Consider the following 90,470-nt stretch of genomic DNA (forward strand, 5'->3'; position numbering starts at 1 on the left):
CCCTGGCCGCCGGCATCGCCCTGGGCATCCCGCCGCACAACCTCGCCTCCGCCCTCGGCAAGTACACCGGCGTCAAGCGCCGCCTCCAGCTCAAGGGCGAGGCGGCCGGCGTCCAGGTCATCGACTCCTACGCCCACCACCCCTCGGAGATGAGCGCCGACCTCGACGCCATCCGCGGCGCCGCCGACGGCGCCCGGGTGCTGGTCGTCTTCCAGCCGCACCTCTTCTCCCGCACCCAGGAGCTCGGCACGGAGATGGGCCGGGCGCTCGCCCTCGCCGACGCCTCCGTGGTCCTGGACATCTACCCGGCCCGCGAGGACCCGATCCCGGGCGTCACCAGCGCCCTGATCATCGACGCCGCGCGCGCCGCCGGCGCCGATGTCACCGCCGAGAGCGACCAGGCCGCCGTCCCGGACGTCGTCGCAGGAATGGCCAAGCCCGGTGACCTTGTTCTGACCATGGGTGCCGGCGATGTGACCGACCTCGGCCCCGCCATCCTGTCCCGCCTGGGCAGCTGAGCGAAGGAGCCCCGATGCCGTACGAGATCGACAAGCCCGACGAGCAGTGGCGCGCCGAGCTGAGCCCCGCGGAGTACCGCGTCCTGCGTGAGGCCGGCACCGAGCCCGCCTTCGTCGGCGAATACACCGACACCACCACCGAGGGCGTCTACTCCTGCCGGGCCTGCGGCGCCGAGCTGTTCCGCTCGGACACCAAGTTCGCCAGCCACTGCGGCTGGCCGAGCTTCTACGACCCCAAGGACTCCGACGCGGTCGAACTCATCGAGGACCGCGCCCACGGCATGGTGCGCACGGAGGTCCGCTGCGCCGCCTGCGGCTCCCACCTCGGCCATGTCTTCGAGGGCGAGGGCTACCCCACCCCCACCGACCAGCGGTACTGCATCAACTCGATCTCGCTGCGGCTGGCTCCGGACGGGGGCTGAGGGCGGCACGCCGAGCCCGTGCCGGGTGCCGCGCATCCGGCACGGAAGCGGCCGTCAGGGCGGGGCCGGCGGCCGGATCCAGCCGAGCGAGCGCTCGACGGCCCGCTTCCAGTTCTCGTACTCCGACCGCCGCCGCCCGGCGTCCATGTCCGGCAGCCACTGCGCGGCCCGGTGCCAGTTGCGGCGCAGCACCTCCAGGTCGGGCCAGTAGCCGGCGGCGAGCCCGGCGGCGTAGGCGGCGCCCAGCGACACCGTCTCGACGGCCATCGGGCGCACCACCGGCACGTCCAGCACATCGGCGAGGATCTGCATGAGCAGGTTGTCCGACGTCATGCCGCCGTCCACCTTCAGCTCCTTCAGGGTGAGCGCGGAGTCCGCGTTCATGGCGTCCACCACCTCCCGGGTCTGCCAGCCGGTGGCCTCCAGCACGGCCCGGGCCAGATGCTCCCGGGTGATGTACGAGGTGAGGCCGACGATGACCCCGCGGGCGTCGCTGCGCCAGTACGGCGCGTACAGGCCGGAGAACGCCGGGACGATGTAGCAGCCGCCGTTGTCCTCGACGCCGCGCGCGAGGGTCTCGATCTCGGGGGCGCTGCCGATCAGCCCCAGCCGGTCGCGGAACCACTGGACCAGCGCGCCCGTGACCGCGATCGGGCCTTCGAGCGCGTAGACCGCGGGCCGGTCCCCGATCTTGTAGGCGACGGTGGTCAGCAGCCCGTGCCGGGACCGCACGAGGTCGGTGCCGGTGTTGAGCAGCAGGAAACTGCCGGTGCCGTAGGTGCACTTCGCCTCGCCGGGCCCGAAGCAGGTCTGCCCGAACAGCGCCGCCTGCTGGTCGCCGAGGGCCGCGCAGATCCGGACGCCCGGCAGCACGGAACGGGCGGTCCCGTAGATCTCGGCCGACGGATGGATCTCCGGGAGCATCGCGCGGGGGACCCCGAAGAACTCCAGCAGCTCCGCGTCCCAGTCGAGCGTGCCGATGTTCATCAGCATGGTGCGGCTGGCGTTGGTGACGTCGGTGAGGTGCAGGCCGCCGGCCGGCCCGCCGGTGAGGTTCCAGATCAGCCAGCTCTCCATCGTGCCGAACAGCACCTCGCCGTCCTCGGCGCGCTGCCGCAGCCCGTCGACATGGTCGAACAGCCACCGGATCCGCGGGGCGGAGAAGTACGTGGAGGGCGGCAGGCAGCAGCGGCGGAGGAAGAACTCGTCCCCGGGGCGGCCGCGCAGTTCCTCGACCAGCGGGGCGGTGCGCGTGTCCTGCCAGACGATCGCCCTGCCCAGCGGGGTACCCGTGCGCCGGTCCCACAGCACGGTCGTCTCGCGCTGGTTGGCGATCCCGATGGCGGCGACCTCGTCGGGCCGGACCTCCGCGTCCGAGAGCGCCTGCGGCACCACGCGCTCCAGGGTGTGCCAGATCTCGGCGGCGTCGTGCTCCACCCACCCGGGCCGGGGGAAGTACTGCTGGTGCTCCCGCTGGGCCACCGACACCAGCCGCCCCTGGTGGTCGAAGAGGATGCACCGGGTGGAGGTGGTGCCCTGGTCGATGGACATCACATACCGCTCAACCATGATCAGCCTTCCGTTGCGGTGCCCGAGGGCGGGGGCTCACCAGCGGGTGGCCCCCAGATCTCTGGAGATCGCCCGGGCGGCATGGCGGACCTGGGTGACCAGGCCCGGCAGCGGGACCCCCTGGGAGTCGCAGATCCGCTCGACGGTGCCGGAGACGCCGACGGCGCCCACCACCAGGCCGCCGTGGCCCCGGATCGGCGCGGCGATACCGGCCTCGCCCGAGATCATCTCCTGCACTTCGGCGGCCCACCCGACCTCCCGGACCTCGGCGAGCGCCCGGGTCAGGCGCTCCGGGGCGGTCAGGGTGTGCCGGGTGTACGCCTCCAGCCCGGCCTCCACGACCGGCTCCACGGGCAGGCTGCCGAAGGCCAGCAGCACCTTGCCGAGCGAGGAGGCGTGCGGCGGCAGCAGCGCGCCCACGTCCAGGGTCTGCAGGGTGTCGTCGGGCCGGAAGACGTGGTGGACGATGAGCACCCTGCCCTCCAGGGGAGCGCCCAGGCGGACCGCCTCCCCACTGCGGGCGGCCAGGGCGTCGGACCAGTTGATGGAGCGCGAGCGCAGCTCGTTCACGTCGAGGTAGCTGGTGCCCAGGTGCAGCAGCGCCGCCCCGAGCTGGTACTTCCCGGTCGCCGGATCCTGCTCGACGAAGTCGATGTGCTGCAGCGTGCGCAGAATGCCGTGGGTGGTGCCCTTCGCCAGGCCGAGGGACGCGGCCACCTCACCCAGTCCGAGCCGACGGGGCCCGCTGGCGAGCAGACGGAGAATCGCCGCCGCCCGCTCGATCGACTGGACCGGGCCGGCCATGACTCCATCGTAGTTCCGGGGTCGGCATCGGCAGGGGGAGCGGACCTCCGCGCTGCCGCCGTTCGGTAATGCCGACCGCTGTTCATTGACCGCCCTCGACGTTCCCCCATAGCGTCCGTCTCAGGCACGGCGTCCCGCCGGCTGGGAGCCTGCCTCCGAGGAGGAGACATGACGGCACAGCTCGACGCGGTGGTTCCGGGGGCGGACGACCATGTCTGCCCGCTGTCGCACCTTCCCGAGGCCGTCTCCGTCGTCCGCCGGCGGGTGCGCGCGATCCTGGCCGACTGGAACCTGGCCCCCGGCCTCGCCGAGGACGCCCTCCTCGTGGTCTCGGAGCTGACCACCAACGCCGTCGTCCACGCCCTGCCGCCGGCCGTGCTGCGGCTCTCCCGGCTCGACGGCGAGGGGCGCGGCGCGCTGCGCGTCGAGGTCACCGACGCGGGGCCGGCGGCGCACGCCCGGCCGGCCGTCGAACCCTGCCCGGACGAGCACGGCCGCGGACTGGGCATCGTCACCGCCCTGGCGGCCGAGTGCGGCACGCACGTCCACGCGGGCGGCATCACCCGCTGGGCCGAACTCCCCGCCGCCTGACAGCGGCGGGCCCCGCCCGGCCGCTCAGCTGCAACTGATCAGCGGCCGGCCCCAGTCGGCGTGGTCGGAGTTGTTCCCGTTGCCGCCGTCGGTGACCACCAGCCGCAGCACGCCGCCGCCGGTGAGGTCCGCGCTGAGGTGCCGCGCGGGCTGCCCGACCGTCATCAGCCCGCTGTCGGCCACCTCTGTGCCGTCGCGGTAGATCTGGAAGACCACCGAGCCGTTCGCGCCCACCTCGTCGTCGACCCCGACGTCCACGCCGAGGTGCGAGCAGGTGCCCCCCAGCTGATAGACGATCTCGCTCGGCGCGTGGGCTCCCAGCCCCTCGGCGTACCCGGCCCCCGCGATGGTCAGCGGACGCCCGTCGACGGTGCGGTTCTGCCCCACCGGACCCCAGCCGTTCGCGCTGGCACTCCACGGGCGGGCGGTCAGCGAGGTGGTCCGGGTGGGCGGCGGCTTCCTCTCAGGTGCGGCAGGCGACGGCCTGGCCGACGACGAGGGCCGGGAACTCGGGCGCTTCGAGGGCTTGGTGGGGTGGGGCGACGGGGTGTGCGACGCCGAACTGGAGGCACTCGCCGACGTCTTGGCGGACGCCGTCGGCGACCGGTACGAGGTCGGCGCAGCGGGCGAACCGGAGTGTCCGGGCCCGTCGGCCGAGGTCTCGTGCCCCGCCGGGCCGAGCAGCGAGCCGACGGAGAGGGCGGCACCGGCCAGGACGGCCACGGCAGCGGCGGCGAGCAGCGCGGGCTTCGCGCCCCGGGCCCGTTGGGGAGCGCCGGACGGATGCTGCTCCATGGGGCGCGCGGAGGCAGCGGCCCCGCCGCCACCCGTGAAGGCCCCCGACCCGTCCCCGTACGTGCCGGGCCCGTCTGCTACGGCCCGCCCGCCCGGCCGGTCCGCGAACCCCTCGCGCAGCTCGGTCCGGCGGGAACCCTGGTGCCAGACACCGGCGGTACGGTGCACCGCCGCCAGCAAGCTCTCCCGCCAGCTCTCCTCGGGGCGTTCGACCGGGTCGGGGGAGTGCAGCACGCTCTCGATCGCCTCCGCCGCCAGATCCGCCGCGGCCTGAGAGGACCCGCAGCAGGCGCGGGCGCAGGCCAATACGGCGGCGTAGTGCCGGCGGTGGAACTCGTCGAGGGCGGCCTCGGCTTCCTCGGTCGCGGCGTCCGGAGCGGGTGCGCCGCCCGGACCGCCCGCCGCCCGGCCGCCGGGCCGAGCGGACGCACGGATGCGCCGGACCAGTTCGGTGTCGGGCAGTTGTGTCCCACCGATGGGGCCGAATTGCTGGTGCATAGGTGCGCTGCTGACCCTTCCACGTCCTGACGGTCCATGAAATTACCCCAAGACGTGGGCGGTTCCGGTGGCCGGACCCTCTTTTGTCACATACTGATACGTAACACAGGAACCCGCGCCGGGACGGGGAAGGACATCGCCGGGACGCCATCCTCCCGCGCTGCACAGGCGGTTGCCGACGGGCGGGATGCGCGGCCGCCCGCCTCCCTCACACCGTCATCGCGATCGCCGTCACCACCAGCCCCGAGCCGATCAGCCAGCGCCCGTGGAATTCGGTGATCTCGCGACCGTCGACCACCGGGCCCGGGACGAGGAGGCGGGCGGTGAAGGTGGCGTTCGTCGGGTCGAAGGTCAGCTCGGCCTCCTGGAAGTCGAGCCAGCGGCGGGTGAGCGGATACCACGCCTTGTAGACGCTCTCCTTCGCGCTGAAGATCAGGCGGTCCCAGCAGACCTCGGGCTGCACCTCGGCCAGGCGGGCGAGCCGGGGGCGTTCGGCGGGGAGGGTGACCAGTTTGAGCACCCCGGGGTCGTTCAGGGGGAGATGGGGTTCGGCGTCCAGGCCGATGGTCCGGACCTCCGCCGAGCGGGCCACCGCGGCGGCCCGGTAGCCGGTGCAGTGCGTCATCGCGCCGACGATGCCGGCCGGCCACTGCGGCTCCCGGCCGGGGCCCGGAAGCAGGGGCGCGGGGGCGAACCCCAGCTCGGCCAACGCGTCGCGGGCGCAGCCCCGTACGGTGCCGAACTCCTTCTGGCGCTTGGGTACGGCCTTGGCCACCAGCGCCCACTCCTCCGGGAACATCGCCGACAGCGGGGCGTCCTGGAAGGCCTCGGCGGTCACGACCGGGGCCGGCAGCAGTTTGTCGATCATGCGGGGGTCCCCGTGGTGTCGTCGGCCGCGACCGGCACGGGCAGGATCTGGACCGGCCGCCCCGGGACGCGGGAGCGCCGCTGCCACTCGCGCGGGTAGCCGAGCGACACCTCCTGGTGCGGGACGCCGTCGCAGACCAGCAGCCGCGGGATGTGCAGATGGCCGTAGACCACGGTGGCCGCACGGAACCGCACCGGCCAGTCCGCGGTCGCCTCCGTACCGCACCACAGCGCGAAGTCCGGGTACCACAGCGGGTCGGTGGGCTCGCGCACCACCGGCCAGTGGTTGATCAGCACCGTCGGCAGGTCCTCGGGCACGGCGGCGAGCCGGGCCTCGGTGGCGGCCACCCGCGCCCGGCACCACGCCTCCCGCGTCGGATACGGGTCCGGGTGCAGGAAGTGCTCGTCGGTGCACACCACTCCGGCCTTCTCGGCCCGGGCCAGCGCCTCCTGCGTGGACGTCACACCGGGCTGCCGGAAGGTGTAGTCGTAGAGGAGGAAGAGCGGGGCGAGGACGACCGGGCCGCCGTCGCCCTCCCAGACCGGATAGGGGTCCTCGGGGGTGAGGACGCCCAGTTCCCGGCAGATGCCGACCAGATGCTCGTAGCGCGCCACCCCGCGCAGCTGCACCGGATCGTCGGCCGTCGTCCACAGTTCGTGATTGCCGGGCACCCATACGACCTTGGCGAACCGGCTGCTGAGCAGTTCGAGCGCCCAGCGGATGTCGGAGACCCGCTCGCCGATGTCGCCGGCCACCAGCAGCCAGTCGTCCGCGGACCGCGGCTTCAGCCCCTCGACGATGTCGCGGTTCTCCTGGTAGCGGACGTGCAGATCGCTGACGGCCACCAGGACGCCGCGTCCGCCGCCCCGTGCGGAGCCGGCCGGTGGCGCGGTGGCGGAGGCGGTGGTGCCGGGCGGGAGGGGGCGGATCTCGTAGGTCATCCCCGAAGTAAAAACGGTGCCGGGGGGAGAGCGAAAGCCAAAAACGACTAGCGCGACCCGTGTCACCGGCCCGGAGGCGGGGGAGCCGGCCGGCTGCCGGGGTCCGCGGAGGGGGCGCCGCCGCGGCGGATGCGGGTGGCCAGCCAGAGGTCGAAGCGGTCGTCGGGGTCGTCGAGGCGGCGGCCGGTCAGCTCCATGACCTTGTCCAGGCGGTTGCGCACGGTGTGCCGGTGCACGCCGAGCCGCCGGCTGGTGGCGTCCCAGGCGCCGCCGGTCTCCAGCCAGGCCGCGAGCGTGGCGGTCAGCTCCTCCCCGTGGTCCGCGAGGTCGAGGGCGCCCAGCACCGTGTCGGCGTAGCCGTGCAGGGTGCGGCGGTCGCCCAGGTCGAGCAGGAGCCGGCTGGCCTGGCTCTGCCGGGCCTGGGCGGGCTCCCCGCTCGCCCGGCTGACGGCGAGCAGACCGGCCGCCTGGTGCAGCGAGACCCGGACCGCCTCGGGGCCGGTGGCGGGGCCGATCCCGGCCGGACGCTGCGGGGCGAAGCGGGCCAGCACCTCCCGGATGTCCAGGTCCTCACCGGCCACCGCCTCGATCACCGGGCCCGCGGCCCCCGCCACGACGCGGACCAGGCCGCCGGGCAGCGCCAGCGCCAGATCGGCGGCCATCTCCTGCGCCGCGCCCTCCGCGCTCCCGTCGTGCGCCGGATCCGCCGCCGCACCGTCCCGCGCCCCGCCCGGCGCCTCCACCACGACCCCGCGCACCCGCTCGGCGGTCAGCCCCGCCGACTGCAGCACGTCCCGGGCCCGCCCGGCGGCCGGGTCCTCGTCCGCCAGCAGCTCCGAGAGCAGCGCCGACCTGCGGCGCCGCTCCGGCTCGTCACGCAGATGACGGCGCTCCAGCTCCAGGGACAGCAGCGAGACCAGACCCGGCACCACCGAGCGGGCGGCGTCGTCCGGGCGGCCGGTGAGCAGCAGCAGCCCGCGCAGCCGCCGGGCCCCCAGCGGCTGCACCTCCAGCTGCTGCCCGGCGGCCGTACTGGCGGCGCTGCCGCGCAGGCCGTGCGCGGCGACCCGGGCGAGCAGCTCCCGTGCCTGCGGGGGAGGCGTGCGCTGTTCGGGGCCGCCCGCCGCCAGCAGCCGCCCCAGTGGGTCGAGCACGGCCGCGCCGACTCCGGTGGCGGCCGTCCACTCCGCCAGCATCGGCCGCAGCCCGTCGCCGGCCGCCGCGGCCGTCAGCCGCCGCTGCGTCGCGAAGGCCCGCTGCAGCAGTTCGCGCTGCTCCTGGGCCCGCGCGTCGAAGACCGCCTTGGTGACGGCGATGAACGGCACCCCGTCCGGCACCGTCAGCAGCGGCAACCCGGCCTCCTGCGCCGCCACCACCAGCGGCTCGGGCGCCTCCTGGTACGGCAGCCCCTGCCCCAGCCCGAGCGCCAGACACGCCGCCCCGCCCCCGGCCACGTCCCGCACGTACGCCCGGCAGGCGGCCGGTTCCTCCGGCAGCAACAGCCCGATGGTCATGAGGAGTTCGCCGCCCTCCAGCCACTTCCCCGGCTGCGGCAGATCCGACACCGTCGCCGCCTCGACCGTGCGCGCCAGCAGCCGCGCCGGCACGTCGTAGGCGAGGGCCAGCCCGAGATCGGGCCGGGCCAGGAGGTCGGAGAGATGCAGCGGCATGTACACAGTGTCCAGCACAACGCCGACGAGTGGACGATCGGGCGAGCGGCCTCCGGCGATCACGCCTGCTCGTGGGCCGCCTGCCGTGCCTCCGCACACACATCCTCATGCGGCTGATCATGATCCTGTGCACGTGACCGGCGATGATGCTCCCGACCGCCCCGACCGCCCCGACCGCCCCGACCGCCCCGACCGCCCCGACCGCCCCGACCGCCCCGACCGCCCTGACCGCCCTGACCGCCCTGACCGCCCTGACCGCCCTGACCGCCCTGACCGCCCTGACCGCCCTGACCGCCCTGACCGCCCTGACCGCCCCGACCGCCCCGACCGCCCCGGGAGGGCCTCCCCGGACCGGCCCGTGCGGCCCGGCCCGGCGAAGAAGTGCCCGGCGCCCCGGGCCGTTATGGTCGGACGTGGGAGCGCGGGCCTCCTCGCTCCCCGACCCGACGAAGGGACGTGAGCGCACAATGCAGGCGGCGTTTCTGGTGGCCCCGGAGGGCACCGAAGAGGTGGAGCTGACCCAGCCCTGGCAGGCGGTGGTCGCCGCGGGCGGCGGTCCGAGCCTGGTCTCCACCCACGCGGGAAAGGTCCAGGCCTTCCACCACCTGGACAAGTCGGCCACCTTCCCCGTCGACCTGACGGTGGACGAGGCCACCGCGGCGGACTTCGACGGCCTGGTGCTGCCCGGCGGCGTGGCCAACCCGGACGCCCTGCGCCTCTCCCCGCGGGCCGTGGCATTCATCAAGTCGTTCTTCGACGCCGGCCGACCGGTGGCCGCCATCTGCCATGCCCCGTGGACACTCATCGAGGCCGACGTGGTGCGCGGCCGCACCCTCACCTCCTGGCCGAGCCTGCGCACCGACATCCGCAACGCCGGCGGCACCTGGGTCGACGAACAGGTAGCGATCTGCACCGCCGGCCCCAACACCCTCATCACCAGCCGCCGCCCCGCAGACCTCGACGCCTTCTGCGCAGCCTTCGTATCGGAGTTCGCGCACTAGGGGGAAGGGCAAGGTCCGGGACCTCCAGGTGAAGTGCCTCTTGTCGCATGCCACTTGACGTCGAAGAGGCACGACAAGGCACGTTGCAGGCCAGAGCCTCTTGGAGTCCAAACCGCCATAACTTCAGCTGGAGTTGACGACGCCGGCGCCGAACAACCAGGCAAGACTGCCGCCAATGACGAGCGCGTAGTTGTCCCTCTCGCCCATGATCCGCATGCCTATCCACACTGCTCGGGTTTGCGCGCCTCTTGGACCTCACGGCGGCATATCCGATGCTGAGGATGACGTGGCAGACAAGCATGGCGAAGGCAGTGACTGCCGCTCCCTTGAGGGACCGTGCAGCTCGGAACTGGTCATAGGACACGTATTCTCGACAGAGGCTTCAGGGTGCCTGAAGTGTTTGTACTCAGGCACCCTGCAACTACTCGGGGCTGCGGTCGCGCTAGTGGAGAGCGGCGCGGTCGGCATGCGCCGTCTCGACGGCCTCCGCGTACGCCCGGGTCTTCTCGTGCTCGGCCAGCGCCCGGAGGGAATGAGCAGGTCGGGCTGGGTGCCCTGACGTTCTCGCCGTTCGCGCGGTGGTAGGGCACGGTGTGCAGCATGTCGTCAGTGATGACCGGTGGCCGGCCAGCGTGGTTGCCCTTGCGAGCCGCGGTGGGGAGCCCTTCGGGGGGCTCGCGGATGTTGGTGGTGCTATTGATCGCCGTCACGTTATTGGCGACATAGACGTTGCCGTTCGGGGCAACTACCAGGTGATTCGAAGCGCTGCCGACTCGGCCTTCGTGCGTGGCAGTGGTCAGCTTTGCCGGCGGAAGTCCAGCATGTAGAAGACCTTGTCGTAGCGGTGTTCGTCGACGGCGACGAAGTCGGGGAGACGGCCGTATTCGGTGAATCCCAGTGATCGGTAGAGGTGCAGGGCATTGGTGTTGTCGCCACGGGCGTCCAGGGTGAGGACCTCGATACCCGCCTCCCGGGCGTCAGCGATCAAGGCAGCGGTCAGCGCCCGACCGACGCCATGCCCATGGGTAGCAGCATCTACCGCGATCTTCTCCAGATCGGCGTGTGGCCGATGGGTCGGTCGGGCGTAGCGGAGCCAGTACCCCAACCCCACAAGTCGACGGTCGAGGTAAGCGGCACGCAGGGCCGCATCCCCGGCCTGTACTGCGGAAACGACGTGGCCGAAAAGTTCCGCCACCTCATCCCGCGAGGGCGGATCGACCCAGCCCAGCGCGGCACCTCCACTGACCAGGTCTGCCAGGATCTGGTGTGCGGACTCCGCAAACCGGACCTCCAGCTCTGGATCGGAAGCCAGCCCCATGGCATCAAGGATGGCGGGCTCAGTGGTCACACCGCTGGTCGTGGCCGGAGTCATGACCAGCAGCCTAGTGCTGTGACCGCACAGGTTCGCCGGGAGTGGTGAGGGTAGATGTCGGGACCTCTGCTGCAGGACTGCTTCGAAAATCGTTGGATATCCTTCGGGTTGGTCGGCGAGCCTCCGCGGGTGACGGATGAAGCCGATCGACAAAGACCATTCACGCGGAGCCCGAGAAACGTCCGCTTCGTCGAACTGTCCGGCGCGGCGATGTCCGCTTTGCTTGATGGAGAGCTGTCCAGGGCCAGCAGGGCAGCGGGGGTTTCGCTGACCGAGTATTTCGTGACCGACAGGGCGAAGTGGCTGTGGAGGTTCCGGCTCGACCAGATGGCCGCTGATCCGGGCCAGGCACGATGGATGGTGCGGCAAGCAGTCGTCGGCGGCCGGAGTCTCGTCCTCGGACATGCCGGATTCCACGGACCGCCTGATGGAGTCGGCATGGTCGAGATCGGCTACGCCATCGCTCCCGAATTCCGTCGCCGCGGATACGCTCGGGCCACGCTGGCCGAGTTGCTGCGTCGGGCGGCCACCGAACCCGCAGTGACGACCGTGCGGGCGACGATCGCCCCTGACAATGTGGCATCCCTGGCCACCATTTCGGGCTTCGGCTTCGTCGAGGTCGGAGAGCAGTGGGACGAGGAGGACGGGCGTGAAATCGTCTTTGAAGTCCCTGCCCGCTCGGTTCCACCCGCTTGACGGGATGGTTGGTGGCACAACACTGGGCTGTGACCGTGGTGTTCCTTGTGCGGTGGTCAGGTCGCGGCGACGAGGGGGCATCCAACCCAGCGGATGCCCTTCTTGCGGCGGATGTGCGTGGGAGGGGCGCGGCGTTCGGCAGCAAGGACGTATCGGTGGCGGCGTTGGTGTTGGCCCCGCGCAGGTAAGCGTGTAGGGACCGGTTCTGAACCGTGTGCTTGCGGTAGTTGGAGATGGCGATGGCGAAGAGCGATTGGCGCCGACCCCCAAGAAGCGTGGCAAGTTCATGATTGTCGAGCACTGGCACATCCATTTCGAATAGGCCTTGCGGATGGGGAGCCGTTGGTGAAGGTCTCTCTACTCGTTCCAAGGGCGGCCCGCTCAGCGCGTCGGCCGCACCGCACTGAACCGTCATGCGCGCCGGCTCCGCAACTCCGCTACGGGCCGGCAGATAGCGTCTCGCGCCCCCACCAACCGCCCGCAGAAACCCAACCCCCCACGTCACCCCACCCAGTTGTCAGTCAAATTGAACGGTACCCACCGGGGCGCGCAACGGTGGGAGGGGGCGGGCGGTGGTCCTTTGGCTTATTTGCGTATCAAACTCTCGGTGCGTCAATGTCACCTGACGTCTTCTTCAGCCTTTGGATTTAATCGGTTCGCGTGAGATTGACGCGGTGTGCTGTGTGCGGCGCCGCGTCGATGCGCACGGGACGACCCGCGCCAGATGCCGCCCAACGGGTCTTCACACGGCCTTTCCGTCCCGCCGGGGCAGCTGCCCTGCGGCCGCGGAACGGTCAGCCACCCGCTTGCTTCTGCCCCTTTGCGGCAGAGCGGCACATCCGAAGGAGAAAGCTCATGGCAACCATCACCTCGTTGGTGGACACCACGACCACCACCAATCAGGGAAAGCCCGGGGACACCGTCCAGATCAACGGAACCGGACTGGCCACCACGACGCGGGTGAACTTCGGTTCCTCATCGGTCACCCCGGCGAGCGTCACCGCCACCCTGGTCACGTTCGTGGTGCCCGCCACGGCGCCGTGCTCCGGCCAGGTATCCGTCAGCGTCACCAGCAGCGCCGGCGCCACCAGCAACGCGCTGCCGTTCTTCGTCATCGCCGGCCCGACCACCACAGGGCTGAGCGTCACCTGCCTGCCGGCCGCCACAGGTGGCTCGGTGACGCTGTTCGGCACCAACTTCCTCTCCGGGAGCCAGGTCGGGGTGGGCAGCGTCGGCAACGTGGCGGTCACTCCCACCCAGGCCAGCCAGGTCACCTTCACCGCGCCGGCCAACCCCGGGCAGGTCGGCACCGTCTCGACCCAGGCGGTGACCATCACCACCGCCGGCGGCACCAGCGCCTCGGGCACCACGCTGGTCGACTACTACCTCGCGCCCGCCATCACCTCGGTGCTTCCCACGTCGGGTACGGCGGGGGACCAGATCACCGTCAACGGAACGGGCTTCGTCGGCGTTGACAGCGTCACCTTCACCGACAGCGCGACCGCCACCGCCCTCGCGGTCTTCACGCCCGTCAGCGACACCCAGCTCGTCGCCACCGTGCCCGGCGGGCTCGCCGCCGGCGCCGGGACCATCACGGTCCACACCTGCGGCGGCAACTCCAACGCCCAGGCTTTCACCATCATCTGACCGTCGGAGCCCACCGGCACCGACCGCACGACCCACCACGTCGCCGTCCGACCGCAGCGCTTGACGCGGACGGGCGGCGACGCCTCCATCCCGGCCGCCGACCGCGGGCCGGGGCACGACCGTTCCGGGCGGTACGAGAAGGAGACGAGCGTCATGGCCCCCGTAGTGACCAGCGTCAGTCCCGACCGAGGTGCTCCTGACGGCAATACCGGCGTCACCCTCACCGGCTCCGGCTTCACCGGCGCCACCATGGTCAAGTTCGGCCCCACGTCCGCCAGTTTCCTCGTCGTGAGCGATACGCAGATCACGGCCAGGACGCCGGTGGGGACCGGCACGGCCGCCGTCACGGTCACCGCACCTAGCGGCACCAGCACCCAGAACGCCCTCTTCGCCTACGCCTTGGTCGCGGCCCCCGTGCTCACCTCCCTCAGTCCCACGTCGGGGCCCACGGCGGGCGGAAACGCCGTCATTCTGACCGGGACGAACCTTTCCGGTGTGACGTCGGTGACCTTCGGGGCGACTCCGGCCTCGGTCGTGAGTAATACGGCTACGCAGGTGGTGGTGATCGCGCCGGCGGGGGTGGTGTCGTCGGTGGGGGTGGCGGTGACGACGGCGGGGGGTACCAGCAATCTGCTGGTCTATTCGTACGTGGCCGTCGCCGCTCCGGTGCTCACGGGCATCACCCCGTCCTCGGGGCCCACGGCGGGCGGGAATACCGTCATCCTGACCGGCACGAACCTTTCCAATGCGACCTCGGTGAAGTTCGGGGCCACTCCGGCCGCTGTGGTGAGCAACACGGCTACTCAGGTGGTGGTGATCGCGCCGGCGGGGGTGGTGTCGTCGGTGGGAGTGTCGGTGACCACGGCGGGCGGCACCAGCAATCTGCTGGTGTATTCGTACGTGGCCCCCGCGCCGGTGCTCACGACCATCAGCCCGACCGCGGGGCCCTTGGGCGGCGGCAACACCGTCACCCTGAACGGGACGAACCTTTCCGGCGCGACCTCGGTGAAATTCGGGAACAATCCGGCGACCGTGCTCAGCAACACCGCCTCGCAGCTCGTCGTCAGCGCGCCCACCGGGGCGCCGTCCACGGTCAACGTCACGGTTACCACCACCGGCGGCACCAGCAATCCGCTGCCGTACCTCTACCTCGCCGCGCCCACGGTCAACGACCTTTCCACGCACCTCGGTCCGGCCACCGGAGGCAACACCGTCTCCGTCTTCGGCAGCGATCTGCTCCTCGCCAGCGCGGTGAGCTTCGGGGGGAACCCGGCCACCGGGCTCACCGTGGTCTCGGACAGCCGGCTGACGGTGACCGCCCCGCCCGGTTCGGGCACGGTCACCGTCACCGTGACCACACCGGGCGGAACCAGCACCGCGGCCACCGGGAACCCGTCCTACACGTACCTCGCCGCACCCGTCCTCACCGGCCTCACCCCCTCCCACGGCTCCGCCCTCGGGGGCGACGCGATCGTGCTGGGCGGCAGCGGCCTCACCTACACCGATGCGGTGACCTTCGGCGGCGTCCAGGCCACGTTCGCGGCGGTCTCCGACACCCAGGTCGTCGCCACCTCGCCGGCCGGCGCGCCCGGCACGGTGAACGTCGTGGTGCACACCCCGGCCGGCAGCAGCAACCCCCGGCCGTACGTCTACGACCCGGCCTGAGCCCGGCTGGAGCAGGTGGGGCCGTGCGCGGCGGGGCGTCGCCGTGCAGCCGCCCCGTCTTACGGACCCAGCACCACCGCCGACTCCGGCGGCAGCCGCAGCATGCCGTCCGCGTCGGGGAGCACCGCGCCGGGCCAGCCCGCGAGCGCCCGCAGTCCGTTCCCGGCCCGCCCCGCGCCGTCGACGGGGACGGCGGCCGTGGCGTCCCGGGCGAGGTTGACCGCCACCCGCAGCGGGCCCCGCCGCAGCAGCAGCCAGCGGGCCCGCTCGTCGAAGCGGACGGCGGTGTGGCGCGGATCCGGGTCGGTCAGCGGGGGCAGTTCACGGCGCAGCGCCAGCAGGGTGCGGTGCCAGGCCAGCAGCGTGGCGTGCGGCTCGCGGGCCGGCTGTGCCCAGTCCAGGACGCTGCGCTCGCGGGTCGCCGGGTCCTGCGGATCGGGCCAGTCCTCGGCCCGGCCACCCCAGTCGTGCGCCGCGAACTCGCGCCGCCGCCCGGCCCGTACCGCCTCCGCCAGCTCCGGATCCGTGTGCGAGGTGAAGTACTGCCACGGTGTGGTCGCGCCCCACTCCTCGCCCATGAACAGCATCGGGGTGAACGGCGAGCACAGCACGAGGGCCGCGGCGCAGGCGAGCAGGCCGGGGGAGAGCCCGGCGGCGAGCCGGTCGCCGAGGGCGCGATTGCCGACCTGGTCGTGCGTCTGGGCGTAGGCCAGCAGCCGGTACGCGGGGGTCACCCGCAGGTCGAGGGGCGCGCCGTGGGCCCGGCCGCGGAAGGCGGAGGGGGTCCCGTCGTGGAAGAAGCCGCCGGTCAGCGTCTTGGCGAGGGCGGCGAGCGGGGCGCGCGCGAAGTCGGCGTAGTAGCCCTGGGATTCGCCGGTCAGCGCGGTGTGCAGGCTGTGGTGGAAGTCGTCGTTCCACTGGGCGTGCAGCCCGTGCCCGCCCGCCGGCCGCGGTGCGGTGGTGCCCGGGTCGTTGAGGTCGGACTCGGCGACCAGGAACAGCGGCCGCCCCAGCTCCCCGGCCAGCGCGTCGACGGCGGCGGAGAGTGCGGCCAGGAAATGCGGGGTGCCGTCGTCGTGCAGGGCGTGGACGGCGTCCAGCCGCAGCCCGTCGAGCCGGAAGTCCCGCAGCCACGAGAGCGCGCTGCCCAGGAAGTAGCCGCGCACCTCGGCGGACCCGGGGGCGTCGAGATTGACCGCCGCGCCCCAGGGGGTGTGGTGGGTCTCGGTGAAGTACGGACCGTATGCCGGGAGCGGGTTGCCGGACGGGCCGAGGTGGTTGTGCACCACATCGAGCACCACCCCCAGCCCGTGGCCGTGCGCGGCGTCCACGAACCCCTTGAGGCCGTCCGGCCCGCCGTACGGCTCGTGCACCGCCCACGGCGCGATGCCGTCGTACCCCCAGCCGTGGTCGCCGGGGAAGGGGCAGACCGGCATCAGGGAGACATGGGTGATGCCCAGGTCGGCGAGGTGGCGCAGCCGTGCGGCGGCGGCACGGAAGGTGCCCTCGGGAGTGAAGGTGCCGATGTGCAGCTCGTAGAGCACGGCGCCGGGCAGCGGACGGCCGGGCCAGCGGTGCCGCCACCGGAACCGGTCGTGCTCGACGACCGCACCCGGCCCGCCCGGGCCCTCCGGCAGCCGGACGGCCCGCGGATCGGGCAGCGGCGGCCCGTCGTCGAGCCGGAAGGCGTAGCGGTCGCCGTCGCGGGCCGGGGCCTCGGTGCGCCACCACCCCGCACGGCCGGGGTCGCGCTCCAATACGGCCGGCGGCTCCCCGGCGCGGTCCCCCGCCCACTGGAGAGCGACCCGTCCGGCACCCGGCGCCCACACCTCGAACAGCACGGCCGTCCTCCTTCGTTCACGGTCCCGACGAAGAAAGCATGCCCGCGCACCGCCGGGCAGCCCCGCGCCCCGACACGTCGCCTCGTGCCGTGCCGGGGTCCGCCGCCGCGCCCCGCCCGCCCACCTGCGCCGTCCCGCGGCAACACCGCCTGGACAGGGGCTCGCGGGAGCCCGAGAATCGCGGTATGACTTCGCTCGAGTTCCCCGCGCGTCCGGCGCGCCCGTCGGACGCGGACCGGGAACGCGCTCTTGATCTGCTGCGCGACGGCGCGGCGCAGGGACGCCTGTCCCAGGACACCTTTCTGCGGCGACTGGAACTCGTGCTCACCGCCCAGCAGCAGTCCGAAATCGATGTGGTCACCGCCGATTTGGCGAGCCGCGGCAAGGTCCAGGGCACCGTCCTGCGGATGGTGGGCCGGGCCTCGGCGTTCCACATCCGGGTGCGCCGCGCCTGGAGCCGGGAGCGGCTGCCGAAGCTGCTGCTGCCGGTGCCGGGCCCGCTCCCGCTGCTCATCGGGCGGGCGCCCGGCGTGGGCCTGCGCCTCAACCACGACACGGTCTCCCGCGCCCATGCCGAACTCCGCAGCGCCGGCACGGGCTGGGTGCTGCGCGACCTCGGCTCCACCAACGGCACCTGCGTCAACGGCCGCCGCGTGGTGGGCGAGGTGCCGGTCGGCCCCGGCGACCACATCACCTTCGGTCAGGTGGATTACGTCCTGACGGAGCGCTGAACGGGGCGGCGCGGCGGACCGGTGCCGGTCGCCGGCGCCCACCCGTACGCCCCGCCCGCCGCGCGCCCGTCGCCTCAGCTCTCCCGCCCCGCGTTCCGCCGCACCGGCCGGTCGCCCGACGGATGCGACATCCACACCCCCTCGCCCTGCGTCAGCCCCGGCAGCAGCCCCTGCATCCGCGGGACGTGACGGGCCGGCAGAAAACCGCTGACCAGCCAGGAGTGCGGTCCGCCGGAGGTCTCGGCGATCTCGGCGTCCAGGGCCGCGAGACGCGCGGTGACCGCGGCCGGCGCGGTGAGCGGGATCTCGGCCTCGAAGGCGTGGTACGGCTCGTAGACCTGGGTGCCGGCCCGCCGCAGCGCCTCTCGCAGCACGGGGGCGGTGACCGTACGGAAGTCCCCGGCGGTGCTGAGCGGGCCGATGAAGCCGGAACGGGTCAGCACCACCCGGCAGTCCGTCACCGCCAGCCCGTGCGGCCCGCACCGCAGGGTCGCCAGCGCGGTCTCCTCGACGGCCTGGTGGAAGCCGTGCGGCAGCGCGCCGAGTTCGGTCTCGTAGGTGAAGACCGGTCCCGAGCCGCGGGCGCCCGGCTCCACCCGGAGCCCGACCGTGGCCCAGGGCCCGGTGTGGCCGTGCCTGGCGATCTCCGCGCAGGCCTCGCCGACCCCGGCCGGCCGCTCCACGCACACCACCCGGCTCGGCGTGCACTCGGCCTCGATGCCGTACTCGCGGTCCAGGGTGGCCGTGAGGACCTCCTTCTGCACCTCGCCGTGCAGCAGCACCGAGGTCGCGCCGTCCGGGGCGGGGCGCACCTGCAGCAGCGGATCCTGGTCGGCGAGCGTCAGCAGCGCGACGCGCAGCGCGGCGGCGCGGGCCGGGCGGCGGGCCCGGACCACGGTTTCGAGGGTGGGGGCGCCGAACAGCGCCGGCCCGGCCGTGGCGTCGTCGTCGGCCGGTCCGAGCCGGTCGCCGGTGCGGATGCCGGGCAGCCCGCGCAGCACCGCGATGTCGCCGGCGGTGAGCGGCCCGTCGTCGCCGGGCGGCCGGCCGATGACCTCCAGCGAGGTGATCCGGCCGGTCACGGACCCGCTCGTGCCGTCCGGGCCGGTCCGGTGCAGCGTGATCCGCTGCCGCGGCCGCAACTCGCCGCCGTGGAGCCGCAGGTGGGCGGTCCGCTCGCCGTGCGGCGGCTGGTGGACGGCGAAGACCGTGCCGCGCGGCCCGGTGCCCGTCGCGGGCGGCGCCGGCGGGATCAGCCCGACCAGGCCCTCGACGAGCGCCCCGACGCCCTGGCCGCCTAGCGCGGAGCCGAAGTACACCGGGTGCAGCGAGCCGTCGGCGGTGCCGGCGGCCAGCGCGGCACGGAGCCGGGCGGCGGACGGCGGCGGCCCGCCGGGGGCCGCGGCGACCAGCTCCGCCAGGACCGACTCGTCGGCCTCGGCCACCCGTTCGGCGATCCGCTCGCGCACCCGCGGGTCCGCCAGGTCGTGCGGCACCGAGTCGGCCCGTGCGGTGCCGAGGCCGGTCACGGAGGTCATCGGGACGGGCGCCGGCACCAGGAGCCGGCGGATGTCCTCGCACAGCGCCTCGCCCCGGGCACCGGCCCGGTCGATCTTGTTCACGAACAGCAGGGTGGGCAGCCGCAGCCGCCGCAGGGTCTTCATCAGCACCCGGGTACGGGGCTGCACGCCCTCCACCGCGGACAGCAGGAGCACGGCGCCGTCCAGCACCCCCAGGGCGCGTTCGACCTCGGCGATGAAGTCGGCGTGGCCGGGGGTGTCGATGAGGTTGATCCGGACCCCGCCGGCGGTGAAGGAGGCGACCGCCGAGCGGATGGTGATGCCGCGCAGCCGCTCCAGCTCGCCGGAGTCCGTGCGGGTGTCCCCGGCGTCGACGCTGCCGAGCCGGGCGAGGGCGCCGGCGTCGAACAGCAGCCGCTCGGTGAGGCTGGTCTTACCGGCGTCGACGTGGGCGAGAATCCCGATGTTCAGGGTGTGCGAAGGAAGCATGGAAGGTGAAGTCCTCAAGAACTGTCGTCCGGTCGGGGCGATGAGTAGTTCCGAGGAATCCGCGCATTCCGTTGCTCCTTGCCGAGGGGGAAATCGGTCGTACCCGGCCATGCTGCCAGCCCTGCGGGAAGCCGCAACCGAATTTCCGGGGCGGTCCTGAACACCGCCCCGCCGCCCTCACTCCCGCACGAACAACGCCACCGGTGACTCCGCCAGCAGGTCGCTCAGGCTCAGCACCGCGCCCTCCGGGGCCGTGCGGCCGGTGAGGAGTTCACGCCAGGGGCCGCCCGGGGGCAGGCGCAGGAGGGTGTCCCACCAGCCGCCGGTCTCGACCAGGCGCAGGGCGAGGCGGGTCACCACCGTCAGGCTCCGGCCGCTGCGGCAGAAGGCCACGCAGTGCTCGGCCGCCGGGCCCTCCGCGTACACCGGTTCGTAGGTCGCCGTGGCGCCGAACCACCGCGGGTGGTCGCGGCGCAGGCGCAGGGCCGTGGCGGTCAGCCGGAGCTTCTCGCCGGACAGGTCGTACGGCGCGGCCCCGCCGTCCAGCGCGTCGAGCAGCTCGGGGCGGAAGCGGGCCGGGCGCCGGTTGTCCGGGTCCACCAGTTCCGGATGGACGTGCTCGGTGCCCTGGTAGAGGTCGGGCACGCCGGGCATGGTCAGGTGCAGCAGCGCCGCGCCCAGCACGTTCGCGCGGATGAACGGCGCGAGGTCGTCGGCGAGTGCGGTGAGCGGGGCGGCCGCGGGCCCGCAGGGGCCGCTGCGGACGAACTCCTCGACAGCCTCCTCGTAGCCGCTGTCCGGCTCCGTCCACGTGGTGCGCAGCCCGGCCTCGCGCACCGCCTTGAGGACCGCGGGTGCCACCCGGTCCGCCGCCGGTCCGCCGGCCGGGGTGCCGAGGCCGAACGCGGTCTGCCACGCCAGCCACGACACCATCGGATCCCTCGGGCCGGCGCCGCCCGCCCGGTCCCCGGCGATCTCGCACACCGCGGTGCCGGGCATCGCGCCGAGCACGTCCCGCCACCGGTCGGGGCACTCCGACAGCACCGCGATCCGCGCCCGTACGTCGGCGCTGCGTTTGGTGTCGTGGGTGGAGAGCACGGTGCCGGATTCCGGCCGGTCGCGCTGCATGCGGGCGCAGTACGCGTGGAACGCCGCGGGGGCGAGCGCCGGGGTGCCGGGGTCGCCGCCGACCTCGCAGGCCGACAGCAGCACCGGATAGCGGTAGAAGGCGGTGTCCTCCACGGACTTGGCGCGCAGCGCGGAGGCGGTCTGGGCGAACCGGGCGGTGAAGTCGGCGCAGTCCGCGCCGCCGTGCTCCGGGTCGTCGGTGAGCCGGCCGAGCGCCAGATCGTGGACGAGGTCCACCGCCCGTGCCTCCTCGGGCACCCGGAAGGCGGTGCGCGCCCCGGCGGCCGCCGCGCCCAGCATCGCCGCGTCGTGGACGGCTTGCGCCGGTTCGGCGGCGTAGGGGCGGTAGACCGGCAGCCGCACCAGCAGTTCGCGCAGGGCATGGCGCAGCGCCCAGGGCGCGTGGTCGCCCGGCGCGGGGACGCGCGCGCTGATCCGGGCCGCGGTCCGCACCAGCCGCTCGACCTCGGCGGCCAGCTCATGGGTGACGACCTCGTACGCGGCCCGGCGCACCGTCTCCTCCCAGTCGCCGCCCTCGTCGGCCAGCGGCGTGACGAAGTCCCGGTAGTGGGAGAAAAGCCGCCCCGAGCCCTGCGGGCAGACGAACAGCCCGTCGATGTGCCGCAGCGCGTCGTAGCCCGTCGTGCCCGCGCAGGCCCAACCGGCCGGCAGCCGCTCCGCACCGCTGAGGATCTTCTCCACCACCGTCCAGCGGCCGCCGGTCCGCTCGTGCAGCCGGGCCAGATAGCCGCCGGGGTCCACCAGCCCGTCCGGGTGGTCGACGCGCAGCCCGTCGAGGACGCCGTCGTCCAGCAGCCGCAGCACCGTGCCGTGGGTGGCCTCGAAGACCTCGGGGTCCTCGGCGCGGATCCCGATCAGCTCCGAAACGGTGAAGAAGCGGCGGTAGTTCAGCTCGCTGCGGGCCAGCCGCCACCAGGCGAGGCGGTACCACTGGGCGTCCAGGAGGCGGGGCAGCGGCAGCCCCTCCGTACCGGGGCGCAGCGGAAAGGCGTGCCCGTGGTAGCGCAGCACCTCGCCGTCGACGCGCAACTGCCCGGTCTCCTCGCCGAGCCGGCCGCCGAGCAGCGGCAGCAGCACCCGGCCGCCGTGCCCCGCGTCCCAGTCGATGTCGAACCACCGGGCGTACGGGGACGCCGGTCCGTCGCGCAGCACCTGCCACAGCGGCCCGTTCAGGCTCAGCGGCTCCGGCACCGCCATGTGGTTCGGCACGATGTCGACGACGAGTCCGAGGCCGTGCGACCGGGCCGTTGCCGCCAGCGCGCGCAGCCCCGCCTCGCCGCCCAGCTCGGCCCGCACCGTCGCGTGATCGACCACGTCGTAGCCGTGCGTGGACCCCGGCACCGACTCCAGCACCGGCGAGAGATGCAGATGGGAGACGCCCAGGGCGGCCAGATGCGGGACCGCCCGCTCCGCTGCGGCGAACGGGAAGTCCGGCTGGAGCTGCAGCCGGTAGGTGGCGGTCGGCGACGGACTCGATGGCTGCGTCATGGGAACACCCGTACCCCGCTGGCGGCCCGTTGTGTCATCCGCCTCCGGCATTGGTGTCGGGCCGTCCGGCGCGTCGGCGCGCCCCGGGGGCACCCGCGGCCGCGGGCACTCCGCCGGCGCACCTGGGGTGTGCCGTGCGGGGCGGGCCGGACCCCGCGAGCCCGCCGTGATCCGGACGGCACGCCCTACGCCGGCCGCCGCAGCACCAGAAGGCTCCGGCCGACGAGCGTCAGCCGGTCGCCGGCCTTGACCTTGTCGCCCCCGCCGTCCGCCACCGCCCGCGGCCGGTCGGTGTCCACCACCACCTGCCACTGCCGGCCCAGATGCTCCGGCACGACGAACTCCTTGTCCTGGTCGTGGGCGTGGAACATCAGCAGGAACGAGTCGTCGGTGACCGTCTCACCCCGCGGGCCCGGCTCGGAGAGGGAGCTGCCGTTGAGGAACACCGTCAGCGACTTGGCGTGCACCGACTGCCAGTCGCGCGGGCCCATCTCCTGGCCGTCCGCCGTGAACCAGGCGATGTCGGACAGCTCGTCGGAGGTGCCCTCCCTCGGATGGCCCTGGAAGAACCGCCGCCGCCGGAAGACGGGATGGTCGCGCCGCAGCCACACCATCTGCCGGACGAACTCCAGCAGCGCCCGCTCCTCCGCGTCCCCGTCCGCCTCCTCCGCCGCCCCGTCGGCGTCCTCCGCCGTCCCGCCGGCCTCGCCCGTCTCGCCCGCCTCGTCGGTCCCGTCGGCCCCGCCCGGCACCCGGGGCTCCGGCCAGCGCACCCACGACAGCTCGTTGTCCTGGCAGTACGCGTTGTTGTTGCCGCCCTGACTGCGCCCGAACTCATCGCCCTGGCTGAGCATCGGCACGCCCTGCGACAGCATCAGCGTCGCCAGGAAGTTGCGCATCTGCCGGGCCCGCAGCCGCCGGACCCCGGGGTCGTCGGTCGGCCCCTCGGCGCCGCAGTTCCAGGACCGGTTGAAGCGCTCGCCGTCGCGGTTGTCCTCGCCGTTGGCCTCGTTGTGCTTGTCGTTGTATGAGACCAGGTCGCGCAGGGTGAAGCCGTCGTGGCAGGTCACGAAGTTCACCGAGGCCAGCGGACGGCGGCCGTCCTCCTGGTAGAGGTCGGAGGAGCCGGTCAGCCGGGACCCGAACTCCGCCAGGGTGCGCGGCTCGCCCCGCCACAGGTCCCGCACGGTGTCGCGGTACTTCCCGTTCCACTCGGTCCACAGCGGCGGGAAGTTGCCCACCTGGTAGCCGCCCTCACCGACGTCCCACGGCTCGGCGATCAGCTTCACCCGGCTGACGACCGGGTCCTGGTGCACCAGGTCGAAGAACGACGACAGCCGGTCCACCTCGTGGAACTGCCGGGCCAGGGTCGCCGCCAGATCGAAGCGGAAGCCGTCCACCCGCATCTCCTGCACCCAGTAGCGCAGCGAGTCCATCACCAGTTGCAGCACATGGGGGCTGCGCATCAGCAGCGAATTGCCGGTGCCGGTGGTGTCCATGTAGTACTGCCGGTCCTCGCACAGCCGGTAGTACGAGGCGTTGTCCAGCCCCCGGAACGACAGCGTCGGGCCCAGATGGCTGCCCTCGGCGGTGTGGTTGTAGACCACGTCGAGGATCACCTCGATACCGGCCTGGTGCAGCGCCCGTACCGCCGTCTTGAACTCCAGCACCTGCTGGCCGCGGTCGCCCCAGGACGCGTAGGCGTTGTGCGGGGCGAAGAAGCCGATGGTGTTGTAGCCCCAGTAGTTCGTCAGCCCCGCGTCCACCAGCCGGTGGTCCTGCACGAACTGGTGCACCGGCATCAGCTCCAGGGCGGTCACCCCGAGCTTCGTCAGATGGTCGAGGATCGCCGGATGCGCCAGCGCGGCATAGGTCCCGCGCAGCTCCTCGGGCAGCTCCGGATGGCGCATCGTCAGGCCCTTCACATGGGCCTCGTAGAGCACCGTCTCGTGATACGCGGTGCGCGGCGGACGGTCGTCGCCCCAGTCGAAGTACGGGTTGACCACCACCGACGCCATGGTGTGCGGCGCCGAGTCCAGGTCGTTGCGGACCTCGGGGCGCCCGAAGTGGTAGCCGTAGACGGCCTCGTCCCAGTCGATCCGGCCGCTCATGGCCCGGGCGTAGGGGTCGAGCAGCAGCTTCGCGGAGTTGCAGCGCTGCCCCCGCTCGGGTTCGTAGGGGCCGTGCGCCCGGAAGCCGTAGCGCTGTCCCGGCATCACTCCCGGAAGGTAGGCGTGCCGCACGAAGGCATCGCTCTCGCGCAGCTCGACGGCGGTCTCCGAACCGTCGTCGTGCAGCAGACACAGCTCGATGCGCTGCGCGGCTTCGGAGAACACCGCGAAGTTGGTGCCCGACCCGTCATAGGTGGCACCCAGCGGATACATCTGTCCCGGCCAGACCTGCATGGGGTAGACCCTTCCACGTTCTCGGCGGGCGCTGCGGCGACTCCACGACACACCTCAGCGGAACAAAACGGAATCCTCGCCCAACTTTTCGCAACTTGTCGCACACGGAGGGCTTTTCGCGAGATCTCCGCTGAATGGTGGGCAACCTGTCGCGATGTCGGATCGTCCTATCAGTCGTCCTACTGGAGGACCGACGGGGGACCGACATGCGTGTCACGGAACGTGACAGCAGGGGGGAACTGTGCACCACCTGATGCACCGCCACCTCGGCAAGATCGTCGCGGGCGCCGCGCTCGCCCTCACGGGCACCGCCGCCATGGCCGCGATCACCTTGCCGTCCGACGCCGGAGCCGCCGGCAGCGGGAACGGCGGCCGCCCCGCCGCGGCCGGCGCCCCCGTCCCCGGGAGCGACGGGGCACCGCCGCCGCCCGGCGTCGTCGAGCGGGCCCCCGCCCAGGGGAAGCGCGGCACGGGGCGGGACCCGCTCACCGACGACGAACTGCGGCGCGCCCAGGACCTGGCGCTGCCGCGTACCCGCCACGGCGCCGTCGCGGACGTCACCGGCAGGCCGGGACTCGAACGCCTCACCACCGACCTGGTCGAACTCACCCCCGTGCAGGCCCGGCTCGCCGACCCGCCGCGCCTGGCACGGGTCTCGTTCTACGACTACCGCAGCGACAGCTACCTCACCACGACCGTCAACCTCACGACCTCGGCGGTGGAGTCGGCCGACACCCAGCACGGCGTCCAGCCGCCGCCCGGCCACGACGAGGCCGTCGAGGCGGCCCGGCTGCTGATCGCCGACCCGCTGGGGGCGGGCCTGCGCCAGGACTACCGCGCCGCCACCGGGCACGACCTCACCGGCCCGGACCCGCTGTCGGTCACCGGCTTCGTCTACCGCGGCCGGGCGGAGGGCGAGGCCCCCGGAGCCCTCGGCGACTGCGGGAAGCACCGCTGCGTCCGCCTCTTCACCAAGATCAAGAACGGGCAGTGGATCGACACCCGCCGCTTCGTCATCGACCTCAGCGCCCGCACCGTCGCCCGCCTGGGCTGAGCGCGCCCGCCCACCGCCACTCCTTCGCACAGGAGCCTTCGCCATGCCCGAAAGCCGCCCCACCGGTGCCCGCTCCCGCGGCCCGCGCCGCCGCACCACGGCACTCGCCGCGGCCGCACTGCTGTGTGCCGCGCCCGCCCTGCTGACCGCCCCCACCGCCCAGGCCGCCCCCACCGCTCCCGCCGCACCCGCTCCCCGGTGCAGTCCCGCCTACCGCCTCACCCAGACGCTCGACGGCGGCACCGTCTGGCGCATGTGCTGGCACTACGAGGGCAACGCCGGCCTCGTCCTGGACGACATCTCCTACCAGCCCAAGGGTGAACGCGCCCCGATCAAGGTGCTCACCACCGCCAAGCTCGCCCAGATCCACGTCCCCTACGACGACGGCACCAACGAGTACGACGACCTCACCGGCCAGGGCTTCGCGCAGGGGCTGCAGAAGCTCGACCCGGCCGAGTGCCCCGGCGGCACGATCAAGACCGTACGGGTGCCCGGCGCCTGGGACCCCGCGCACCCCGACGTCAGCGGTCTGTGCGCCACCACCCGCGCCCGCGGCCACGCCTACCGCAAGGGCCCCTACCCGGGCGAGAGCGCCCGGACCTACCAGCTCCAGGGCAAGGACCTGCTGGTCTACACCGTCAACAAGGTCGGCTGGTACGAGTACATCACCGAGTGGCGGTTCGCCGGCGACGGCACCATGACCATGCAGGTCGGCGCCACCGGCACGGTCTCCCCGGGCGACTACGACGCCGGCGACGGCCGCGGGATGCCGCTGGGCAAGGGCGCCAAGGACTTCGCCACCAGCCACAGCCACAACGTCTTCTGGCGGCTGAACTTCGGCCTCGACGGCTCCACCACCAACAAGGTCGAGCAGTTCGACTCCGCGCTCACGGCCCGGTCCGGCGGCCGCACCCCCACCATCCGCACCACCCGCACCCCCGTCACCAAGGAGCTGGCCGGCGACGCCGGGCCGCTGCGCTGGTGGCGGGTGGTGAGCGACACCGGGAAGAACAAGGACGGCCACCCGCGCTCGTACGAGATCGTCCCGGGCCGCTCCGCCAAATACACCGGCCGCGGATACACCCGGCACGACGTCTATGTCACGGACTACAAGGCATGTGAGCAGTTCGCCAGCAACAACCTGGCCAACTGTGGGAAGGGAGCCGGCCGGAGCGTCGACACCTGGGTCAACGGGCAGCCGCTGAAACACCCCATCGCGTGGGTCAACATCGGGTTCCACCACATCGCCAGGGACGAGGACCAGGAGCCGATGCCCGTGCACTGGCAGGGCTTCCAGCTGGTGCCCCGCGATGTGACCGCTATGAATCCGCTCACTCCGCCCGCGTTGTCCGGGCACAACGGGCACTATGGATAAGGGGAGTTGCCGACCGACTCGCCCCATCCTGCTGCACCGCCTCCCGCACCGCAGTAGTCTGCCTTGATCGTTGGCACGGGGGTTCGGAAGGCGGTGGCAGGTGAGCGGCGGGCTGGAGTTGCCCCCTGGTGACGAGAGTCATGAGGGCCATGAGGGCGGCTCCGTCGACGCACCGCCCGGCGCGGTGTCCCTGGCACGGCCGCTGGAGATCGGCGCTGAGCTGGACTGGGGCGCCGACGCCTGGAGCGAGGTGCGCACCCGGGCCCGCCGGGCCGGGCGCGCCTACATCTGGCTGAATCTCGTCGAGCAGCGGCTGCGGGCCGTCGTGGCGGCCGTCCTGCGGCCCATCTACGAGCCGGTGCACGGCGACGAATGGGTGATCGCCGCGGCCGGCCCGGCCGGCCAGGAGTGGGTGCAGCGCGCGGTCGCCGTGCGCGAGGTCAGCCGCCGCAAGGGCTACCTCCTCGACCCCGCCGACGACAACATCGTCAGCTTTCTGACCCTGCCGCAACTCCGCGAACTGATGGTCCAGCACTGGCCCTGCTTCGAGCCGTACTTCGACGACCGCCGCGACGTCGAGCTGGCCCTCGACGAACTGGAGGTCGCCCGCAACATCGTCTCCCGCAACCGCGCGCTGTCCGAAACGGTGCTCGCCCAGGCCGAGCGCGCCTCCGCCCGCCTCCTGGACATACTCGGCTCCGGTGTCGGCACCCGCATCTCCGGACGGCTGCCGATCGACGCGGTGGAGGACCTGGTCGGCGACCGCTACGCCGACGTCATCGGGGTGCATTCCGACCGGGTGCGGCTGCAGCGCCAGCTGCCCGCCGAGGACCTCTTCGGCGGCGCCCGCCGGCTGGACGCCGTGGGCATAGGGCTGAACCTCCTGGTCCAGAACTACTCGGGCCGGCGGCTGGTCCGGCTCGCGGAGTCCGGCTGCCGGGTGCGGCTGCTGTTCCTCAACCCGGCGAGCAGCGCGGTCCGCCGCCGGGAGCGCGAAATCGGCCTGAAGAAGGGCGAGATGGGCCGCTCCATCGAGATGAACATCCTCCACATGCGGCGGGTGCGCGCCCGGCTGCGCGACCCCGGCGCCTTCGAGATCCAGGTCTTCGACGAGACCCCGCGCTTCACCGCCTACCTGGTCGACGGCGACGGGTCGGACGGCGTGGCCGTCGTCCAGCCCTACCTCCGCAAGAGCCGCGGGATGGAGTCCCCGGTCCTGGTCCTGCGCGGCGGCGGCCGCGAGGTCGTCCGCCAGGACGCCCGGGAGGGCCGCGACGGCGACCACGGCCTCTTCGAGACCTACCGCGAGGAGTTCGAGAGCATGTGGGCGGATTCGCGGCCGGTGTCCTGACGGGGTGGCGGGCCCGTTTCGGGGCGGTCCGCCGGCGACGCGGAGGGCGCCGGGACGGGACGGACGACATGGCGGGCGGGGTGCCCCTGTGGGAACGGCGGCCGCTACGGCGTTCCCGTGATGCCGCCGTCGACCCGTAGTTCGATCCCGTTGACGTAATCCGCCAACGGGCTCGCGAGATAGGCGACCGCGGCCGCGATGTCCTGCGGGCGCCCCAGCCGCCCGCTCGGGTTCGGCGCGTACTCCGCGGCGATGTCCGCTTCGTCCAGGCCGGTCCCCTCGTCCAGGCCGGTCCCCTCGTCCGCCTCGGCGGTCGCCCGCTCCTCGATCATCCGGTACAGGGAGGGGGTGACGATCACCCCCGGGCTCACGCAGTTCGCGGTGACGCCGGTCCCGGCGAGATGGCGGGCCAGGCTGGTGGTCATGTTCACCACGGCGGCCTTGGCCGCGGAGTAGGTCGCCATGTGGGGCAGCGGTGTCCGCACGGCCCGGCTGCCGATGGTGATCACCCGGCCCCAGCCGTGCGCGCGCAGCGAGGGCAGCAGTGTCTGGCTGACCCGCACCGTCGGCAGCACGTTCCCCTCGAAGGCGGCCCGCCAGTCGGACGGCTGGGAGCTGTCCCAGTCGTGCTCGGCGAACGGACCGGCATTGTTGACGAGGATGCGGGCTCCGAAGTCCCGTGCGGTGAGCGCGACCTGCTCGGCGACGCCCGGTTCCGTCAGATCCCCCAGCACCACCTCGGCCCGCACACCGCGGGCCGCGACCCGCTCGGCGACGGCGGCCGCGGCCCCCGCGTCGCGCCCGTGCACGAGGACCTCGCACCCCTCGTCCGCCAGCATCTCGGCGATCGTCGCCCCGATGCCCGCACTGCTGCCCGTCACCAGCGCGCCCTGTCCAGCCAGCCGTAGGTCCATGGCGGCCAGCCTAGTGTCCGGGGACGGGAGGGAGGGGGAGGGAAAGGAGGGGTGCGGGGGTGGGGGAGGGCGCGTGCCGGGGGTTGGGCCGGGGCCGGGGCCGCGGCCGGGTCGGCGGCGGGCCGGGTGAGGGGTGCGGCCCGGGGGGCCGGTCGCCGGTCGCCGGGGTGGCGGGGCAGCTGGGCGCGTCGGGCGGCCGGTCGGTTGTCAGTGGTGCGTGCGAGAGTGGGCGGGCAACGGGGGAAGTACCACCGAAGGAGGCCACATGAGCTGGCATCAGGAGCTGCTGGTCAGCTTCGATCTGGAGACCACCGGCACCGACGTCGAGCAGGACCGCATCGTCACCGCGGCCCTGCTCCGGCTGGAGGGGGACGGCCGGGCCGCCGCACAACGGACCTGGCTGCTCGATCCGGGCGTGCCGATTCCGGAGGAAGCCGCGGCCATTCACGGCATTTCGACCGCTTATGTCCAAGAACACGGACGCCCGCCGGCCGAGGCCATAGAGGAGATCGCCGAGGCGCTGGCCGATGCCCTGCGCGCGGACATCCCGCTGGTGGTGATGAACGCCCGCTATGACCTCTCGCTGCTGGACCGCGAGTGCCGGCGGCACGGCCTGCGGACCCTGACCGAGCGGCTCGGGCACGCCCCCGCCCCGGTCATCGACCCTCTCGTCCTGGACAAGCACGTGGACCGCTACCGCAAGGGGAAGCGCGCCCTGCAGGCCCTGTGCGGCCACTACGGCGTCCGGCTCGACGGCGCACACGAGGCGGGTGCCGACGCCGCGGCCGCCGCCGGGGTCGCCCGGCGCATCGGGGAGAAGTATCCGGCCGTGGCCCTCCCGTCGCCCCGTGCGCTGCACACCCTCCAGGAGCAGGCCGCCGCCGAGCAAGCCGCCTCGTTCCAGGAGTATTTGCGGCGCACCGGCGATCCCCGGGCGATAGTCGAGCCGGCCTGGCCGCTGATCCCGTACCAGGCCGGCGTCTGAGCGCTGCGGATCCTTCTTCTGTTGGTGCCAGGGCTCCTGCTACCGGCCGCCCCGGCCGTCCGGCTCAGAAGGGGTACCACCGCACCGTCGCGTCCTTCTCGCGCAACGAGGCGATCCGGCGGCCGAATTCCGTGCGCGCCGCCGGGTTCCCGGGCGCGTGCTGGGACACCCAGGCACAGCTCGCCGTCTCGCGCGCCCCGCGCAGCACGGCGCAGCCCTCCCAGTCCCGTACGTCCCAGCCGTAGGCGGACACGAAGCTGTCGTAGGCCTCCGGGGACAGGCCGTAGCGGTCCCGGCTCAGCGCCATCACGACCAGATCGTGCTCCCGCAGATCCGAGGAGAAGGTCTCCAGGTCGACCAGCACCGGCCCGTCCGGCCCGATGTGCACGTTGCGGGGCAGCGCGTCGCCGTGCAGGGGGCCGCGGGGCAGCCGCGGTTCCAGGGCGGAGGCGGCGGCCGCGAAGGCGTCCCGCCGCCCGCGCAGATAGTCCGCGTCGGCGGCCGAGACGGCGTCGCCGGCCAGCCGCAGCCAGCGCTCGACGCCGCCGAGCAGTTCGCGCCGGGGCAGTGCGAACGGCGGCTCCGGCAGCGCGTGGACCAGCTTCAGCAGCGTGGCGAGGTCCTCGGGCGAAGCGGGGCGCTCGGCCGCCGGCAGCCGCTGCCAGTAGGTGACGGGATGTCCGTCGACCAGCGTGGCCACGGGCTCCGCGGCCTGTACGGCCGGTACCCCCTCGGCCGCCAGCCACCGCGCCACCGCCAGCTCCCGCTCGGCCCGCTCCAGGAGTTCGGCGCTGCGGCCGATCCGCACGACGGGCCCGTTCGCACCGAGGGCGAAGACGGCGTTCTCGCCCAGCGAGAGCAACTCGGCGCCGGCCGCCGCATCGGGCCGTCCGGCCGCGGCCAGTACGTCCCGGGCGCGCGCCTCCGTGAAGGCGGCGGGGCTCGGTGCGGTCATCGGATGCCTCCTGCGGTGCGGGAACGCGACCAGTGTCGCAGGTCCGCCCGGCGGGGCTCGGCGGATCGCGGTGTGCCGCCCAGGGTGGAGGGCTCGCCCCGGAACCTCGGCCGCCGATCCGTCTGCCGGCCGCGCCGCCCGCCCGGCCCCGCCGCAGTCAACTGGGGCCTCGCAAGGCCCCGTTCACGGTCGCCGCACTCCGCCCATTGCCTTCATGTAAACGGAGTTGAGTCACCCGGCTTCAACTCCTTGGTCTTTTTGACCACTTCTGAAACCTTTCCCTTTTCGTGGGCCTTGTTGCTTATCTCACACGACGTGGCTGGCCTTGAAATCGGACTGATCAATCAGACAGGGTTTCGAACCAGTCCGACGGAGATCTTCCGGTCTCCTCGGGCTATTGCGCAACGCTTTCCCCCCACACCACGAACGAGGAGAACCCTCGCAATGGCTCACAAGCGTTCCAGCAAGAAGCGGCTGGTCACGGCGATAGGCGCCGCGGTTGCCGCTACTGGTATCGCCACCGTCACCGCGGTCACCGCGGGGGCGTCCCCCGCCGCCGAAGGCAAGATCTACGGAGCCGAGGCCAAGGGTGCCGTCAACGGCAGCTACATCGTCATGCTGAAGAAGTCGATCCGTACCGCGGAGAGCGGCGACCTCGCCGCCAAGTACGGTGGCAAGGTCAAGCGGAAGTTTTCCTCCGCCATCGACGGCTTCTCCACCACCGGGCTGAACGGCGAGGAGGCCAAGCGTCTCGCCGCCGACCCGGCCGTCGACAAGGTCGTACAGAACAAGAAGTTCCACATCGACGCCAGCCAGGCCAACCCGCCGTCGTGGGGCCTGGACCGCATCGACCAGACGGACACCAAGGGCGACAAGAAGTACACCTACCCGGCCGACGCGGGGCAGGGCGTCACCGCCTACGTGATCGACACCGGCATCCACATCAGCCACAAGGACTTCGGCGGTCGCGCCTCGTACGGCTTCAACGCCATCGACAAGAGCGACAAGGCCGAGGACGACAACGGCCACGGCACGCACGTCGCGGGCACCATCGCCGGTACCGAGCACGGCGTCGCCAAGAAGGCCAAGGTCGTCGCCGTCAAGGTCCTCGACGGCAAGGGCTCCGGCACCACCGAGCAGGTCGTCGCGGGCATCGACTGGGTCACCAAGAACCACAAGGGCCCCTCGGTCGCCAACATGTCGCTCGGCGGCGGCGTGGACGAGGCGCTGGACTCGGCCGTGAAGAAGGCCATCGACGCCGGTGTCACCTTCGGTGTCGCGGCGGGCAACGAGTCCTCCGACGCGGGCCAGAGCTCCCCGGCGCGGGTCAAGGAAGCCATCACGGTGGCCTCCAGCACCAAGGACGACGAGCAGTCCGACTTCTCCAACTACGGCAGCGCGGTGGACCTCTACGCGCCGGGCTCCGACATCACCTCGGACTGGAACACCGGCGACGACGCCACGAAGACCATCTCGGGTACCTCCATGGCGACCCCGCACGTCGTGGGTGCCGCCGCGGTCTACCTGGCCGGCCACAAGGACGCCAAGCCCGCGGACGTGGAGAAGGCCCTCACCGACGGCGCCACCGCCGACAAGATCACCAACCCCACCAAGGGCACCCCCAACAAGCTGCTGAAGGTCGTCGAGTAACCACCTCGCCCCTCGGCTCCCGCCGCCCGCCGCGCTCGCCCCCACGGAGTGCGGCGGGCGGCGGTGCTTCCGGCCTCCGCCCGGCGCCGCTGCACCAACTCCAGACATCCACAACCGGGTTATCCACAGGAGGATACCTCCGGAACCATTCGACGGTCTCTCCCCCTACCGTCGGTGACATGCACGGAGGACTGCCGTTCATCGGCATCAGCACCATTGTCTACGGCCTGATCGGACTGATCACGGTCGTAGCCGGCGCGATCCGCAAGACAGGGGGAGATCGAGTTGCACACCATCACCGTCATCGTGCCCGCTCACAACGAGGAGGAGGGACTGCCGGCCACGCTGGAGTCCCTCGCCCGGCAAACCGTCCGACCTGACCGGATCCTGGTCGTGGACGACGCTTCCACGGACCGGACCGGCGAAGTGGCGGCCTCACACGGCGTGACCGTTCTGCGTCCGCCACGGAATCTCGGCAGCAAGGCCAAGGCGCAGAACTACGCGCTGCCGCAGTGCACCACCGACCTCGTCCTGGCCGTCGACGCGGACACCGTCCTCGCGCCGGACTACATCGAGACCGTTCTGCCCGTCTTCGACGATCCGGAGGTCTCCATCGCCGCGGGCACGGTCCGCACCCGCCACACCCGCACCCTCTGGGAACGCGGACGCTCCACCGAGTATCTCTTCGGCTTCCACTGGCATAGGCCCATCCAGGCGCGCGCCAACAGCCCCATGGTGTGCTCGGGTTGCTGCTCCGTCTTCCGCCGCGACGATCTGATGGCCTTCGGCGGCTTCCCCGAACGCACCATCGTCGAGGACATGGACTATACGTGGGCCCAGCAGATCGCGAGCAGACGCGCGGTCTACGTCTCCGATGCCGTGGCCCTCGCCGCCGATCCGGAAGACCTCACCTACCTGCGCAAACAGGTCTGGCGCTGGATGGCGGGCTTCTGCCAGAACGTCCGGCTGCACCTCGGCCGGCTGATCGTCCACAAACCCCTGCTGGCGGTGTGGGTGCTTCTCGCACTCCTGGAGATCCTCACCGCGCCACTGTGGTGGGCGACGCCCTTCGTCCTCGCCGCGACCACCGACCAACCACCCGCCCTCGCCTTCGCCTGGTGGGCCGGAGCCGAACTCCTGCTGACCACACCACCCCTCCTCTACGCCGCCCGCCGCCGCAAACTCCCACTGGCGACAGTGCTGTTGAACGTCCCCTGTGTCTACGCGACCAAGGCCGTCAACCTCGTCTACGCCTGGAAGGCCCTGATCGTGGAACTGCTGCTGGTCCCCCTCCATCTGGCACGGGGCCTGACGGTCTACGAGAAGGGCCGAGCCGACACCCCGGCCGCCCGGCCGGTAGTACCCGGAGTGGGGTGACGCGCACTCGAAGGACCTGGTGATGTCACCGTTCATGTGAAGGAGGAGCAGCTCTCCAGGGGCCCGGCGGAGGTAGGGAGAGAGTCTCCCTACCTCCGCCGGGCGGGGGTGAATTGCCCAGTCGTGGGTCAGGGGCGCGCGCTCCCGGATCGTTGAATGTCGAATGGTGTCACTCACGTCTGACGCCTGACAGATTCCTCAACTGGCAATGCCCGCCGCGCCGTCCGACCGCATCTACGCATTGTCCGTGTCGAAGTGAATAAGGGGCTTGATGATTCCTCCTTCCTTCGTTTCCATCATCCGGAAGGCTCGCTCGATCTCGGTGAAGCTGAACTCATGGGTGGTCATCGGGGTGGGGTCGACCTTTCCCGTTTCCATCAGCCGGAAGATGCGGCGGAGCCATCCGCGTCCTCCGCGGTTGAAACCGCCGTAGACCTGCTTGTCGGACATGCCGTAGCCGAATGGCTCCAGGGGGATCTTCAGGGGCTCGCGTACCTCCCCGTGATACCCGACGTTGGAAATGCGGCCTCCCGGCTTCGTGACCCGGAATGCGGCCTCCCAGGTCGCGGGGGTGCCGAGTGCCTCGATGGCCGCGTCGACCCCCTGGCCGTCCGTCAGCTCCAGGATGCGCTCCACCGGATCGCACTGCGTGTGGTCGACGATCAGATCGGCGCCGAAGCGGCGGGCGAGGTCCTGGCGGGCGGGGACCGACTCGACGGCGATGATGAGCCCGGCGCCGAGGAGCCGGCAGCCGATCGTCGCCGACAGGCCGACGGCGCCCTGCGCGAAGATCGCCACGGTCTCGCCCAGTTGGAGTTCCGCGTGTTCGGCGGCGACGAACCCGGTCGAGAGCATGTCGGTCGCGTACAGCGCCTGGTGGTCGGAGAGTTCGTCGGGAATGGGCGCGAGGTTGGCCTCGGCGTTGTTGACAAGAAAATACTGAGCCAGAGTCCCATCCCGCTGGGTGGTGAACTTGGCGCCGCCCAGCATCCGCCCTTGGCACTGAGAGGAGAACCCGCGCTGGCAGGAGTCGCACTGGAAGCAGGGCGTGATTCCGGCGGCCGCGACACGCTGGCCCTTGACCAGCCCCTCGACGGCCGAACCGAGGGCATGGACGACGCCTACCGCCTCATGCCCCAGTGTCACGTCCGGATCGACCGGGATCACGCCCCGCATGACGTGCACATCGGTCGTGCAGACCAAGGCCGCGGTGGTGCGCACGACCACGTCATTGGGGCCGGGTTCGGGAACCGGCTTCTCGATGACGCCGACCTCGCCCACCTTGCGGAGCACAAAGGCTCTCACCGTGGGCCTCCGTCCGTTCGGCGGGGGAGGGCGGGGACCTCGCCGGTCGGCGAGAGCCGGCGGGCTACTCCGGTGACAGGGCCAAGGGTGTGGGTGTGCCCGGCGGTGGTGGGGGCGTGCGAGTGGCTCATGCCATCGCCCTTCCCGCGGACGGGACCGGAAGACGGCGGTCGGGCCATCTTCCGCCCGTTCAGCCGAGGCCGCGCGCCCGTGCGGTGTGGCGCGGGGCGGGGCGGAGGCTCGCGGAACCGTGGGCGGCTGCCGGGGCCGGGGCCGGGAACGAGGCGATCGGCGACGGGGTACCGACCACCGACCACCGGCCACGATCACCGACCACAGCACAGGCCACCGGCCACGGCCACCGGCCACCGGCCACGGTCACCGACCACCGGCCACGGTCACCGAGGACTACCGGCCGCAGACCGTCGCCGGTACCGGGGGTGGGGCCGGTGTGCTGCCGTTCAGTTCGGCCAGGGACTCGTCCAGGGCCTCGACTAGGTGATCCTCCTGATGTGGGGTCAGAAGGGCATGGCAGGGGAGGTTCAGGTGCTGCTCGAACCAGCTGCGTTCGGCGACGGGGCACTCGCCGCGCAGGTGGCCGCGGTGGCGCCACTGCGGCAGCAGATGCTGGGGGAAGTAGCGGAGCTGGATCTCCACACCCCGGCGGTCCAGGCTCAGGACGAGGCGGTCGCGCAGTTCCTGGTGGGAGGTGAAGCAGGTGTAGAGGTGGTAGGCGTGTGTGCTGTGGGCGGGCGCCGACTGGGGCGTCATGAAGGGGTAGCGGGCCAGTACCTCGTCCAGCCGCGCGGCGAGCGTGCGGCGTCGGACGGTGGCGGCCGGGAGCCGGGCCAGCTGGGCCTGGCCGAGGGCGGCGACCATGTCCGGCATCGTCGCGTCCCCGCCCGGCCGCCGTGTCCGGCCGCGGTGGAGCGGGATGGTGTGCGGGGTCCACAGGGCGGCATTGGGCGCGGCCGTCCGGTCCGGGAGCAGGTGCGCGCTGCGTGCGTCGGTGTCCTCGGCACGCAGCCGGTGCAGGCGCCGGGCCCAGTCGTCGCGGTCGCAGGTGATCAGCCCGCCCTTGCCGAGCGCGCTGTCCTTCCTGGAGTTCCGGAGACTGAACGTGGCGATGTCCGCCAGCGATCCGGCGCTCCGTCCGCGGTAGCGGGTGCCCAGCGCGTGGGCGCAGTCCTCCAGCACCAGGAAGCCGTGGCGGCGGGCCAGCGCCATGACGGTGTCCATCTCGGCGGGGCAGCCGCCGTAGTGCACCAGCAGAAGAGCCTTGGTGCGCGGGGTGATCAGCGACTCCAGTACGGCCGGGTCGATGGCGAGGGTGGTGGGGTCGACATCGCAGAACCTGACCCGTACGTCGTAGTCGAACAGCGGCCGGACGGTGGCCTGGTGGGTCTGCGGGGTGGCGATCACCTCGTCGCCGGGGGTCAGGCCGAGCATCCGGACCGCCAGCTGCAGGGCGACCGTTCCGCTGGTCACCGAGACCGCGTGCCGGCTGCCGACCGATGCGGCGAAGGAGCGCTCGAACCGTTCCCGCCGCACACCGGTCGGCAGCGGGGCGCTCTCGTGGAGGAGTTCGGCGCGTACCGCTGCCTCGGTGTCGGCGGGCAGCGCTCCCCGCTTTCCCCAGGGCACGACGTAACTCTTGTCCAGCATCAGATCCCCCCAGATGGTCGCCGGCGCACCGATGGGTGCCCTACCCATGACAGCCGAAGGACTGCGCGGGGTGAAGAGCGGGCGGTGGTCAGCAAGGTCAGTTCGGTCAGGTTGCGCGTCGGTGCCGTGCGCGCGCATTGTCCATGCCGGCCACGTCGGTCGCCGGGTCCGACCGGAAGGGTTGCCGGACGGTTGCCCGGCGATTCCGCCCCGCCACGCTTCGACCCGTCCCGGCCGCCCGGTGGATCAGTCCTCGTCCTCGCGGCCGGCCCCGCGAAACGAGCTCTCCGCGAGGACCATCTTGCGCTTGACCGGCGGCAGATGGTTCATCGTGCGCATCGCGGTGCGCATGCCCGTCCGGGCCAGGGTGCCGAGCAGGTCACCCTTGTGCATGACGGAGTGACCGTCCATCTGGGCACGGGACTTGATGACGGCGTCCCAGGCGTAGGACGTCATCGTCGACTCGTACCCGCCCACCGCGTCCAGGAGGGACAGCTCGCCGCGGCTCGCGGCGGCCAGCTTGCGGGTGAGCAGCCGGGCGTCGCGCAGCGCGGTGTTGGCGCCCACCCCGCGGCCCGGCGTCATGGTGTGGATGGCGTCACCGATGAGCGTGACGCTGCTGGGCTTCCACGGGTCGATCGGCTCGGACGTCCGGATCACCAGGGGGAAGCTGCTGTCCGGGTCACCGAGCGAGAAGATCCGCCGGTAGTCGGGGTGCCACGAGGCCGTCTTCTCCGTCACGAGCTGCTGGATGCGGGCGCCGCGCAGCTGCGTGACGTCCTTCGGCAGCCACTTCTCCGACGCGGCGAAGCCCCACATGATGTAGTCGCGGCTGTTGTCGTAGAGCATCCCGGGCCAGGCGCGCAGCGCCTCCGCGTCGGTGCTGCCGATGCCCGCCTTCGGCTTGCCGTCCTCGTCCCACTTGAAGCGCATCACATGCAGGATGCACATGAACCCCTTGGGGCCGTGCACCATGGTGACGCCTTCCATCACCTCTTGGGCAGCAGCGCGCGGGTCTCGTCGGTGAGCGGCGTCTTGCCGGTGATACCGATCAGGCCGGTGTCGATCAGCTTGGCGTGCGGCAGATACTGCTTGCGGACAAGGGAGTTGGCTCCCTCGGCACCCACGAGAACGTCGCCGGTGGCGGACTCGCCGTCCGCGAAGAACGCGGTGACGCGCCCGTCGGCGTGCTGCTCGTAGTGGGTGAAGCACTTGTCGAAGTGGACGACGTCCTCCACGCCCGTCAGCAGCACCTGGCGCAGCGTCATGCGGCTCACCGACTCGTCGGCGTCGTCCTCCGACGGCTGGTCCTCCGCCTTGAGCACCTCGGGTCCGGCCGAGAAGAGGAATTTCTTCTCATGCGTCATCTGGTTGCCGTACAGGGGGCGTTGGGCGCAGGTGGTGAGAAAGGTGTCGTACAGCTCGGGTGACAGGTTGGCCCGCAGCGCCCGCTTACCGTCGGCGTCGATCCCGACCCGGTAGCCCTGCAGACCGTCGCGGCGGGTGCGGTCGCGCTCGTACACCGCGACGCTGACGCCCGCACGCTTGAGGCCCTGCGCGAGGCAGAGCCCGCCCGTGCCGGCGCCGATGATGATGACATGCAAAGGTAAACCGGGCATGGTGGTCTCCCATTTCGTCATGGTGGCGGCGTGTCGGCGCCGTGGGCCGCGGACGCGAGGACGCGCCGCGGACAGCCCTCAGCGGGCGTGGGCGGCGGCCATCGCGGCCAGCCACTCCTTGGTCCAGGTGATGCGCCCGGAGCGCAGGTCCGCGATCACCGATTCCACCCAGTGCAGCTCCGCGGCGGTCGTGGCCCGCATGCACTCCATCTCCAGGGTGAACAGCCGGCCCCATTCGCCCGACGCCGCTATCTGCGTGTCGAGCCGGGCCAGTTCGGTGGCGAGGTTGGTCCGGCGCTTCTCCAGCTGTTCGGCCACCTCGCCGGGTTCGAGGAGGGGGACGAACGCCATGGCGGCCAGGAACTCCGGGTACTCGCGGGTCGGAGCCGCCAACGCGTCGAGCATCCAGTCGCGCCACACGGCACGCCCCTCGTCCGTGAGGGCGTAGAGCGTCCGCTCGGGGCGGTTGTGCTCGCGGCTGCTCTCCCGCACCTCGATCAGCCCCTTGCGGTGCAGGCGGTCGATGGTGCGGTAAAGGCTGGCCCGCTGGCCCACATTGACCACTTCGCCCTTGCCGCGGTCCTTCATCAACCGCTGCATCTTGTAGGGATGCATGCCGGGCTGCTGCTGGTGGTCCACCTCGGCCAGCAGGGACAGCACCGCCAGAGCCAACGTTGAGCGCCTGTACGTCATAGTTTCCAGGTTACTAGTCGACGGGCGACTATCATCCGAGCCCCGGGACTGGACTTACCGACGCGGATGTTGTGGGCGACCAGCGGGGTGTCCGGGGCTGACGTTCCACCGCAGCGTGTCGGCCGTGGGCCGTGGGGACGTAGGCGGTGCTGCCGTGGATCGAGATGTTCGTCTGCTCGGTGCAGGCCAGGATGATCACGCCACCGGAGACGTTCGCGGCCGTTCTGGCTGATGGTGCAGCGGATCGTCGGCCGGTCCGGCGGCAGGCCCTCGACCGGGCAGATCAGCGCCATCCCGCTGTTGTCGTGGCTGACGCTGTGCTGGTACAGGTCGCCGACGCCCGCGCCGTCGCCGTCGACGTCGACGGCAAAGGTGAAGGCGATGGCAAACGCCCCCAACTCGACCGCGTCGCCACCGCCGTTGGTGTTGTATCGCAGCGTCGTGCGGTCGGAGTTCGACGACCAGATGCCGCGTGGCCGGTGGTCGGTCGAGCCCCCCGCCTCAACCCCCCGTCGGAGGAGGCCCCGTGCTGCCGCGGGGGACGAGTTCGGTGGGGAGGACGATGTGGCGTTCGTGGGCGCCGTCGGAGTCGTCGATCACCGAGCGGGTGAGGGCTATGGCGGTGCGGCCGAGTTCCACGGCGGGCTGGGCCAGGGTGGTCAGGCCCATGACTCCCGCCATGACGTGGTCGTCGAAGCCCATCACCGAAACCTGCCCGGGAACCGAGACGTTGGCCGCGCGCAGGGCCGCCAGCAGCCGGAACGCCAGGTCGTCGGTCTCGGTGAACAGGGCGGTCGGCGGGGACTGGAGGCTCATCAGCCGCCCCACGGCCGTGGCCATGCCGCTGCCCTTCCAGCCGGGCACGCTCATCACCAGGGAGGGGTCGTGCTCCAGCCCGGCGTCGGCGAGGGCCCGCAGATGCCCGGCGAGGCGGTTCTTGCTGCTCCAGGCGAAGCCGGTCTCGTCGAAGGTCTGGAGGAAGGCGATCCGCCGGTGGCCGAGGTTGAGCAGATGGCGGGTGCCGCGCAGGGCGGCGTCCTCGTCGTCGACGTAGACGCTGGGGCGCCCCGGTGCGTGCTGGCTGACGAACACTAGGGGCATCCCCAGATCGTCCAGCCGGGCGCGCTCGGCGGGGGTGAGGGCGAAGCTCACCACGAGGAGGGCGTCGGCGTTGCGGCGGGCGGGCAGCCGGTCGAAGAAGTCGGCGCGTTCGTGGACATCGCTCACGCTGTAGACCAGCAGGTCCAGGCCCGCCTCGCGCAGCGCGGGCGCCATCCCGGACAGCGCCGAACTCAGGAACCACGAGGCCAGGTTGGGCATGAGGACGGCGACCCGGCCGGTGCGGCCGGTGACCAGGCTGGATGCGCTGCGGGTGATCGCGAACGAGAGCTCGCGGGCCGCGGATTCGACGCGGGCGCGGGTGGTGTCCGAGACGGTGGACAGCCCGCGCAGCGTGCGCGACACCGTGGACACCGAGACCCCCGCCCGATGGGCCACATCGGCCATCGTGGCCTCGCTCCGAGCTGAGGACATGCCGGGACGCTAGCACAAAATCGCGATGACAGCGTTGCCAGGAGAATCCTCGCCGAAATCTGTTGTTCATCACCCGTTGACCTGGCGACAAGGCCACTTCTAGCCTGCAAGCGCTGTCATCGAAGTCAGCCAAGACGTGAGGAGCACGCATGGCCTTGCGCCGCAGAACCCTGCTCGCGAGCGGTCTCGCCCTCGGAGCCGGGTTCACCAGCGGTTGCGCGGGCAAGCCCCTGGACACCCTGCTGACCCAGGCTGCCCACACCCCGCGTACCCCGGCCACTCTCACCTGGTGGGTATCCGAAATCCCCGCCCGGAACGGTCCGGTGGTGGCCGACCTGATCATTCGCGCCTTCCAGCGCCGCCATCCGAACATCCGCGTCCGGAAGTCGAACGCGCTGAGCGCCACCGACGCCAACCGCGCCGCCGTCACCACCCAGCTCGCGGGGGCCTCACCCACTCCGGACGTCTATCTCGGCGACACCACCTGGCCCGCCCAGTTCGGCGCCAACTCCCTTGCCCTGCCGCTGCAGAAGCTGCTGCCGAAGGACTTCTGGGAGGGCTACCCGCCGGCGCTGCGCAGGGTCAGCGAATACCGCGGCGCCGTCTACGCGCTGCCCTTCTACACCGACAGCGCCTACCTCTTCTACCGCAAGGACCTGCTGGCCAAGCACGGGCTGCCGGTGCCCCGCACCTGGGAGGAGCTGCTGCGCACCTCCCGGAAGATCCAGCGGGCCGGCGACGCCGCCTACGGCTTCCTCTGGCAGGCCAACGTCTCGGAGTCGCTGACCTGCAACGTCGCCGAGTTCCTGGCCGACGCCGACGCCCCCGTGCTGGATGGGGAGGGCAAGGTGGCGCTGAACGGGCCGGGGGCGGAGCGGGCGTTCGCGATGATGCGGCAGTTCACCGAGACCGGCGTCTCGCCCGCCACGGTCACCACCTACGTGGAGGCGGACTCGCAGGACGCCTTCGTCGGCGGCCGCGGCGTCTTCCTGCGCAACTGGTCCTACGCCTGGGGCAACGCGGCCGACCGCTCGGCCTCCAAGATCGCGGGCCGGGTCGGTGTCGCCCCGCGCCCCGGCTTCGACGGCGGCGGCCCGCCCGGGGTGAGCTGCGCCGGCGGCTGGAGCAACTTCGTCAATCCCAACTCCCACAACCTCGGGGCCGCGGTCGCCTTCGCCCGCTTCTGCGCCGGCGAGGAGGCACAGATGATCCTGCTGAAGAACGCCGGGGTGATCCCGGCCATGCAAGAGGTGCTCACCCGACCCGAGGCCCGCCAGGCCGGCGACCCCACGCTCACCATGGCGCACGGGCTGCGCCTGGTCGCCCGCCCCGTGCAGACCCCCTACTACTCCCAGGTCAGCAAGGCGCTCTACACCCAGGGCAACGCGGTGACCGGCGGCCGGACCTCCCCGGCCGGGGCCGTGCGCGCCGCCCGCGAGGACATCCGGACCGCGCTGGAAGGCAGGGCCCTGTGACCGCCGCGCCCTCCGCCGCGACCGTGTCGCGCCAGTCCGCCCCCGAGCCGGCCGGCCCGCCGGGGACGCCGGCCCCGCGCGAGGGCGGTCCGGCCCGGGCGAGCCGCCGCCGCAAGGCCCGCACCGGCTGGCTCTTCGCCTCGCCGGCGCTGCTCACCATCGCCGCGGTGACGGTCTTCCCGGTGCTCTTCTCCGTGCTGCTGAGCTTCGCCGATATCCGCCTGGAATACGGCGGGTTCCGCATCGAGTCCCTGACGGGGGACCACTACGCCGCCGTGCTGGGCAGCCCGGAGTGGCGCCAGGCGCTCTTCTTCACCTTCGGGTTCACCGTCGTCACCGTCGTGCTGGAACTGGTGCTGGGCACCCTGGCCGCGCTGGTGCTGGACCGGCTGGGCGCCGCCCGCGGCTGGGTCCTGGCCGTGCTGCTGCTGCCCTGGGCGCTGATCAATGTGGTCGCCGCCCAGCTGTGGGGCTATCTCTACAACGGCACCTACGGCGGACTGACCTGGCTCTTCGGGCAGTTGCTCGGCCAGCAGCCGGACATCCTCGGGCAGCCCGCCTCCGCCATGGGCGCCATGGTGGTGGTCGACGTGTGGAAGACCACGCCCTTCGTCGCCATTGTCGTCCTCGCCGGGCTGATGCTGATTCCCGGCGACGTCTACGAGGCGGCAGAGATCGACGGGGCCAACGCCTGGACCACGTTCTGGAAGGTGACGCTGCCGCAGCTGCGCCCGATCATGGCCATCGCCGTGCTCTTCCGCATCCTCCAGGCCTTCGGCATCTTCGACCTGCCCTTCGTGCTGACGCAGGGCGGACCGGGCACCGCCACCCAGTCACTGGCGATCCTGGGCTACAAGACGCTCTTCCAGAATCTCGAAATCGGCCGGGGCGCGGCGGTGGCGACCACCACCGCGGTCATCGTGATCGGCTGCTGTCTGCTCTTCCTGCGGCTCTTCAAGGCCCAGGCCGACGAAGGGGGGCGGGGATGAGCCGCCGCGCACCGGCCTCCGGCATCCGCCGGTACCTCAACGCCGTCAACCTCGGCGGCCTGGCGATCGTCGTGCTGTCGACGCTCCCGCTGTACTGGATGCTCGCCTCGTCCTTCAAGGGCCCCGGGGAGATCAGCGCGGCCCCGCCGACCCTGGCCCCCGAGTCGCCGACGCTCGGCAACTACGCCGAGGCGTTCGTCCGCAACGGCATCGGCCACTATCTGCTCAACAGCGTGCTGGTGGCGTCCGTCTCGACGGTCCTCGTGCTGGGGCTGTCCTTCTTCGCGGGGTACGCGCTGGCCCGCACCCCGCTGCGCGGCCGCGGCCCGCTGATGACCGTGCTGCTGATGCTGTCCGTCTTCCCGCCGATCGCGCTGGTCGTCCCGCTGTTCCTGCTGGAGCGGCAGGTGGGGCTGCTCAACAGCTACGCCGGTCTGATCGTGCCGTACGTCGCGCTGAACCTGCCGTTCGCCATCTGGATCATGCGCAACTACCTGGTCGGCATCCCCCAGGAACTGGAGGAGGCGGCGACCGTCGACGGCGCGGGGCCGCTGCGCATCGTGCTGACCGTCATCGCCCCGCTCGCCCGGCCCGGGCTGTTCACCGCGGGCATCTTCACCTTCACCGCGACCTGGTCGGAGTTCCTGCTGGCGCTGACCTTCAACAGCGAGGACGGCCACCGCACCGTCCCGGTCGGCATCGCCCTGTTCACCAGCCAGTACACGGTCCCCTACGGGACGCTCTTCGCGGGTGCCGTCGCGGCCACCCTGCCGATCGGCATCCTGGTCCTGATCTTCCGCCGCTCGATCGTCTCGGGCATGACCTCGGGGGCGGTCAAGGGATGAGCCCCCGGCCCCGCGACCGGCGCTGCCGCTCGCGCCCCGACCCACCGCGCCCGGCGCCGCACCGCGTCGCCCCCCGCTCCACCACCACGGCAACCGCCACCGCACCGAAGGGTATTCACGTGACCGCACAGCACCTCGGCTCCGACAGCAACACCACCGACTGGTGGCGGCAGGCCGTCGTCTACCAGGTGTATCCGCGCAGCTTCGCCGACCTCGACGGCGACGGTCTCGGTGACATCCCCGGCGTGACCTCCCGGCTGCCCTACCTCGCCGACCTGGGCGTGGACGCCGTCTGGCTGAGCCCCTTCTACCCCTCACCGCTGGCCGACGGCGGCTATGACGTCGCCGACTACCGCGACGTCGACCCCCGGCTGGGCACCCTCGACGACTTCGACGCCATGGTGGCCGAGGCCCACCGCCTCGGCATCAAGGTGATGGTCGACATCGTGCCCAACCACTCCTCCGACCAGCACGTCTGGTTCCAGGAGGCGTTGCGCGCCGCCCCCGGGTCGGCCGCCCGGGAGCGCTACGTCTTCCGCGAGGGCCGCGGGGAGCGGGGCGAGGAGCCGCCCACCGACTGGGTCTCCTGCTTCGGCGGCCCGGCCTGGACCCGGCTGCCCGACGGCTGGTGGTACCTCCACCTCTTCGCCCCCGAACAGCCCGACTTCAACTGGGACAACCCCGAGGTCCGCGCAGACTTCCGCGAGACCCTGCGCTTCTGGTCGGACCGCGGCGTCGACGGCTTCCGGGTCGACGTGGCCCACGGCCTCGCCAAGGACCTGGCCCACCCGCTGCGCGACATCGGCGGCGTGGAGAGCTACCGGCCCGAGGACCTGCCCGAGGACGGCAGCCACCCCTTCTGGGACCGGGACGAGGTCCACGACATCTTCCGCGAGTGGCGCAAGGTCTTCAACGAGTACGACCCGCCGCGCATCGCCGTCGCCGAGGCCTGGGTGCGCAACTCCCGCCGCACCGCCTACGCCACCCCCCAGGAGCTGGGCCAGGCCTTCAACTTCGACTTCCTCAAGGCGAAGCTGGACGCGCCCGAGCTGCGGTCCTCCATCGACACCGCGCTCGCCGACGCCCGGTCCGCCGGCGCCACCGCCACCTGGGTGCTCTCCAACCACGACGTGATCCGGCACGCCTCGCGCTACGGCCTCCCCGACGGCCGCGACGAGGAGGCCTGGCTGCTCTCCGACGGCCAGGAGCCCCCGCTGGAGCGGGACTTCGGGCTGCGCCGGGCGCTGGCCGCGACCCTGCTGATGCTGGCGCTGCCCGGCTCCAGCTACGTCTACCAGGGCGAGGAACTGGGGCTGCCCGAGGTCGCCGACCTGGCCCGCGAGAGCCTCCAGGACCCGGTCGCGGTCCGCAGCGCGGGCCGACTGAAGGGGCGCGACGGCTGCCGGGTGCCGCTGCCGTGGCGGCGCGAGGGCAGCTCGTACGGGTTCGGCGACGGCGGCGCATGGCTGCCGCAGCCCGCGGGCTGGGGCGAGTGGTCCGTCGAGGCCCAGCAGGGCGTGGCCTCCTCGCCGCTGGAGCTGTACCGCGCGGCGCTGGCCACCCGCCGCCGGCTGATCGCCGACGAGGCACTGGAGTGGGCCGACGACGGGGCGGCCGCCGAGGCGGGGGTGCTCCACTTCCGCCGCTCGGGCGGCTGGGAGTGCGTGGCCAACCTGTCGGACGCGCAGCAGCCGCTGCCGGCCGGGGAACTGCTGCTGTCCTCCGCCCCGGTTACCGGCGGTCAGCTGCCGCCGTGGACCACGGTCTGGCTGCGCACCGCGGCCGGCTGACCGGCGCGGGGCGCGGGGCCGGTCAGGCGCTCAGCGCCGTCCGGTCCCCGCGGGCCCGGTCCGAGGCCGCGTCGTCGTAGCGCCGCAGCAGCAGCCGGGCCATCTCGGGCGCGTCCCCCAGGACCGGCGCCAGCACGTCGGCGCCGGCCTCGCGGGCCCCGGCGGCGATCCGGTCCGGCAGGAAGCCGGGGGCGATGACGTAGGGGGCGACGGCCACCCGCTCGACGCCCTCGGCGCGCAGCTGCCGCACGGCATCGGCCGTGCGGGGAAGGGACGCGGAGGCGAACGCAGGCCGCACGGCACACCATCCAGCGGTGCGCCGCCACTCCCGCGCGGTTTCAGCGAGCACTGCGCCCGCCTCCGGGTCGGAGGAGCCCGCCGAGGCCAGCACGACCCCGGTCGGGCGGGGGTCGCCGGGCCGCACCCCGGCCTGCGCCAGCCGCCGCTCCAGCGCGGCCGTCAGCAGCGGGGAGGGGCCCAGCACCGCCGCCTGGCGGATGCTCAGCAGGGGCAGCCGCCCGGCCGCCTCCCGCAGCACCGCCGGGATGTCGGACTTCGCATGGAAGGCCCGGGTGAGCAGCAGCGGCAGCGCCACCACCTCCCGCACGCCCCGCCCGCCGGCCGGCCCGCCCGCCGCCTCGGCCGACAGCCGCTCCAGCAGCCGCGGCACCCGGGGGGCGTTGAAGTCGAGGTAGCCGACCTCGACCCGCAGCCCGGGCCGCAGCGCCCGCACCCGCGCGCAGAGCGCGGAGACGGTCGCCGCGTGCCGCGGGTCGCGGCTGCCGTGGGCGATGACGAGGAGCGTGGGGCGCGGGTCCATGGATCAGCCCTTGACCAGCAGGCCGCGGCTGCGCAGCACCCGGCGCTCGATCGGGGCGAAGATCAGCAGCTCGATACCGATGCCGACGATCAGGATCAGCAGGATCGCGGCCAGCACCCAGGACATGTCCTGGAGCTCACGGCCCTGTTCCAGCAGCTGGCCCAGGCCGGTGCCCAGGTCCGGCGCGTTGACGATGAGTTCGGCGGCCATCAGGGAGCGCCAGGAGAACGCCCAGCCCTGCTTGAGCCCGGCGAGGTAGCCGGGCAGCGCGGCCGGCAGCAGCACATGCCGCACCCCGGCCAGCCCGGTCGCGCCGATGGTGCGGCCGGCCCGCAGGGTGAGCGGGGAGATCTGGTCGACGCCCGCCACCAGGCCGTTGGCGATGGAGGGGACCGCGCCGAGCAGCACCACCGCGTAGATCGTGGCGTCGCTCAGCCCGAACCAGATGATCGCGGCCGGCACCCAGGCCACCGAGGGCAGCGACTGCAGACCGCTGAGGATCGGCCCGATCGCCGCCCGGACCGCCTTGACCTGGGCGACGATCAGCCCGAGCACGGTCCCGATGGCGACCGAGGTCACGAAGCCGAGGGCGCCGCGCGAGACGCTGGTCCACACGAAGCTCAGCAGCGTGCCCTCCAGCCACTTCTGCCGGAGCGAGCCGAAGACGTCCGCGGGGCTGGGCAGCAGGTAGTGCGGCTTCAGCTCGAAGTGGTACGCCAGCTGCCACAGGCCGAGCACGATGGCGACGGCGATGACGGGCGGCAGCGCCTTCGCGGCGGCGGCCCGCAGCCGCGGCTGCCGGTCGACGACCCGCGATTCGAGCGCGTCGAGCCCGGCCTCCAGACCGGCGAGGTCACCGGCGGTGTCGCGGCCCCCGGCGGTGGCGGTTGCGGTGGTGGTGCCCCCGTCGTCCGGGGCGGTGGCGGGGTCCTCGGTCTCAGTGCTGGCCATGGCGGCGGATCTCCCCCCGGAGCTGTTCGGTGATCTCGACGGACAGGTCGGCGACCGCGGCGTCCTCGATGCGGCGCGGCTGCGGGATGTCGACCTGCCACTCGCGGGCGATCCGGCCGGGCCGGGAGGACAGCAGCACCACCCGCTCGGCGAGCCGGACGGCCTCGCGGACGTTGTGGGTGACGAAGAGGACCGAGAGGTTCGTCTCGCGCCAGATGCGGGTCAGTTCGTCGTGCAGGACATCGCGAGTGATCGCGTCCAGCGCGGCGAACGGCTCGTCCATCAGCAGCAGCTGGCTGTCCTGGGCGAGTGCCCGGGCCATCGCGACGCGCTGGCGCATCCCGCCCGACAGCTCGTGCACCCGCTTGCCGTGGGCGCCCTTGAGCCGGACCAGCTCCAGCAGCCGCTCGGCCTCGGCGCGGCGCTCCGCGCGCGGCACCCCGCGCATCCGCAGCGCCAGTTCGATGTTGCGGCCGGCGGTCAGCCACGGGAACAGCGCGTGCTCCTGGAACATCAGGGCCGGCCGGCCGCCCGGCGTCGCGATGGCACCGGCGGACGGCGCGTCCAGGCCGGCCACGAGGTTGAGCAGGGTGGACTTCCCGCAGCCCGAGGCCCCCAGGAGGCAGACGAATTCGCCGGGTGCCACGTCGAGGGTGATGTCCTCCAGGACGTGCTGCTGGGCGCCGGTGCGGCCGAACGACTTCGAGACGTGGTCGATGCGGGCCGCGTAGGGCACGGTGTTGCCCTTGTCCGCCGCGGCCGGCTGCTTGGCGAGAGTGGTGGTCGTCATCGGTGTCACCTCCTGGGGGGTGCGGTGCTGCGGGCTACTTGCTGCCGAGTCCGGCATCGTCGACCGGCTTCTTGCCCTCGGACCTGAGCACCTTGTTCAGCAGCGTCAGGTCGTATATGCCCTTGAGGTCGGGCTTCTTCAGCAGGCCCGCCTTGACCGCGTGATCGGCCTCCTGCTGGAGGGTGGCGGCCAGCGGGTCATCGGTGACCTGGACGTTGCGGAACGCCGGGTCGATGACGTCGGCGGGCAGCGCCTTGCCGGCGATGTCCGAGGAGGCGAGCTTGTCGTTGAGGTCCTTCTTCGCCTGGGCGGGGTGCGAGCGGATCCAGTCGTTGGTCTTGACCGAGGCGCGCAGCACCGCCTCGACGGCCTTCGGGTGCTGCTTCAGGAACTTCTGCGAGACGATCATGTTCGTGATGACGAACTTGCCGTCCTTCCACAGCTTCTTCTCATCCAGGAGCGTCTTGCCGCCCTCGGCGACGAGCTTGGCGGCGGTGGGCTCGGGCACCCAGGCGCCGTCGATGGAGCCCTGCTGGAAGGCGGTCGGCGTCACCTTGTTGTCGGTGCGCTGGACGGTGACATCGCCCTTGCCGGTGGTGGGGTCGACCTTGTAGCCCTTGCCGCTCAGGTAGTTCAGCAGTGCGACGTCCTGGGTGTTGCCCAGCTGCGGGGTCGCGAGGGTCTTGCCCTTGAGGTCGTCCAGGCTCTTGATCTTCTTGGGGTTGACCACCAGCGACACCCCGCCGGAGGCCGAACCGCCGATGATCTTCAGGCTCTTGCCGTGCGACTTCACATAGCCGTTGATCGCGGGGGAGGGGCCGATCCAGCCGATGTCGATGGCGCCGGAGTTGAGCGCCTCGATCTCGGCGGGGCCCGCGTTGAAGACGGAGGACTTCACCTCGGTGCCGCCCAGTTCCTTCTGGAACCGGCCGCTCTGGAGGCCGATCAGGGGGGTGGCGTGCGTGGTGTTGCCGAAGAACCCGATCGTCACGTGATCGAGCCCGTCGGTCTTGGCCCCCTTGGGGGCGGCGCCGGCGCCTGTGTCCTTCTTGGCCTCGGAGCCGTAGCCGCAGGCGCCCAGCGCCCCGACCAGCAGTGGGACGGTGACAGCGGCCGCCAGCAGGCGGTGTCGAACGGCAGACACGGAAGGCGTTCCTCTCGCAGGGCCGGGTCGCGGTGTGCCCCTAGGGCACGCCCGGCAGGGTGAAGGATCTTCGGGGGAAGGAGCAGGCGGAGAAGGGGAGAGCGGAAGCGGAGCGGTACGTCAGCGCACACATCGGCCGACTCCGCCCTGCCCGCTGCCCAGGGCGCCGCTGCCGATGCGGCCGCCCTCCTTCGCGAAGGTCGAGAACACGTCCTGGAGCATGCTCAGAAGTCCCATCCCTCGTCGTCACCGCCGTCGGCCCCGGCGGCCTCGGCTGCCGCCTGCGCGAAGGCGTGGCCGGCCATCCCCGCGGTCAGCGTGGTGCCGTCCGCCGGATCGATCAGCAGGAACGAGCCGGTGCGGCGGGAGTCGGCGTAGGCGTCCAGCGGCAGCGGCTCGGCGGTGCGCACGACGATCCGGCCGATGTCGTTGGCCGCCAGCTCACCGGGCTCGGGGTGCGGGGAGAGGTCGTCCAGCGTCAGCCGGGAGGGGATGTCCTTGACGATCGCCTTGACGGTGCGGGTGGCGTGCTTGAGCAGCACCCGCTGTCCGACGGTCAGCGGACGGTCCGCCACATGGCAGATGGTCGCCTCGATGTCCTGCGAGACGGCCGGCGCGGTGGCCGTCGGGGCGATCAGGTCACCGCGCGAGACGTCGAGGTCGTCGGCGAGGCGGACGGTGACCGACTGCGGCGCCCAGGCCGCGTCCACGCTCCGCCCGAGGGCGTCGATCGCCTCGATGGTGCTGGTGCGGCCCGAGGGGAGCACGGTGACGGCGTCGCCGACGCGCAGCACACCGGAGGCGATCTGGCCCGCGTAGCCGCGGTAGTCGGGGTGCTCGGCGGTCTGCGGGCGGATGACGTACTGGACCGGGAAGCGGCCCGGGTCGTTGGAGGGGTCGGCGACGACGGACACCGTCTCCAGGTGCTCCAGCACCGTCGGGCCGCCGTACCAGTCCATGTTCGCCGAAGGCGACACCACGTTGTCGCCGGCCAGCGCCGAGATGGGGATCGCGGTGATCTCCGGGACGCCCAGCGAGGCCGCGTAGCGCGTGAACTCCTCGGCGATGGCGGCGAAGACGGGCTCGGCGTAGTCGACCAGGTCCATCTTGTTGACGGCCAGGACCACGTGCGGCACGCGCAGCAGGGCGGCGACCGCGGCGTGCCGGCGGGTCTGCTCGACCACGCCGTTGCGGGCGTCGACCAGCACCACGGCCAGCTCGGCGGTGGAGGCGCCGGTGACCATGTTGCGGGTGTACTGCACATGCCCGGGGGTGTCCGCCAGGATGAACCGGCGCCGCGGGGTGGCGAAGTAGCGGTAGGCGACATCGATGGTGATGCCCTGCTCGCGCTCGGCGCGCAGCCCGTCGGTCAGCAGCGCCAGGTCGGGCGTCTCCTGCCCGCGGCCCAGCGAGGCGCGCTCGACGGCCTCCAGCTGGTCGGCCAGCACCGACTTGGAGTCGTGCAGCAGCCGTCCCACCAGCGTGGACTTGCCGTCGTCGACGGAGCCGGCGGTGGCGAACCGCAGCAGCGAGGCGGCGCCCGCCTCGACGGCGTCGCCCGCGCCCGGGTTCGTGGTCGTGCTCATGGTTAGAAGTACCCCTCGCGCTTGCGGTCCTCCATGGCGGCCTCGGACAGCTTGTCGTCGGCCCTGGTCGCGCCCCGCTCGGTGAGCCGGGACGCGGCGATCTCCGCGATGACCGCCTCGATGGTGTCCGCGTCGGAGTCCACCGCACCGGTGCAGGACATGTCGCCGACCGTGCGGTAGCGCACCCGCCGGGTCTCCAGGCTCTCGCCGTCCTTCGGGCCGCCCCACTCGCCGGGCGCCAGCCACATGCCGGCGCGTGCGAAGACCTCGCGCTCGTGGGCGTAGTAGATGGCGGGCAGTTCGATCTTCTCGCGGGCGATGTACTGCCACACGTCCAGCTCGGTCCAGTTGGACAGCGGGAAGACCCGCACATGCTCGCCGGGGGAGTGCTTGCCGTTGTAGAGCTGCCACAGCTCGGGGCGCTGGCGGCGCGGGTCCCAGCCGCCGAACTCGTCGCGCAGCGAGAACACCCGCTCCTTGGCGCGCGCCTTCTCCTCGTCCCGGCGGCCGCCGCCGAAGACCGCGTCGAAGCGGCCGGCGGCGATGGCGTCCAGCAGCGGGACGGTCTGCAGCGGGTTGCGGGTGCCGTCCGGGCGCTCGCGCAGCTCGCCGCGGTCGATGAAGTCCTGCACGGAGGCGACGTGCAGCCGCAGACCGTGCCGCTCGACCGTGCGGTCGCGGTAGTCGAGGACCTCGGGGAAGTTGTGCCCGGTGTCGACGTGCAGCAGCGAGAACGGCACCGCGGCCGGCGCGAACGCCTTCAGCGCCAGGTGCAGCATGAGGATGGAATCCTTGCCGCCGGAGAACAGGATCACCGGCCGCTCGAACTCGCCCGCCACCTCCCGGAAGATGTGCACCGCCTCGGACTCCAGGGCGTCCAGGTGGGAGAGCGCGTAGGGGTTGTCGGCGTCCCCGGCGCTCTCGGTCACGGCAGTGACGGTCGTCATGCGACGCCCCTTTCGGTGAGCAGCGCGTGCAGCGCCGCCGCGGACTCCTGCACGGTCTGGGTGTGCGACTCGATGCGCAGATCGGGCGACTCGGGAGCCTCGTACGGGTCGTCCACGCCGGTCAGTCCGGAGATCTCGCCGGCCGCCTGCTTGGCGTACAGCCCCTTCACGTCCCGCTCGGAGCACACGTCGAGGGGGGTGGCCACATGCACCTCCAGGTACGTGGTGCCCTCCGCCTGATGGCGCTTGCGCACCGCCTCCCGGCTGTCCGCGTACGGCGCGATCACCGGCACCAGCGCCTTGACGCCGTTGCTGGCCAGCAGCTCGGCGACGAAGCCGATGCGCTGGACGTTGGTGTGCCGGTCCTCGCGGCTGAAGCCGAGGCCCGCGGAGAGGAACTCGCGGATCTCGTCGCCGTCGAGCACCTCGACACGGTGGCCCTCGCCGCGCAGCCGGCCGGCCAGCTCGTGCGCGAGGGTCGTCTTGCCCGCGCTCGGCAGCCCGGTCAGCCAGATCGTGGCGCCCGTCATGGCTCTCTCCTGGTGGTCCGTCATCCGTGCAGCCCGCACTCGGTCTTGTCGCTGCCGGCCCAGCGGCCGGCCCTGGCGTCCTCGCCCTGCAGCACCTGCCGGGTGCAGGGCGCACAGCCGACGGAGGCGTAGCCGTCCATCAGCAGCGGATTGGTGAGCACCCCGTGCTCGGAGACATAGGCGTCCACATCGGCCTGCGTCCAGCGGGCGATCGGGGAGATCTTGACCTTCTGCCGCTTGGGGTCCCAGCCGACGACCGGGGTGTTCGCCCGGGTCGGCGACTCGTCCCGGCGCAGCCCCGTCGCCCAGGCGTCGTAGTCGGCCAGGCCCTCTTCGAGGGGCCGGACCTTGCGCAGCGCGCAGCACAGGTCGGGGTCGCGGTCGTGCAGCTTCGGTCCGTACTCCGCGTCCTGCTCGGCGACGGTCTGCCGGGGCGTCAGGGTGCGGACGTGGACGTCCATCACCTCGGCGACCGCGTCCCGGGTGCCGATCGTCTCGGGGAAGTGGTAGCCGGTGTCCAGGAAGACCACATCGACGCCGGGCCGGGCCCGCGAGGCCAGATGCGCGACGACCGCGTCCTCCATGGAGGAGGTCACACAGAAGCGGGCGCCGAAGGTGGCGGCGGCCCAGCGCAGGATCTCCAGGGCCGGGGCGTCCTCCAGTTCGCGGCCCGCCCGCTCGGCGAGCTGCTGGAGATCGGACGCGGTGGTGGCGGTGGTCATGACTCACCTCCGTCGGGTGCGGCGGGGGACGCGCCGGTCAGCCCCTGGGACAGCAGGCCCAGGAACGACAACCGGAACGCCCGGCTGCAGGAACGGCACTCCCAGGCGCCGTGGCCCTCCTCGGAGGGCATCAGATCCTCGTCGCCGCAGTAGGGGCAGTAGAAAGGCGCCGCACGACCGCTCACTTCAGGGCACCCTCTTCCGCGCGGGCCGCCCACTGGGCGAACCGCTCGCCGTCGGTGCGCTGCGCGTCGAAGTTGCGCAGCACCCGCTCGACGTAGTCGGGGAGTTCGTCGGCGGTGACCTTCAGCCCGCGGACCTTGCGGCCGAAGCCCGGCTCCAGGCCCAGCGCGCCGCCCAGGTGCACCTGGTAGCCCTCGACCTGGTTGCCCTCGCCGTCCAGGACCAGCTGGCCCTTGAGGCCGATGTCGGCGACCTGGATGCGGGCGCAGGCGTTGGGGCAGCCGTTGAGGTTGATGGTGACCGGCTCCTGGAAGTCCGGCATCCGGCGCTCCAGCTCGTCGATGAGCCAGGAACCGCGGCCCTTGGTCTCGACGATGGCGAGCTTGCAGAACTCGATGCCGGTGCAGGCCATCGTGCCGCGCCGGAACGGCGAGGGGGTGACCTGGAAGTCCAGCGCCTCCAGCCCGGCGACCAGCGAGTCGACCTGGTCCTCGGCGACGTCGAGGACGATCATCTTCTGCTCGACGGTGGTGCGCAGCCGGTCGGAGCCGTGGGCGCCGGCCAGTTCGGCGATCTTGGTCAGGGTGGTGCCGTCGACCCGGCCGACGCGCGGGGCGAAGCCGACGTAGAAGCGGCCGTCCTGCTGCCGGTGGACGCCGATGTGGTCGCGCCAGCGGGAGACGGGCTCCTCGGGCGCGGGGCCGTCGACCAGCTTGCGCTCGAGGTACTCGTCCTCCAGCACCTGGCGGAACTTCTCCGGGCCCCAGTCGGCCATCAGGAACTTCAGCCGGGCGCGGGTGCGCAGCCGGCGGTAGCCGTAGTCGCGGAAGATGCCGACGACACCGGCCCACACGTCGGCGACCTCGTCCAGCGGCACCCAGGTGCCCAGGCGCTGGGCCAGCTTGGGGTTGGTGGACAGGCCGCCGCCGACCCAGAGGTCGAAGCCGGGACCGTGCTCGGGGTGGACGACACCGACGAAGGCCACGTCGTTGATCTCGTGGACCACGTCCTGGACGGGCGAGCCGGAGATCGCCGTCTTGAACTTCCGCGGCAGGTTGGAGAATTCCTTGCTGCCGATGTAGCGCTCGTGGATCTCGTCCACGGCCGGGGTGCCGTCGATGATCTCGTCCGACGCGATGCCGGCCACCGGGGAGCCGATGATCACGCGCGGGCAGTCGCCGCAGGCCTCGGTCGTGGACAGGCCCACGGCCTCCAGCTTCTCCCAGATGGCGGGGACGTCCTCGATGCGGATCCAGTGCAGCTGGATGTTCTGCCGGTCGGTGATGTCCGCGGTGCCGCGGGCGTACTGCTCGGAGACCTCGCCGATGGCGCGCAGCTGGGCCACGCTCAGCCGTCCGCCGTCGATGCGCACCCGCAGCATGAAGTACTTGTCGTCCAGCTCCTCGGGCTCCAGGATCGCGGTCTTGCCGCCGTCGATCCCGGGCTTGCGCTGGGTGTACAGGCCCCACCAACGCATCCGCCCGCGCAGGTCGTTGGGGTCGATGGAGTCGAAGCCGGACTTGGCATAGATCGTCTCAATGCGTGTCCGCACATTGAGACCGTCGTCGTCCTTCTTGAACTGCTCGTTGCCGTTCAGCGGGGTGTGGTGGCCCACGGCCCACTGGCCCTCGCCGCGGTGGCGGCCGGCCTTGCGGCGGGTCGTGGCAGCTGCGGGCGATTCCGGGGTGGCGGCCATGGATGTCTGTCCTTCTGGGCGGGCTCAAGGAGGCGGACGGTACTGCCGGACACCCGTCCGGCCAGCGCGGACACACCGACGGGCGACGCATGGCGACGCGTCGGTGACGGTTGCGGGACAGGGGGTGTCGGGACGTCCGCGACAGTGGGGACGGTGGTCGGAGATACGGTGGTGCCGAGTGCTGCCAACAAGGACCGAAGGCCCTGGTGCAAGCGACCTCAGCCCGCCCGACAAATGGCGCTGGACATGCGGCCGAGGTCGACGTGCCGCCGACTCACCAAGGCAATTCCAGCTCGAGACATGACGGAAGCCTGTCACGCCGTTCTCCGGCCAGTCCACCGTCATCCAGAATCTGGACAACTCTGTCCCGCATGGCGAGACGGTGTGTTGCCCGTCACTCCCCGGCGGCCGCGCCGGAGGTGAGGGGCCCCGCGCCGGGCCAGGGACCGGGGGAGGCCACCTCGGGCTCGTCGGCCACCGTGGTCTTGTAGACCCGGAAGCCGCGCCGCAGGTAGTTGGCCTTCGCGTGCGGGCCGTCCTTGCTGCAGGTGTGCAGCCACACCCGCTTCGTCGGGGCCGCGTGCGGCCACCGCTCGGCGAGGTCCCAGGCCCGCTCGATCCCGTGCGCCAGGAGCAGCCCGCCGATCCGGCGCCCCCGGAAGGCCGGGAGGAGCCCGAAGTAGACGATCTCCACGGACCCGTCCTGGCCCGCCTCCAGCTCGATGAACCCGGCGGGGGTGCCGCGCTCGTATGCCACCCAGGTCTCCACGCCCGGCCGCCCGAGGTACTCGGCCCAGCGGGCGTACGGCCAGTCCAGCCGGTCGGTCCAGCTGACGTCCCCGCCGACCGCCGTATAGAGGAAGCGGCTGAACTCCGGCGAGGGCACCTCGGCACGGGCGATCCGCACGTCCTGCCCGGAGGGCGGACCCTCGACGGGGGCCAGATCGGCGCGCGAGGTCTGCTCCAGGTGCCAGGTGGTGACCGAGATGCTCATGCGGCCAGCACATCACACCGGCACCGGGCCCGGCCACGGACCGGGGCAGGGGACGGAAAGCGCCTGGCCGTGCGGGCGGGGAGCCCGTCCGCATCATGAGACGCGGGCCCGCCGTCCGCCGACTGCCGTCCGCCTACCCGGTCCCCGTCATCCGGGCGAAGACCACCACGTTGCCCGCGTAGCCGGAGCCCGCCTCATAGGTGCCGCCGCAGGTCAGCACGCGCAGTTCGGGCCGCCCGGTGGTGCCGTAGACCTTCCGGGCGGGGAACTTGTGCTTGTCGAAGACCTGGATCCCGTAGACCTCGAAGACCGCGGTCCGGCCGTCCGCGCGGGTCACCCGGATCGTCCGGCCCTTCTCCAGGGCACCCAGCCCGTAGAACACCGCGGGTCCGGCGGCGCTGTCGACATGCCCCACGAGGACGGCGGTGCCGTTCTCCCCCGGGGACGGGGCGCCCGCGTACCAGCCCGCCCGCCGGGGCTCCCCGGCCGGCGGCGCCTCGATCCAGCCCTGCCCGTCCAGGCCCAGCGGCCGCAGCGCCGCCGACACCCCGAGCGACGGGATCGCCACCCGGGAGGGCGCGGAACGGGGCAGCGGCGGCGGCGCCGGGCCGCTGGGCGGAAGGTCGCCCGGGAAGAGCGCACTGCCGGCCGCCGGCTGCGGCGGCCCGTCCGCCTCACCGGACAGCCCCTGGCGCACCATGCCGAGACCGATCAGCCCGGCCACGGCCAGCACACCCCACCGGGGCCGGCGCGGTGCGGCCGGCTCCCCGGACGCCGCGTCGGGCGGGCCTGCCGCGCTCATCGCTCACCTCCCGCGGCCGCGCGCCCCGCGGTGCACGGTCCGCAGTCGGCACGCTAGGCGCGCCCGCCCCGCGGCGGCGAGCGCAGCCGGCCGAACGGGTGGCGGGCGGCTGCCCCGGCCTCGCCCCGGCCGCCCGGCCCCTCACCCGAGGCGCGCCGCCGCCACCGCCGGAGCCAGGGAGTGCGGCAGCAGCTGCGCCCGCGCCGCCGGCAGCCGGAGTTCCACCTCCACCCCGTCCGCGAAGCGGTACGGCCGGTGCGCCAGGACGCTGCCGAGATGGCGGCGCAGCCGGGAGAGCTCGGCCCGTACCGTGACCGCGCGGCTCGCGTCGCCGAACAGGTCCCGGGCGAGTTCGGCGGCGCTGCGCCCGCGCGGATGGGCGGCGAGGACGAACAGCAGCTCGGCATGGCGCGGCGTCAGCGCGTGCGTCCAGCTGCCGGCCGGGCCGCTGACCGTGACCGCCGGGCCGTCAGGACCGCCGACGTCCAGCACCGCCCGGCTCGGCGCGAGGCCCGGTTCCCGGTCGCCGACCCGGATCAGCCAGCCGCCGGGCAGCGGCTCCAGCGCGCACCTGCCGTACCGGGGCAGCCACAGCGGCCCGGCCTGGGGCGCCTTGGGCAGCGCCACCCGGTCCGGCGGCGTCAGACCGGTGACCCCCACGACCCAGCCGCTCGGGTCGACGGCCAGCGCCCGCCCGCCGACCCGGGCCAGCACCGGCGCCGCGCTCGACCGCAGCCGGTCCAGGGACAGCTGGTGGCGGCTGCGCAGCTCGCCCTCCGCGAGCCGGGCGACCGCGGACACCAGGGAGAGCGTCGTGGGGTGGAAGGAGGGCGCCGGACCGCTGATGTCCACGGTGCCCAGCAGCCGCCCGTCGCGCGGATCGTGCAGCGGCGCCGCGGCGCACGTCCACTGCTGGTGGCTGCGCACGAAGTGCTCGGCGGAGTGCACCAGCACCGGGCGGCGGGCCACCAGCGCGGTGCCGATGGCGTTGGTGCCGACGACGCCCTCCGTCCAGTCGGCGCCCTTGTCGAAGCCCAGCCGGTCGGCCATCCGGCGCACCGGCGCACTGCCCTCCCGCCACAGCACCCGGCCCTCGGCATCGGTGACGACCATGATCTGCTGCGCGGCGTCGGCGGCCGGCAGCAGCCCCTCGTGGAGCACCGGCAGCACCGCCGATAACGGGGACGCCTGCCGCCGGTGCTCCAACTCCGCGACGGGCAGCGGGCTTTGCGGCCGGTCCCGGTCCGGATCCACGCCCGAGACCAGCACCCGGCGCCAGGATTCACCGATCACCGCGCGGGGTGCGGCGAGCGGGGCGCCGCCGCTCGCGACGCCCGAGAGCGCGGCCTCGTGGACCGTGGCGAGGCGGCGTGCGGTGGCGCGGAAGTCCCGGTCCGACCGGATGGCGCTGTCGATGCGTTTGTCGCTCACGCTGCTCTCCGTTGTGCACGTCCCCGGGCGCCGCCCGGCGTGCCGTCATCGGGCCGTCCTGGGCGCACCATTGTTCCGCTCCGCCGCGACGCACTGCAACGCATTGCAACCGTTGTGACACCTGATGCCCACCGGGGAATCTGTTGTCGGCGGCCGATGGCGCCTCGCCACCGCGGGCTCGCCGGTCACCCGTCGGAGAACCCGCCGGTTGTCGCCGGGACTCCATCGGCCGCCGCACGATGTCGGCACGGTGCGGGAGGGGCTCACCATGGTCTCCGCCGCCCCGCGCCTGGTGCTGCTCGGTGCGCACGAAGGGGTGCGCGTCGTACGTGCCGTCCGGCTGGCCGCCCACTACGGCGTCCCCCGGCTGCCCGCGGCCGACCTGCTGAACCGGCGTCAGCCGCTGCCCCCGGGCGGCTACGTCCTCGACAGCGCCCCGCACCTCCTCGACGAGCCGAGCGGCATCGGCTCACTGCGCCCCGCACTGGCCTTCGCCGACCTCGTCGTGCTGCTGCGCGGCGCCGAGTGGACCGGCGCGGACGAGTCCTGCCGGGTGCTGCGCTACTACGAGGCGCGCGGGATGCTGGCCGCCTTCGCGCCGCAGGCGCCGGACGGCGACCTCATCGTGGCGGTGGACGCGGTGCTGCGCGGGCGCGACCGGGACCCGCCGGACGGGCCGCCGGACGGCCCCTGAGACCGGGAGCGGTGCCGAGTCGGCGCGGCACCGCTCCCCGCCCGCTTGCCGCGGCGGCTCGGCCGCCCCGCGGTCAGCCGTCGGTCTCCGGCCGGGCCCGCGCCACCACCGCCGCGAGGTCCAGGGTGTGCGGCAGCGTGCCGAACGCCGCGCCCGCGTCGCCGCCGAGCCGGGAGGCGCAGAACGCGTCCGCGACCTCGGGCGGCGCGTGGCGCACCAGCAGCGAGCCCTGGAGCACCGTCGCCATCCGCTCCACCAGCCGCCGGGCCCGGGCCTCGATGCCCTCCAGATCGGCGAGTTCGGTGAGCATCGCCCGGATCGCCCGGTCCAGCCGGTGATCCGCGCCGCGCGCCGCCCCGATCTCGGTCAGGAACGCGTTCAGCGCCTCGGGCTCGCGCCGCAGGGCCCGCAGCACGTCCAGCGCCTGGACGTTGCCGGTGCCCTCCCAGATGGAGTTGACCGGCGCCTCGCGCAGCAGCAGCGGCAGCCCCGACTCCTCCACGTAGCCGTTGCCGCCCAGGCACTCCAGCGCCTCGGCCACCAGCGGGGTGCAGCGCTTGGTCACCCAGTACTTCGCCGCCGGGACCGCCAGCCGCAGGAAGTGCCGGTCCTGCTCGGTGCCGCCGTCGTACGCCGCCGCCAGCCGCAGCGCGAGGGTGGTCGCCGCCTCCGACTCCAGCGCCAGATCGGCCAGCACATTGCGCATCAGCGGCTGGTCGGTCAGCCGGCGGCCGAACGCCTCCCGATGGGCCGTGTGGTGCGTCGCCTGCGCCACCGCCTGCCGCATCAGCGCCGCCGAGGCGGTGACGCAGTCCAGCCGGGTGGCCGCCACCATCTCCAGGATCGTGGCCACCCCGCGCCCCTCCTCGCCGACCCGGCGGGCCCAGGTCCCGCCGTCGAACTCCACCTCCGCCGACGCGTTCGAGCGGTTGCCGAGCTTGTCCTTGAGCCGCTGGATGCGCAGCGCGTTGCGGCTGCCGTCCGGCAGCACCCGGGGCAGCAGGAAGCAGGTGAGCCCTCCGGGCGCCCGGGCCAGTACCAGGAAGGCGTCCGACATCGGCGCCGAACAGAACCACTTGTGCCCGGTGAGGAGGTATTCGCCCGGTGCGGCCAGCGGCTCGGCGCGGGTGGTGAGGGACCGTACGTCGCTGCCGCCCTGCTTCTCCGTCATGGCCATCCCGGCCAGCGCCCCGCCCTTCCCGGCGGCCGGCCGCAGCTCCCGGTCGTAGATCCGCGAGGTCAGCAGCGGCTCCCACTCGGCCGCCAGCTCCGGCTCGGCGCGCAGCGCCGGCACCGCCGCGTGGGTCATCGACAGCGGACAGCCGTGCCCCGCCTCCGCCTGCGTCCACACCAGGAAGCCGGCGGTGCGCCGGACATGGCCGTCGGGCCGGGTCCAGGCGCCGGTGAGCCCGGCCGTCACGGCGTGGCCGAGCAGCCGGTGCCACGCCGGGTGGAACTCCACCTCGTCGATGCGGTGGCCGTAGCGGTCATGGGTGTGCAGGACCGGGGGGTGGGCGTTGGCCTGCTCGCCCCACTGCCGGGCCTGCGCGGAGCCGGCCGCCCGGCCCAGGGTGTCCAGCTCGGCGCGGACCTCGTCGAGCCGTGCCGCGCCGACGTGCCGGGCGATGCCCTCGGTGAGGGCCGGGTCGCTGGCGAAGACGTTGTATCCGACCAGCGGCGGGGGCTGGTTCGTGACGGTGTGAGTGGTGGCTGCCATGCCCGATACGGTAAGGAGGTGCAGTCGGCAAACGAACCAACCGAGCGGCCCGCGGGGCGCCTGACCAAGGCCCGTGCCCTCTACCGCAATGTCTCCAAGCGCCGGCTGGCGTGGCTCCTGCTCAAGGACACCGTCGACTCCTGCATGAAGTACCGCGTCACGGGGCTGGCCGCGGAGGCCGCGTTCTGGAGCCTGCTGTCGCTGCCCCCGCTGATCCTCGGGCTCCTCGGTGTGCTGGGCTACACGCAGGAGTGGATCGGGCACGACACCCTCGACAACGTCCGCCGGCACATCCTGACCGGCGCCGGCACCGTGCTCTCCAGCCGCGGCGTGAACGAGATCGCCCGGCCGCTGCTGCACGACGTGTTCACCGGCCGCCGCCCTGACGTCATCTCCATCGGCTTCGCCATCGCCCTGTGGTCGGGCTCCCGGGCGATGAACGTCTTCGTCGACACCATCACCATCATGTACGGCCTCGACGGCCGCCGCGGCATCGTGCGGACCCGGCTGCTGGCGTTCGCGCTGTACCTCGCCGCGCTCGTCGTCGGCGCCGTGTCCCTGCCGCTGATGGTCGCCGGGCCCGACACCGTCGTGAGCTGGCTGCCGGCCGGCGAGCAGATCATCCGGGCGCTGTACTGGCCGGTCGTCCTGCTCCTGTCGGTCGCCTTTCTCACCACGCTCTACCACGCGTCCGTGCCGGTCCGTTCGCCCTGGCCGGAGGATATTCCGGGCGCGGTGGTCGCCCTGGGCATGTGGGTGCTCGGCAGCTTCCTGCTCCGCCTCTACCTCACCTCGACGGTCGAGGGCCCCACGATCTACGGCTCGTTGGCCGCGCCGGTCGCGGTCCTGCTGTGGATCGGGGTGTCCGCCTTCGCGGTGCTGGTCGGCGCCGCGATGAACGCCTCGCTGGATCGCGTATGGCCCTCGGTGGCCACGGCCGCGGCCCGCGAGGAAGCCGCCCGCCGGCTGGAGGCCAAGGCGGCGAAGGCGGGCGCGGGGGAGCCCGGCAAGGGCGTGGACAGTGGCGAGCGGCACCGGGACGGCGGACCGGACGGGGCCGGCGGCGAGGAGCCCGGCACGGACGGGGGCGACGGCGGCCGCCGCGACGGCTGAGCCGGACGCGGGCGTGCCACACCCGGCCGCCCCGGGCTCAGCCCCGGCCCCGGAACGGGCTCAGGGCTCCTCCCGGTGACGGACCAGCAGCATCGCCGCGTCGTCGTGCAGCGGGCCCTCGGCGTGCTCGACGAGGTCCTCGCGCACCGCGCGCAGCGCGGCCTCCGGGTCGGGGTCCTTCAGCAGGGCGGCGCGCTCGTCGAGGGGGTAGAAGCGGCCCGCCGCGTCGCGCGCCTCGCTGACCCCGTCGGTGTAGAAGAGCATCTGGTCACCGGGTGCGAACGGCACCGTGTAGGGGACCGGCGCCCCGGCGCCCTGGAGGGTGAGGAGGCCCAGCGGCAGGGCGCGGTCGGGCGGGGCGGCGAAGGCGACCGTGCCGGCCGGGCGGACCACCAGCGGCGCCGGGTGGCCGAAGTTCAGCAGGGTGGCCCGCGGACCGTCACCGATCTCGGCCAGCACCGCGGTGACGAACCGTTCGCCCGCCAGATGGCGGTTCAGCGCCCGCTCGACCCGCTCCCCGACTGCCGGCAGGTCCGGTTCGTCGTGCGCCGCCTCCCGGAAGGCGCCCAGCACCACCGCCGCGCTCTCCACGGCCTCCAGGCCCTTGCCCTGCACATCGCCGACGATGATCCGGACCCCGGCGGGCGAGGTCACCACCTCGTACAGGTCGCCGCCTATCCGGGCCTCGGCCACCGCCGAGGTGTAGGAGACCGCGATCCGCAGCGGGCCCGCGCCGCGCGGCACCGGCCGCAGCAGGACCCGCTGGGCCACCTCGGCGATCGAACGGACGCTGGCGAGTTCCGCCTCGCGGCGCTGGCGCATCACCGCGGCGACCACCCCGGCCGCCGTCACCCCGGCCACCGACAGCAGGGCGGTCAGCCCGCGCCGGCTCTCGAACAGGCCGTTGTAGACGCCCAGACCGACGCAGAGCACGGCCGCCGCCAGCCCGACCACGGCGGTGCGCCGCCAGCCGCCGACCAGCCCGGCGAACGCCGGTCCCAGGGACACCAGGGGGAGGAAGCCGACCCCCGGGCCCGCGGTGAGGTCGACCGCGCTGACCACGGCCATCACCGCGTAGGGCAGCACGGCCAGCACACGGGAGCCGGTGCGCTGCTCCCCGTTCTCCACGGCCAAGGTGTTCTCCGACGGTGTCATGTGAGGTGAGCGGACAGGGGACCGCCGGCCGTCGGACCGTTCGCACCGTCCGGAAGCTCCCCCGACCCCCGGCCTGAGCATATGCAGCATATGCCGTACCGAAATACCTCGAATGCGCCCTGTTACCGAATTGCAGTGGCCAAGGCATGACCGCCTCGCGGGGGCCGCGGATCTTACGGACCCGTGACACGGGGCTCTGTGCACGGGCCGGAAGGCCCCCCGCCGCTTAGCGTGACCGGCATGCGTGTATTGGTCACCGGCGGCGCCGGCTTCATCGGATCGCAGGTTGTCGAGGCGCTCCTGGCGCGCGGACACGAGCCCGTCGTGCTCGACGCGCTGCTGCCCTCGGCGCACCCCACACCCCCGCCCGCACACCCGGACGTGCGGCGGTTCGTCGCCGACGTCCGCGACCGGGCGGCGGTCGACACGGCGCTCGACGGGGTGCAGGCGGTCTGCCACCAGGCCGCGATGGTCGGCCTGGGCAAGGACTTCGCGGACGCGCCCGACTACGTGAGCTGCAACGACCTGGGCACCGCGGTGCTGCTCGCCGCGATGGCCGGGGCCGGGGTGCGGCACCTGGTGCTGGCCGGGTCGATGGTGGTCTACGGGGAGGGGCGCTACACCTGCCCCGTCCACGGCACGGTGCGCCCCGGGCCGCGGGCCGAGGCCGAGCTGGCGGCCGGACGCTTCGAGCCGCGCTGCCCGCGGTGCGGCGCGCAGCTGCGGCCGGGGCTGGTCGGCGAGGACGCGCCCACCGACCCGCGCAACGTCTACGCGGCGACCAAGCTGGCCCAGGAGCACCTGGCCGCCTCCTGGGCGCGCGCCTGCGGCGGCCGGGCCGTCTCGCTGCGCTACCACAACGTCTACGGGCCCGGGATGCCGCGCGACACCCCGTACGCGGGGGTGGCCTCCTTCTTCCGCTCGGCGCTTGCCCGCGGGCAGTCGCCGACGGTCTACGAGGACGGCGGCCAGCGGCGGGACTTCGTCCATGTGCGGGATGTCGCGGCGGCCAACGCGGTGGCGCTCGCGGCCCTGCCGGACCGGGCCCCGGGCACGCTGACCGCGTACAACACCGGCAGCGGAGTGCCGCACACCGTGGGCGAGATGGCGCGGACCCTGGCCGCGGCGTGCGACGGGCCGCCGCCCGTGGTCACCGGGGAGTACCGGCTCGGCGATGTACGGCACATCACCGCCTCGTCCCGGCGGATCGCCGACGACCTCGGCTGGCGGGCGCTGACCGGATTCGCCGACGGCATGGCGGAGTTCGCCCGCGAGGGCATGCGGGCGGCCCGGCCCGCGGAGCCCGCGCCGTCCGCGTGTCCCACCCAACCGATGTCCTGATGGCCCGCTTCCCCGCTGTAGGTGACGGCATGACCCCTCCCCCTTCCCACGACTCCCGGCCCGGCTCGGTGGATGTCGTACTGCCCTGCCTCGACGAGGCCGCCGCGCTGCCGTGGGTGCTGGCCCGCATCCCGGACGGCTGGCGGGCGATCGTCGTGGACAACGGCTCCACCGACGGCTCCGCGGAGATCGCCCGCGGCCTGGGCGCCACCGTGGTGCACGAGCCGCGCCGCGGCTTCGGCGCCGCCTGCCACGCCGGACTGCTGGCCGCCGACGCCGAGATCGTCTGCTTCTGCGACTGCGACGCCTCCCTCGACCCGGCGCTGCTGGCCCCGTTCGTCCGGGCGGTCCGCGACGGCGACAGCGACCTGGTGCTCGGCCGCCGCCGCCCCGAGTCGGCCGGCGCCTGGCCGCTGCACGCCCGCCTCGGCAACATCGCGCTGGCCCGGATGCTGCGCCGGCGCACCGGGCTGCGGCTGCACGACCTCGGCCCGCTGCGCGCCGCCCGGCGCGCCGGACTGCTCGGCCTCGACCTGACCGACCGCCGCAGCGGCTACCCGCTGCAGATGGTCGTCCGGGCCGCCGACGCCGGCTGGCGCGTCGAGGAGCGCCCGGTGCCCTACCTGCCGCGCGCCGGCCGCTCGAAGGTCACCGGCACCTGGCGCGGCACCTGGCACGCGGTGCGCGACATGCGCGCCGTGCTGCGGCAGCCGCCGCTGCCCACCCGCGTCGAGGAGAGGGTCCGATGACCGGGTCCGCGACGCCGGCACCACCCGGGCCGACCACGGTCCTGGTCATCGCCAAGGAACCGGTGCCCGGCCGGGTCAAGACCCGCCTCACCCCGCCCTACACCCCGCAGCAGGCCGCCGGGCTGGCCGAAGCCGCGCTGTACGACACCCTCCAGTCCGTCCGCGCGATGCCCGCCCGGCGGCGGGTGGTCGTCCTGGACGGCCGCCCGGGCAGCTGGCTGCCGGCCGGCTTCGAGGTCCGGCCGCAGTGCGCCGGCGGACTCGACGAGCGGCTGGCCGCGGCCTTCGCCGGCAGCACCGGCCCCACCGTGCTCATCGGCATGGACACCCCCCAGGTCACCCCCCAACTCCTCGCCCCCGCACTGGACCCCGGCGCCTGGGACGACTGCGACGCCTGGTTCGGGGCGGCCGACGACGGCGGGTTCTGGGCGCTCGGCCTGGCCGCCCCCGACCCCCGGCTGCTGCGCGGCGTCCCGATGTCCACCGACCGCACCGGCGCCGCCCAGCGCGCCCGGCTGACTGCCGCCGGACTCCGGGTGCGGGAGCTGCCGCCGCTGCGCGATGTCGACACCGCGGCCGATGCCGCGCACGTCGCGGCCGCGGCACCGGACGGACGCTTCGCCGCCACCCTGGCACGCCTGACGGAAGGCACCGGACGATGAGCACCGCCCCGCCGCCCACCACCCGCACCGACCGCCCGCACCCGGTCTCCTGGGGCGCGGACCCCTACGCCGACGCGCTGCGCAGCGGCCGCGGCCCGCTGTTCCTGCGCCGCACCGACGGCTGGCTGCTGCCGCTGGAGGTCGAGCGCTGGTGCGCCCGGCCGGACGCCGCCGACCTGTCCGCGCTGCAACGCTGCGAGGGCGCCGTCCTCGACATCGGCTGCGGGCCCGGCCGGCTGGTCGCCGCGCTGCTGGCCCGCGGCCGGCGCGCGCTCGGCATCGACGTCAGCGCCGCCGCGGTGGCCCGCACCCTGGCGACCGGTGGCGCTGCGGTGTGTCGCTCGGTCTTCGACTCCCTTCCGGATGAAGGGAGTTGGGGTACCGCGCTGCTGCTCGACGGCAACATCGGCATCGGCGGCGACCCCGGCGCGCTGCTCGCCCGCAGCGCCGAACTGGTCGGCCGGGGCGGCCTCCTGATAGTGGAGACCACCCCGGCGGACGTCGACGAACAGGTCCGGGTCCGGGTCGAGGGCGGCCCCCACGCCCCGGGCGGCGCGCCCCGGACGCCGGACGACACCTTTCCCTGGGCCCGGGTGGGCACCCCGGCGCTGCTGCGGTACGCGGCAGCGGCCGGGTGGAGCCCCCTTGAGCAGTGGACCGTCACCGGCCGGACGGATCAACCGCCGTCCGCCGAGCGCTGCTTCGTCTCGCTGCGCCGCCGGGACGCCGCGCGCAGCCGCCGCTGAACCGTACGGCACAGCAGCCACAGCGCGGACAGCGCGAACAGCCCGGCGGTGAGCAGCAGCCAGCGCGCCAGGAACTCCCCGCCGGGCAGCCCCGTCGTGGCCTCGTAGTGCGCCACCCACGCGGGGTCCGTCGAACCCGCGATCAGCGGGAACCACACCAGCAACAGCAGCCCGGACACCGCGGCCGGGACCCGGACGTAGCCGGTACGGGCCCGGTGCCGGGTCCCCTCCGGCAGGCAGCGGACCAGCACCCGGTCGGCGGCCGCGTACAGCGGCAGCAGCACCAGGTCGTGCAGCAGCGCCGCCCCGGCGAACCACACCAGCACCAGCGGCCACTGCCCGCCCGCCAGCAGCCGCACCCCCGCATAGCCGGCGAGCGCGAACGAGGCGAGCATCAGCAGCAGATGCAGCGGCCCCTCGCCGTACCGCGGCCGGCGACCCGGCGCGCCCCCTGCCCCGGCTCCCCGCGCACGCCCCCGCACGAGCCGCTCCCGCATCCTCACCACTCCCCGAACGTCAGCCGCGAGACCCACTTGGTGTTGAGCACCCCGGGCGCCGCCGGGACGATGATCCGCGCCGGATAGCCGTGGTCCGCGGACAGTTCCGCACCGCCCACCCGCAGCGCGAGCAGGGAACGCGGATCGCGCACCTGGTTGTCGCGCAGCGCGGCCCGGCGGAACGCCCCGTGCAGCTGGAGCGATTCGACCAGCACTCCGGGCGGCTCGGCCTCGTGCCCCACCAGCGCGGCGAGATCCCGCAGCCGCACCCCGCTCCAGAGCCGGTCATCGGTCGACCAGCCCTCGACGCAGGCGATCGGCAGGGCCGCCTCGTGCTGCGGCAGCGCCAGCAGGTCGGCGCGGCCGAGCCGCACCCGGCGCCCGCCGCCCTCGACCGTCAGCCGCCAGTCGTCGCCGGTGTCCCGGGCCCGGATACCGACGGCCGCCGCGGTCTTGTTGATCTGGAAGGCGTTCGGGCCGCTGCCCGGCTCGCCCGCCCCGTGCGGCGCCAGCAGGGCGATGCGCCGCCACCGGCCGCCGATGCTCTGTCCGGCGGTCGTGAGGCCGAGCGCCAGCGAACCGGCGCCGACCAGCCCCAGCGCACCCCGCCGCGACACGGTCGGCCGGTCCGGGCGGGCCGCCACCAGCCCCGTGTCGTCGGCCGCCGCCCGCGGGTCGCGGCCCTCGCGCAGCGCCCGCACGGTCCGCGGCAGCCGCAGGACCACATGCGTGGCGAACGCCGCCATGAACACCCACGCGCCGTAGAAGTGCAGCGGATAGAACGAGCCCGGGAAGAGGTACTCCAGCTGGACGTTGAGCACCCCCGTGACGCACTCGAACAGCACCCCGCCGACGAGCAGCAGCAGCGAGATCCGCTCCAGCGCGTGCCCGGCGGAGCGCACCGGCGGCAGCGTGAACAGCTTGGGTATCACCGACCACAGCTTCGCCAGCACCACGGGCACCAGCGCGACGCCCACGGTGACGTGCAGCCCCTGGGTGAGGCGGTAGAGCCAGTGCGGGCCGGTCGGCCAGGGGAAGAGGTAGAGGCCCAGCAGGCCCTTGCCGGGCGTCCTGTCGTTGAGGCCGCCGGCCAGATCCGGGTTGTACGCGGCGTACGACAGCAGGCCGGTCACGAACAGCAGCGTGATGCCGGCCAGCAGCACGGTGCCGAGCACCGCGGTCAGCCACGGTCCGCGCAGCGGACTGCGCCAGAACGACGGCGATGTCGGGGGAGTGAACGGGGGATGGGCACCCATGGTGTGTCCTCGGCGGTCGGTGCGACGGCGGTCCGTCGCGCGGGAACTGCCCGGCGGATGACGGCCGGACGACCTGCTGCCGACGCTATGCCGGGATCGGGGCACCCAGGGGGTCGTGACGGATGACGAAACTCTGACGTCGGCGCGGGCGGCGGGAGAATCTGACGGAACGGTGACGGCCCGGCCGCCGCACGGCCCGGGGCCGCCCGCCGGCGCCTAGCGTGCCGCTGTGAACTCCTGTGCGACCACCGAAGAACGCGCCTTGCACCGCGCCGATCTGCGCGCCGCCGCGGCCGGCGCCCTGCTCGTCGCGGCCGCCGCCGTCGTCGGCACCGTCATCGAACGCACCCGCGGCACCCTGCACGTCAACTGGCCCCCGCTGTACGCCTCGTGGTTCCCGCACCTGGGCCCCGGCACCCCCGCCGCGCTCGTCGTCGCCGCCGCGGTGGTCCTCCACGGGCCGTCCCTCGCCGCCCGGCTGCCCTGGCGCCGCCTCGTCCTGGCGGGCTGGGCCGCGGCGATGGCCTGGACCTGGTCGCTGGCGCTGATCGACGGCTGGCGGACCGGCATCGCCCGCCGCCTGACCACCGCCTACGAGTACCTGACCGTCATCCACCGCTTCGACGAACCCGGCGCGGCGCTGCGCGACTTCACCCACCACATCCTCAACAACGGCCCCACCCCCTGGCCCGCCCATGTCGCCGGGCACCCCCCGGCCGCCATCCTCACCTTCGTCGGCCTGGACCGCCTGGGCCTGGGCGGCGGTGGCTGGGCCGGAGTCTGGTGCCTGACCGTGGGCACCTCCGCGGTGGCCGCGGTCCTCGTCGCGCTGCGCGCCCTCACCGACGAGCCGACCGCCCGCCGGGCCGCCCCGTTCCTGGTCCTGGCCCCGTCCGCGGTCTGGGTGGGCACCTCGGCCGACGGCTACTTCGCGGCGGTGGCCGCCTGGTCCCTGGCCCTGCTCGCGCTGGCCGCCACCCGCCGCACCCGCCACCGCTGCGCCGCCGCCCTCGCCGCCGGGCTGCTGTTCGGCCTGACCTGCTACCTCTCCTACGGCCTCACCCTGATCGCGCTGATCGCCGCCGCGGTGCTGCTGCTCACCCGGACCCTGCGCCCGCTCCCGCTCCTGGCGGCCGGTGCGGCGGCCGTCGCCGCCGCCTTCACCCTCGCCGGATTCTCCTGGTGGGAGGGGTACCAGCTGCTGGTCGAGCGCTACTACCAGGGCGCCGCCGCGGTCCGCCCCTACACGTACTGGGTGTGGGCCAACCTCGCCTGCGCCGTGCTGATCACCGGCCCGGCGGCGGTGGCCGGGGTGCGCCGCACCCTCGCGGCGGCCCCCGCCGCCCTGCGGGAACTGCGGCCGTCCGCCGCGGCGCCGCCCGGTCCCACCGGCCGGCTGGTCGTGCTGGTGCTGGCCGTGCTGCTCGCCGTGCTGGCCGCCGACCTCTCCGGGATGAGCAAGGCGGAGACCGAGCGGATATGGCTGCCGTTCGCCGCCTGGCTGCCGGCGGCCTGCGCCCTGCTGCCCGCGGTCCGCCACCGCCACTGGCTGACGGCCCAGGCCGTCCTCGCCCTGCTGCTCAACCACCTGCTGTACACCGGATGGTGACGGGGGCGGCCACGGCGGGGGCGGCTCAGGCCAGGTAGGGGCGGGTCGAGTCCACCCGGCCGGGGCGCAGGATCCGCAGCGGTCCGCGGTTGCAGGACGGGCACTCGGCACGGGTCAGCGGGGAGGCGACGCGGGTGCCGTGGCTGAAGTAGTCGGCGCGTCGCCGGCCCGCCAGATCGGTGGTGTGCCGGATCTCGTACTCCTCTTCCCAGCCGTGCCCGCAGTGCAGGCAGACGAAGGAATACGCCTCGTGGACCGTCTCGGTGTCCCGTTCCATGGTGATCACGCCCTCTCCCCGGCCCGTCGCGTGCACCGGGGCCGGATGCATGCCGCACCTCCCATTATGGCGCTCGGCGACGGCCGGCGGGCGGCGTCGGGCCCGGCCCGTCGATCGCCCTCGAAAGCGCCCGCGACCAGGCACGATGTCCGCACCGGGTACAAGCACGAGGCCGGCACCGGGTATAAAGGCGCCATGGGGCACGAGGCGCAGGGCACACCGCGGGCGGCCGGGGTGGCCGCGCCCGGCGGGAATCTCGACGATGAGGTCGAGGAGGTCATCGCCGCGGTGCTGACCGCCTCCCGGCTGCTGGTCGCGGTCTCCGCCCGGGCCCTGGGCCGCATCGCCCCCTCCCTCACCCTGCCCCAGCTGCGGGCCCTGGTGGTGCTTGACACTCAGGGGCCGGTCAAGCTCGCCGCGCTGGCCGGGGCGCTGGGCGTCAACCCGTCCACCGCGATGCGGATGGTCGACCGGCTGGAGGCGGCCGGCAGCGTCACCCGGCAGGCCAACCCCGGCAACCGCCGTGAGGTCGTGCTGAGCCTGACGGCCCGCGGCCGGGCGCTCGTCGAGGAGGTGCTCGCCGGCCGGCACGCGGAGATCGCCGCGATCGTGTCCCGGATCCCGGCCGGCGAGCGCGCGGGGCTGATCGGCTCGCTGCGCGCCCTCACCGACGCGGCGGGCGAACCCCCGGTGGCCCCGAGGCCCGCCCCGCCGCCGGAGTCGGCCGCGCCCTAGCCGGCCCGGCCGTCAGCTCAGCACGGGCTCCAGAGCCTGGTACACGGCCCGGACCAGCCCGGCGTTGCGCGGATCGTGGCCCGTCGTGCCGCCGCCGTACTTGTTCATGGTGTACGCGTACGACAGCCGGTTCTCGGGGTCCGCGAAGGCGTACGAGCCGCCCGCGCCGCCGTGCCCGAACGCCCGCGGGTTGGGTCCCGCCTGGCCCTGCTGGTTGAGCATGTAGCCCAGCCCCCAGCGGTGTTCGTAGCCCTGCGGGGCGAGCGCGCCGATGGTCAGGTCCCGTTCCCCCGGCAGGCTCTGCGACCGGCGCATCTCCTCCAGGGTGGCGGGCTTGACGAGGGCGCCGCCCGCCAGCGCGCCGTAGACGGTGGCCAGCCCGTGGGCGGAGGCGTGCGCGTTGCCCGCCGGGATCTCGGCCGACCGGTAGGCGGCGCTGTTGACATCGCCGGTGGGGACGTACATCAGCGCCAGCGCCACGACGGCCTGCGGATGGTCACCGAGCGCGGTGAACGGCGGCTTCGGCAGGCCGGGGAACTGCCGGTCGAGCCGCGCCTCGTCCAGCTGCCCGACCATGTCGGCGCAGCGGGCGTGCTCCTCGGCGGGGGTGCCGATGAACACTCGCGCGCCCAGCGGCTCGGTGATCTCGCGGCGCAGGAACGTGCCGAGGGACTGCCCGGTGATCCGCCGGACGACCTCGCCCACGAGGTATCCGAAGGTCACCGCGTGATAGCCCTGCGCGGTGCCCGGCTCCCACCACGGCTCGGCGGCCGCCAGGGCGGCGCACACCCGCTCCCAGTCGTAGGCGTCCGCCACGGACAGCCGCTCACGGGGCGCGATCAGACCGGCCCGGTGGCTGAGCAGCCAGCGCACGGGCAGCTCCCGCTTGCCGGCCTGGGCGAACTCGGGCCAGTAGCGGGCCACCGGCGCGTCGAGGTCCAACTCGCCCCGGTCCACGAGGAGATGGGCGCACAGCGCGGTCATCCCCTTGGACGTCGAGTAGACGTTGACGAGGGTGTCGTGCTCCCAGTCGCGGGTGCCGGCCGCGTCCGCGTGGCCGCCCCAGAGGTCGACCACCGCCTCGCCGTCCACGGTCACGGTGACCGCCGCGCCGATGTCGCCGTGCGTGGAGAAGTTCCGGGCGAAGGCTTCCCGTACGCCGGCGAACCCCGGTGCGCAGTGGCCGTTGACGGTGGCTGGTTCCACGGTGGCTCTCCTCGCGTCGTCCGTGTGCGGTCATCCCGTACGTGCGTGCGGCGTACGTATCGGATGATCCGCCCGGGTCGATGCCCGTGGCAACCATGTGAGGCCGGACGGCGGAGTGTCGGCGTGGTGCGGGGGTGCGGCGGCCGGGTGAGGAGGCGCCCCCCGGCGCGGCCGTCCGCTCGGGTCAGTCCTGGTTGTGCTCCAGGGCGTGGAGGTAGGCGTCCATGAGGTGGTCGCGCACGCCGTCGGAGGTGGGCGCGAGGGCGTCGGCGGTCAGGCCCCGGGCGTGATCGAGCATGCCGCTGAGCAGCGGCATGGTGTGGTGGATGGCGCCCTTGGCGTCGATGTAGCGCAGCGCGGAGACGTGGTGGAAGGTGGGCTCGGGGGGCAGCTGCGGCACGATGTCGTTGTTGTTGACGAAGCGGTACATCCGGTCGGAGAAGGCCGTGTTGAACTCCTTGGACAGCTGCCGGTCGCAGGTGCGCGGCTGGCCGAAGGTGTAGACGCCGTTGGCCGTCAGCCGCGGCTCCTCGAAATGCAGCCGGGCGCCCGCCAGCATCGCCAGCGCCCCGCCCAGGCTGTGGCCGGTGAACCACACCGTCTGGCCGTTGTCGCGGAACTCGTCGACGGTGGCGCCGACCTGCGGCCAGACGGCCTGCAGGGCCTCGGCGAAGCCGTGGTGGACGTACCCCTTGCCGCCGGGGCCGGGCCAGGGCGGGGTGGTGGCGTCGGAGAGCCAGTCGCGCAGCTCGGCCGGCTCCGTCCCGCGGAAGCCGGTGATGATCATGCTGTGCCCGCCGAGGGTGTACGCCTGGGTGTCCTCCAGCGGGAACGGCGGCCGGAACGCGGTGCGGTGATGGCGCACCCGGTCGAAGCCCCAGGTCCGGGCGGTGGCGTCGATGGTCGCCTCGTCCTGGTAGGCGAGCGCGGCGGCGCGCGCCATCGCGAGCGCGTGGCGGACGGTGTAGCCGGTGGCTTTCTGGTCGATCGCGGTGCTGGTCAACGAAGGCTCCTGGTGGTCGACGGTGGATGCGGTGGGTGCCGGGCGAGGCGCGCACTCCGCCCCTGATTACAGAGAGCTTGCACTGGCTACACAGCGTAACTCCGGCGCCGGGGGCCGGGCCCCGACGCCCGTTCAAACCACTCGTTCGAGCCTCCGGTCGCACACACCGGGCCGCCGGGCGAGCCTGGAAGCGTTCGGCTCCCGGAGGACGGCCCACGAAGGAAGGCGGCCCCACAGTGAACGGTGCACAGCAGGCGGCACACGCGGAACACGTACCGGCCGAGGTGACGGTGGAACTCGAGAGCTGTGCGGCCACGGACGCACACGCCGTCTTCAGCGCGCTGCGCACCACCTTCCGCTCCGACCGGGAGGCGGACGACGTGCCCGAGGAGATGGCCGGCCCGGGCGCGACCGTGTGGACCTCCACCTTCGACGTGAGCGACCACCGGGCGGCGGCCGAGCCCCGCCGGCTGTCCGCACCCGTCGTGGTCAGCCTCCAGGGCGGCTACTGGGCGGTCGACGAGCTGTGCCGGGGCCTGGAGCCGGCGTTCGCGGTGCACGTCCTCGGCACCGCCGCCGGCGACCAGGAGAAGGAGGTCGAACTGCGGCTGGAGACCCGCGAGGTACTGGAGACCCGCTAGGCGGCGGGCGCACCGCCGTACGGAAACGGGGGCGGGACCACCACCACGGCACACGGCGCCGGCCCGGGCACGCACCACCCGCCCCGCGGCCCGGCGCGGAAAGGCAGGAGCGAGTGGAGCCCACCCGGTACCCGGCGGACGGCGGCACGGTGCCCGCCACCGAGCAGCGTTCCGAGCTGGTCCTGCACCTCAACGGCAGGGCCCACACCCTGACCGTCGACCACCGCACCACGGTCCTGGACCTGCTCCGCGAACAGGTCGGCCTCACCGGCGCCAAGAAGGGCTGCGACCACGGGCAGTGCGGCGCCTGCACGGTGCTCGTCGACGGCCGGCGCGCCAACAGCTGCCTGCTGCTGGCCGTCGCCCAGGACGGCCGGCGGATCACCACCGTCGAGGGCCTGGCCGACGGGGAGCGGCTGCACCCGCTCCAGGAGGCCTTCCTGGAGCGGGACGCCTTCCAGTGCGGCTACTGCACCCCGGGCCAGCTCTGTTCGGCCGCCGGGGTGCTGGCCGAGGCCGCGGACGGCTTCCCCTCCCACGCCACCCCGGCCACCGCGGACCCCGCGGCACCGGTCGCGCTCACCGCCGAGGAGATCCGCGAGCGGATGAGCGGCAACCTGTGCCGCTGCGGCGCCTATCCCCGGATCATCGAGGCCGTCGCGGACGCCGCCGCCCACCACGGAGGGACGGCCCGCCCCGGAGGGGCCGCGGAGCACCAGGAGGCGACACCGTGAGGCCGTTCGGATATCTGCGGCCGGCCGGCGTCGAGGAGGCGGTACGGGCCGCCGCCGAAGCGCCCGGCGCCCGCTTCCTCGGCGGCGGCACCAACCTCGTCGACCTGATGAAACTGGGCGTGGAGACACCCCGGACGCTCATCGACGTCTCCCGCCTGCCGCTCGGCGGCATCGAGGAACTGCCCGACGGGGGGCTGCGGATCGGTGCCACGGTCCGCAACAGCGACCTCGCCGCGGCCGCCCCCGTGCGCGAGCGCTACCCCGTCCTGTCGCAGGCGCTGCTGGCCGGTGCCTCGGGGCAGCTGCGGAACACCGCGACCACCGGCGGCAATCTGCTCCAGCGCACCCGCTGCCTGTATTTCCAGGACCCCACCAAGCCCTGCAACAAGCGCTCCCCGGGCACCGGCTGCCCGGCCCGCGACGGCGTCCACCGCGATCTGGCCGTCCTGGGCCACTCCGCGCACTGCGTCGCCACCCAGCCCTCCGACATGGCGGTGGCACTGGCCGCGCTGGACGCCGAGGTGCACCTGCACGGCCCCGACGGGGAACGCACGGTGGCGGTCACCGACTTCCACCGGCTGCCCGGCGACCGGCCGGAGCAGGACACCGTCATCCGGCCCGGCGAACTGCTCACCGCCGTCCGGCTCCCGCCGGCCGCCCCCGGCGCCCGCTCGCGCTACCGCAAGGTCCGCGACCGCGCCTCCTTCGCGTTCGCCCTGGTCTCCGTCGCCGCCGTACTGGAGGCGCGCGACGGCGTCGTGGAGCGGGCGGCGCTGGCGTTCGGCGGGCTCGCGCACCGGCCCTGGCGCGCCCGCGCGGCCGAGGAGGTGCTGCTCGGCGCGCCCGCCACCGAGGACACCTTCGCCCGCGCCGCCGACGCCGAACTCGCCGCCGCCCGCTGCGCGACAACGCCTTCAAGGTCGCACTCGCCCGCAACCTGGCCGTCAGCGTGCTCACCGGCCTGGCGGACCCGGCCGGCGACCGCTGACCCCACCACGGCCCGAGCCCGCCGCCGCCTCCGACCCACCGTCCCCGACCCACCGTCCCCGACCCAAGGACGCGAGCCATGAGCCCCGACCCGTTCCCGCTCGGACCACCCGCCTACCCCCTGGGCGCACCGCTCGTCCGCCGCGAGGGCCGGGAGAAGGTCACCGGCACCGCCCGCTACGCGGCCGAGCACACCCCGCTGGACTGCGCCTACGCCTGGCCGGTGGCCGCCACCGTCGCCCGGGGCCGGGTCACGGCCGTGGACGCCACCGGGGCGCTCGCGCTGCCGGGGGTGTGCGCGGTGCTGACCCACGAGAACGCGCCCCGCCTCGCGGCCACCGGCGACCCGGCGCTGGCGCTGCTCCAGGACGACCGGGTGCCGCACCGCGGCTGGTATGTCGCGCTCGCCGTCGCTGACAGCCTCGAAGCCGCCCGCGCCGCCGCCGCGGCCGTCCACGTCAGCTACGCGGCCGAGGACGCCGATGTGCTGCTCACGGCCGGCCACCCCGGCCTCTACGCGCCCGAGACGGTCAACGGCGGCTACCCCGGGACCCGCGAACGCGGCGACTTCGATACGGCGTTCGCCGCCGCACCGGTCACCCTCGACGCCACCTACACCGTGCCCCCGCTGCACAACCACCCCATGGAACCGCACGCCGCCACCGCCCACTGGACCGGAGGCCGGCTGACCGTCCACGACTCCAGCCAGGGCTCCAGCAAGGTCTGCGAGGACCTGGCCGCCCTGTTCTCGCTGGACCCGGGCGACATCACCGTCGTCTCGGAACACGTCGGCGGCGGCTTCGGCTCCAAGGGGACGCCCCGCCCCCACGTCGTGCTGGCCGCGATGGCCACCCGGCACACCGGCCGCCCGGTCAAGCTCTCCCTGCCGCGCCGGGAGATGCCCGCGGCCGTCGGCCACCGCGCGCCCACCGTCCAGCGGGTGCGGCTCGGCGCCGGCGGCGACGGGGTGCTCACCGCCCTCGCGCACGAGATCGCCACCCACACCTCCACCGTCAACGAGTTCGTCGAGCAGGCCGCGGTCCCGGCGCGCATGATGTACACCTCGCCGAACAGCCGGACCGCGCACCGCGTCGTCCCGCTCGACGTCCCCACCCCCTCCTGGATGCGCGCACCGGGCGAGGCCCCCGGGATGTTCGCCCTGGAGTCCGCCGTCGACGAACTCGCCGTGCTGCTGGACATCGACCCCGTCGAACTGCGGATGCGCAACGAGCCGGACACCGAGCCGGACAGCGACCGCGCCTTCAGCAGCCGGCACCTCATCGGCTGCCTGCGCGAGGGCGCCGAACGCTTCGGCTGGCGGCCCAGGGACCCCCGCCCGGGCGTCCGGCGCGAGGGCGACCTGCTGCTCGGCACCGGCGTCGCGGCCGCCACCTACCCCGTCTACGTCGCCCCCTCCAGCGCCGAGGCGCGGGCCACCGCCGACGGCGGCTTCCGGATCCGGGTGAACGCCACGGACATCGGCACCGGCGCCCGCACCGTCCTCGCACAGATCGCCGCGGCCGCGCTGACCGTGCCGGAGGACCGGGTCCGCGTCGACATCGGCAGCAGCGACCTGCCGCCCGCGATGCTGGCCGGCGGTTCCATGGGCACCGCCTCGTGGGGCTGGGCCGTCCACAAGGCCTGCATGGCGCTGCGGGCACGACTGCGCGACCACGACGGGCCGCTGCCCGCCGAGGGGCTGACCGCCGCCGCGGACACCCGGCAGGAGGCGGCCGAAGGCTCCCCCTACGCCCGGCACGCCTTCGGGGCCACCTTCGCCGAGGTCCAGGCCGACACCGTCTCCGGGGAGGTCCGGGTGCGCCGGATGCTGGGCGTCTACGCGGCCGGCCGGATCCTCAACTCCCGTACGGCGCGCTCCCAGTTCATCGGCGGAATGACCATGGGGCTGGGGATGGCGCTCATGGAGGGCAGCCGGCTGGACCCCGCGTTCGGGGACTTCGCCGAGCGCGACCTGGCCGCCTACCACGTGCCGGCCTGCGCCGATGTCCCGCGGATCGAGGCGCACTGGATCGACGAGGAGGACCCCCACCTCAACCCCATGGGCAGCAAGGGCATCGGCGAGATCGGCATCGTCGGCACCGCGGCGGCCGTCGCCAACGCCCTGTGGCACGCCACCGGCATCCGGGTGCGGGACCTCCCGCTCACCGTGGACAAGATCCTGCCCCGGTTGCGGGCCGCCCGGGAAGGTGCTGGGTGAGGGGGGCCGGTGCGCGGTCCGGGATCTGTTGCGGAACCCGTCCCGCCGGGTCACCATGACAAATGACCCATACGTGATTATTGCTCACTCTTCGTGTTCGGGGTTCGTTGGTCCAACGAGGTGAAGGGCGTGAGCCTCGCGGTGAGGAGCCACGACATGACACTTCCCGGCGACCGGCACTACACGGTCGAACTGCATGCTTCGGCGGAGCGTGTGCCGCAGGTCCGGCGGATACTCGCCGCGCATCTGCGCTACTGGGATCTTGAGCTGCATATCCCGCCCGTGTGCCGGGGAGTGGCGGAACTCCTGACCAACGTCCATCGCCATATCGGGCCGGACGCCCGCTGCCTGGTCGAACTCCGCTGGTCCGGCCGCCACCTCACGACCTCCGTCGCCGACGACGGGCCCCGGCTGCCGAAGCTGCGCAGCGCGGCCGGCGGCGGGCTCTCCACGGTGGCGGCGCTCAGCGACAGTTGGGGCACCTGCGGCACCCCGGAGGGCAAGGTCATCTGGTTCACCCGCCGCGTCGAGGCGGCCGGCAAGTCCCGGCTGACGGCCCGCACCCCGCTGCGCAGCGTGCCCGACCGCAAGGGCCGCCCCGAGACGGTGCCCACCGTCCCCGCCGAGCCGCTCGCCGAGCCCGCCCCCGAGACCACCGCCACCCCGGAGCCGGCGTCGGCAGCCGTCGCCTGACGCACCGTCACCCTGCCCCCCGGGGGTAACCCCGGAAGACCGGCGGCCCGCCTCCTCCCGTCCGTGCGTGCGGGAGGGGGCGGGCCGTCCCCTTCCCGGATTCCCCGACGCGGCGGGGTGTCCTCATTCCGGACGCGGGGGACGACGGCACGTCCACCCGTACGTCCACGAGCACCCGCACTCCCACGTGCACGAGCGCGTCACCGGCCCGTCCGCCGCGCCCGACCACCCGTGCGCCCGGACCGCCCGCGCCCTCCCGCTGACCGCCGCCGCCCCCGCGGCCGCCCCCGCCCCCGTGGCCGATTCGTGCTGCCTCCGCCTTCCGCGGCTTCCCCGCCTTCCCCGGCCGGTCACGGTGTTCGTCGTCCGTACCGCGATATGTCACACCGGTGACACCCCCCCTTCCGCGATGCTCGTTCCTCTTGGAACACTCTGTTCACGTTGCATGTCCCACCGATCCCTCCGACCGCACGGCACCACCCCCCACCTTCGCGAATCACCGCACTCACCACGAGGTTCCCCATCTCATGCCTGAACTGAATCGGCGGCGTTTCCTCCAGATCGCCGGCGCGACCGCGGGCGTCTCGGCCCTGTCGAGCAGCATCGCCCGTGCCGCGGCCATCCCCGCCGCACGACGCTCCGGGTCCCTGCACGACGTCGAGCACGTGGTCGTCCTGATGCAGGAGAACCGTTCCTTCGACCACTACTTCGGCACGCTCAAGGGCGTCCGCGGCTTCGGCGACCCGCGGCCGCTGCAGCTCGAGAACGGCAAGTCCGTCTGGCACCAGTCCGACGGCTCCAAGGACGTCCTGCCCTACCACCCGGACGCCGACAACCTCGGCATGCAGTTCATCGAGGGCCTGAACCACGACTGGGCGGGCGGCCACAAGGCCTGGAACGACGGCAAGTACGACAGCTGGATCCCCGCCAAGGGCACCGGCACCATGGCGCACCTGACCCGCAAGGACATCCCGTTCCACTACGCGCTCGCGGACGCCTTCACCATCTGCGACTCGTACCACTGCTCGATGATCGGGGCCACCGACCCCAACCGCTACTACATGTTCTCCGGCCACGTCGGCAACGACGGCTCGGGCGGCGGCCCGGTCCTGGGCAACGAGGAGGCGGGGTACGGCTGGACCACGTACCCGGAGCGGCTGGAGAAGGCCGGGATCTCCTGGAAGGTCTACCAGGACATCGGTGACGGCCTGGACGCCGACGGCAAGTGGGGCTGGATCGAGGACGCCTACCGCGGCACCTTCGGCGACAACTCGCTGCTCTTCTTCAACCAGTACCGCGACGCCAAGCCCGGCGACCCGCTCTATGACAAGGCCCGCACCGGCACGAACGCCAAGAAGGGCGACGGCTACTTCGACCACCTCAAGGCCGATGTGAAGGCCGGCAAGCTGCCCCAGGTCTCCTGGATCGCCGCCCCCGAGGCCTTCTCCGAGCACCCGAACTGGCCCGCGAACTACGGCGCCTGGTACGTCTCCCAGGTGCTGGACGCGCTCACCTCCAACCCCGAGGTGTGGAGCAAGACCGCGCTGTTCATCACCTACGACGAGAACGACGGCTACTTCGACCACGTCCTGCCGCCGTTCCCGCCGGCCTCCGCCGACCAGGGCCGCTCCACCGTGGACAGCTCGCTCGACTCGTTCGGCGGCAACGCGACCTACTCCGCCGGCCCCTACGGGTTCGGCCAGCGCGTCCCGATGCTCGTCGTCTCGCCCTGGAGCACCGGCGGCTACGTCTGCTCCGAGGTCCTCGACCACACCTCCATCATCCGGTTCATGGAGCGCCGGTTCGGGGTGCACGAGCCCAACATCTCGCCCTGGCGCCGCGCCATCAGCGGCGACCTGACCTCCGCCTTCGACTTCGGCCTGGAGAACACCAGGCCGGCCGCGCTCCCGGACACCGACGGCTTCCGGCCGCCGGACAAGGAGCGGCACGACAGCTATGTGCCGAAGCCGCCGGCCAGCCCCGTCCTGCCCAAGCAGGAGCCGGGCTCCCGGCCGTCCCGCCCGCTGCCGTACGCGCCGCTGGTCGACGGGTCCGCGACGCCCTCCACCGGGCGCTACACCCTCACCTTCAAGAGCGGCGACAAGGCCGGTGCCTGCTTCACCGTCACCGCGGGCAACCGCACCGACGGCCCCTGGTCGTACACCACGGAGGCCGGCAAGACGATCTCCGACACCTGGAACACCGCCTACTCCAAGGGCAGCTACGACCTGTCGGTCCACGGCCCGAACGGCTTCCTGCGGACCTTCCGGGGCGACGGCAAGAAGACCGGCCCCGAGGTGACCGCCCGCCACGACGCGACGGCCGGCCGCCTGGTGCTGACCCTGACCAACCACGGCAGGACCGACTGCCACCTGACCGTCACGAACGCCTACGGCGGGGCGAGCGAGACCTACCCCGTCCGCGCGGGCGCCACCGTCAAGAAGCCGCTCGACCTGCGCGCCAGCAAGCGCTGGTACGACCTGTCGGTCACCTCCGACACCGACAAGACCTTCCTGCGCCGGTTCGCCGGCCATGTGGAGAACGGTGAGGCGGGTGTGAGCGACCCGGCGATCATCACCGGCTGAGCGGAGCGGGCAGATCCGCCCGCCGCCGCAGTCGGCAACGGGGCACCCGCCGTGAACGGAGGGTGCCCCGTTGCCGTTCCCGTTCTCCGTCCGGGTCAGGTGTAGGTGTAGGGCCGGGGGGCCGTGGCGCTGCCGCCGGCGGAGGTGACGGTCACCGGTACCGTTCCCGGGGCGTGCGCCGGGGCGACGGCCTGGAGCAGGGAGTCCGAGACGGCGGAGAAGGCGGCCGGGGTGGTGCCGAAAAGCACCCCCGTCGTCTGCGCCAGCCCGGATCCGACGAGGGCGACGACGGTGCCGCCGGCCCGGGAACCGGCCGCCGGGACAAGGGCGTTGAGATCGGGCGGGCCGACGTAGGTGTAGGTGCCGCCGTCGGCGATCCCGCCGATCGTGGTGACCGTGACCGGCACCCCGCCGGCCGGTCCGGGCGGGGCGGTCACGGTCAGCACACTGTCGGAGAGGACCACCGGCGTGACCGCGGTGCCGCCGAAGCCGAGCGTGCGCGCGGTGGCCAGGGCGGTGCCGGTCAGCGTCACGGCGGTGCCGCCCGTGACGGGCCCCGAGGCGGGGAAGAGCCCGGTCACGCGCGGCGGCGGGAGGTAGTAGAAGGGCATCGGTGCGCTGGTACCGCCCGGTGTGGTCACGGTGACGTCCACGACGCCGTGCCCCGCCGGGGTGACCAGGGTGATCTCGTGGTCGCTGACGACGACCACCTCGGTGGCGAGCCGGGGGCCGAAGTGCACGGCGGTGGCCCCGGTCAGATGGCTGCCGAGGAGGGTGACGCGGGTTCCGCCGCCGGTCGGCCCCTGGTAGGGGTGCAGGCCGGTCAGTCCGGCGAGGACGGTGACGGTGCTGTCGCCGTTGTTGACCACGTAGACGCTCTGCTGGTCCGGGGTGATCGCCACCCCGTACGGCACGTTCAGCCCGGCGTGCTCGGCGATGACGCGGTAGCCGGCGGTGTCGACGACCCGCACGGTGCTGTCGCCGTTGCAGGAGACGTAGGCGAGCAGCCCGTCCTTGGTGAGCGCCACCGCGAAGGGCAGCGAGAAACCCGGGAGCGAGGCGAGGACCGTGCCGGTCGCGGTGTCCAGCACATCGACGGTGTTGCCGCCGTAGTTGGGGACGAACAGCCGCCGCCCGTCCGGGGTGACGGCGGACGACCGGGGGAAGTGGAACCCGGTCAGTTCGTCGATGACGGCGTAGGCGGCGGTGTCGATCACGCTGATCGTGTTCACGGCCTCCTTGCCCACGTAGGCCCGGCTGCCGTCCGGAGTGATCAGGAGGCTCCGCGGCCCCATGCCGACCGGGATCTCCTCGGTGACGGTGTTGCCGGCGGTGTCGATGACCCGTACGGCGTTGAGCGACTGGCAGGCCACGAACAGGCGCGCGCCGTCCGGGGTGACGGCGAGTTCCACGGGGTTGCCCATGTGATCCACCGTGCCGATGACGGCGTTGGTCGCGGTGTCGATGGTGCTGACGGTGCCGGCGCCGAGGCTCGCCACGTAGAGCCGCCGCCCGTCCGGGGAGAGCGCGGCGCCCCAGGGCCCGGCGGCCACCGGGATGGTGGCGGTCACGGCCTTGGTGACCGTACTGAGCACCGAGACGGCGCTCGACCCGTAGTCGGTGACGTACGCCCGGCCGCCGTCCGGGCTGATCACTACGGACACCGGGCCGTTCCCCACCGGCACGGTGACCACCGGCGGCGGTGCGGCGGACCTCGGGACCCTGGCGGCCGCGGGGGCACGGAGCCTTGGCGGCGGCGGGTGGCCGGGAGCGGGGGTGGTGGGGGGTCCGGTTCCCTGCTGCGGTGCGGGCATCGGCTCTTCCTTCCCGACGACGGGTGCCGGGGGTGCCCCGTGCTCCCGGAGGAAGGCCCGTACCGCGCTCGCCCAGAGTCCTCCGTCGCAGAGGGAGGGCGACCCGCCGGCTCGAACCCGACAAGTAACCCAACGCCCTTCGCCGCCCCACAACAGCCGCCGGCCGAATTCACCCGGACGGAGCAGACGGGCGGCCGGTGGCGGGCGCACCCCGGGGCCGCCCGGCCGGCCGCGCCTTGCGCTGGAGTGCGCTCCAGCTCCTAGGGGGTGTCGTTCGGGTCATGGCGGGCTCGCGGGGCCTGGCACGCACATCTGCGGCGTTGTCGTCGGTCGCCGACGCTCCGCGTCGACTCCCTCCTCCGCCTTGCAGCTGCACGCACCAGACCCCGCTCCCTGATCCACCATGACCCGAACGACACCCCCTAGCGTGGGCGCACGACCCGACCAACCGTCGCTGATCGAAGGGGACATCGTGCGCTACACACTGTTCGGCAGGACCGGCCTGCGGGTGAGCGAGCTGAGCCTGGGGACCATGACGTTCGGCGGCGAACCGGGCTGGGGCACCGACAAGGACACCAGCGGCCGGATCCTGGACGCCTACGCGGACGCGGGCGGCAACTTCATCGACACCGCCAACATCTACGCCGGCGGCTCCTCCGAGCGGATCCTGGGGGAGCTGCTCGCCGGCCGCCGCGACCGCTTCGTGCTGGCCAGCAAGTACACCTGCGCGACCCGCGAGGGCGACGTCAACTCCGCGGGCAACCGCCGCAAGAGCCTGGTCCGTGCCGTGGAGGCGAGCCTGGAGCGGCTGCGCACCGACCACCTCGATGTGCTGTGGGTGCACGCCCGGGACCACTTCACGCCCGTGCAGGAGGTCATGCGGGCGCTCGATGACGTGGTGCGGTCGGGGAAGGTGCTCCACCTCGGCGTCTCGGACTGGCCGGCCTGGGAGATCGCGCAGGCCAATACCCTCGCCGAGCTGCGCGGCTGGACCGCGTTCGCCGGCTCGCAGCTGCGCTACAACCTGCTGGAGCGGACGCCGGAGCGCGAACTGCTGCCGCAGGCCCACGCCTTCGAGCTGGCCGTCCTGGCCTGGGCGCCGCTCGCGGCCGGCAAGCTCACCGGCAAGTACCGCCGCGGGGAGACGGGCCGGCTGGCCGGTACGGCCGCGCACGACACGTCCGACCGGCGGGCGGAGGAGACCGTCACCGCGGTGCTGGAGATCGCCGAGCAGGGCGGCTGGAGCCCGGCGCAGGTGGCGCTGGCGTGGCTGCGCAGCCGGCCCGGCAACGTCATCCCGATCATCGCCGCCACCAAGGAGAGCCAGCTGCGCGACAACCTCGCCGCGGCCGGGGTCACCCTCGACGCCGACGCGCTGGCGCGGCTGGAGGCGACCAGCGCGGTCCCCCTCGGCTTCCCGCACGACTTCCTGCGCGAGCCGCAGATCGTCGAGAACGTCTACGGCGACCAGTGGCAGCGGATCGAGGACCGCCGCCCCACCCTCCGCCGCACGACCGGCGGTATCGGCTGACCGCCCGCCCCCGGGGGGCCGCTCGGATACGCGGACGCCGCCGCCCGGAGAGCCGGGCGGCGGCGTCCGCGGTCCGCGCCGGGCGCGGCCGCCGGGGTCAGCTGTGCAGCGCGCTGCGCTGCTGCCACTGCTGCCAGCTCTCCTGCCAGACCTCCAGGCCGTTGCCGACATCGGTCTTCGCGGTGCTGCTGCTGCCCTTCACCTCGACCGTGGAGCCGATCGGCAGGAAGTCGTAGACCGTCTTGGCGTCCGAGGTGGTCATGCCGAAGCAGCCGTGGCTGTTGTTCTCCACGCCGAGCGACTTGTTCCACGGGGCGGAGTGCAGGAAGGTCCCGGACGCGGTCATGTGGGTGACCCACTTGGAGTCCAGCTTCCACTGGTTGCCGTACCCGATGGTGGCGGAGTCCATCGTCTCGGCCGCGTTCTTGCTGCGGACGGTGTGCACGCCGCCGCGGGTCGGGGCCTCCGGGGAGCCCGCGGAGCCGCGGATGGTGCCGACGCTCTTGCCGTTCTCGTACATCGTCAGGGTGTGGGACGGGACGTCGATGACGGCCTTGTGGTCGGCGCCGATGCGGAAGCCGAAGTCGTAGTCCCGGGCGAACCAGCCGCCGTCGGAACCGGAGTCGATCCCGGACAGCGCGCCCTTCACGGAGACCTTGGTGCCGGCGGGCCAGTAGTCCTTGGGGCGCCAGTCGATCCGGTCCTTGCCGGAGTAGTCCTTGACCCAGCCCCAGGCACCCTCGACCTTCGGCTGGGTGGTGACCGTCAGCGCCTTCTCGATCTCGGCGCGCTTGTCCTTGGCCACGGGGTTGTCGAAGAGGATCGACACCGGCATCCCGGTGCCCACGGTCTGACCGCCGCCCGGGGTGTTGGTGAGCTTGTTGATCTTTTCGGGCTGCTCCGTGGTGAATTCCGAGGTGGCGGCCGCTTCCTTGCCCTCGGTCGACTTCGTCTTGGTGCGCACGGTGTAGGTGGTCTTCGGCGTCACCTTGCCGTCCGAGGTCCATGACGCGCCGTCACCGGCGAGGCGGCCGCCGACTGTGCCGCCCTTGTCGGTCTTGACCTCGACCGCGGTGAGCTTTCCGCCGTCGGCCCGCACGGATATCCGCGAGCCGAGCTTGGCCGCCTTGGTTCCGGCGGCCGGGGTGACGGTCACCTTGGCGGCCGGCTCGTCGGCCTTCGTCGTGCCCGAACCCGGCCCGCATGCGGTCAACAGGGCGGCGCCCGCGGCCAGGGCGGGTATCAACCGGGCGAAGTGGCGGCGTGGTCCGGCGTGCACGGGGGTCCCTCCAGAGCAGACAGCTGACAGTGGCGGAGCCCGGCCCTGCGCGGGGTCACCGCCCGGGGCTGTCGAAGGACCCGCCGCCTATGCAGAGGGTGTGTCTGCTGAGGTGGTTGTCCGGTGCACCGGATCATTAGGACACAGTTCGATATCGGGGGATCGGGGAACGCGGCGGTGGCCGGCCACGGGGGAGTGGCCGGCCACCGGTACGCGACGGAACGCGGCCGCCCGCGGAAGGTCGCGGGCGGCCGCTTCAGCCGGTCGTCGGGGTCAACTCGACGGTGGTGTCCCGCCACCGCCCCCGCCGCCGGGCGAGCCGCCGCCGCCCGTGGTCCCCCCGCCGGTCGTGCCGCCGCCGGTCGTCTCGCCACCGGTCGTGTTACCGCCGGTCGTCTCTCCGCCGGTCGTGCCGCCGCCCGGGCTGCTGCCGCCGGTCGAGGCGGACTGGCCGCCGGTGGTGCTGCCGCCCCCGGTGCTCCCCGGCGGCTGTCCCGGCGAGGCCGTGCCGCCCCCGTTGGAGCCGGTGGTGCCGGAGGAGGTCTCCCCGGACGACGGGGACTGGTTCGGCGGCGGCTGGGAGTTGGAGGGCCCGCTGGGGGTCTGGGACGGCGGGGAGGTCGGGCTGTCGGTGGTGCCGGTGGTGCCCTGGGGGCGCTTGAACCAGGTGCCGGTCTGCGGGTTGCGCAGCGTGAAGTCCTTGATCTTGGACTTGGCGGGCGTGACCACGACCACGTTCGAGGACCGGTAGCCGGGCCACGTCGTGCCGACCGTCTTCACGTCCCCCTTGAGCGCCGTCGGCTTCGTCAGCGGGTTCCCGCACTTGCAGCGCACCCGCGGCACCCCGTACGCGTCGACCATGACCGCGGTGCCGGACTGCAGTACCGACTGGAACGAGGTGGTCTTGCCGTCCCGGTAGCCGTGGTTGGTGACCCGGGTGTCATAGCTCAGCTGTACGGGCGTCAGCGACCGCAGATAGCGCGGGACATCGTTCGGGGCCACGCCCGCGACGCCGGCGAACGCCTTGTTCTTGGCGGGGGCGCCGGTGAGATAGCTGATCTGCTTCTCGACATCGCAGGCCGAGCTGTTCTGGGACCCGCCGTAGAGGCCGGGCGTCGCCCCCGAGAACTCGCTGTTCGAGCCGCTGGACTTCTTGGGCGTGGCGGACGGGGACGGGGACGAGTCGTTCGCCGAGGACTTGGTCACCGGGTCGCGGCCGGTCGAGGCGGCCGGCTCGGCGAAGACCTCGCTCGTGCCGCCGCTCGGCCGGGTGAGCACGAGGGTGATGATCACGGCGGCGACCACGGCGGCCGCGATGATCGCGACCCGCGGGGCGGACCGCCACCAGGGCTTGCCGCCCTCCCCGCCGCCGTCCCCGCCGCCTCCGCCCCCGCCGCGGCCGCCGGGGCCGTCCGGTCCGCTCGGTCCGCCCGGGCGGGTGGCGGTGGCCGGGGGCGCGGGCTCCTCCGGCCGCTGCGGTTCCGGTTGCGGGGTCACCTGCGTCGGCTCGTGCGAGGGGCCGGAGAGCGGGCCCGACGGGGGGCCTGTCGGGTGGCTGTCAGGCGGGGGAGGAGTCACGGGTGCCCTTCCGACGCGTGTGGGCCATCCGGCTATGCGAATTTTGCCCGTGTTTGTCGATGTCAAGGACATTGTGTGCCCGGGTTCGGTACGGTCCGCAAGCGGGGCGGTACACAGGGTGCTTACCGTGGGGGCAGCCGTCCGCGCGGGCGGGGCACCGGGCTGCGGGCTCCCGGCGGAGCGCCACGGGTCCCCGTGCACCGCGGTCAAGGCGCCCACCAGGCGGATCGCCGCAGGCGGTCCCGTACCGGCAGGAGAGAGCGTGAGCCAGCAGCGAGGTCCCACGTCGGACGCCCCGCCGCCCGGCCCGGTACCCGTCCACGGCGCGCCACCCGCCCTCCGGGCCTGGGCGCACGCGCTCGGGACGGCCGTGGCGGGCTTCGCCACCATGCTCGTGGTCGCCACGCTCGGTCTGTGGGCGGCCGGCGCCGCGGACCTCCCCGGCGGGGCGTTCCCCTCGGTGATCGCGGCGACCGTGGTGATGGCCGCCGGCGGCTCGGTCGGCCTGTCGGGCGGCGCCGGAGAACTCGCCCGGGCGCACGCGGACCTCGACGCCGTACCGCTGTCGGTCACCCTCGCGGGGGCGCTGGTGACCGCCGCCGTCTTCCTGCTGCCGCTGCGCCACCGGGCGGTGGCCGGCACCGGGGAACTGCTCGCCCGGATCGCGCGGACCGCGGTGTGCTGGCTGGTGATCCTGCTGCTGCTCGCGCTCGCGGCCTCGCACGACTTCCGGATCGCGGTCGGCGACGGCATCGCCGCCCAGCTCGGCGCCGACCTGGGCGCCACCCCCGTCATCGGCTTCCGCGCCGACCTGCCCGCCACGCTCGGCGTCGGCCTGCTGTGGGTGCTGGCGCTGCTGGTCCTGACGTTCCTGATCTCCCGCCGGGCCCCGCTCTCCGCGCGGCTGCTGCACTTCCAGGACTCCGTGCGGCCCCCCGCGTTCGCGATGCTGCTGACCCTGCTCGCCTATGCCGTGATCGGGCTGGTCATCGGCATCGTCGAGCTGTTCACCCGGGGCGATCCGGCACAGACCTTCGCGGTGATCTTCCTCGGACTGCCCAATCTGATGTGGATGGCGCTGGGCATCGGCACCGGCGGCGGCTGGGTGGGCCATGTCGACAAGGCCATCGGGCTGCCCGTGCCGACCGCCCTGGACCAGGTGCTGCGCACCCGCGGGCAGCGGACCCTGGACCTCGGTGCGCTGGCCGCGCACGACGGCCGGGCCTGGCTGCTGGTGGCGGTGGCGGCCGTGGTGCTGCTCGCCGCCGCCTTCGTCTCGGCGGTCCGCTCCCCGGCCCGGCGGCCGGCCTGGCGGCACGCCGTCGAGCTGGCCGTGGCGCTGGCGCTCACCCTGCTCACCGTCGGACTGCTCACCCGGATCTCCGCGCGCTTCGGGCTCTCGCTGATCGGCGTCGGCAACCTCGGGGGCGGCCTGGGCAACGCGGTCACCCTGGACCCGCAACTCCTGCGGCTGGTGGGCGTGGGCCTGCTGTGGGGGCTGGTCACCGGCTTCCTCGGCAGCCTGCTGGCGCGGCGGGTACGGCACCCGGGCGAGGTGGCGGCCCCGGAGCCGCCACGCGGACCCTGACCGCTCAGGCCGCCGGCGGGGACTCGGCGCGGCCCGGGAACACCGGGGTGGCCCAGCGCGGGGGCGGCGGAGGCGCCGGGCTGCGCCGGCCGCCCGGGTCGGCCCCGGCGTCCACCTGCGTCGGCGGATGCGCGCGGGCCTCGCCCGCCGCCGGCCCGGGCCCGGCGGTCCGGCCTGCGGCCCGCAGCGCCGCCACGAACCCCCGGCAGGTCTCGTAGCGGTCATCGGGCGCCTTGGCCAGGGACTGGGCGAACACCGTGTCGACGGACTCCGGCAGATCCGGCCGCTGCTGCGTCAGCGCCGGCGGCGGATCGTACTGGTGGGCCCACAGCAGCGCCATGTCGTCGTCGCGCCGGAACGGCGGCGCCCCCGTCAGCATCTCGAACAGCACGCAGGCCAGGCTGTAGACATCGCAGCGGCCGTCCACCGGGCGGCCCGAGATCTGCTCCGGCGCCACGTAGTCCAGGGTGCCGACGAACTGTCCGACGCTGGTGAACCCGGTCAGCGACAGGGACTTCTTCGTCAGGCCGAAGTCGGTGAGGTAGGCATGCTCGGGGCGGTCGCTGTCGGTGCCCTCGGCGATCAGGATGTTGCCCGGCTTGACGTCGCGGTGCACCAGGTCGTGCGCATGGGCGGCGTCCAGCGCCGAGGCCACCTGGAGGCCGATCCGGCAGGCCGTCTCCAGCGGCAGCGGGCCGTCGCGGTCCAGCAGCGCCCGCAGGTCCCGCCCCTGCACGTAGCGCATCGCGATGTAGAGCACGCCCTCGGTCTCCCCGGCCTCGAAGACCGGGACGATGTGCGGGTGGTCGATCGCCGCGGCGACCCGCGACTCATGGGCGAAGCGCTGCCGGAAGGTGTCGTTCCGGGCGAGTTCGGGCGCCAGCAACTTGACCGCCACCGTGCGGCCCAGCCGCAGGTCCTCGGCCCGGTAGACCACGGCCATCCCGCCCCGGCCGATCTCGTCCTGGAGCAGGTACCCGGCGAGCTGCCGCCCGCGCAGCGCGGGGGAGTCGGGGGCCGTGGCGCGCTCCGGTCCCCGGTCGGCCGCCTGCCCGTCGCTCACCGCGGATCACCCGCGTCCGGCGGCCGGCGGCGGGCCTCCGGGGTCCATGGCCCGGGTCCGGTCGGGGTCCGGCGGGGGCGGCTGCGCGTCCGGCGGCTGCGGCTGCGGCTGCGGCGCGGGCTCGGCGGCAGCGGGCCGGGTCGCGGCG

78 protein-coding genes and 1 pseudogene (1 of these 79 running past the window's edge) are annotated in these 90,470 nt (G+C 73.3%); 34 read left to right on the top strand and 45 right to left on the bottom strand.

Annotated features, from left to right (window positions below; translation table 11 throughout):
- Together murC and msrB are read left to right on the top strand one after the other, a co-directional pair.
- A protein-coding gene (gene murC / locus IEY78_RS05765) for a UDP-N-acetylmuramate--L-alanine ligase (protein ID WP_189096473.1) crosses the window boundary here: on the top strand, positions 1–518 show its final stretch. It extends 880 nt beyond the left edge of the window; only the last 518 of its 1,398 coding nucleotides appear in the window; its start codon lies beyond the left edge, outside the window; it ends in the stop codon at positions 516–518.
- Between the two features lie 14 nt (positions 519–532).
- Positions 533–940 carry a peptide-methionine (R)-S-oxide reductase MsrB gene (gene msrB, locus IEY78_RS05770; RefSeq protein WP_189096474.1) on the top strand — a complete coding sequence of 136 codons (408 nt, stop codon included), beginning with the start codon at positions 533–535 and terminating at the stop codon, positions 938–940.
- A 54-nt stretch (positions 941–994) separates the two neighbouring features.
- Here the strand turns inward: msrB and glpK are convergent, their stop codons facing one another.
- Both glpK and IEY78_RS05780 read right to left on the bottom strand, forming a co-directional pair.
- Positions 995–2,509 carry a glycerol kinase GlpK gene (gene glpK, locus IEY78_RS05775; protein WP_189096475.1) on the bottom strand — a complete coding sequence of 505 codons (1,515 nt, stop codon included), beginning with the start codon at positions 2,507–2,509 and terminating at the stop codon, positions 995–997.
- Between the two features lie 36 nt (positions 2,510–2,545).
- On the bottom strand, positions 2,546–3,313 hold the full coding sequence (locus IEY78_RS05780; protein ID WP_189096476.1) for an IclR family transcriptional regulator: 768 nt from the start codon (positions 3,311–3,313) through the stop codon (positions 2,546–2,548).
- Between the two features lie 168 nt (positions 3,314–3,481).
- Here IEY78_RS05780 and IEY78_RS05785 point away from each other — a divergent pair, with 168 nt between their 5' ends.
- On the top strand, positions 3,482–3,904 hold the full coding sequence (locus IEY78_RS05785) for an ATP-binding protein (RefSeq protein WP_189096477.1): 423 nt from the start codon (positions 3,482–3,484) through the stop codon (positions 3,902–3,904).
- A 24-nt stretch (positions 3,905–3,928) separates the two neighbouring features.
- Here IEY78_RS05785 and IEY78_RS05790 read toward each other — a convergent pair whose 3' ends face one another.
- The 4 genes from IEY78_RS05790 to IEY78_RS05805 form a co-directional block, all read right to left on the bottom strand.
- Positions 3,929–5,197, bottom strand: a complete 1,269-nt coding sequence (locus IEY78_RS05790) for an NPCBM/NEW2 domain-containing protein (RefSeq protein ID WP_189096478.1) — start codon at positions 5,195–5,197, stop codon at positions 3,929–3,931.
- Positions 5,198–5,405: 208 nt separating this feature from the next.
- Positions 5,406–6,065, bottom strand: coding sequence for a 4'-phosphopantetheinyl transferase family protein (locus IEY78_RS05795; protein ID WP_189096479.1), 660 nt, complete (start codon positions 6,063–6,065; stop codon positions 5,406–5,408).
- Positions 6,062–7,006, bottom strand: coding sequence for a metallophosphoesterase family protein (locus tag IEY78_RS05800; RefSeq protein WP_189096480.1), 945 nt, complete (start codon positions 7,004–7,006; stop codon positions 6,062–6,064). Before IEY78_RS05800 ends, IEY78_RS05795 begins: the two co-directional genes overlap by 4 nt.
- Before the next feature lie 62 nt (positions 7,007–7,068).
- A complete protein-coding gene (locus IEY78_RS05805) occupies positions 7,069–8,676 on the bottom strand; it encodes a PucR family transcriptional regulator (protein WP_189096481.1) in 1,608 nt (535 codons plus the stop codon).
- A 467-nt stretch (positions 8,677–9,143) separates the two neighbouring features.
- Between IEY78_RS05805 and IEY78_RS05810 the strand changes: the two genes are divergently transcribed.
- Positions 9,144–9,677, top strand: a complete 534-nt coding sequence (locus IEY78_RS05810) for a type 1 glutamine amidotransferase domain-containing protein (RefSeq protein ID WP_189096554.1) — start codon at positions 9,144–9,146, stop codon at positions 9,675–9,677.
- A gap of 796 nt (positions 9,678–10,473) precedes the next feature.
- Here the strand turns inward: IEY78_RS05810 and IEY78_RS05815 are convergent.
- Positions 10,474–11,049 (bottom strand): GNAT family N-acetyltransferase, encoded by a 576-nt coding sequence (locus IEY78_RS05815; protein ID WP_189096482.1) that lies wholly within the window; start codon positions 11,047–11,049, stop codon positions 10,474–10,476.
- Between the two features lie 210 nt (positions 11,050–11,259).
- Between IEY78_RS05815 and IEY78_RS05820 the strand changes: the two genes are divergently transcribed.
- The 3 genes from IEY78_RS05820 to IEY78_RS05830 all read left to right on the top strand — a co-directional run bounded on the left by IEY78_RS05820 (position 11,260) and on the right by IEY78_RS05830 (position 15,057).
- Positions 11,260–11,745, top strand: a complete 486-nt coding sequence (locus IEY78_RS05820; RefSeq protein WP_189096555.1) for a GNAT family N-acetyltransferase — start codon at positions 11,260–11,262, stop codon at positions 11,743–11,745.
- 855 nt (positions 11,746–12,600) lie between these two features.
- A complete protein-coding gene (locus tag IEY78_RS05825; protein ID WP_189096483.1) occupies positions 12,601–13,392 on the top strand; it encodes a choice-of-anchor Z repeating domain-containing protein in 792 nt (263 codons plus the stop codon).
- Between the two features lie 153 nt (positions 13,393–13,545).
- Positions 13,546–15,057, top strand: coding sequence for an IPT/TIG domain-containing protein (locus IEY78_RS05830; protein WP_189096484.1), 1,512 nt, complete (start codon positions 13,546–13,548; stop codon positions 15,055–15,057).
- A gap of 59 nt (positions 15,058–15,116) precedes the next feature.
- On the opposite strand, the gene treZ is transcribed toward IEY78_RS05830, so the two are convergent.
- On the bottom strand, positions 15,117–16,898 hold the full coding sequence (treZ, locus tag IEY78_RS05835) for a malto-oligosyltrehalose trehalohydrolase (RefSeq protein ID WP_189096485.1): 1,782 nt from the start codon (positions 16,896–16,898) through the stop codon (positions 15,117–15,119).
- A gap of 185 nt (positions 16,899–17,083) precedes the next feature.
- On the opposite strand from treZ, the gene IEY78_RS05840 reads away from it, so the two are divergent.
- Positions 17,084–17,629: an FHA domain-containing protein gene (locus tag IEY78_RS05840; RefSeq protein WP_189096486.1), complete on the top strand. Its 546-nt coding sequence runs from the start codon at positions 17,084–17,086 to the stop codon at positions 17,627–17,629.
- Between the two features lie 74 nt (positions 17,630–17,703).
- Here IEY78_RS05840 and otr(A) read toward each other — a convergent pair whose 3' ends face one another.
- From otr(A) to glgX, 3 genes are all read right to left on the bottom strand, one after another.
- The gene (gene otr(A), locus IEY78_RS05845) at positions 17,704–19,638 is read right to left on the bottom strand and encodes a tetracycline resistance ribosomal protection protein Otr(A) (protein ID WP_189096487.1); all 1,935 of its coding nucleotides are present in this window, start codon (positions 19,636–19,638) and stop codon (positions 17,704–17,706) included.
- Between the two features lie 177 nt (positions 19,639–19,815).
- A complete protein-coding gene (gene treY, locus IEY78_RS05850) occupies positions 19,816–22,275 on the bottom strand; it encodes a malto-oligosyltrehalose synthase (protein WP_189096488.1) in 2,460 nt (819 codons plus the stop codon).
- Between the two features lie 185 nt (positions 22,276–22,460).
- Positions 22,461–24,680 carry a glycogen debranching protein GlgX gene (gene glgX / locus IEY78_RS05855; RefSeq protein WP_189096489.1) on the bottom strand — a complete coding sequence of 740 codons (2,220 nt, stop codon included), beginning with the start codon at positions 24,678–24,680 and terminating at the stop codon, positions 22,461–22,463.
- 241 nt (positions 24,681–24,921) lie between these two features.
- On the opposite strand from glgX, the gene IEY78_RS05860 reads away from it, so the two are divergent.
- The 3 genes from IEY78_RS05860 (at position 24,922) to IEY78_RS05870 (ending at position 28,460) form a co-directional block, all read left to right on the top strand.
- The gene (locus IEY78_RS05860) at positions 24,922–25,734 is read left to right on the top strand and encodes a Tat pathway signal sequence domain protein (protein WP_189096490.1); all 813 of its coding nucleotides are present in this window, start codon (positions 24,922–24,924) and stop codon (positions 25,732–25,734) included.
- Positions 25,735–25,777: 43 nt separating this feature from the next.
- Positions 25,778–27,109, top strand: a complete 1,332-nt coding sequence (locus IEY78_RS05865; RefSeq protein ID WP_189096491.1) for a copper amine oxidase — start codon at positions 25,778–25,780, stop codon at positions 27,107–27,109.
- Between the two features lie 100 nt (positions 27,110–27,209).
- Entirely contained in the window at positions 27,210–28,460 is a 1,251-nt protein-coding gene (locus IEY78_RS05870; protein ID WP_189096492.1) for a DUF5919 domain-containing protein, read from the top strand.
- A gap of 104 nt (positions 28,461–28,564) precedes the next feature.
- Here the strand turns inward: IEY78_RS05870 and IEY78_RS05875 are convergent, their stop codons facing one another.
- Positions 28,565–29,374, bottom strand: coding sequence for an SDR family NAD(P)-dependent oxidoreductase (locus IEY78_RS05875; RefSeq protein ID WP_189096493.1), 810 nt, complete (start codon positions 29,372–29,374; stop codon positions 28,565–28,567).
- A gap of 265 nt (positions 29,375–29,639) precedes the next feature.
- Here IEY78_RS05875 and IEY78_RS05880 point away from each other — a divergent pair, with 265 nt between their 5' ends.
- Positions 29,640–30,359 (top strand): exonuclease domain-containing protein, encoded by a 720-nt coding sequence (locus tag IEY78_RS05880; protein ID WP_189096494.1) that lies wholly within the window; start codon positions 29,640–29,642, stop codon positions 30,357–30,359.
- 64 nt (positions 30,360–30,423) lie between these two features.
- Here IEY78_RS05880 and IEY78_RS05885 read toward each other — a convergent pair whose 3' ends face one another.
- A complete protein-coding gene (locus IEY78_RS05885; protein ID WP_189096495.1) occupies positions 30,424–31,314 on the bottom strand; it encodes an aminoglycoside phosphotransferase family protein in 891 nt (296 codons plus the stop codon).
- 444 nt (positions 31,315–31,758) lie between these two features.
- Here IEY78_RS05885 and IEY78_RS05890 point away from each other — a divergent pair, with 444 nt between their 5' ends.
- On the top strand, positions 31,759–32,964 hold the full coding sequence (locus IEY78_RS05890) for a S8 family peptidase (RefSeq protein ID WP_189096496.1): 1,206 nt from the start codon (positions 31,759–31,761) through the stop codon (positions 32,962–32,964).
- A gap of 285 nt (positions 32,965–33,249) precedes the next feature.
- A complete protein-coding gene (locus IEY78_RS05895) occupies positions 33,250–34,341 on the top strand; it encodes a glycosyltransferase family 2 protein (protein WP_189096497.1) in 1,092 nt (363 codons plus the stop codon).
- Between the two features lie 234 nt (positions 34,342–34,575).
- Here the strand turns inward: IEY78_RS05895 and IEY78_RS05900 are convergent, their stop codons facing one another.
- The 7 genes from IEY78_RS05900 to IEY78_RS05925 all read right to left on the bottom strand — a co-directional run bounded on the left by IEY78_RS05900 (position 34,576) and on the right by IEY78_RS05925 (position 41,156).
- The gene (locus tag IEY78_RS05900; RefSeq protein WP_229699724.1) at positions 34,576–35,622 is read right to left on the bottom strand and encodes a zinc-binding dehydrogenase; all 1,047 of its coding nucleotides are present in this window, start codon (positions 35,620–35,622) and stop codon (positions 34,576–34,578) included.
- A 432-nt stretch (positions 35,623–36,054) separates the two neighbouring features.
- Positions 36,055–37,311, bottom strand: coding sequence for a DegT/DnrJ/EryC1/StrS family aminotransferase (locus tag IEY78_RS05905; protein WP_189096499.1), 1,257 nt, complete (start codon positions 37,309–37,311; stop codon positions 36,055–36,057).
- Between the two features lie 246 nt (positions 37,312–37,557).
- Positions 37,558–38,301: an FAD-dependent oxidoreductase gene (locus IEY78_RS34955; RefSeq protein ID WP_308426860.1), complete on the bottom strand. Its 744-nt coding sequence runs from the start codon at positions 38,299–38,301 to the stop codon at positions 37,558–37,560.
- Complete coding sequence (locus IEY78_RS34200; protein ID WP_229699725.1) at positions 38,301–38,951, bottom strand: FAD-dependent oxidoreductase; 651 nt, start codon at positions 38,949–38,951, stop codon at positions 38,301–38,303. Before IEY78_RS34200 ends, IEY78_RS34955 begins: the two co-directional genes overlap by 1 nt.
- 57 nt (positions 38,952–39,008) lie before the next feature.
- The gene (locus tag IEY78_RS05915; RefSeq protein ID WP_189096500.1) at positions 39,009–39,623 is read right to left on the bottom strand and encodes a PadR family transcriptional regulator; all 615 of its coding nucleotides are present in this window, start codon (positions 39,621–39,623) and stop codon (positions 39,009–39,011) included.
- Positions 39,620–40,021, bottom strand: coding sequence for a hypothetical protein (locus IEY78_RS05920; protein ID WP_189096501.1), 402 nt, complete (start codon positions 40,019–40,021; stop codon positions 39,620–39,622). The genes IEY78_RS05915 and IEY78_RS05920 overlap by 4 nt, the downstream gene beginning before the upstream one ends.
- A gap of 103 nt (positions 40,022–40,124) precedes the next feature.
- The gene (locus tag IEY78_RS05925; protein ID WP_229699726.1) at positions 40,125–41,156 is read right to left on the bottom strand and encodes a LacI family DNA-binding transcriptional regulator; all 1,032 of its coding nucleotides are present in this window, start codon (positions 41,154–41,156) and stop codon (positions 40,125–40,127) included.
- A gap of 149 nt (positions 41,157–41,305) precedes the next feature.
- Here IEY78_RS05925 and IEY78_RS05930 point away from each other — a divergent pair, with 149 nt between their 5' ends.
- From IEY78_RS05930 to IEY78_RS05945, 4 genes are all read left to right on the top strand, one after another.
- Entirely contained in the window at positions 41,306–42,631 is a 1,326-nt protein-coding gene (locus tag IEY78_RS05930) for an extracellular solute-binding protein (protein WP_189096502.1), read from the top strand.
- Positions 42,628–43,620 carry a carbohydrate ABC transporter permease gene (locus IEY78_RS05935; protein ID WP_189096503.1) on the top strand — a complete coding sequence of 331 codons (993 nt, stop codon included), beginning with the start codon at positions 42,628–42,630 and terminating at the stop codon, positions 43,618–43,620. The genes IEY78_RS05930 and IEY78_RS05935 overlap by 4 nt, the downstream gene beginning before the upstream one ends.
- Positions 43,617–44,465 carry a carbohydrate ABC transporter permease gene (locus IEY78_RS05940; protein WP_189096504.1) on the top strand — a complete coding sequence of 283 codons (849 nt, stop codon included), beginning with the start codon at positions 43,617–43,619 and terminating at the stop codon, positions 44,463–44,465. The genes IEY78_RS05935 and IEY78_RS05940 overlap by 4 nt, the downstream gene beginning before the upstream one ends.
- Before the next feature lie 119 nt (positions 44,466–44,584).
- A complete protein-coding gene (locus IEY78_RS05945; protein ID WP_189096505.1) occupies positions 44,585–46,255 on the top strand; it encodes a glycoside hydrolase family 13 protein in 1,671 nt (556 codons plus the stop codon).
- Between the two features lie 22 nt (positions 46,256–46,277).
- Here IEY78_RS05945 and IEY78_RS05950 read toward each other — a convergent pair whose 3' ends face one another.
- From IEY78_RS05950 to IEY78_RS06015, 14 genes are all read right to left on the bottom strand, one after another.
- The gene (locus IEY78_RS05950) at positions 46,278–47,075 is read right to left on the bottom strand and encodes a sirohydrochlorin chelatase (protein WP_189096506.1); all 798 of its coding nucleotides are present in this window, start codon (positions 47,073–47,075) and stop codon (positions 46,278–46,280) included.
- 3 nt (positions 47,076–47,078) lie between these two features.
- Complete coding sequence (locus tag IEY78_RS05955) at positions 47,079–48,026, bottom strand: ABC transporter permease (RefSeq protein ID WP_189096507.1); 948 nt, start codon at positions 48,024–48,026, stop codon at positions 47,079–47,081.
- Positions 48,013–48,816: an ABC transporter ATP-binding protein gene (locus IEY78_RS05960; protein WP_229699727.1), complete on the bottom strand. Its 804-nt coding sequence runs from the start codon at positions 48,814–48,816 to the stop codon at positions 48,013–48,015. The genes IEY78_RS05955 and IEY78_RS05960 overlap by 14 nt, the downstream gene beginning before the upstream one ends.
- Before the next feature lie 34 nt (positions 48,817–48,850).
- Positions 48,851–49,960: an aliphatic sulfonate ABC transporter substrate-binding protein gene (locus tag IEY78_RS05965; RefSeq protein ID WP_189096508.1), complete on the bottom strand. Its 1,110-nt coding sequence runs from the start codon at positions 49,958–49,960 to the stop codon at positions 48,851–48,853.
- 224 nt (positions 49,961–50,184) lie between these two features.
- A complete protein-coding gene (locus tag IEY78_RS05975; RefSeq protein ID WP_189096509.1) occupies positions 50,185–51,546 on the bottom strand; it encodes a sulfate adenylyltransferase subunit 1 in 1,362 nt (453 codons plus the stop codon).
- Positions 51,547–51,548: 2 nt separating this feature from the next.
- Positions 51,549–52,493, bottom strand: coding sequence for a sulfate adenylyltransferase subunit CysD (gene cysD / locus IEY78_RS05980; protein ID WP_189096510.1), 945 nt, complete (start codon positions 52,491–52,493; stop codon positions 51,549–51,551).
- Positions 52,490–53,023: an adenylyl-sulfate kinase gene (cysC, locus tag IEY78_RS05985; protein WP_229699728.1), complete on the bottom strand. Its 534-nt coding sequence runs from the start codon at positions 53,021–53,023 to the stop codon at positions 52,490–52,492. The genes cysD and cysC overlap by 4 nt, the downstream gene beginning before the upstream one ends.
- A gap of 20 nt (positions 53,024–53,043) precedes the next feature.
- The gene (locus IEY78_RS05990; protein ID WP_189096512.1) at positions 53,044–53,745 is read right to left on the bottom strand and encodes a phosphoadenylyl-sulfate reductase; all 702 of its coding nucleotides are present in this window, start codon (positions 53,743–53,745) and stop codon (positions 53,044–53,046) included.
- On the bottom strand, positions 53,742–53,930 hold the full coding sequence (locus IEY78_RS05995; protein ID WP_189096513.1) for a hypothetical protein: 189 nt from the start codon (positions 53,928–53,930) through the stop codon (positions 53,742–53,744). The genes IEY78_RS05990 and IEY78_RS05995 overlap by 4 nt, the downstream gene beginning before the upstream one ends.
- Positions 53,927–55,624, bottom strand: a complete 1,698-nt coding sequence (locus IEY78_RS06000) for a nitrite/sulfite reductase (RefSeq protein ID WP_189096514.1) — start codon at positions 55,622–55,624, stop codon at positions 53,927–53,929. The genes IEY78_RS05995 and IEY78_RS06000 overlap by 4 nt, the downstream gene beginning before the upstream one ends.
- Positions 55,625–55,842: 218 nt before the next feature.
- Positions 55,843–55,926 (bottom strand): putative leader peptide, encoded by an 84-nt coding sequence (locus tag IEY78_RS35095; protein ID WP_350257049.1) that lies wholly within the window; start codon positions 55,924–55,926, stop codon positions 55,843–55,845.
- Between the two features lie 92 nt (positions 55,927–56,018).
- Positions 56,019–56,618 carry a GNAT family N-acetyltransferase gene (locus IEY78_RS06005; protein ID WP_189096515.1) on the bottom strand — a complete coding sequence of 200 codons (600 nt, stop codon included), beginning with the start codon at positions 56,616–56,618 and terminating at the stop codon, positions 56,019–56,021.
- A gap of 133 nt (positions 56,619–56,751) precedes the next feature.
- Complete coding sequence (locus IEY78_RS06010; RefSeq protein WP_189096516.1) at positions 56,752–57,420, bottom strand: class F sortase; 669 nt, start codon at positions 57,418–57,420, stop codon at positions 56,752–56,754.
- A 141-nt stretch (positions 57,421–57,561) separates the two neighbouring features.
- Positions 57,562–58,851, bottom strand: a complete 1,290-nt coding sequence (locus tag IEY78_RS06015) for a helix-turn-helix domain-containing protein (protein ID WP_189096517.1) — start codon at positions 58,849–58,851, stop codon at positions 57,562–57,564.
- 208 nt (positions 58,852–59,059) lie between these two features.
- Between IEY78_RS06015 and IEY78_RS06020 the strand changes: the two genes are divergently transcribed.
- A complete protein-coding gene (locus tag IEY78_RS06020) occupies positions 59,060–59,545 on the top strand; it encodes a hypothetical protein (RefSeq protein WP_229699729.1) in 486 nt (161 codons plus the stop codon).
- Between the two features lie 73 nt (positions 59,546–59,618).
- On the opposite strand, the gene IEY78_RS06025 is transcribed toward IEY78_RS06020, so the two are convergent.
- The gene (locus IEY78_RS06025) at positions 59,619–61,262 is read right to left on the bottom strand and encodes an acyl-CoA dehydrogenase family protein (RefSeq protein ID WP_189096518.1); all 1,644 of its coding nucleotides are present in this window, start codon (positions 61,260–61,262) and stop codon (positions 59,619–59,621) included.
- Between the two features lie 18 nt (positions 61,263–61,280).
- Between IEY78_RS06025 and IEY78_RS06030 the strand changes: the two genes are divergently transcribed.
- Positions 61,281–62,375 (top strand): YihY/virulence factor BrkB family protein, encoded by a 1,095-nt coding sequence (locus IEY78_RS06030; protein WP_189096519.1) that lies wholly within the window; start codon positions 61,281–61,283, stop codon positions 62,373–62,375.
- Between the two features lie 60 nt (positions 62,376–62,435).
- On the opposite strand, the gene IEY78_RS06035 is transcribed toward IEY78_RS06030, so the two are convergent.
- Positions 62,436–63,530 carry a PP2C family protein-serine/threonine phosphatase gene (locus IEY78_RS06035; protein WP_189096520.1) on the bottom strand — a complete coding sequence of 365 codons (1,095 nt, stop codon included), beginning with the start codon at positions 63,528–63,530 and terminating at the stop codon, positions 62,436–62,438.
- Between the two features lie 240 nt (positions 63,531–63,770).
- Here IEY78_RS06035 and IEY78_RS06040 point away from each other — a divergent pair, with 240 nt between their 5' ends.
- The 4 genes from IEY78_RS06040 to IEY78_RS34785 are packed head-to-tail and all read left to right on the top strand — an operon-like array spanning position 63,771 to position 67,028.
- Positions 63,771–64,871, top strand: coding sequence for an NAD-dependent epimerase/dehydratase family protein (locus tag IEY78_RS06040; RefSeq protein WP_189096521.1), 1,101 nt, complete (start codon positions 63,771–63,773; stop codon positions 64,869–64,871).
- Positions 64,872–64,900: 29 nt separating this feature from the next.
- Positions 64,901–65,620, top strand: coding sequence for a glycosyltransferase family 2 protein (locus IEY78_RS06045; protein ID WP_189096522.1), 720 nt, complete (start codon positions 64,901–64,903; stop codon positions 65,618–65,620).
- Positions 65,617–66,282, top strand: coding sequence for a TIGR04282 family arsenosugar biosynthesis glycosyltransferase (locus IEY78_RS06050; protein ID WP_189096523.1), 666 nt, complete (start codon positions 65,617–65,619; stop codon positions 66,280–66,282). Before IEY78_RS06045 ends, IEY78_RS06050 begins: the two co-directional genes overlap by 4 nt.
- The gene (locus IEY78_RS34785; RefSeq protein WP_268240248.1) at positions 66,279–67,028 is read left to right on the top strand and encodes a class I SAM-dependent methyltransferase; all 750 of its coding nucleotides are present in this window, start codon (positions 66,279–66,281) and stop codon (positions 67,026–67,028) included. The genes IEY78_RS06050 and IEY78_RS34785 overlap by 4 nt, the downstream gene beginning before the upstream one ends.
- Here the strand turns inward: IEY78_RS34785 and IEY78_RS34210 are convergent.
- Together IEY78_RS34210 and IEY78_RS06060 are read right to left on the bottom strand one after the other, a co-directional pair.
- A complete protein-coding gene (locus IEY78_RS34210; protein ID WP_373294068.1) occupies positions 66,959–67,525 on the bottom strand; it encodes a hypothetical protein in 567 nt (188 codons plus the stop codon). The two genes, IEY78_RS34785 and IEY78_RS34210, sit on opposite strands and share 70 nt — an antisense overlap.
- A gap of 2 nt (positions 67,526–67,527) precedes the next feature.
- Complete coding sequence (locus IEY78_RS06060) at positions 67,528–68,781, bottom strand: molybdopterin-dependent oxidoreductase (RefSeq protein ID WP_189096524.1); 1,254 nt, start codon at positions 68,779–68,781, stop codon at positions 67,528–67,530.
- A 229-nt stretch (positions 68,782–69,010) separates the two neighbouring features.
- On the opposite strand from IEY78_RS06060, the gene IEY78_RS06065 reads away from it, so the two are divergent.
- Positions 69,011–70,390 carry a hypothetical protein gene (locus IEY78_RS06065; protein ID WP_189096525.1) on the top strand — a complete coding sequence of 460 codons (1,380 nt, stop codon included), beginning with the start codon at positions 69,011–69,013 and terminating at the stop codon, positions 70,388–70,390.
- A 25-nt stretch (positions 70,391–70,415) separates the two neighbouring features.
- Here the strand turns inward: IEY78_RS06065 and IEY78_RS06070 are convergent, their stop codons facing one another.
- Positions 70,416–70,667, bottom strand: coding sequence for a hypothetical protein (locus IEY78_RS06070; RefSeq protein WP_229699738.1), 252 nt, complete (start codon positions 70,665–70,667; stop codon positions 70,416–70,418).
- A 195-nt stretch (positions 70,668–70,862) separates the two neighbouring features.
- Here IEY78_RS06070 and IEY78_RS06075 point away from each other — a divergent pair, with 195 nt between their 5' ends.
- Positions 70,863–71,402 carry a MarR family winged helix-turn-helix transcriptional regulator gene (locus IEY78_RS06075; RefSeq protein WP_189096527.1) on the top strand — a complete coding sequence of 180 codons (540 nt, stop codon included), beginning with the start codon at positions 70,863–70,865 and terminating at the stop codon, positions 71,400–71,402.
- 12 nt (positions 71,403–71,414) lie between these two features.
- On the opposite strand, the gene IEY78_RS06080 is transcribed toward IEY78_RS06075, so the two are convergent.
- Together IEY78_RS06080 and IEY78_RS06085 are read right to left on the bottom strand one after the other, a co-directional pair.
- Positions 71,415–72,608 carry a serine hydrolase domain-containing protein gene (locus IEY78_RS06080; protein WP_189096528.1) on the bottom strand — a complete coding sequence of 398 codons (1,194 nt, stop codon included), beginning with the start codon at positions 72,606–72,608 and terminating at the stop codon, positions 71,415–71,417.
- A gap of 184 nt (positions 72,609–72,792) precedes the next feature.
- Positions 72,793–73,611 (bottom strand): lipase family protein, encoded by an 819-nt coding sequence (locus IEY78_RS06085; protein ID WP_189096529.1) that lies wholly within the window; start codon positions 73,609–73,611, stop codon positions 72,793–72,795.
- A 236-nt stretch (positions 73,612–73,847) separates the two neighbouring features.
- Between IEY78_RS06085 and IEY78_RS06090 the strand changes: the two genes are divergently transcribed.
- The 6 genes and pseudogenes from IEY78_RS06090 (at position 73,848) to IEY78_RS06115 (ending at position 81,469) form a co-directional block, all read left to right on the top strand.
- A complete protein-coding gene (locus IEY78_RS06090) occupies positions 73,848–74,252 on the top strand; it encodes a hypothetical protein (RefSeq protein WP_189096530.1) in 405 nt (134 codons plus the stop codon).
- Between the two features lie 149 nt (positions 74,253–74,401).
- Entirely contained in the window at positions 74,402–74,986 is a 585-nt protein-coding gene (locus IEY78_RS06095) for a (2Fe-2S)-binding protein (RefSeq protein ID WP_373294072.1), read from the top strand.
- Positions 74,983–75,974, top strand: a pseudogene (locus tag IEY78_RS06100) (FAD binding domain-containing protein). Before IEY78_RS06095 ends, IEY78_RS06100 begins: the two are co-directional and overlap by 4 nt.
- A gap of 78 nt (positions 75,975–76,052) precedes the next feature.
- Entirely contained in the window at positions 76,053–78,191 is a 2,139-nt protein-coding gene (locus tag IEY78_RS06105) for a xanthine dehydrogenase family protein molybdopterin-binding subunit (protein ID WP_189096532.1), read from the top strand.
- A gap of 156 nt (positions 78,192–78,347) precedes the next feature.
- Positions 78,348–78,884, top strand: coding sequence for an ATP-binding protein (locus IEY78_RS06110; protein WP_189096533.1), 537 nt, complete (start codon positions 78,348–78,350; stop codon positions 78,882–78,884).
- 527 nt (positions 78,885–79,411) lie between these two features.
- Entirely contained in the window at positions 79,412–81,469 is a 2,058-nt protein-coding gene (locus IEY78_RS06115; RefSeq protein ID WP_189096534.1) for a phosphocholine-specific phospholipase C, read from the top strand.
- Between the two features lie 95 nt (positions 81,470–81,564).
- On the opposite strand, the gene IEY78_RS06120 is transcribed toward IEY78_RS06115, so the two are convergent.
- Positions 81,565–83,283, bottom strand: a complete 1,719-nt coding sequence (locus IEY78_RS06120) for an IPT/TIG domain-containing protein (protein WP_268240249.1) — start codon at positions 83,281–83,283, stop codon at positions 81,565–81,567.
- A 472-nt stretch (positions 83,284–83,755) separates the two neighbouring features.
- Between IEY78_RS06120 and IEY78_RS06125 the strand changes: the two genes are divergently transcribed.
- Entirely contained in the window at positions 83,756–84,814 is a 1,059-nt protein-coding gene (locus tag IEY78_RS06125) for an aldo/keto reductase (protein ID WP_189096559.1), read from the top strand.
- A 97-nt stretch (positions 84,815–84,911) separates the two neighbouring features.
- Here the strand turns inward: IEY78_RS06125 and IEY78_RS06130 are convergent, their stop codons facing one another.
- Both IEY78_RS06130 and IEY78_RS06135 read right to left on the bottom strand, forming a co-directional pair.
- Positions 84,912–86,093: a L,D-transpeptidase family protein gene (locus IEY78_RS06130; protein ID WP_229699730.1), complete on the bottom strand. Its 1,182-nt coding sequence runs from the start codon at positions 86,091–86,093 to the stop codon at positions 84,912–84,914.
- 273 nt (positions 86,094–86,366) lie between these two features.
- Positions 86,367–87,590, bottom strand: coding sequence for a DUF6777 domain-containing protein (locus IEY78_RS06135; RefSeq protein ID WP_189096536.1), 1,224 nt, complete (start codon positions 87,588–87,590; stop codon positions 86,367–86,369).
- Positions 87,591–87,933: 343 nt separating this feature from the next.
- Between IEY78_RS06135 and IEY78_RS06140 the strand changes: the two genes are divergently transcribed.
- A complete protein-coding gene (locus tag IEY78_RS06140; RefSeq protein ID WP_189096537.1) occupies positions 87,934–89,259 on the top strand; it encodes a streptophobe family protein in 1,326 nt (441 codons plus the stop codon).
- 4 nt (positions 89,260–89,263) lie between these two features.
- On the opposite strand, the gene IEY78_RS06145 is transcribed toward IEY78_RS06140, so the two are convergent.
- Positions 89,264–90,322, bottom strand: a complete 1,059-nt coding sequence (locus IEY78_RS06145) for a serine/threonine-protein kinase (protein WP_373294069.1) — start codon at positions 90,320–90,322, stop codon at positions 89,264–89,266.
- Positions 90,323–90,470: the final 148 nt, after the last annotated feature.

It is taken from the genome of Streptomyces kronopolitis, from assembly GCF_014646275.1.
Classification (GTDB): Bacteria; Actinomycetota; Actinomycetes; order Streptomycetales; family Streptomycetaceae; genus Streptomyces; species Streptomyces kronopolitis.

Bases quoted from the DNA above. Each gene is read 5' to 3' on its own strand.
- IEY78_RS06110 (WP_189096533.1), top strand. From the start codon at position 78,348: ATGACACTTCCCGGCGACCGGCACTACACGGTCGAACTGCATGCTTCG.
- IEY78_RS06060 (WP_189096524.1), bottom strand. From the start codon at position 68,781: ATGGGTGCCCATCCCCCGTTCACTCCCCCGACATCGCCGTCGTTCTGG.
- IEY78_RS06105 (WP_189096532.1), top strand. From the start codon at position 76,053: ATGAGCCCCGACCCGTTCCCGCTCGGACCACCCGCCTACCCCCTGGGC.
- IEY78_RS05825 (WP_189096483.1), top strand. From the start codon at position 12,601: ATGGCAACCATCACCTCGTTGGTGGACACCACGACCACCACCAATCAG.
- glgX (WP_189096489.1), bottom strand. From the start codon at position 24,680: ATGCAGGTCTGGCCGGGACAGATGTATCCGCTGGGTGCCACCTATGAC.
- IEY78_RS06035 (WP_189096520.1), bottom strand. From the start codon at position 63,530: ATGACACCGTCGGAGAACACCTTGGCCGTGGAGAACGGGGAGCAGCGC.
- IEY78_RS05865 (WP_189096491.1), top strand. From the start codon at position 25,778: ATGCCCGAAAGCCGCCCCACCGGTGCCCGCTCCCGCGGCCCGCGCCGC.
- IEY78_RS05830 (WP_189096484.1), top strand. From the start codon at position 13,546: ATGGCCCCCGTAGTGACCAGCGTCAGTCCCGACCGAGGTGCTCCTGAC.
- IEY78_RS05790 (WP_189096478.1), bottom strand. From the start codon at position 5,197: ATGCACCAGCAATTCGGCCCCATCGGTGGGACACAACTGCCCGACACC.
- IEY78_RS06025 (WP_189096518.1), bottom strand. From the start codon at position 61,262: ATGGCAGCCACCACTCACACCGTCACGAACCAGCCCCCGCCGCTGGTC.
- IEY78_RS06010 (WP_189096516.1), bottom strand. From the start codon at position 57,420: ATGAGCGCGGCAGGCCCGCCCGACGCGGCGTCCGGGGAGCCGGCCGCA.
- IEY78_RS06005 (WP_189096515.1), bottom strand. From the start codon at position 56,618: ATGAGCATCTCGGTCACCACCTGGCACCTGGAGCAGACCTCGCGCGCC.
- msrB (WP_189096474.1), top strand. From the start codon at position 533: ATGCCGTACGAGATCGACAAGCCCGACGAGCAGTGGCGCGCCGAGCTG.
- IEY78_RS34955 (WP_308426860.1), bottom strand. From the start codon at position 38,301: ATGGAAGGCGTCACCATGGTGCACGGCCCCAAGGGGTTCATGTGCATC.
- IEY78_RS06115 (WP_189096534.1), top strand. From the start codon at position 79,412: ATGCCTGAACTGAATCGGCGGCGTTTCCTCCAGATCGCCGGCGCGACC.
- cysC (WP_229699728.1), bottom strand. From the start codon at position 53,023: ATGACGGGCGCCACGATCTGGCTGACCGGGCTGCCGAGCGCGGGCAAG.
- IEY78_RS05905 (WP_189096499.1), bottom strand. From the start codon at position 37,311: ATGCTGGACAAGAGTTACGTCGTGCCCTGGGGAAAGCGGGGAGCGCTG.
- IEY78_RS06045 (WP_189096522.1), top strand. From the start codon at position 64,901: ATGACCCCTCCCCCTTCCCACGACTCCCGGCCCGGCTCGGTGGATGTC.
- IEY78_RS34785 (WP_268240248.1), top strand. From the start codon at position 66,279: ATGAGCACCGCCCCGCCGCCCACCACCCGCACCGACCGCCCGCACCCG.
- IEY78_RS05915 (WP_189096500.1), bottom strand. From the start codon at position 39,623: ATGACGTACAGGCGCTCAACGTTGGCTCTGGCGGTGCTGTCCCTGCTG.
- IEY78_RS05950 (WP_189096506.1), bottom strand. From the start codon at position 47,075: ATGGACCCGCGCCCCACGCTCCTCGTCATCGCCCACGGCAGCCGCGAC.
- IEY78_RS05975 (WP_189096509.1), bottom strand. From the start codon at position 51,546: ATGAGCACGACCACGAACCCGGGCGCGGGCGACGCCGTCGAGGCGGGC.
- IEY78_RS05890 (WP_189096496.1), top strand. From the start codon at position 31,759: ATGGCTCACAAGCGTTCCAGCAAGAAGCGGCTGGTCACGGCGATAGGC.
- IEY78_RS05925 (WP_229699726.1), bottom strand. From the start codon at position 41,156: ATGTCCTCAGCTCGGAGCGAGGCCACGATGGCCGATGTGGCCCATCGG.
- IEY78_RS05955 (WP_189096507.1), bottom strand. From the start codon at position 48,026: ATGGCCAGCACTGAGACCGAGGACCCCGCCACCGCCCCGGACGACGGG.
- IEY78_RS05810 (WP_189096554.1), top strand. From the start codon at position 9,144: ATGCAGGCGGCGTTTCTGGTGGCCCCGGAGGGCACCGAAGAGGTGGAG.
- IEY78_RS05940 (WP_189096504.1), top strand. From the start codon at position 43,617: ATGAGCCGCCGCGCACCGGCCTCCGGCATCCGCCGGTACCTCAACGCC.
- IEY78_RS06000 (WP_189096514.1), bottom strand. From the start codon at position 55,624: ATGGCCGCCACCCCGGAATCGCCCGCAGCTGCCACGACCCGCCGCAAG.
- IEY78_RS05800 (WP_189096480.1), bottom strand. From the start codon at position 7,006: ATGACCTACGAGATCCGCCCCCTCCCGCCCGGCACCACCGCCTCCGCC.
- IEY78_RS05820 (WP_189096555.1), top strand. From the start codon at position 11,260: ATGTCCGCTTTGCTTGATGGAGAGCTGTCCAGGGCCAGCAGGGCAGCG.
- glpK (WP_189096475.1), bottom strand. From the start codon at position 2,509: ATGGTTGAGCGGTATGTGATGTCCATCGACCAGGGCACCACCTCCACC.
- IEY78_RS05795 (WP_189096479.1), bottom strand. From the start codon at position 6,065: ATGATCGACAAACTGCTGCCGGCCCCGGTCGTGACCGCCGAGGCCTTC.
- IEY78_RS05805 (WP_189096481.1), bottom strand. From the start codon at position 8,676: ATGCCGCTGCATCTCTCCGACCTCCTGGCCCGGCCCGATCTCGGGCTG.
- IEY78_RS05960 (WP_229699727.1), bottom strand. From the start codon at position 48,816: ATGACGACCACCACTCTCGCCAAGCAGCCGGCCGCGGCGGACAAGGGC.
- IEY78_RS05990 (WP_189096512.1), bottom strand. From the start codon at position 53,745: ATGACCACCGCCACCACCGCGTCCGATCTCCAGCAGCTCGCCGAGCGG.
- IEY78_RS05785 (WP_189096477.1), top strand. From the start codon at position 3,482: ATGACGGCACAGCTCGACGCGGTGGTTCCGGGGGCGGACGACCATGTC.
- IEY78_RS05815 (WP_189096482.1), bottom strand. From the start codon at position 11,049: ATGACTCCGGCCACGACCAGCGGTGTGACCACTGAGCCCGCCATCCTT.
- IEY78_RS05875 (WP_189096493.1), bottom strand. From the start codon at position 29,374: ATGGACCTACGGCTGGCTGGACAGGGCGCGCTGGTGACGGGCAGCAGT.
- IEY78_RS35095 (WP_350257049.1), bottom strand. From the start codon at position 55,926: ATGTCTCGAGCTGGAATTGCCTTGGTGAGTCGGCGGCACGTCGACCTC.
- treY (WP_189096488.1), bottom strand. From the start codon at position 22,275: ATGACGCAGCCATCGAGTCCGTCGCCGACCGCCACCTACCGGCTGCAG.
- IEY78_RS06050 (WP_189096523.1), top strand. From the start codon at position 65,617: ATGACCGGGTCCGCGACGCCGGCACCACCCGGGCCGACCACGGTCCTG.
- IEY78_RS06040 (WP_189096521.1), top strand. From the start codon at position 63,771: ATGCGTGTATTGGTCACCGGCGGCGCCGGCTTCATCGGATCGCAGGTT.
- IEY78_RS06075 (WP_189096527.1), top strand. From the start codon at position 70,863: ATGGGGCACGAGGCGCAGGGCACACCGCGGGCGGCCGGGGTGGCCGCG.
- IEY78_RS05930 (WP_189096502.1), top strand. From the start codon at position 41,306: ATGGCCTTGCGCCGCAGAACCCTGCTCGCGAGCGGTCTCGCCCTCGGA.
- IEY78_RS05885 (WP_189096495.1), bottom strand. From the start codon at position 31,314: ATGACCGCACCGAGCCCCGCCGCCTTCACGGAGGCGCGCGCCCGGGAC.
- IEY78_RS34200 (WP_229699725.1), bottom strand. From the start codon at position 38,951: ATGACGAAATGGGAGACCACCATGCCCGGTTTACCTTTGCATGTCATC.
- IEY78_RS05840 (WP_189096486.1), top strand. From the start codon at position 17,084: ATGACTTCGCTCGAGTTCCCCGCGCGTCCGGCGCGCCCGTCGGACGCG.
- IEY78_RS06120 (WP_268240249.1), bottom strand. From the start codon at position 83,283: ATGCCCGCACCGCAGCAGGGAACCGGACCCCCCACCACCCCCGCTCCC.
- cysD (WP_189096510.1), bottom strand. From the start codon at position 52,493: ATGACGACCGTCACTGCCGTGACCGAGAGCGCCGGGGACGCCGACAAC.
- IEY78_RS05880 (WP_189096494.1), top strand. From the start codon at position 29,640: ATGAGCTGGCATCAGGAGCTGCTGGTCAGCTTCGATCTGGAGACCACC.
- IEY78_RS05780 (WP_189096476.1), bottom strand. From the start codon at position 3,313: ATGGCCGGCCCGGTCCAGTCGATCGAGCGGGCGGCGGCGATTCTCCGT.
- IEY78_RS34210 (WP_373294068.1), bottom strand. From the start codon at position 67,525: ATGCGGGAGCGGCTCGTGCGGGGGCGTGCGCGGGGAGCCGGGGCAGGG.
- IEY78_RS06070 (WP_229699738.1), bottom strand. From the start codon at position 70,667: ATGGAACGGGACACCGAGACGGTCCACGAGGCGTATTCCTTCGTCTGC.